Origin of the sequence: Streptomyces megasporus (assembly GCF_000718985.1) — a bacterium.
GTDB lineage: Bacteria > Actinomycetota > Actinomycetes > Streptomycetales > Streptomycetaceae > Streptomyces > Streptomyces megasporus.
This window is the reverse complement of record NZ_JODL01000004.1, coordinates 168853-283836: the sequence shown is the minus strand read 5'-3', so window position 1 is coordinate 283836 and position 114984 is coordinate 168853. Positions and strand designations below refer to the sequence as shown.

Sequence of the window (114984 nt, the reverse complement as noted above, 5' to 3'; positions counted from 1 at the left end):
TGTCGTCGCGGCCGACAAGTACTGGCCGCCGGTGCGGCGCATCGACGGCGCCCACGGTGACCGCAACCTGGTCTGCTCGTGCCCGCCGCTGGAGGAGTACGACGGCTGATCGGCCCCCGTGACCGTCCCGGAGGCGGGAGACCGCGGAGGGACACGAGGGACACGAGGAGCGGGCCCCCGACAGGCGTCGGGGGCCCGCTCGGTTCCGGTGCGCGTTCGACGCCGTGGCGCGGTGCGGTGCGTCGGGTTCAGGCCGCGGCCGTGACGTGCTCGGCGGCCGGTGGCCGGTGCGGCGCGATGATCCGCCCGTCCGGCAGCAGCTCGCCGGTGTCCTCGAAGAGGAGGACGCCGTTGCACAGCAGGCTCCAACCCTGTTCCGGGAAGCGCGCCACCGGTCGGGCGGCCTCACGGTCGGGGGAGTCGGCCGGCGGACACGGCGGTCGATGCCGGCACACGGTGGAGTTCTTCCGCTGCGGCGTGCCGGTACTGCGGCGTGGAGTGTGTTCCATGGCCGCCCCTCACATCTCTCGGTCGGTAGGTCCCCAGTGTTGCCCTCGCGGAGGGAATTCCGCGGGGTTTTCGATGCGGCTCTCCTCGAATTCTGGGGACGCTCCCTTTTCCCGGACGGTTGCGCGGCGGACATCCATCCGTTCGGGTGATGTCGCCACCGAGAAGGACTAGTCATTCAGGAGGGGGGAACGGCGTGGCGCCGTCGCTCTCAGGCGGGCGTGCCCAACAGCGACGTGCCGGGCACCAGCCGGCGGGTCAGCAGCGGCAGCAGGGCGTCGACGCGGTGCGGGCGGTGCGCGGCGATGCCCGGAGGCGCCGGGGCCAGCGGCACCAGCAGGTCGTCCGGGGCGGGGGAGCCGCCCGCGGCGTCGGCCTCCGCGTCGCCGTGGAGCCACAGCGTCAACATGTACAGCTCGGGTACGGACAGCAACCGCGGCTGGTACGTCGTCGGCAGCGTCTCGGCCCGGGCCAGGGCGGTCTCGGTGGAGGCGATGAACGGCCCCTCGCAGAAGTGGGAGAACGTCCAGCCGTCCGCGGTGAGCATGGCCTCGGCGGCCCCCACCACGCCGTGCGCGTCGCGCAGCAGGAAGCGCCACCCGGTCAACCGGGTGCGGGGCGGGCCGGCCGCGGCCGTGATCCCGTCCAGCACGTGGAGTGGCAGGGGGAGATCCGGCTGCACGGAACCTGTCCGGGCCTGCGGGCCGGGAGGGGTGAACTTGCCGCGGAGACCGGTGGGAGAACCGAGGGCCGCGTGCACGCTGCGCAGAGCGGGTGCCGGGGCCGGTTGGACACGCAGGGGCATGGTGGGTCGCCTCTCGCTCGGAGACACGGTGGTGCTCAGCAGGCGCGGACGGCGCTGTCGGCGTACTGGGGGCCACGAAGAGGGCCGGGGGAAGGGCTTCGACGGAACGGCACCCAAGAGAGGAGCCGCGTCTCGGCCGCTTTTGTGGAGTTTATACGACGAGTGTTCAGTCGGTGTTTCGACTAGCTGTCTCGCATGTTACCGGCAAGAGGACATCGGGACATTTCACGGAGGCGATTCATCTGCGAGTCCTCGGGTGCCCTGCCGCTGACCTCGGGAATGGTTGGCCATGCGGTCGGCCGTATCTTTTCGGTATTTCCCCGAGTGCGGTTCGTATGCCGGTGGCAACCTTCCGTGCCGGAAGCCGTATGCCTTGGGAATGTGCCCGGCGAAAGCCGTCGGCATCAGCTTAGCGTCCTTCACCTCGGCGCGAGGCGTTATCTCCGGCATCCGCGGGGCATCATCCGGTCACGGTTCACACGAGGAGGGACACTTCGATGGGCGAGAAGGTCGTGGCCAGCGGGTTCGACCTGTCCGACCGCCAGCACTACAGGGACAAGCTCCATCGGTGCCTCGAGGGGTTGCGACGACTGCTGGACGAGCAGCGCTTCGACCGCCCCCGCGACCTCATGGGGTTGGAGATCGAACTGAACCTCGCGGACGCCGAGGGGATGCCCCGGATGATGAACAAGGAGGTGTTGGAGCGCATCGCGAGCCGGGATTTCCAGACGGAACTGGGGCAGTTCAATCTGGAAGTGAATATCCTTCCGCACCGGCTGTCCGGGCGCGTGCTGGACCAACTCGCGGAGGAGTTGCGCACCGGGCTGGCCTATGCCGACCGCAAAGCCGGGGAGCTCGACGCGCGGATCGTGATGGTCGGCATTCTGCCGACGCTCACCGGGGACGACCTGGTCTCCGCGAACCTCACCGCCGTCGACCGCTACACCCTGCTGAACGACCAGATCATGGCCGTCCGCGGCGAGGAGGTCGTCCTCGACATCCAGGGCGTGGAGCACCTGCGGTACACCTCGTCCTCCATCGCCCCGGAGGCCGCCTGCACCTCCGTGCAACTCCACCTGCAGGTGACGCCCGAGCGTTTCGCCGACGTGTGGAACGCCGCCCAGGTCATCTCGGCCGTCCAGGTCGCGGTGGGCGCGAACTCGCCCTTCCTCTTCGGTCGCGAGCTGTGGCGCGAGTCCCGTCCGCCGCTCTTCCTCCAGGCCACCGACACCAGGCCGCCCGAGCTGATCGCCCAGGGGGTGCGTCCCCGCACCTGGTTCGGCGAGCGGTGGATCTCCTCGGCGTACGACCTGTTCGAGGAGAACGTCCGCTACTTCCCCTCCCTGCTGCCCATCAGCGACGAGGAGGACCCGCTGGAGACCCTGGACGGCGGCGGCATCCCCTCGCTGCACGAACTGGTCCTGCACAACGGCACCATCTACCGCTGGAACCGTCCCGTGTACGCCGTCGCGGACGGAGTGCCGCACCTGCGCGTGGAGAACCGGGTGCTGCCCGCCGGCCCCACCGTCACCGACGTCCTGGCCAACACCGCCCTGTACTACGGACTGGTGCGCGCGATGGCGGACGAGGCGCGCCCGGTGTGGAGCAGGATGCCGTTCTCGGCGGCGGCGGAGAACTTCGACAACGCCTGCCGGCACGGCATGGAGGCCCAACTGTGGTGGCCGCGCCCCGGGCGCGGGGGTTCTCTGGAGGCCGTCCCCGTGGACCGGCTGGTGCGGGAGGAACTGCTGCCGATGGCCGCCGCCGGCCTGGACGCCTGGGGCATCGAACCCGGCGACCGGGACCGCTACCTGTCGGTCGTCGACGAGCGCTGCCGGCGCCGCGTCAACGGCGCCTCCTGGCAGGTCGACGCCTACCACCGGGCCCTGGAGAGCGGGCTGGACCGGGAGAAGGCCCTGGCGGCGACGGTCAGGCGCTACTGCGAGCTGATCCGCACCGGGGAGCCGGTGCACGGCTGGCCGGTCGGCCCGTAGCGCTTCCCGCCCGACCCCATCGGGAACCCCGCCGCGGACGGGCGGCGACGGTGGGGCAAGCTGTTCCTCCCGGGCCGCCAGGCGCCGGTGGGAGGAACGGCCGAACGGGAGGCGGAGTGCGACCAGGCGTGCGGGACGAAGACCCCGGAAGGGACGGCCCGGGCCACGAGGACGGCCACCGGGACGGAGGCCGGGAGCGCGGTCGGAAGCACGGTGGGGAGCGGACCGGGAACGGCGACGCCGCGGTGTCGCGTCGGGTCCTGGGCCACGAGACGCTGCTCGTTCTGGGGTTGTCGCTGGGCGCGAGCGGGGTGTCGGCGCTCATCAGCTTCGTCGGGTCGCTGACCAGGCCCGGCGGCCTGGAGGACCAGGCGGCACGGCTCAACGGCTCCTACGCTCCGGACCGCCCCTGGCTGGATCTGGCCTGGCAACTGTTCGGCATCGCCACGGCCCTGGTGCCGGTGCTGCTGGTCGCCCACCTCCTGACCCGCGAGGGGCCCGACGGCCGAGGCGGTCCGGGGCTGCGGGGCATCGGCTTCGACCTGCGCCGGCCCGGTTTCGACCTGGGATGGGGCGCCGTGGTGGCGGCGGGCATCGGAGGCAGCGGACTGCTGCTCTACCTCGGTGCGCGGGCGAGCGGGTTCAACCTCACGGTGGTGCCCGAGTCGCTGCCGGACGTGTGGTGGAAGATCCCGGTCCTGATCGCCGCGGCGATCCAGAACTCGGTGGTCGAGGAGGTCATCGTCGTCGGCTACCTGCTGCGCAGACTCGACCAACTGGGCTGGACCCCGATGGCCGCGCTGGTCGCCGGTTCGCTGCTGCGGGGGTCGTACCACCTGTACCAGGGCATCGGAGGGTTCGTCGGCAATGTGGCGATGGGCGTGATCTTCGTGCTGCTGTACCGGCGGTGGGGGCGGGTCGGGCCGTTGGTCGCGGCGCACGCGCTGATCGACATCGTGGCGTTCGTCGGATACGCGCTGCTGGCCGGCCGGGTGGACTGGCTGCCCACGGCCTGACGCCCGCCCCACCGCGCGGGCGCGGCCGTACCGGGGTCACCGTCGGACCGCTCACGGCCCGACGAGCAGCTCCCCGTCGATGACGGTGACGGCATCGCCGGTCAGCAGGGTGCGCTCGCCGCGCAGCGTGGTGCGGACCAGCCCGGTGCGGGCCGACGCCTGGAGGCCGGTCAGCGTTTCCCGGCCGAGGCGGGCGGACCACAGGGGGGCCAGCGCGGTGTGGGCGCTGCCGGTCACCGGGTCCTCGTCGACGCCGACGGCCGGGCCGAAGAAGCGCGAGACGAAGTCGTAGGGCGCGTCCTCCTCGGCCGCCCGCGCGGTGACGATGACGCCCCGGTGGGGCAGCCGCGCCACGGCGGCGAGGTCCGGGGTCAGGGCGCGCACGGTCTTCTCGTCGGCGAGTTCGACCAGCAGGTCGCCGACGTTCTCGCCCGTGTCGTGGGCGGAGAGCACCTCCGCGCCCAGAGCCGCGCGGACCTCGTCACCGACGGCGACCTCGGTGAGCGGGGCGGTGGGGAAGTCCAGCGTGATCGAGCCGTCCGTCGCCGCGCCGGCGGTGAGGACGCCGCTGCGCGAGGCGAACCGGACGGTGTCGCCGACCGTGCCGGTGGTGCGCAGGACGTGGGCGGTGGCGAGTGTCGCGTGGCCGCAGAGGTCGACCTCGGTGGTGGGCGTGAACCAGCGCAGCGCCCAGTCGGCCTCGGCGTCCCCGGGCAGCGGGTGCGCGAACGCGGTCTCGGAGAGGTTGACCTCGGCGGCGATCCGCTGGAGCCGGTCGTCGTCCGGGAAGGGACCGGAGTCCAACAGCACGACGCCGGCCGGGTTGCCCGCGAAGGGGCGGTCGGTGAACGCGTCGACGATACGAATCCTCATGATCGCGAGCGTAGGGGGCCAGCGGAGGGCGGACCAGGGCCAATGTCGGGCGGGTGGCCCCGAACGGGGACCGCACGGGAACCGCACGGGAACCGCCGGGTGCGGGGCCGCCCGGTGCGGCGCCGCCCGCTCCGGGCCGAGCGCGCCTATCCTGGCCGACGCCCGTACCCGCCCCCGTCAGGAGGCCACCGGATGGACCGCGACACCGCGACGGCGACCGGAGCGGACGCACGGCGCCGGCTCCCCCGCACGGACGTCGTGCTCGCCGATCCCCGGCTGGTGGAGGCCGCCGAACGCCTGGGCCGCGCGCTGGTGAAGTCGGTCGTCGCCCGCGCCCAGGAACGCGCCCGGAAGGGGGAGATCCCGCCGGAGGCGGTCGCCGACACCGCGGTCGCCACGCTGCCCGAGACGGCCGGAGGGCTGCGGCCGGTGATCAACGCCACCGGTGTCCTCCTCCACACCAACCTGGGCCGCGCGCCGCTGTCGAGGGCCGCCCGGGCGGCGATGGCCGCCGCCTGCGGCCCGACCGACGTGGAGCTGGACCTGACCACCGGCGCCCGCTCCCGGCGCGGCGCCTCCACCATGGCCGCCCTGGTCGAGGCCGTGCCGGCCGCCGAGGCCGCCCACGTCGTGGGCAACGGCGCGGCGGCCCTGGTGCTGGCCGCGACCGCGCTCGCCGCGGGGAAGGAGATCGTCGTCAGCCGGGGCGAGATGGTCGAGATCGGCGACGGGTTCCGCCTTCCGGACCTGCTGGTGTCCACCGGCGCACGCCTGCGCGAGGTCGGCACCACCAACCGCACCACCGCCGACGACTACGCGGCCGTGATCGGCCCCGACACCGGCTTCGTGCTGAAGGTCCACCCCTCCAACTTCCGCGTCACCGGCTTCACCCGATCGGCGTCCGTCGCCGAACTGGCCCGGCTCGGCGTCCCGGTGGTCGCCGACATCGGCTCCGGACTGCCGGCCCCCGAACCCGCCCTGCCCGACGAGCCGGACGCCACCACCTGGCTGCGCGCCGGCGCGTCCCTCGTCACCGCCAGCGGCGACAAACTCCTCGGCGGCCCGCAGTGCGGACTGATCCTCGGACGCGCCGACCTCGTCCGACGTCTGTCCCGGCACCCCCTCGCCCGCGCGCTGCGCGTCGACAAGCTGACGCTGGCGGCGCTGGAGGCCACCGTGCGCGGCCCCGACACCCCCGTCCACGAGATGCTCCACGCCGACCCCGGGCGCCTGCGGGAGCGGGCCGAGCACCTCGCCGCCGAACTGCGCGGCGCGGACATCGACGCCCGCGCGGTGGAGAGCGAGGCCGCGGTCGGCGGCGGAGGAGCCCCCGGCGTCACCCTCCCCAGCGCGGCGGTGTCCCTGCCCGAGGAGTACGCCGCCCCCCTGCGGCAGGGCGCGCCCGCCGTCCTGGGACACATCGAGAACGGGCGATGCCTGCTGGACCTGCGCACCGTGCCCGAGGAGGACGACGCCGCCGTGGCGGAGGCCGTACGGCGGGCGGGGAAGTCCGTCCCGCGGGGGACGGACGAGGGAAGGGAGTGACCGACCGTGCACGTCCTGGCCACCGCGGGGCACGTCGACCACGGCAAGTCGTCGCTGGTCCGCGCCCTCACCGGCATGGAACCCGACCGGTGGGAGGAGGAGCGCCGCCGTGGCCTCACCCTCGACCTGGGCTTCGTGTGGACCCGCCTGCCCGACGGCGAGCGGATCGCGTTCGTGGACGTCCCCGGCCACGAGAGGCTGGTGGGCAACATGCTGGCCGGGGTCGGCCCCGTCCCCGCCGTCCTGCTGGTGGTCGCCGCCGACCAGGGATGGCAGCCGCAGTCCGAGGAGCACCTCGCCGTCCTGGACGCCCTGCGGGTGCGGCACGGCGTGCTCGCCGTCACCCGTCGCGACCTCGCCGACCCGGAACAGGTGCGCGAGGACGCGCTCGCCCGGATCGCCGAGACCTCGCTCGGGAAGGTCGAGGCCGTCCCCGTCAGCTCCGTCACCGGGGAGGGCCTGGACGACCTGCGCGCGGCCCTGGCCCGGCTGACCGCCGCCCTGCCCGAACCGGACCGGGCCGCCGACGTACGGCTGTGGGTGGACCGGGCGTTCACCGTGCGCGGTCGCGGCACCGTGGTCACCGGGACGCTCGCCGCCGGCACGGTTCGCGTCGGCGACCGCCTCACGGTGGCCTCGGACGGAACCACCGTGCGCGTACGCGGCCTCCAGGCCCTCAAGGAGGACCGGTCGGAGGTGAGCGCGGTCGCCCGGGTCGCCGTCAACGTGCACGGCGTCCCCGCCGACGCCCTCCACCGGGGCGACGCCCTGCTCACCCCCGACCGCTGGCTCGCCACCGCCCTGCTGGACGTACGGCTGCGCGGCGATCTCGCGACCGACCTGCCCCGGCACCTCGTCCTGCACGCCGGGTCCGCCGCCGTGCCCGTCTCCGTCCGACCGCTCGGCGCCGACACCGCCCGGCTGACGCTCGCCCGTCCGCTGCCGCTGCGGGTGGGCGACACCGCGCTGCTGCGCGACCCCGGTCGGCACCGGATTCCCGCCGGGCTCACCGTGCTCGACGTCCGTCCGCCCCGGCTGGGGCGCCGCGGCGCGGGGCGGTCGCGGGCCCGCGAACTGGAGACCGTGACCGGTGCCCCGGACGGCGCGGCGGAGCTGCGCCGCCGCGGGCTGGTCCGCCGCGCCGAACTGTCGGCCATGGGAGTGCCGCCCCCGGCGGAACCCGTCGTCGGTGACTGGCTCGCCGACCCCGGCCACTGGGCCGCGCTCAGACGCCGTCTGGGGGAGGTGGTGGAGGAGCACGCGGCCCGGCACCCGATGGATCCCGGACTGCCCACCGAGGCTGCCCGCCGAGCCCTGGGCCTGCCCGAACGCGCCCTGGTCCAAGCCCTGGCGGACACGGCCCCCGAGAACGGGCCCCGGCTGGAACGGCGTGACGGCCGAATCCACGGCAGCAGCACCCGTCCCCGACTGCCGCACCCGGTGCGGGCGGCGGTCGACGCGGTCCGCGCCGACCTGCGGCGCGCGCCCTTCCGCGCCCCGGAGGCCCACCGACTGGCCGAGCTCGGCCTGACCCCCAAAGCGATCGCCGCCGCCGTCGCCGCGGGCGCCCTGTTGCGGATCGGGGACGGAATCGTGCTGCTGCCCGGCGCCGACACCAGGGCGGCCACGCTCCTGGCCGCCCTGGAGCAGCCGTTCACCACCAGCGAGGCGCGCCGCGCCCTGGACACCACGCGCCGGGTCGTGATCCCCCTCCTGGAGCACCTGGACGCACGGGGATTGACGGTCCGACTGGACGGCACCCGCCGCCGCTGCCCACCGCCCGCCGGCGCGACCGGAGGCACGGGCGGGACCTGAGAGCGGCAGGGGCCGGAGTGCCCCGAACGGACCGCGCCGGTGGTGGAACCCGGAGGAAGCCGTGAGGCTGGAGGAGGGCGACCGGACCGTGGAAAGGTGATCCCGATGCTGGTGCCGTTGCTGATCCCCAAGCCGAAACCGATGTCGAAACGCGCCGATCTGGGGCTGCTCGTTCTCAGGGCGGGCACCGGCGGTGTCCTCTTCGCGCACGGCGCCCAGAAGCTCTTCGGATGGTTCGGCGGACACGGCCTGGAGGGCACCCGACAGGCGATGGAGCAGATGGGCTTCGAACCGGGCCGGGAGAGCGCGCTCGCCGCGGGACTGGCCGAGACGGGCGGCGGCACGCTGCTGGCGCTGGGACTGGCCACACCGGCCGCGGGAGCCGCGGTCGTGGGGACCATGGCGGGAGCGGTCTCGGTCCACGCCCCGGCGGGCTTCTTCGTCACCGAGGGCGGTTACGAGTACCCGGCCTTCCTCGGGTTCGTCGCCGCCTGCCTCGCCGCCACCGGGCCGGGACGGTACTCACTGGACCGACTGCTGGGCCACCGGCTCAACCGCCCCTGGATGACGGCCGCCTGCTTCGCGGCGAGCGCCGCCGCTGCCGCCGCCGTCCTGCGGCGCCGCGCCGGCACGCTCGGCAGCGGGCCGGAACAGGCGGCGCCTCCCGGCGCGGGCTCCGCCCCGGACTGATCCGGGCGGACGCCCCGCGGGCCGTCGACGGCCGCGTTGTCAGTGGTGTGGGAGATCCTCGGTGGACGGCACCACCGAGGAGGAGACCGTTCGATGACGATCCATGTGGCCAACCGCCGCCGTACGGCGGCCTCGCTGGACAAGGCGTTCCCCGGCGCGGAGGTCGTCGACGTGACCTCCCGGGCGGAGGAGCCGTGGGTGCGGTTGAGCCCGTTCTTCCCGCACGGCGGCATACCGGTGCCCTTCTCGGACGGTCTGACGAGCCGCTCCGTGGAGGGAATCTGGCAGGCGCTCAAGGTCTTCCGGGACGTCGACGTCGACCTGTCGAAACTCGACGTCGCCACGATGAGAGGGCTGAAGCGGACGGTACGCCGGTACGGGCCGGTGCGGGGGCACCGCATGGGCCCGACGGGGGAGCGGCTGTTGGACTACGAGTCGGCCCGCCGACGTATCTACCTGCCGTCCTACCGGTGGGTCCTGGAGAACCGCGTCGCGGACCTGGTCGAACGGCTCCGCGCGAAGGCCGAGACGTCGGACGTGGTGCTCCTCGACCACACCACCAACGGCGACGTCTTCGACCTGGGCAGCCCGCTCTCCCACGCCGCGCTCGTCCGGCGGTACGTCGAGGGCCGCTGGCCGAGCGAGGAGGAGCCGACCCCGACCCGGACGGACGAGCGGGTGGGATGAGCGCCGCGGGCCGCGGGCCGATCGGCGGAGGCGGATGGGAATCGAACCCACCTGCCCGAGATCCTCGGACACCTCGGTTTTGAAGACCGGGAGGGCCACCAGGCACCCTTACGCCTCCTTGCCGGGACGGAGCCGCCCCGACGTGGATCATCCAAACCCGCCCTCCGACGGGAGTCAATCTCCGGCACGGCGTTTCCGGAGACGGGCGCGGGGCAATGACTGCCGGACGCGTCGGAGAGAAGGGAACGCGCGATGTACACCAGGGACGAGACGGACCGTCAAGGAGGCGCGGAGCGGGCGCCCGTACGGCTGACCGGGTACGCGCACGGCGGCGGCTGCGCCTGCAAGATCCCGCCCGGTGAGCTGGAGGAGACGGTGGCGGGGCTGTTGGGCGCGGCGCCCGACGACCCGACGGGGGAGTTGCTGGTCGGCCTGGACACCGGCGACGACGCGGCAGCCGTCCGCCTCCCCGGCCCGCCGGGCGGCCCCGCCGTCATCGCCACCGCCGACTTCTTCACACCCGTGGTGGACGATCCGTACCACTGGGGCCGGATCGCCGCGGCCAACGCGCTCTCCGACGTCTACGCCATGGGCGGTCGCCCCTTGGTGGCGGTGAACTTGCTGGGCTGGCCGCGGGAGCGGCTGCCGTTCGACCTGGCGCGGGAGGTGCTGCGCGGTGGGGCGGAGGTCGCGGGCCTGGCGGGCTGTCACGTGGGCGGCGGCCACAGCGTCGACGACGTGGAGCCCAAGTACGGCATGGCCGTCACCGGGATCGCCGACCCGGAGAAGCTGCTGCGCAACGACGCCGGACGGCCGGGGCTGCCGCTGTCGCTGACCAAACCGCTGGGCCTGGGGGTGCTCAACAACCGGCACAAGGCCACCGGCGAGTTCTTCGAGCACGCGGTGGAGACCATGGCGTCCCTCAACCGGGAGGCCTCCGAGGCGGCGGTGGCGGTCGGAGCGCGGTGCGCCACCGACGTCACCGGCTTCGGGCTGCTGGGCCACCTGTACAAACTGGCCCGGGCCTCGGGAGTGACCGCCGTGGTGGACTCCACCGCCGTTCCCTACCTGGAGGGAGCCCGGGAGGCGGTCCGCGACGGCTACGTCAGCGGAGGCACCCGCCGCAACCTCGACTGGGTCGCGCCGCACACCGACTTCGGCGCCGCGGACGAGTCCACCCGGCTGCTGCTCGCCGACGCCCAGACCTCCGGCGGCCTGCTGGTGGCCGGAGAGATCCCGGGGGCGCCCGTGATCGGCGAACTGGTTCCGGCGGGGGAGCACGCCGTGGTGGTCCGCTGAGCCGACGGCCGGTGCCGGAGGGGCGGCCGGCACCGCGCCCCGGCGTGCCCACCGGGGCGTGACGTGTCCGAGGAGCACACGGACGGCGCCGCCCACCGACCCGTGTCACGACTTCGGCGGCCGTCCGTGACGTTCCGGCCCGCTCGTGGTTGGCCGAGGCGGAATGTCCGGTTCGGGGAAAGGGTCGGTTCGTGGGGGAGACGAACGGTGCGGTCGGAGGAGCCCTCACGGTGGGCGTGGTGATCGCGCGCACGGGGCGGTTGTCGAAATCGGGGGATCCCCTGGCGTTCGCCATGTCCCGGGTGGAGCCGGAGCTACGGCGCGTCAAGAACGGCGGACCGAGCCACGAGGTGCGCCTGGCGAGCCGGGACAGCCGCTCGTGCGCCGACGGGACGCGGGAGGCGGTACGGGAACCGGTGCGGGACGAGGGGGCGCGGATCGTCCTGACCCTGGCCGGCACGGAAGTCCTCCCGGCCGTCGCCGACACCTGCGAGGAGGAGGGCGTCCCCTGCGTGTCCGGCACCTTCCCCTGGCAGGTCTACTACCACGGACGCGGAGGGACGGCCGTTCTGCTGGACCTACCACTTCTGCCGGGGCCTGGACGGCATCGCCGAGACCTTCGCGGACCTGTGGGAGGCGGCCGGCGGCTCGGCACGGACGGTCGGCTGCCTGTGGAACGACGGACCTCAGGGGACTGGTCGCGCCACGCCGAACACGGCTTCCCACCGGTGGTCCGGGCACGCGGACATCACCTCCTCGATCCGAGCCGCGCACGCCCTGGCCACGGCGGACGATCCCGTGCCGCGCGGCCGTCGGCGACGCGAAACGGGACCGCTCGTTCCTCCGTCCCGAGGAGGAGACGGCGCACCCTGTCCCCTCCCGAGGTGGTACGGGCGAATGGCCCCGGACGCGGATGCCGGAGCGCGGGGAAGATGATGGGGTTGGTACGTGCACAGCCGTACGCCCTTCCCGAGCCCCGCGAACACGGGGCCGCACGCCGGTGACCTGCTCGGTGCGGAGCTGGTCGCGGCGCTGTCGAGCGCGCGCCGCCGCGCCGGACGGGACGGCGACCGGCACGTCGACACCGCCCATCTGCTGCACGCCCTGATCGAGTGCGACCCGGCCGTCCGTGCGGCCCTCGGCGGTCCGGCACGGCTGACGCGGCTGTTGGGCTATCTGGCGCAGCGCAGCATCGGCTACGGGCTGCGCTGGCAGGGCACGGTCGAGGGCGTGGCGTCGGGAGCGACGGTGGACCGCGGGGGCCGCCACGGTGGCCCGACCGGCTGGTCCCCGGCCGCGGTGGTGGCGCTGGAGGGCACGCTGCGGCGGGCGCGGGAGCGGGGCGGCGCACCGGCCGAGGGGACGGACCTGCTGGCCGCGCTGGTCTCCGATCCGCGGTGCCGGGCGGTGGAGGTGCTGCGTCGCGCGGGCGTGATACCCGAGGAGCCGGCCGTGGTCCGCGTCGACGATCCCTGTGGTCAGGGGCACTGTCGCTGACGCTCCTGTCGCGCCCTGCCATGATGGGCCGATGCACGCCACGACACCGTCGTCCGCCCTCCCCGGGAGGAGCGCCGGACTCACCCTCGCCCTGCTGTCGGCCCTCGCGTTCGGCGGCTCCGGTCCCGCGGCGAAACCGCTGATCAACGCCGGTCTCGATCCGCTGCACGTCACCTGGCTCAGGGTCGCGGGGGCCGCCGTCGTCCTGCTGCCGCTCGCCTGGCGACACCGTGGCCTGCTGCTGCGGCGTCCGGCGCTGCTGGCCGGGTTCGGACTGTTGGCCGTCGCGGGTGTGCAGGCCTGCTACTTCGCGGCGATCTCCCGTATCCCGGTCGGGGTCGCGCTGTTGGTGGAGTATCTGGCGCCCGCGCTGGTGCTGGGCTGGGTGCGCTTCGTCCAGCGCAGGCCGGTGACCCGGGCGGCGGGTGTCGGGGTGGTGCTCGCCGTCGGCGGGTTGGCCTGTGTGGTGGAGATCTGGGCCGGGCTCGGGTTCGACCCCATCGGGCTGCTGCTGGCGTTGGGCGCGGCCTGCTGCCAGGTCGGCTACTTCGTGCTCTCCGACCACGGCACCGCCTCCTCCGACGGCGCGGCGCCCGACCCGCTGGGCGTCATCGCCTACGGGTTGCTGATCGGCGCGCTGGTGCTCACCGCCGTCGCCCGCCCGTGGGAGATGACATGGTCGGTGCTCGCCGGACGGGCCGAGGTGGGCGGCGCCCAGGTGCCCGCCATCGTGCTGCTGGCCTGGATCGTGCTGGTGGCGACCGTGATCGCCTACCTGACCGGGGTGATCTCGGTGCGCAGGCTCTCGCCGCAGGTGGCGGGGGTCGTGGCCTGTCTGGAGGCGGTCGTCGCCACCGTACTGGCCTGGGTGCTGCTCGGTGAACGGCTGTCGGCCGTCCAGGTGTTCGGTGGTGCGGTGGTGCTCGCCGGCGCGTTCATCGCCCAGCGCGCCACCCCTGCGGCTTCGCCGGAGGGGCCGGTGGCCGGAGGCGGCGGAGCCGAGCGCGCGGAGGAGAAGGCGGACGAGGACGAGAAGGCGGACGAGAAGGCGCGGGAGAAGATGGAGGGAGACGAGGGGGGACGGTTGTCCGCCCAGGTGCCCTTCTCCTAAGGTGGCGGCCATGCATTCGACCGTGCTGCCGCCGCCCGCCGCGTAAGGCGGGCCGCCGGGAAGACCGCACCGGGGCGTCATCGCCACCGGGCGTGTCGCCGCTGCCCGCATACGGGGCCACGCGACCACTTCCCGAACCACGCGGAGAACTCACACGTGTCGAAACCCACTCCCCTCGTGTCCGCCGTTCCCGTCCCCACCGGCGGTGCCGGACGCCCCGAATCCGGTGCCCTGTCCGTCCGGCGCGGCCTGCTTCACCTGGTCGTCGCCGGGATCGCCTGGGGCACCGCCGGAGCCGCCGCGGCCCTGCTGTACCGCGTCAGCGACCTGGGGCCCGTGGCCCTGTCGTTCTGGCGGTACGTCGGCGGCATCGCCCTGCTGCTGGCGTACCTCCCACTGCGGGCCCGAGTCCGAGGGCGACGCGCCGTCGCTCCGGCGGTTCCCGAGCCGCGACGGCGCCGGACGGGGCGGATCGTCGCCACCGGGCTGGGCCTGACCCTGTTCCAGACCGCCTACTTCGCGGCGGTCCAGGCCACCGGACTCGCGGTCGGCACGGTCGTCACCCTCGGCGCCGGGCCGGTGCTGATCGCGCTGGGCGCCCGTCTGACGATGGGCGAACGGCTGGGTCGCGGCGGTCTGATGGCCGTGCTCGGGGCGCTGGGCGGCCTGGTGGTGCTCTGCCTCGGAGGCGGCGGGGCGACGGTACGGCCGGCGGGCGTCGCCCTGGCGCTGCTGGCGGCCTCCGGATACGCCGGCATCACCCTGCTGACCCGGTGGATGGGACGGGACGGCTCCGGCGGCGATCCGTACACCACGACCACCTGGGCCTTCGGCGTCGGAGCGGTCTGCCTGCTGCCGTTCGGCCTGCTCGAGGGACTGCTGCCGCAGACCACCACCGACCCGCTGTCGGTCCTGCTCCTGCTGGCGTACACGGCCGCGGTGCCGACGGCGCTGGCGTACGCGCTGTACTTCGCCGGGGCGGCGGTCGTCCGGGCCGCCACCGCCTCGGTGATCATGCTCATCGAGCCGGTGAGCGCGACCGTGATCGCCGTCGCGCTGTTGGGCGAACGGCTCACCGGGGCCACCGTGGCGGGCACCGTGCTGCTGCTCGCCGCCGTGACGGGGCTGGCGGTGGCCGAGGCCCGTGCGGCGTCCGGGGCTCGGCGGACGTCCGGGCCCGGCGTCGGGGCGTGAACGGCGGGACGGGCGCGGGGAGACGTCGATCCGTGCCCGTCCCGCCTCCTCAGAGGGCGGCGAGGTAGTCCGGCACCGGGATGCCCGGGGCCAGGTCGTCGGCGGGCACGAGGGGGCCGAGGACCTGCCGCACCGGAACGACACCGCTCCAGTGGGGGAGTTCCAGATCCTCCGGCTCGTCGTTCGGGCCTCCGGTGCGGACCTTCGCCGAGACCTCCTCCAACTCCAGGGCGACGACGGCGGTGGCGGCCGACTCCCAGGCGTCGGACCGGCGGGTGTCGGCCGAGCGCCCGGGAACCGCCTGGTCGACGAGGGCGTCGAGCGCGACCGCCCGCTCGGCCGGATCGGTCACCTGGCGGGCGGTGCCGTGCACCACCACCGAGCGGTAGTTGACGGAGTGGTGGAAGGCGGAACGGGCCAGGACCAGACCGTCCAGGTGGGTCACCGTCAGGCACACGGGCAGCCCGGCGTCGCCGGAGGAGCCCGCCGCGCGCAGCGGGCGGGAGCCGGTGGAGCCGTGGACGTACAGGCGCTCGCCGACCCGGGCGTAGAGGGTGGGCAGCACGACCGGGGCGCCGTCGCGGACGAAGCCGAGGTGGCAGACGTACCCCTCGTCGAGGATCGCGTGCACCAGCGCGCGGTCGTATGTGGCGCGCTTGCGACCACGGGTCGGAACCGTGCGCCGGGTCGGAGCGTACGCGCTCCTCGGGGCTGTGTCGGACATGGCCTCACTCCCTGGGTATCCGTCGGACCGGAGCTCCGTCGAACCGTCGGCCGATCGGGACGGGCGATCGGTCGGCCGGTCGAGTCGCCGACTTGCTTCCATGCTTTGCACTAGTGCATATTTGTCTTTGTGCTAGGAGATTATAGGATCGAGGGGCGGCGCGCGGTCGAGATCGCCGCCAGCGTGGAACGGGGCGTGGGAACAGGGGAGTTGGCGCCCGGACGACTCCTGCCGCCCATGCGGGAGTTGGCGGCCGAACTGGGCGTGAACCCCAACACCGTCGCCGCCGCCTACCGCATGCTGCGCGAACGCGGGGTGGTCGAGACGGCGGGGCGGCGCGGCACCCGAGTGCGACCGCGTCCGGCCAGTACCCCCCGAGAGGCGATCCGGGTCGAGGCGCCCGAGGGCGTGCGGGACATCTCCACGGGCAACCCGGACGTCTCGCTGCTGCCGTCGCCGCGCGACGCCCTCGCCGTCGCCGGCGATCGCCACGAGAAGACCCCGATGCTCTACGGAGGCCCCGCCCTCACCGAGGACCTGGCCCGGCTCGCCCGTGCCGCGTTCGACGTCGACGGCGTGCCGGCCGGTCCCGTCGCCGTCACCTCCGGCTCCCTGGACGCCGTCGAACGGGCCCTGACGGCCCATCTCAGGCCGGGGGACGCGGTCGCCGTCGAGGACCCGGGCTGGGGGAGCCTGCTCGACCTGGTCCCGGCCCTGGGACTGCGGACGCTGCCGGTCGCCCTCGACGACGACGGTCCGCTTCCGGACGCGGTGGAGCACGCGCTGCGACAGGGCGCGCGGGCCCTGGTCGTCACCGACCGGGCGCAGAATCCCACCGGGGCAGCCGTCTCCGCCGACCGCGCCCGGGAGTTGCGCCGGGTGCTGGCCGGGCACCCCGGCGTCCTGCTGATCGAGGACGACCACGGGCACGGGATCGTCGACCTCCCCCTCCACCCCCTGGCCGACGCCGACGGCCCCACGGGCCACTGGATGCTGGTGCGCTCCGTGGCCAAGTCGTACGGCCCCGACCTGCGGCTGGCCGTGCTGACCGGCGACACCGTCACCGTCGACCGGGTGGGCGGACGGCAGCGGCTCGGACCGGGATGGGTCAGCCACCTGCTCCAGCACACCGTCACCGCCCTGTGGGAGAGCCGCGCGGTGGACCCTTCCGAGGTCGCCCGTTCCTACGGACGGCGCCGTGACGCGCTGCTCGCCGCGCTCGCCGAGCGCGGGGTGGCGGGGCACGGGCGCAGCGGAATGAACGTGTGGGTGCCGGTGCCCGACGAGACCGGCGCGGTCGCCCGCCTGCTGGCCGCCGGATGGGCCGTCGCTCCCGGCGCCCGGTTCCGGATCGCCTCGCCGCCCGGCATCCGACTGACCGTCTCCGACCTGGCCGCGGACGACATCGGGCCGGTCGCCGACGCGGTGGCGTCGGCGATCCGGCCCATCGAGGCGCGGCGGTACGGCTGAGCGCCGTCCGCTACGGCTCCGCCCGCCGGCGCGGCCGGCTCCGGGTGAGCGCCGCGCCGGCGAGCACGATCAGCGCGCCGACGGGAGTGTTCCAGGCCAAGTGCTCGCCCAACAGCAGCACCCCGGCCGCGGTGGAGACCACGGGGAGGAAGTACGTGACGAGGGTGGCCGTGGTCGGCCCCACCTCCGCCACCAGCCCGTACTGCAGGAGGAAGGCCACCCCGGTGCCCAGGGCGCCGAGCGCCACGACCGCCAGCAGCGGACCGACGGGGAACGACGTCGGGAAGGAGGTGAACAGCGGCGTGACCACGGCCAACTGCACCGTGCCCAGCAGGAGTTGAGAGGTGGACATCGACAGGTTCGAACCGCCGGAGTTCGACAGCGTGCGCCGGACGTAGGCCCAGCCGACGGCGTAGCTCGCCGAGGCCACCAGCGCCATGACCGTGCCCCCGGCGTCCTGGCCGGTGGAACCCTGCCAGGCGCCGAGCACGACGAGGACCCCGACGAAGCCGATGCCGAGCCCGGCGACGCCGCGCCTGGTGGGCCGGTCGTCGGAGAGGGCGGCCAGGGAGAGCAGCATGCTCCACAGCGGAGTGGTGGCGTTGCAGATGCCCGCCAGGGTGGAGGAGATGGTCAACTCGGCGTAGGCGAAGAGCGTGAACGGCAGCGCGTTCAGCAGGAACGCGGCGACCGCCAGGTGCCCCCAGGTCCGCGCCCCCCGGGGCAACCGCTCGCGCCTGACCAACAGGACCGCGCCGAGGACGGCCGTACCGAACACCACCCGGCCCAGGGTGACCTGGAGCGGGGCGTACCCCTGGGTGCCGACCTTGATCAGCAGGAAGCTGAAACCCCAGATCAGGCAGAGGGCGGCGAAGCGGACGCGCCAGTCGACGGAGGGGAGACGGAGACCGGTCCGGTGGTCGCCCGGAAGGGAACCGGCGGGTCTGCCGGACGTGTCGGGGGCCGGCGTGTCGCGGAGCGGAGCGGAAGTGGACATGCGTCAACGATCGTGCTTCGCAAGGTTAAGCACAAGCGAGAATTGATGGAGTCGATCACGTAGCATCGCTTACATGTTGAACCTGGACCGGCTGCGCGTCCTCCACGCCATCGCCCGCCACGGCTCGGTGAGCGGCGCGGCCGAGGGACTGCACGTCACCACCTCCGCCGTCTCCCAACAGATGGCGAAACTGGAGCGCGAGACCGGCCAACAGCTCCTGGCCCGGAACGGCCGCGGCGTCCGGCTCACCGACGCCGGGCGTCTGCTCGCCGGGCACGCCCAGCGCATCCTCTCCCAGCTCGAACTCGCCGAGGCGGACCTGGAGGCCCACCGCGGCCGGGCCGTCGGCGAACTGCTGTTGGGGGCCTTCCCGACCGCCGCCCGCGGCCTGTTCCCCGCCGCCCTGGCGGACCTGCGCGTCGCCCACCCCCACCTGCGCGTCCACCTCCAGGAGATGGAGCCCGACACCGCCGTGCCGCGGCTGGTGCGCGGTGACATCGACCTCGCGGTCGTCCTGGACTGGCACAACCGTCCCCTCTCCCTACCCGAAGGGCTGGCCAAGGAACCGCTCCTGGACGATCCCGCCGACGTGGCGATGCCCGCCGACCATCCCCGCGCGGGAACCGGCCCGGTGGAGCTGACGGACTTCGCCGACGACGAGTGGATCTCCTGGCCCGACGGCGAGTTCTGCCACGACTGGCTGCTGTTCACGCTGCGCGGCCAGGGCGTCGAACCCAGGATCCGCCACACGGCGGGGGAGCACCACACCCAGCTCGCCCTGGTCGGCGCCGGACTCGGAGTGGCCGTCGCGCCCCGACTCGGCCGCGGACCGGTGCCGCACGGGGTCGTCGTCGCCCCCGTGCGGCACACGATGAAGAGGCACGTCTACGCGGTCTGGCGCGAGGACGCCGACCGCAGGCCGTCCATCCGGGCGGCGGTGGCGGCGCTGCGCGGGGCCGCGGACGGCGTCCTCGACTGACCGCGCGGGGCGGACCCGCGCCCGAGGGGCAGGCGCCGTGCCCCCGGGCGCGGGAGCCTCAGAGGGGGCGGCCGACGGCCGCCCGGGGCGTCACGGTCATGCCGCCGGTGCGCTTGGCCCCGGCGGCGCGTTCCTTGCGCAGGGCCCGCATGTAGTCGTCGAAGTCGACCTGGATGGTGTGGCGCTTGCTGGCGACGTAGCGCTTGGCGAGGGCCGACCGGTGGCGGTCGATCTCGGCGTTCATCCGGTCGAGCCCGGGCAGGGCGTAGCGGCCCTGGAGGTGGTCCGCGGCCAGCTCCGACTGCCGCTCGGCGATCGGCATGATCGCGCCGAGCGGCTGGACGAGGCCGATGAAGTACAGGCCGGCGACGGTGGGGTGGAACATGCGCTGGTACAGCCGCACCTGGTTGTCGCCGCTGGGGTCGAGGAAGTCGGTGTCGAAGAAGGGGAAGGAGATCTTGTACCCGGTGCAGTACACGACCAGGTCGGCCGCCACCCGGGTGCCGTCGGTGAAGACCACGTCGGGCCCGTCGAAGTGGTCGATGTTCGGCTTCGGGGTGATCGCGCCGTGCGCGAGGCGGTCCAGGATGCGGCTGGACATCGTCGGGTGCGCCTCGGCGAACCTGTGGTCGGGGTCCTTCAGGCCGTAGCGGGACATCGGTCCGGTGGCGGCGCGCATCAGCGGCCGGGCCAGCCGCCAGCGGACCGCGGCGGGTATCCACTCGCGGCCGGCGATGGCGTCGTAGGGCCTGCCGAAGACGTACTTGGGGATGATGTGGACCCCTCGCCGGTGGGCCAGGTAGGTCTCCTTCGCGTGGTAGCTGGCGTCGACGGCGATGTCCATGGCGGAGTTGCCCATCCCGAGCACCACGACCTTCTTGCCGACCAGTTGCGACTCCTCCTTGTAGTCGTGGGAGTGCATCTGCCGGCCGGTGAAGGTCTCCGCGCCGGGGAAGGCGGGTTCGGGCATGCGAGGGTCCCAGTGGTGGCCGTTGGCCACCAGCACCGCGTCGTACCGGCGGGTCTCACCGGTGCTCAGGCGCACGTCGAACCCGCCGCCGTCCCGGGGCGCGACGTGTTCGACGCCGGTGGTGAACGCGATCCGGTCGCGAAACCCGAAGTGGTCGACGTAGGCGTCGAAGTAGGCGGCGATCTGGTCGTGTCGCGCGAAGTTCGGCAGGTGTTCGGGCATCGGGAAGTCGCTGTACTCCATGCGCGACCGCGAGGTGTTGATGTGCAGCGACCTGTACGACGAGGAGACGCCGTTGCTGTTGTTCCACACCCAGTTGCCGCCGACCCGGTCGGACAGCTCGAAGCAGTCGAACGGGATGCCCCGCTCGTGAAGGACCTTGGCGGCGGCGATGCCGGAGGAACCGGCGCCGATGACACAGGCGCGGGGCAGAGCGGACACGGAGAGACCTCCTGGAAAGGCGTATGACCACTGGTCATGTGACCGGTGGTCACAGTAGAGTCGCACGCCATGAAGAACAACCCGTGTGCACGGATCGAGCGCCACCGCGGTCCGCGTGGCCTGGAGTTGCTGTCCGCGATACCCGCCGTCGAGGACCCGGCCAAGCCCCCTCTGCTGTTCGTCCACGGCCTCGGTCACGGCGCCTGGTGCTGGGAACACTGGCTGTCGGAGGCGGCGACCGCCGGGTACGCCGCCCACGCGGTGTCGCTGCGCGGACACGGGCGGAGTGCCGGCTCGCTCCGCACGGCGCGGTTGTCCCACTACGTGGACGACGTCGTGCACACCGCCGCGTCCCTGCCGCGGCGAGCGGTGCTGGTCGGGCACTCGATGGGCGGCCTGGTGGTGCAGAAGGCCCTGGCGCGCTACTCCGCGCACGCCGGTGTGCTGGTGGCCCCGGTCCCCGCGCACCCCGCCGTGGGCTCCCTGCTGGCCGTGGCCCGCCGGCACCCGACCGATGCGCTCAGAATGGTCCTGGGGGGTTCGCTGCCGCTACGGCCCGAGTACCTGGTGGAGGAACTTTCCCCCGCCGACGCCGCACGCCACGCCGGCCGGTGCGGACCGGAGTCGCCGCTGGCCCAGTACCAACTGCTGTTCCACCGCCCCGCGCCCCCGCCTCGCGGGAACGCGCCCGTGCTGGTGCTGGCCACACCGCAGGACCGGCTGGTTCCGCTTCGCGATGTGCGGGCCACCGCCCGCAGGTACGGCGCCGTGCTCGAGGAGTTCCCCGGCATGGGTCACGATCTGATGCTCGACGCACGCCGGCACGAGCCCTTGCGGACACTCCTCGACTGGCTGCCGACGGCGCGGCCCGCCTCGTGACCTCACGGCCGCGGGGCCCCGAACGCCGCCACGAACACGTCGATCAGTCGGTCGACCGCCGAGGCGACCCGTCGAGGATCACCGCTGTCCAACCCGAGCAGCGGGTCGAGGCCGGGGCTGCGCGGCGCGAGCGCCAGGTGCGGCAGCATGAGCAGCAGCAGCGCCAGCATCGCGTCGAGGTCGGTGTCGGCGCGCAGGTGGCCGGCGGCGCGGCCGCGTTCGACGAGCGGGCGCAGGACCGCGAGGTAGTGACGGTTGACGGTCCGGCGAACGGCCGAGCTCACGGTGTTGTCGGGCTCCAGGTTCACCGCGGCGGTGAGCGCGAGTTCCAGGGGGTGGGAGTCGAAGTAGGCCACCCACAGATGCGCGAGCTCCCGGAACGAGCCGAAGAAGTCCTCCTCCCACGGCAACGCCGGGATGTGCTCCTCCATCGCGGACCGGATGCGGACGCTGGCCAACTCCGACAGATGCGCGTACATGTCGACCTTGTCGGCGAAGTACTGGAACAGGCTGCCCTTGGCGACCCCCGCGTTGCGGGCGATGACGTTCAGGCTGCTCCGGGAGAACCCGTGCTCGGCGAACTCGGCCTCCGCCGCACGCAGCACCGCCTGCCGCCGCTGTTCCGGAAGCCGCTCCCACGTAGGCGTCGGCACCGCCGTCTCCCTCCACTGTCGTGACCACCGGTCACATCATGACGCACCGGACCGACGGCCCGCCGCCGCGTTCGCGGAACCACCGGAAGCCGACCGGCTCCGCCGCGGGCCGTCCCGCGCCCGGCCTCACGAGACGCCCGGGCGCCGGCCGAATCGTTGCGCTGCCGCGTCGCCGATCCCCTTCTTGTGTAGGAAACGGTCTACCGAAAGGGGTGGGCGAATGCTTCTCGAACCGGATGAATGGTCGCGGCTTCGGCGAATGGCGAAGGAAGTCGACGGAAATCCCAGTAGGGGCGAAAAGGGGCATTGTTCCAGCGGAAGGAGCAACGCATGATGCTAAGATCACCGCGGTTGCCAAGCAGTATTCAGCCTTCTGGAGCGGGGGCTTCCATCTGTTCGGCGGTACCGGACAACCGACGGCGCGTCGGCCGCTAGCCTTGATGCCTGTTGGCGGGGCGAGGAGCGCGGCCGACCACTGAGACCTCGGTGCGTCCTTGTGCTCCTCACACCACAGTGCCGCTCGACCCATTTCGTGATCCTCCATCAGAGAGAACCCATGGCAAGTTATGCGCAGGACCCGGCCTTCTGGAGCCTGGCCGCTGTGGCGCTCGGTTCCGTAGGGCTGACGGTCCGAGTGAGTCTGAAAGCCAAGCGGCAGGAAAAGGGATTAACGGAGAAGCTGGCCCAAGCCGAGGCGAAAGCCGAGGAGGCCGCCAGAGAAGTGCAGGAGGTCACCGACGGAAAAATCTCGACGGTCCTCAAGTCCGCCATGCAGACCCTTCGCCTCCTCGCCGCCGAACAGCAGGTCAAGCTCGACGAACTGCAGAGGGAATACGGCGGCCACAAGATCCTGCAGCCGCTCCTGGAAGTGAACCACGCCAACGCGCAGTTCGCCCGACGGGCGCTGGGCATCGCGGTCCTGTGCGGGGGTTTCTCCGGGCGGCGGAAGGAACCCGCGTCGGTCTACGACGTGATCCGCAGCGCCCAGGGGCAGATCAGCCAGTTCGACCGCGTCAAGATCCGTGACCAGAGCGGTTTCGCCGTGGTGCCCAGCGCGGTCGACGGAGTCGCCCTGGCCGTCGCCGAGTTGTTGGCCAACGCCGCGAGCTACTCCCCTCCGGGGACCACGATCGAGGTGAACCTCCAGCCGGTCCAGCGGGGGTTGTGCATCGTCATCGACGACGCCGGCGTCGGCATGAGCGAAGAGGCGAAGCAGCGGGCCGCCGCCCTGTTCTCCGGTGAGTACCGGCCGGGCCTGTCCGAGCTGGGCAACCCACCGCAGTTCGGTTTCCCGGTGGTGGCGGAGTTGGCACGGCGCTTCGGCTTCCACACGGACGTCAGCACCACCTCTCCCTGGGGCGGCGTGCGAGCGATCGTGCGTCTTCCCGAAACACTCCTGACGACGGAGCGCATCGAGCGGAGGAGCACTCTGACCGTGGACGCCGTCCCGCACAGCGCTCCCGGGGAGCAGCCGGCCTCCGAGCGCACCGTCAACGGCCTGCCCAAGCGAGGTGCGCGGAAGGCCCCCATCGCTCTGGTGCGCACGCCACGAGTCGACGACCGGCCGACCGCACCGGCCGAACCGGCCACGCCGGCCGAACCGGCCGAACAGGACAGCAGGGTGACCGCGGCCAGGATGGCGGCGTTCCAACAGGGCACGCGAACCGGCCGACAGCCCATCGTGCCAAGCCAGGAAGGGCAGGAGTCTTGAAGTTTCAGCAAGACCTGTCATGGATGCTCGAGGACATCCTGAAGGTCCCCGGCGCGCAGCACGCGCTCCTCGTCTCCGCCGACGGCCTCAAGCGCGGGGCGACCGTGGAACTCGACCCCGACCTGGCCGACACCGCGGCCGCGGCGATGAGCGGCCTGCAGTCGATCAGCCGCTCCACGGCCAACTTCGCGGGCCCCACGGGCTCACCGCGGTGGCGCCAGACGGTGGTCGAGTTCGACCACGGATGGGTGTTCCTCATCGCGGCCGGCAACGGTGCCTACCTCGCCGTGTCGGCGTCGTCGGACGTCGACATGGGAGACATCACCTTCCGCATGCAACAACTCGTACAGCGGCTCGGGAGGGAAATGACCTCTCCGCCTCGTGAGGCGGCTGGTGAAGCGTGACCACTGAGGATGCGGATTTCGAACTGCGCGGCGAGTTAGTGCGGCCCTATGTGATCACGAATGGCCGTGAACTTCCCTCGGAAAGGGAATTCTCGGTGACGACGCTGGTCACGGTCACGGACGAGGCGCCCAACAGCCGGGTGCTCTCCCCGGAGAGTCGCAGCATCCTGGACCTGTGCTCGGGAGGCTATCTCTCCGTCGTCGAGATCGCCGGACACACGGGACTTCCCCTGGGAATCGTCCGAGCGCTTCTCGCCGAACTCGCGGAAAACAAGCTCATCTGGACCCGTGCGCCGGTACCGAGTGCCGAGAGCGCCGACAAGCAACTTCTCAAGGAGGTGCTGCATGGCCTCCGCAGGCGTTTTGCATGAGCGTGGCCCGATGCATCTGGGATCGTCCGTTCAATCGACGGTGAAGATCCTCGTCGTCGGTCACTTCGGCGTCGGGAAGACGACTTTCGTCGGCAGCATCTCCGAAATCGAGCCGTTGCGCACGGAGGAATTGATCACGGAGGCCAGTACGGGGGTCGACGACCTCGCCGGCACCCCGGACAAGACCACGACCACGGTCGCCATGGACTTCGGCCGCCTCACCCTCAGCGAGACGCTGGTCCTGTACCTGTTCGGCACCCCCGGGCAGCAGCGTTTCCAACAACTGTGGGAGGACCTGTCCATCGGTGCCCTGGGCGCGCTGCTGTTGGTCGACCCGGAGCGGCTGGGCGAGTCGTTCCCGGTCCTGGACCTGGTGGAGCAGTACGGGCTGCCGTGCGCGGTGGGGGTCAACCACTTCGACGGCTCCCCCTCCTACGCCATGGACGAGGTCCGTGAAGCGCTCAACCTGCCCCACGACACCCCCGTGGTCCCGTGCGACGTCCGAGACCGGAAGTCCGCGGCCGACACGCTGATCACCCTCGTGGAATACCTCCATTCCCGCACCGACTAGGAGTTCCCCCCGTGTCACACCAGACGGATCACCGGCAGCCCCCGCCGGGCTGTCCCGCCCACGGCAGAGTCCCGCTGTACACCCCCGAGTTCGGGGAGGACCCGGACGGCTACTACGCCCACCTCCGGCAGTTCGGCGCCAGCGGGCCCGTGGAGATGGCCCCTGGTGTCGAGGCCGAACTGGTGACGAACTACTCGGCCGCCCTGCAGATCCTGCAGAACCCCGGCACCTTCGTCCGGGACGCACGCCGCTGGCGCGCTCTCAACGAGGGTCGGATACCGGCGGACAGTCCCGCCCTGCCGATGATGGCCCACCGGCCCAACGCCCTGTTCTCCGACGGCGCCGACCACGCGCGGCTGCGGCAGGTGGTGACCGACGGCCTGTCCACCGTGGACCCGCACCGGCTGGGCCGCCACGTCGAGCAGGTCGCCGACTACCTCATCGACCAGTTCAGCAGCCGGCCCGGAGGCAGGGCCGACCTCATGGTCGACTACGCCCAGCAACTGCCCCTGCTGATCTTCGGCGAACTCTTCGGATGCCCCGCCGACATCGGTGACAGGGTCGTCTTCGGAGTCACGGGAATCTTCGAGGGCGGCCCCGAGGCCGAACGGGCCAACAAGGTTCTCGGAGAGGCCCTCCACGAACTGGTCACGCTCAAACGCCGCTCTCCCGGCGACGACGTGACCTCCCACATGCTCAAGCACTCGGCCGGTCTCAACGACGGCGAGATGGTCAACCAACTCGTCACACTGCTGTCGGGCGGCACGGCGCCCCTGACGTCCCTCATCAGCACGGGCATCGCCCTCGTGCTCGGCGACGACCGGTACTCGGGCACCCAACTGCTGGTCGAGGACGCCGTCAGCGAAGTGCTGTGGAAGTACGCCCCCATCGCCAACTACGCCGTCCACTACCCGGTACAGGACGTGGAGCTCGACGGCAGGGTGCTGCGGGCCGACGCCCCCGTGGTCATCAGCTTCGCCGCCGCCAACACCGACCCGGCCGTGGCCGCGGACCCCTGGGCGCTCCGGGGACGGGCCCACCTCGCGTTCGGCGCGGGCCCCCACGCCTGCCCGGCCAAGGACCCGGCCGTCCTCATCGGGAACGCGGCCATCGAGAAGCTGCTCAACCGGCTGACCGACATCACCCTGACCACCGACTTCCAGAGCCTGACCTGGCAGCCGACCCCCTGGAGCAGAACACTCACCGCCCTGCCCGTCCGCTTCACCCCGACCCCGCCCTCCACCCGGCGAACCGCGGCTCCCACCCAGGAAGCCGAAGCCGGCCGTGCCGGTGCGGCGTCCCGGTCGGCGCCGGCGCCCGCGACGAAGACCACGCGCTGGAGCGCGTTCCTGAAATGGCTCACGGGAGCGTGATCCACCCTGTCCCGGGCGCCGGAAGCATCCCCGGCGGAGACCACGCCGGGGATGCGCTGTCCGGCGCGGCACACCGGGAGTGTGACCTACCCGACAGCACATGACGGGGGCACATCGCATCAACGTACGACCACATGGGTAGGGACGAGGCGCCGATCCGAGTGATCTTGTAAAGGAGTCGATCGCGTGGAACCCGCGATAGCCCGCCCCGTCGACCGGCGTTCCGTGACCGCCCTCTTCTCCCGTCTGCGCACGGCACAGGGGCAGGCGGACCCCTTCCCGTACTACGCGAAACTCCGGTCGATGGGGGACATCGTCCCGGCCCCCTGGGGCGGGTACCTGGTCACCTCCTTCGACCTGTGCGACCGGTTACTGCGCAGCCGGGACTGGCTCGTGCCCGACGCCCGCTGGCGCGCCCTCCAGGGAGAATCGACGCGCTGGAACGCGGCCTCCTCGCGGGAGATGAGCAAGACCCTGCCGGCGCTCAACCCGCCGGACCACACCCGCGTCCGCAAGGCCACGGGCAACATGTTCGACCGCAGGGCACTGGAGGACCTCCGGCACTCGGTCGCCGAGATCACCGACGACCTGCTCGACCGTCTCGCCGAACACCTGGAGGACGGCGAAGCGGACTTCAACGCCCTGGTCAGCGAGGAACTCCCGGTGATCACCATCGGTCGGTGGCTCGGCCTGCCGTCCGGTGACCACCCCCTGCTGCGCGACCTCACCCACGACCAGGTGTTCGCCCAGGAACTCCTCCCCTCGGCCAGCCAACTGGCCCTCTCCGACGCCGCGACGGCGCAGTTGGGCAAGTACTTCACCGCCCTGGTCCACGAGCGACGCGCCCGGCCCGGACCGGACCCGGTGTCGGCATGGCTGCGGGTCTGGGACGAGATCGAACCCGACCGGGAGGCCGCCGACGAGGCCGTCTACCACATCACCCTGTTCGTGCTCCTGGCGGCGCTGGAGACGACCGCCACCCTGCTGTCGACGACGGTGCGGCTCCTGCTCGAACACCCCGATCAGTGGGCGTGGCTCCGCGCGCATCCCGAGCACGTCCCCACGGCGGTGGAGGAGGCCCTGCGTTACGACGCCCCCACCCACGTCATCAGCCGGATCGCGGGCAAGGACCTCACCGTCGCCGGCGTCGACGTCCACGCGGACCGGATGGTCCACCTCATGGTCGGGGCGGCCAACCGGGACCCGGCCCACCACACCGACCCCGACCGTTTCGACGTCCGTCGCCCCAGACCGGCCCACCTGAGTTTCAGCGGAGGCATCCACTACTGCCTCGGCGCGCCCCTGGCCCGCCTGGAGGCCACCACGCTGCTGACCGCTCTCCTGGACCGCTTCCCCTCCCTCCGGTTGGCTCGCCCGCCCCAGTGGGCCCCCCGCGTGGCCTTCCGCCGCATGTTGACCCTGCCCGTAGCCCACCCTTGAGGTATCCGTGAGCTCCGCCGTGACCCCAACCGCGACCCCAACCGCGGCCTCCACCGCGACACCCACCGTGATCGAAGGCCACTACAAGACGCTCCAGGTCGGCCAGGAGGGCCCCGTCCTGCACGTCCGGCTCAACAGCCCGGAGACCGGCAACGCCCTCACCGCGGACATCCTCGACGAACTCATCAGCGTTCTCGGCACGGTCAACGACCGCCTCGACGTCCGGATCATCGTCCTGTCCGGCGCCGGGGACGACTTCTGCCTGGGCGCGGACCGGGGGGAGTTCGCCACCTCCCTCGAGGACGACCCCACCGGAGCGCACCTCCGTGTGATCGCGGACAAGGCCCGACGTGTCTGCGAGGCCCTGGACACCGCCCACGCGGTCACCATCGCCCGGCTCCACGGCAGGGTCATCGGCGCCGGCCTCGCACTCGCGATCTTCTGCGACCTGCGTGCCGGAGCCGACACCTGCCGCTTCCGCCTCCCCGAGACGAGCCTGGGCGTGGCACCCGTGTGGGGTGGTGTCCTGCCCCGCCTGCTGAACGAGGCGGGCACCGCCCGGATCCGTGAACTCATCCTCACCAGCGCCCCCTTCGACGCGGCGCGGGCCCACGAGATGTCCATCCTCCACAAGGCGGTGCCCGCCGAGGAACTCGACGCCACCGTCGAAGCCTGGGTCAAGCCACTGATACGCCGCCCCCGCGGGGCACTGCCCTTGGCGAAGGCGATACTCGGCTCCTACTCCAGGGGGAACCGCCTCGCCGACGGCGGCCTCCTCGACGCCCAACTGCTCTCCGCGGCCTGCGCGATCGGCGCCCTCGACCGACCCGACTGACACCGGGAGTCGCCGGAGCCCGGTCCGTGACCGGTGACGCGGGGAGAGCGGCCCCGACGGAGGCGAGTGCCGCGAGCAGCGGAGCGAGGACGACCGCCGCGGGCGGGAGATCGGCTCCCCGCGCGGTCGGGCTCCGGGTGGCCGAGCCTGGGACGGGGCGCCCCGGAGGACCGGTCCGTGGCGGTCCTCCGGTGGCGGAGGCAAGGCGTCAGACGTTGACGCCGAAGTCCTGGGCGATGCCGCGCAGCCCCGAGGCGTAGCCCTGGCCGATGGCCCGGAACTTCCACTCACCGCCGTGGCGGTAGAGCTCGCCGAAGACCATGGCGGTCTCGGTGGCGGCGTCCTCGCTCAGGTCGTAGCGGGCCAGCGAGGTTCACCTTGATGACCTCGTCGTCGCCGTCGCCCTCGCCGGTGAGGTTGTCACCGGTGTGCTCGACCGATCCGTCGGGGCTGGTGAGGTTGTTGTAGAAGACGAAGTGCCGGTCGGATGCGACCTTCCCGGAAGCGCCGCACAGCAGCGCGCTGGCGTCCAGGTCGTAGTCGGTTCCGGTGGTCGTCCGCACGTCCCAGCCCAGGCCGACGAGGACCGCGCTCAGTCCCGGGGCCTCCTTGCTGAGCGAGACGTTGCCACCTTTGGACAGGGATACTCCCACGCTTTCCTCCTGTGACGCGTTGGTCTGCGCGGTTCTCGGGACTGCCGAACCCGCCCTTGAAATCTACAGCAATGTAGAAGATGTGGGGGAGGCCGGGTTGCCGCACGTCTACGATGTACCGCCGACCCGGCGAGTGAGACGGGGGAGCATGGGGCTGAAGGGAGACGGTGTGGTGGATCGGGATGCGACCGGAGCGTCCCAGCGGCCTCGTCCGCACCGGCGGGGCCGGGGCGAGCTGGAGGCCCAGGTGCTCTCGGCGCTGCGCGAGGCGCCGGGCCCGGTGGACACCGCGTGGGTGCGGGAGCGGCTCGGCGGCTCCCTGGCGTACACCACCGTGATCACCATCCTGACCCGGCTGTTGGCCAAGGGCGTGGTGACGCGGCAGAGGTCGGGCCGGTCGTTCGTGTGGGCGCCGACCGCGGACGAGGCGGGGTTGGCGGCACTGCGCATGCGGAGGCTCCTGGACGGAGAGAGCGACCGCCAGGCGGTGCTGGCGAGTTTCGTGACCTCGCTGCCGCCGGACGACGAGCGGCTGCTGCGGGAACTTTTGGGCCGGGCGGAGGAACCGGAGGACTGATGTCCATGGGGGTCTTCTTCTTCCTGCCGCTCGTCCTGCCGCTGACCGCCTGGCCCGTCGCGCGCCTGGCCGAACAGCGCCTGCACCCGCGCACCGCCACCGTGCTGCTGTCGGTCACGGCCGGCGTGCTGGCGGTGTGCAGCACGGTGTGTCTGGCGCTGCTGGTCGTGGTGGGGACCGCGCAACTGCCGGGCAACCCGCTGCCGGACGGTTGGTCGGACCCGGAGGTGCGTGCGGCGGTCCCCTTCGACGAGATCGCGGGGAAGGCGTCGATTCCCGCCCTGGTCGCGGTGCTGGCGGCCTGCTCGCGGACGCTGTGGGCGCACCGTCGGGTGCGGCGCCGGGCGCTTCGGGCGTTGGAAGGACTGCGCGACTCCTCGGTGGCGGTACTGCCCGACGAGGTCCCGTACGCGTACGCGCTGCCCGGCGGCCCGCGCCGGACGGGCCGGATCGTGGTGTCCACGGCGATGCTGTCGTGCCTGGAGGGCCACCGGGAGCGCCGCGCTCTGTTCGCCCACGAGCGAGCGCACCTGGTGGGCAAGCACCACCGGTACCTGCTGGTGGTGCGGCTGGCGGCACGAGCCAATCCGTTCCTGCGACCGCTGCGCACGGCCGTGACCTACACCACGGAGCGGTGGGCGGACGAGGACGCGGCGGAGGCGGTCGGCAGTCGGCGGGCGGTCGCCCGTGCGATCGGCAAGGCGGCGCTGGTCTCCCGTGGTGCTCCGGCGGTGACGCTGGCCCACCTCGCCGCGGCGGGACCCGTGCCACGGCGAGTGGCGGCGCTGTTGGAGCCGGCGCCGACGGTGCGCAGATGGCCGTCGGTGTTCACCGCGGTGGGGCTCGCGGCGTGGACGGCCGCGGCGGGCACCACCGTTTCGGCGCTGTCGTCGGCGAGTTCGGCCGTCACCCTGTTCCTCGTCCTGAAAGCGGCCACCCCCTTGTGAGAAGCCCGCGGTTCCTGTGCCGACCGCCGCTCGGACCGGGCGATCGACACAGGAGGACGGGCGGGCTCAGCGGCCCTTGAGGCGCTCGACGAGCGCGACGCCGCAGGCGGCCAGACCGACCTGGATGGCCAACTCGATCCAGTCGACGCCGTCCGTGTTCGCCACCCCCAGTCCCGCCGCGACGGCGGTGCCGACCAGGGCGGCGAGGACGCCGACTCCGATGGTCGGCAGCACCCCGGTGTGTTGGCGGCCCGGCAGCGCCAGCCGGCCCAGTGTGCCGATGACGGTGCCGATCACGATCGCGCTGATGAGGCCGGAGATCTCCATGCGGTTCCCCTTCGAGGTCGTCTGCCGGTCTGTCTGCCGGGTCTGTGCACGTCCGCCGTACGTCCGCCGTGCGACCGCCGGAGCGGGCGAGGCGGGCGTCGCAACGGTGCGTCGGTCACAGATCGAACTCGTGGGGCGACAGGTCGAGGGAGAAACACGCCTCGCGGACCACGGCCCGCTCGGTGGCGTCGAAGTGGCCGTCGGCGCCGCCGATGACGATGCCGATCTGGATCACGGCGCGGGCCTCGGCGGGCTTCTTCCTGGCCTTGGCGACTTCCTGCAGGATGCCGACCTTGCCCAACTCGAAGTCGGCCACCAGCTTGTTGACGTAGTCGTCGAAACGGCGCTGGAGGTCGTCGGCGGGGAAGTTCCGCAGCACCTCGTTGTTGGCGATCAGGTGGCTGACACGCCGCCGCTCGGCCGGGTCGATCGTGCCGTCCGCCGCCGCGACGAGCGCGCACATCGCCATGCTCGCGTCGCGGAAGGCGCCGCTCTTGAGGTCGTTCTTCTTCGCCTCCAGCTGGGCCTGCATCGTCTGGGCGGTTTCCTTGATGCGATCCCACAGGGCCATGACGTCTCCATGCGTTGTTCGGGTCCGGACCGCGGGGGAGCGGTCCGGACCCAGGTTAACTTCTACAAGAATGTAGAAAGAAGGGGGTCGAGGGGCGTCTCACGCCTCCTCGTCGCCCTCGTCCTCCCCCTCGAAGGCGTCGCCGATCTCGTCGACGATCTCGGCGGCCACCAGCCCGCCGGCCACGCCGACGGCCAGTCCGGCCGCGCCCGCGGCGATGGCCGTTCCCATGCCGGGGCCGGAACGGTGGCCGTGGTGACCGTGGTCGTCCTTGTGGGCGTACCCCCCACCATGGGGGTCGGGCTGCCCGTACGGGACCGGTGCGGCGAAGTGGCCGCGGTTGTCGGCCAGTTGACGGAGCCAGGCGTCGACGACGGCGTTCCAGTCGCGGTGTGCGACACCCTCGTGGCCCACGACATGGCGGTTGAGCGCGTCATGGCCGTCGGAGAAGAAGCCACCGGGCTTGTCGGCCTCCAGGACGATCTCCACGCCACCGGGGTTGGCGAGGAAGGTCACTTCCAACTCCCGCATGGTGTGCGCGTACTGGGGCGCGGGGGCGAGCTCGATCTCCTGGTAGAAGGGCAGTGCCTGACCGGTGCCGCCGATGTGCCCGTACTCCAGGTCGGCCGACTTGAACCCGAAGCCGAGCTGCCCGAGAGCCTCCAGGACGGCCTCCTGGGCCGGCAGCGGACCGACGGCCAAGGGGTCCAGGTCGCCCTTGTCCCTGGCGCCGCTCACCGCCAGTTCGGTGCGCACCCCGAGGACGATGCCCAGGTGCTGTCCGTGCAGTTCGGTGATCGGGGTCTCCCACGGCAGCGTGACGGCGAACGGGACGCTGCGCCGCTCCCCTTCGGCCAGGCGGAAACCACCGGCGACGGTGAAGCGCTCGAAGGCGACGAAGCCCTCGGACTCACCGCCCTCGTGCTCGGCCTCGACCCGGGCGACCAGTTCCAGGGTGATGTGGTCGATGTCGAAGTCGGCTTTGCCGCCTTGGAGGTGGACCTGACCGCTGAGGCCGCCGCCGGGGAGGAAGGGGCCGGGGTCGAGGACCGTGTCCACCGTGGGCCCGCCCACTCCGAGCGAGCCGAGCAACCGTTTGAACACCATGGTGGCGTTCTCCTTCGCGTGTGCGTGTGAGGGTGCGCGACGCCGCGCCCGGCGGGGCTTGCGCGACGCCGCGCTTTTTTTGGGGGAGTTACCTGACCGTCACTTGGCCGTCGCGCCCAGCGTGGCCAGGGCCTGGGCCCAGCGGACGTACTTCAGGTCGGCCAGGTCGGCCACCGTCTTGACGCCGAACGCCTCCTCCAGCAGTTCGCCGTCGCGGTCGGAGACGCCCTTCAGGGCGGAGACGGGGGCGGACAGGATCTCCGGCAGGCTCTTGTCCGCCCACGCCTTGTCCAGCACCTTGTCCAGTTCGATCGAAGCCACGTTGCCCTCCCGGGTCGACGATGTGCGGGTGGGGTGGCAGGGCGGGCCGCCGGAACCGCGCGGGGTGGGCCCCGCGTTGACCGGTTGCCTCCGTTGCTTCCGCGAGCGGAGCGATCACTCGTCGCGTCGTGCTGCTCCCGCGACGTGCGTACGCCCGCGGACGGCCCGGAACGCCCTGGCCACCTCCTTGTTTCTACAAGACTGTAGAAGCATAGAGGCTATGGAGCCCCGCTTGACGCGCAGTCGGGCCGTCGGTCGAGGAAAGTCCGAAAACAGCCCTTCGGGGGACAGCGCCGTTCCCGGAAGGGAGAGAAGGGGAGATCCGCCTCCACCCGCGCCGCGCGGACGTGGGTCCGCGCCGTCGCGGCGGAACCGATGCCCGGCGCCACGGCGACCGCGCGTCATCGCGGCCCACTCGAGCGGGGGCGGGTGGTCGGGGACGGACCGACGCGACCCTCCGCGGCTCGGCGCCACGTCGCTCGCGCCGAACCCCCGGAGCGTCCGCGATCCTCCTCACGTCGCCGGGACGCCCCCACCCGGCCGCCGCACCATGGAGACGTCGACGGGGTCCTGGCCCGCCACGGTGAACCCGTGGCGCTCGTGCAGCCGCCGGGCGGCGCTGCCCCGCAGGACGTTCGGTCGAACGGGCACGTCGTCGGCGTCGATCCGTTGTGGCAGTGTCCGCAGCACAGCCGATCCGAGCCCTCGGCCCTGGAGGGTCGGAGCGAGATGGAAGCGCTCCAGCCGCCGCCCGTCCTCCACGGGTCGCACGGTGACGCAGCCCGCGAAGGCGCCATCGGCCACGATGACCGACGTGTGCCGCGGGGAGAGGGAGTCCCGCAGCCGCCGCCGGACCCGATGCTCGTCGAACCGTCCCAACCGCTCCGGGTCCGGGCGCAGCACCGTCGCCCGCGGCTCCGTGACCGTCTCGACAGCCGCCGGCTTGGCGGGACGCAGCGCCCGTGCCACGGGGCGGCCCGACGCGATCCCGGGCGCCACCCGGCCCGGCCGCATCCGGCCTGCCCCGGCGCTCGTGTCCATGGGCCGAAGTATGTCAACGACCCGCCGCGACCACGTGTGCGGCGGGATCGCTTGTCGGCCGGCCGGGCGGTGGATGGGGCGGGCGAGGCAACAGGCGCTCTTGACAATCATTTTCAGTTGATGGAGTGTTGGTCCCGCGAGTGGGGCTCGGTTCCCGCCCGCCCGACTGCTCAAAAGGGGGAGAGGTGAAGGCTTTGGTGTTCCTGCCCGCGGAGCGGCCCGCACGGCAGCCGATGAGCGGAGCCGAGCCGATCGGCCTCCTGGCGTCAGTCGGCGTACCGACAGGCCGCGGACGAGCGGAGCCCCGCCCTCACGGCATGTCCCCGGCTCCCTGTCGCTAGCACCGGGAGCGCTTCCGGACGGGTTCTCCGTCCGCACCCCTCGCCCGCAGCCGATACGGCCCCCGGCGGCCGTCGCCGGTCTCCGTCCGCGTGCGAAGACCGCCGTGGCGGGCCCCTCTTCCCGTGAGTGTCGTCTTCCGCTTTCGAAAGGCCGGTCACATGTCCCCGCCCGCGACTTCCACGCCCTCGGCGAGCGTCGACGGCGCCGCGCCTGCCGGCGCGCAGCCACCCGAGCCCCCGGCGGGGCCGGCCGACCGGCTCGGCTCCCGTACGGGCTCGGCGCCGGCGTGTGCCCTTCTGCTCGTCCTCTTGGCCGTATCCGTCGTCCTGGCCATCGGAATGGGGCCGGCCGTGATCGCGCCGGACGACACCGCCCGATACCTGTGGGCCGCTCTCAGCGGCGGCCGTATCGCGGCGGACGAGGTGACCGCTTATCAGATCGTCTGGGAGATTCGCACCCCACGTGTGCTGTTGGCGGCACTGGTGGGAGCGGGGCTGAGCGCCGTCGGTGTCGCCATTCAGGCCATGGTGCGCAATGCCCTGGCCGACCCCTTCGTCCTGGGCGTTTCCTCGGGCGCGTCCGTGGGCGCGGTCGCCGTCACGGTCACGGGCGGACTGGCGGCGCTGGGCATCCACGCGATGTCCGTCGGCGCCTTCATCGGCGCCCTGGCGGCCTCCTTGCTGGTGTACGCCGCGTCGGCCGGCCGGGGCGGCCTGTCCCCACTGCGTCTCGTCCTGACGGGGGTGGCCATGTCGCTCGGGTTCCAGGCGGTGATGAGCGTGATCGTCTACCTGGTTCCCGGCAGCGAGGCCACCAGCACGGTCCTGTACTGGACGATGGGCAGCTTCGGGGCCGCCACCTGGGGCGCGCTCCCCGCGGTCACGGCGATCGTGCTGCTCGGCGTGGTCCTGCTGCACCGGCGCAGCCGCGTGCTGGACGTCATGGCCCTCGGCGACGAGACCGCCGCGAGCCTGGGCGTCGATCCGGACCGGCACCGCAAGAGCCTCCTCGTGGTCGTGTCGCTCCTCACCGGCGCGATGGTCGCCACGAGCGGCGCCATCGGTTTCGTCGGGCTGGTCATGCCCCACCTGGTGCGCATGGCGGTCGGCTCCACCCACGCCCGGGTCCTGGCCGTAGCCCCACCGGCCGGCGCGGTCTTCATGGTCTGGGTCGACCTGGTCTCCCGGACGCTCGTCGCGCCGCGTGAACTCCCCTTGGGCGTCATCACGGCGCTCGTCGGAGTCCCGGTGTTCATCGTCCTGATGCGCCGCAGGGCCTACATGTTCGGAGGACGCTGAGATGAACCTCGGGCTCGACGGACTCTCGGTGGTGACCGACGGCAGGGCCCTGGTGCGAGACCTGTCCCTGGAGGCGGCGGACGGGCAGGTCGTGGGCCTGGTCGGTCCCAACGGGAGCGGGAAGTCCACCGCCCTCAGGTGCGTGTACCGCGCGTTGCGTCCCAGCTCCGGCACCGTGTGGGTGGGCGACGACGATCTGTTCCGCCTGACGCCGCGCCACAGCGCGCGGATCATCGCGGCGCTGACCCAGGACGGGGCCGTGGACCTCGACTTCACCGTGGAGGAGCTCGTCGCGCTCGGGCGCACCCCCCACCGCCAGGGCAACCAGGCGCTCGACCGCCGGGAACGGGAGCTGTGCGAACGGGCGATGCGACGGATGGACGTCCACCACCTCGCCCGGCGAGGCGTCCTCACCCTGTCGGGCGGGGAACGCCAGCGCGTCCTGGTCGCCCGCGCCCTCGTCCAGGAACCCCGGATCCTGGTCCTGGACGAGCCGACCAACCACCTCGACATACGCCACCAGGTCGAACTGCTCTCCCTGCTGCGCGGCTCGGGTCTCACCGTCCTGGTCGTGCTGCACGACCTCAACCTCGCCGCCGCCGCGTGCGACCGGCTGGCGGTCCTCTCCCAAGGACGTCTGGTGACCGCCGGCACCCCCCACGACGTCCTGACCGCGGAACTGGTCCGCGACGTGTTCGGCGTCCACGCCGACGTCGTCCCGCACCCGCTGACCGGCGATCCGCAACTGCTGTACTCGCTGTCCCCTTCTCCACTGAACGGAAGTGCCACACCATGCCCATGACCCGCCCCTCGACTGCCGCGCGCGGGCGTGCCGCCCTCGGCTCCGCCCTCGCGGCCACACTGCTGCTCAGCGGGTGCGGCGCCGAGGTCGACTCGGACGCCGAGTCCGCGAAGTCGGAGAAGGTCACCGTCAACAGGTGCGGTGAGCCGGTGGAGTACACGACCCCCAAGCGGGCCGTCGCCTACGAGGGAGGCAGCGCCGACAAGCTGTTCAGCCTCGGCCTGACCGACCACGTCCTGGGCTATGTGATGCCGCCGGCGAACCCGCCCGTGACCGAGTCGCCGTGGGCGGCCGAGTACGCCAAGGTGAAGATGCTCGGCGACGACCTCCTCAACAAGGAACTCGTCGTGGACGCCAAGGCCGACTTCGTGGTGGCGGGCTGGAACTCGGGCTTCAGCGACCAGCGGGGTATCACCCCGGAGATCCTGGACAAGCTCGGCATCCAGAGCTTCATGCACACCGAGAGCTGCTTCAACTATCCCGAGTACCCGGAGAAGATCACCCCGTTCAAGGCCCTCTACTCCGACCTGGAGCGCCTGGGGAGGATCTTCGGGGTGGAGGAGAGAGCGAAGGAGGTCGTGAACGGTCTGAGGAAGCGCGTGGAGGCCGTGGCCGCGAAGGCCCCCGAGGGCGAGCCGGTGCCGGTCTTCCTCTACGACTCGGGCACGGACCAGCCGTTCACCGCCGGCAGCCAGGTCCCGCCCAACGACATCATCAAGACGGCGGGCGGCAGGAACATCTTCGACGGCTTGGATCAGCGGTGGACCCAGGTGAGTTGGGAGGCCGTCACCGAGGCCGAACCCGAGGTCGTCATCATCCTCGACTACGGCGACCGGCCCGCCCAGGAGAAGATCGACTTCCTGAAGAAGTCGCCCCGCACCGGCAAGCTGCCCGCCGTCGAGAAGAACAACTTCTTCGTCCTCGACTACAACGAGGGGATCAGCGGGCCGCGCAACATCGACGGCCTGGAGAAGTTCGCGAAGTACCTGCGCACCCTCAAGGCCTGAGCGGAGATCACCGCCGAGGGACGGAGCCTCTCGCGGGACACCGGCCGCGCACGCGGGACCAAGGCGCCCCCGCGGGGACATCCCCGCGGGGGCGCCTTCCGCGACCGGCCGGTGCGCCGTCGCACACGACAGGGCGGTGACCGTGGACACGAGGGCGGACGTGTCGGAGGCCGAACCCCGGCCGCTACACCGCGGCGGTGACGGGAGCGGGCGCGCGGTTCCAGTCCATGCGCGACCAGGGGAGGGCGAGTTCGTCCACCGTCGTCACGGCGCGGGGGACGAGGTCTTCGACGCGCGACGCCTCCCGGTACCGGGCGAAGACCGAGTCCACGTACCGGTGGCCGGTGTCCGCGGCGATGAACAGGACGGTCCGCTCGGGGGCACGGTCCCTCTCCCACCGGGCGGCCAGATAGCCGGCCCCGGTGGACAGGCCGGCGAAGACCGCGTGCCGGCGCAGCAGGTCGACGCTGCCCGCGAGAGCGGCGTCGAAGGCGACCCAGTGAAGGGTGTCGTAGAGGGTGTGCGTGACGTTCCCGAAGGGGATGGAACTGCCGATCCCGGCGATGATGATCTCCGGGTCGGCGACGTGCTCGCTGCCGAAGGTGACGCTGCCGAAGGGCTGGACGCCGACGAGTTCGACGCCGGGCGACCTCTCCCGCAGATATCGGGCGAGAGCCCCGGTGGAGGCCCCCGACCCCACTCCGCCGACGACGGTGAGGCGATCGGTGTCGGTCTCCCGCCCGATGTGCTCGGCCACGGCCCGATAGCCGAGGTAGTGGATGTCGTCGTGGTACTGGCGCATCCAGTGGTAGTCGGGGCGCTCGCGCAGGATCTCCTGGATGCGCTCCACTCTGCGCTTCTGGTCGAGCTTCAAGTCGTCGCTCGGGCCCATCTGCTCCAAGTGGGCGCCCAACACGGCGAGTTGGGTGCGCAGCACGTGGTCGACGGTCGTCGAGCCGACGATGTGGCAGCGCATGCCGTGGCGGTGGCAGGCGAGGGCCAAGGCGTAGGCGTAGATGCCGCTGGAGCTGTCCAGCAGGGTGTCGCCGCGCCGCACCGCGCCGGTTTCGAGCAGGTGTCGCACCGCCGCCAGGGCGGAGACGACCTTCATGGTCTCAAAGCGCAGGCAGACGAGTCCGTCGCCGAGACGTATCAGGTCCGGTCGGCCTACCGCTTCCGCTATGTGCTCGTCCATCCATGAGCTCCTCGCCGGTGGTGAAGGTCGTGAAGGTACGGGTGACCGGGATGCCGCTGTCCTCGAGCGCTCTCGCGCAGCGCCGCAGTCGGCGGTCCAGATCGGGGGAGGCGGGGTCGAAGAGCACCCCGGCCACGTTGCCGCTGTGGGCGAGCTGCAGGCCCACGGCCCCGACGCGTCCGCCGATCTCCACGAGGGCGTCGAACTCGTCGTGGCCAAGGACGCGTTGGGCGCGCCGCGCGCTGGCGGTGGCGACCCGGCCGAGGAGCGCCGGGTCCGCCTCGGCGATCGCCCGCCGCAGCAGGGACCGCAGGCGTTCGTAGGCGTGCAGGTCCTCGTCGTCGTGGGCCTGTGCCGGAAGGGAGAGGGTGTCCACCGGCTTGCCGCCGCCCAGGGCACAGCCCACGACGACGGCCGGCGGCAGCGCGTCGCCGAGGACCTCCAGCACACGTCCCTCCCGCTGGGCGAAGAGCAGCGGCCGACCGTCGAGCATCAGCGGATCGGACGCCCGCTCGGCCCGCACCGACAGACGCGCGATCGTCTCGGGCGGCAGGCGCAGACCGAAGGAGTCCGCGACCGCGCGTATGGCGGCGATGACGTCACTGCTGGAGGAACCCATCCCCAGTCCCACGGGAATGTCGCCGCTCAGGCGCAGTTCTCCGCCGCACACCGGTTCCCGGCGCCGTGCGGCGCACTCCCGCACGGCGAGGACCGCCGCGCGCAGGGCCTTGGCGCGGTCGTCCGGGGTCACCGACACGTCCTCGGGCGCGGTGCCCGGGCGGCGTGTGAACTCCGCTCGCGCGCCCGGGCCGGGCATGGGCAGGGTGACCAGGCCCGCGCAGCGCCGCCCGCGGGAGTCGAGGAAGACACCCTGCAGGATCTCGCCGTGGTGACAGGAGGCGTGCCCGGTGCCGACGACGGCGGTGCCGGCGCCGGACGCTGCCCGCGTGGTGGCCACCGTCACGAGACGCTCCCCACGCGGTAGCGGTACAGCACGGTCGGGTCGGCGCTGAACTGGGAGAAGGGGAAGGGCTCCGCGGACAGCGCCGTCACCCCGGACCCCAGGAAGGCGCGCGCCACCGCGCTGCCGGTCTGGGCGTAGACGACGAGCGGCACGCTCCGTTCGCGGCAGCGCGTCAGGACCGTGTCGAAGGTGCCGTTGCCGAGCGTCATACCGGTGGCGACCACGGCGTCGGCGGCGCCGAGGACCTCCTCCATGTCGTCGGTCACCGGGTCGCCCCACTGCGTCGTGCGCAGGTTGAAGTCGCACGGCAGCGGATCGCCGCCGCGTTCACGGACTGCCGCGACCAGGGGGTTGACGACGCCGATCAGCGCGACCTTGGCGCCGTCGTCGATGTCCAGCAGTCCGGCGATGGCCGCGTCCCGGGCCCTGGCTCGCACCTCGGGGGGCCCGGCGGGCAGTGTCACCGGTTCGGCGTGTGCCGCCTGCCGGTGGGGCCGGGCCTCGGCGAGGTAGGCGTCGAGGGCGGCGATCCGCAGCGGGCGGGGCGCCGCGCGCAGGAGTGTCTCCAGCGGGCTGCCCGAGGCGTCCCGGCATATCGCCGGGTCGATCTCGCCGGCCTCGAAGGCACAGGCTCCGAAGGAGCCTCCCAGGCGTACCAGGACGTACTGGTTGAGGTAGGTGGCGTCGCTTCCGGCGAGCCGGGTTCCGTGGTGGATCCAGAACACGCTCGTGGCCGTGAGGTCCGAGGGACGCGGCCCCTGTTCGCCCGCCAGGACGGCGGCCAGCAGATCGTCGACGGTGTCGGGACGGGGGGTGGACGGTCGCGCGCTCATGCCCGGCCGCCGCGGGTCAGCCGGAACAGGAAGGTGACGACGCCGTCCTGCCAGTCGTGCAGGTGATCGATCCTCGGGGTGAACCCCTGGTCCAGCGCGTGCCGGATGATGGTGTGCAGGTCGGCGGTGTTGGAGACGACGAGGAACACCTCTCCGCCGGGGGCCAACAGGTCCTTCTCGTTGAGTTGCGCGAAGAACCTCGCCGGCAGGGACGCGCCCACGCAGACGTTGCGCACGACATCGGGGTCGTCGCTGACGGTCTGGCTGACCGCGGGTGGGTTGAAGGTGACGACGTCCAGCCGCACCCCTTCGGGCAGACCGTCGAACAGATCCCCCACCACGGGTATGAGGGCGGTGCCCTCGCGCTCGCCCACCAGGCGCTCGTAGTGGCGGACGGTGGTGGCCACGCTCTCGGGGTGGATGTCGATCGCGTGGATCTCCCGGGCCCCGCGGACCCCGGCGACCACGGCCTCGACACCGAGCCCGACGCCCATGGCCCCGTACCGGCGGCCGCGTACGTCGATCCGGCCGTCCAGCAGCCGCTCGTGGATCATCCGGCTGGTCCAGCCCGGCATGAAGACACCCGGCGGTACCTCGAAGGTCCACCCGTTCCACTCGTGGCTGCGAGTGGTGTGCAGGTCGGCCTTGGGCTGGTTGACCGCGATGATCCGCTCGGCGGGCAGTGGCGGCGGGAGCTGCTTCAGCAGGGCGGGCCCGCTTGCTGTCGTGTCCACTGGGTCTCCTTCTCACGGGAGGACTGACGCGTAATGATAATCATATTCATCAGAGGGCCGTGGGGAATCCCCGGAAGTGCCGACGTCGAGCGCCGGCAGGGGGTGTGGACGTCGAGGGGGGTCGGGCGGGCGCGGGTGTTCGGCGGGTAGATTAATGACAATCATTTTCACTAGGGTGGCGTTGGTGCGCCTCCGGTCCGTGCGCGCTTCCTCGCCCTGCCCGCTGCCCATGCGGTGGCTCCCGGCAGGCGGCACGGACACGGACCACCGAGCCCCGCAGGCGATCCACCCCTCGACGACAGGAGCATCACGCCGTGGCGACTCCGTCCGCACCCGCGACCTCCCAGGCGAGCCCGCCGCCCCGGAGGAGCGTTCTGCTCGACATCGCCTTCCTGAGGCTGTGGGCCGGTACCACGGCATCGGGCCTGGCCACCTGGGCCCTGCCGTTCGTGCTCGGGCTCGCGGTGCTCGACCGGGCGCTCACCCCAGCGGGCCTCGGCCTGGTCCTGGCCACTCGCACGGTGGGATTCCTCGCGGCGGTGCCGATCAGCGGTGTCCTGGCCGACCGGCACTCCCGTCGGGGTGTCGTGCTGTGGGCCGGACTCGCCGCAGCCGTGGCGGCACCGCTGATGACCGCCGGGCTGGGACGCTCGCTTCCGCTGATGGCCGCCGCGTCCGCGCTGGCCGGAGCGGGGCAAGGGGCCTGTCGGCCGGCGTTCCAGGCCCTGACCGCCGAGGTCGTCGATGCCGACCGCAGGCAACAGGCCAACGCCGCCATGACGTTGGCGGTCCGTGTCACCACCTTGGTGGGTCCCGCTCTGACCGCCTTGCTCGCGGTGCTCCTCGACATCCGGGCGCTGCTCCTGGGGATCGGTCTGCTCTGGCTCGTCGCGGCCCTCGTCCCCGGCCCCGGCGCCGCCGGCGCACCGGCCACCGCGGGTCGACGTGCCTCCCTCCTCGGCGAGTTCGCCGACGGAGTGCGCGAGGCGCGCCGGCACCCCTGGTTCGTGGCCGGACTCGCCGCTCTGACCGCTGTCATCGCCACCGGCTACTCCGCCACCGGTGTCGCCCTGCCCCTGGTCAGCCGCGACCGGTACGGGACCGAAGTCGTGCTCGCCGCGGCGACGACCGCCTACACGGTGGGCGCTCTGGCGGGGGCCGTGGTCACCGCCCGCCGGCGGGCACGGTCCCCGGGCTGGAGCGCCCTGGCCGGTCTGGCCGCCTACGGTTTCGCGCCGCTCAGCCTGATGCTGCCGGTGCACCCCGCCGTCGTGATCGCCGCCTACGCCGTCGCGGGGGTCGGGATCGAGCTGTTCAACGTGCCGTGGTTCACCGCCACCCAGCGCGAGGTCGACCCGGACAAGCTCGCCCGGGTCTCCTCACTGGACTTCCTCCTCTCCTACGGTCTCGCCCCGGTCGGCCTCGCCCTCATCGCCCCGGCCATCGACGTCTTCGGAATCCGTCCGGTACTCGCCGTCTGTGCCCTGGTCTGCTTCCTCGCGCCGGCCGTGGCCGCCGCGGTGCCCACCGCCCGCCACTTCTCCCGCCGCCCGAGCCGCCCGGACTGCCCGGGGTGATCCACGGGCCGCGCCCCCCATGACCTCCCTGTACGTGCAGGACGTCACCCTGCGGGACGGCATGCACGCCGTCCGGCACCGGTACGCCGTGGAGCAGGCCCGCACCATCGCCGCCGCCCGCGAGCCGGGCACGGACGTGGCCGGCTGACCATGGACGGGGTCCGCGACCGCCTCCGCGCCTACCGCGACGTTCTCGACCCGGCCACCGAGACGGGCATCCACGCCCACCACAACCTCGGCCTGGGCGTGGCCGACACCGTCGTCGCCCTCGACCTCATCGCCCGCGGTATTGCCCGCGGTGAGCGGTACGGACGGGGCCGACCTGCCGGCACCGGCCCCGGGCGGCGTGCGGGGAGATGCCCCGTGCGCCGCCCGGGACCGGCCGGACCGGGGTCAGCTCCCCGCCAGCAGGATGTCCTGGTTCGCGGCGAACTCCGCGTTGGCCCGGTCGTAGTCGTCCGGACGGCCGATGTCGAGCCAGTAGCCGTCGAACTCGAAGGAGGCGGGAGGTGTGCCGGTTTCGAGCAGGTCGAGCACCAGATCGTCGAAGCCCAGCGGGAGACCGGGAGTGTAGGAGGCCAGGGTCTCCCTGCTGAGGCCGTAGATACCCATCGACACCCGATAGTCCAGACTGGGCTTCTCGCGGAACCCGGTGACGCGCCCCTCCGCCGTGGTGAGCACCCCGAAGTCGATGGTCACTTGGCGGATGTAGGTGGCGATCGTCAGCGGCGACTCGCTCGCCCGGTGGTGTTCCAACAGTGCTCTGTAGTCGAGGGAGGTGAGGACGTCGCCGTTCATCACCAGGAAGTGCTCGGGGAGCCGGTCGCGCAGCAGGACCAGCGGTCCGAGCGTGCCCAGCGGACTGTCCTCGACCGTGTACTCCACCTCCAGGCCCCATTGGGAGCCGTCGCCGACGTAGGCCCGGATGATGTGGCCGAGGTGGCCGATGGCCAGGGTGACCTTCGTGAAACCGACGGCGGCCAACTGACGCATCACGATCTCCAGGATCGCGTGCTGGTCGCCGATCGGGACGAGCGGTTTGGGCAGGGCCGTGGTGTACGGCCGCAGGCGTATGCCCTTGCCGCCGGCCATGATGACTGCGTGCATGTGAATGCCCCCTCTGAGAAGAGCCTTTCGTCGATACAGGTCCGGGCGCCGAGGAACCATCAGGGGGTGCGGAGACCGTAGAGTGGAACCGCTGCCCCGGCAATGGCAGTGATCGCCTGTTCAGCGTCGTCGGTTAACGAGGTCACGTTGTTCCCTTACATCGGCTCCGGTTCGTACTGCTTCTCCAACTCGCTCGCGATGGTGCTTGGTGACGATTCGCCGGATCCCGCCGTCATCGAGGTGCTCACGGGGTCGCCGTTCGGCTTCCAACTCATCGACGGCACCCTGCCGTTGTTCGACCCCTTCGGCTGGGACCCCGAGGCCGGACTGGACACGGCGATCGAGCTGCTGGGACACGAGTGCGTGCGCAGCGACGGCGACGATTCGGACGAAGCCGTGGACCGGCTGCGGGAGGCAGCGGCCCGGGGACCGGTGGTGGTCGGCCCGGTGGACATGGGCCTGCTGCTGTACCAGCCCGGTTCCGGAACGGCCAACGGCGCCGACCACTACGTGGCCGTGGAGGCGGTCGAAGGAGACACGGTCGTCTTCCACGACCCGCACGGGTATCCGTACGCGACTCTGCCGGTGGGGGCGTTCCTGGAAGCCTGGCGGGCCGAGGAGATCAGCTACGTCGACCGGCCGTTCGTGCTGCGCACGGAGTTCGAGCGACGCCGCGAGGTCTCCGCCGAGGACGCGCTGCGCGCCTCGCTGCCGAAGTCCCTCGCCTGGCTGAGCGGCCGTGGGGACGTGGAGATGCCGCCCGGCTCGCTGGGCAACGGGGCGGGCCTGGAACGGCTGGCCGAGCAGGTGGCGAGTGGGGAACTCGACCCGGACATTCGGCAGATGATGGAGAACTTCGCGGTGCGGACCGGCGCACGCCGCTTGGCCGACGCGGCCGTTTGCCTTGCCGGGATCGGCCACAGCCGCCCCGCGGGGATCCTCGCCGAGCAGGCGAGGATCCTCGGGGGAGTGCAGTATCCGCTGGTCACCGGGGATGACCGGGCGCTGGCCGAGGGGCTGCGCCGGCTCGCGTCGACCTACGACGAGCTGCGGGAGGCGTTGGCCAAGGCGGTCGAGGCGGACGAGGCCGCGACGGCCCGCTGAGCCGCCGCGGGCGGTGGGTCGGTCGGGCGTGGTCCCGGCGCGGTCAGGCGCGGACATCGAATTCCTCCTCCAGCCTGCGCAGTTCCTCGGGGGGAGGCACGGCCGCGCCCTCGGGTAGTTCCGCGACGATCCGGATCGGGTCGCACGCCGGCCCCGCCACCCGGCGGCCGTCGTTCAGGTCGAAGGCCGAGTGGTGCAACGGGCAGCGGATCCGCAGTCTGCCCTCGTCCAGATGGCCGAAGAGCAGTCGGCCTCTGCGGTGCGGGCACACCGCCGAGGCCAGCACCCGGCGGCCGGCCAGCTCCACCAGGATCAGGCCGTCGCTGACCTGTTCGACGGCAGGGGGGCGCGGCATCGGTCCGCCGGCGCCGGCCGGTGCGTCGGTCCTCTCGGAAGGGGTCATGCCCGCACCTTCTCCCGAGCGATCGAGATCGCCGTCTCGGTGGCGTCGTTGACGATCGCGCTGGTGAGTTCGACCCCGGACCACACCGCCGAGAGGTCGAGATCGCGCGCCGCGGCCATCTCGTTGAGCGCCACACGCATCTGCTTGCTGTGGTACATGTCGATGTAGAGGTGCTCGGTGTAGTACCTGCCGGACTTCAGCCCCAGGCGTTTGGCGGCCTGGGCGAAGCTGCGGAACCCGTAGAGCACGCTGGCCTCGAAGTAGGTGTAGCCACCGAGGAAGTACTCCGGGGAGGGGGCGCGGGAGGCCAGCCAGTGGAACATGTTGACGTAGGCGTGGCTCTGCTGGCTGGACCCCCGGTAGTCCGCGACCTCGGTCGGCATCCCCAACTCCCGCAGCAGCTCGCGGTACAGCTCGGAGTGCGCCATGTCGTCGTTCCCGCAGCCCAGTTCGTCCACCATCACCCGGAAGACCGCCATGCCCGAGCGGTACGGCAGGCGCGGTATGACGGGCAGCAGCGACAGCGACTCGGTCAGCCCGTCCATCGCGAACTCGCCCACCACCACCTTGAACTGCTCCAAGGTGGCCTCCTCGGCGAGGAATCGGTGGTTGTCCGACGCGGCCGCGCCCTCGCGGGTGAGGAAGTCGGACAGCGTGCGCAGAAGTTCCCGGTGCGACTCGAACCGCGGTGCCGTACGGCGGTAGTGCTCGGCGAGCGGGACGATCCACCGCCGCTCCAGCTCCAGGATCTCCGTGTACTCGTCGGCGTCCGGGACGATCTGGTACAGGTCGAAGAGCCGCCTCTGGTCGATCTCGGCGCGGGCTATCGGAACGGGAGACGGTGTGGTGGTCATTCGGAACTCCGGAGATGGTGTCTGGGCTGCGGAAGGCCGGTTGTTACGCTGATGTGGTCGATCAAGAGGTCGGCCGCTCGCGGACCTGCCCGGACGACGACGGAGGCGGGCCGCGCGAAACGGCCGTATGTGGGGGAGGCATGAGCATGGCGAGGACGGATACCTCCGATCCCTGGTTCCGCCGCATTCCGGCCGAGGGCTGCGGACTGCGCCTGGTCTGCCTCCCGCACGCGGGCGGCGCCGCGACCGCCTACACGGGCTGGGCGGCCCGGCTGCCCGCCGGAATCGAGGTGCTGGCCGTCCAGTACCCCGGCCGCCAGAACCGCGTGTCGGAGCCGGCCGTCGAGTCGATGACCGAGCTGGCCGACGCCGTCACCGCCGCGCTCGTGCCCTACCTCGACGTACCGGTCGTACTGTTCGGGCACAGCATGGGGTCCGCCGTGGCCTACGAGGTCGCCCTGCGGCTGGAGCGCGAGGCCGGTCCGGTGCTCGGCGGGCTGTTGGTCTCCGGGCGTGCCGCCCCGCACCGCGCCGCCCCCGCCCGGAGCGGCGCGCTGGACGACGACTCCCTGCTCGACTCGGTGCGCCGGCTCGGAGGCCCGGATGCCCAGGTGTACGAGCACCCCGAGCTGCGCGAGGTGCTCATGCCGGTCCTGCGGGCCGACTACCGGTTGCTGGACGGCTACCGTCCGGCAGTCCCGGACGTGCTGCTGCGGGCGCCGGTCACCGCGTACGGCGGCGACAGAGACCCGGTGTGCCCGGTGGCCGACCTCGACACCTGGGCGGAGGTCACCGAGGGGACCCACCGCACCCGGGTCTTCTCCGGCGGCCACTTCTATCTGCGCGAACACGAGGGCACGCTGGTGGAACACATAGCGCGACACCTCGTGCCGGGCGCACGGGCGGAGTGAGCGCGGTACCGTCGCCCCGCTCATGAGCCGCTCACCGCATGGCCCGGGTCGGCCGCGACCGCGTCCAGCACCGCGAGGTAGTCGTCGACCACACGCCGTGCGGACGGCTCGTCGAACAGCTCGCTGTCGTACTCCAGTTGGCCTCGGAGACCACCGGCTCCGTCGTCGTCCAGAGCCAGTGTGGCGTCGAACTTCGACGTCCCCGTGTCGCAGGGCAGCAGGGCGGTCCGCAGCCCCGGCATGCGCGGCGCCCGACTCGGAGTGCTGCCGTAGGAGAAGAGGAGCTGGAACAGCGGGTTGTACTGTGCGCTGCGGACGGGACGGAGTTCCTCGACGACCCGCTCGAACGGCACGTCCTGGTGGGCCAGTCCGTCGCGCACCTCCTCCCGGACGGCGGCCAGCAGCTCGTGGAAGCGAGCTCCGTCGGCCAGCTCGGTGCGCAGGCACAGCGAGTTGACGAACAGCCCGACCAGACCGGCCAGTTCCGGCCGGTCACGCCCCGACACCAGGGTGCCCACCACCAGATCGCGCGCTCCCGTGGCGCGGTGGACCTGCTCGTAGAACGCCGCGAGCAGCACCATGAAGACGGTGGCGTGTTCCGCCCCGGCGACCTCGTGCAGCCGTGCCGTCAGGGCCGGCGAAACCGCGAACCGCAGCACCGCGCCCTTCCCCGTGCGCTGGGCCGGCCGCAGCGGGAACGGCAGCCGGGTCTTCGCGGGCGCGCCCATGAGCCGTTTGCGCCAGTAGGCGAGCTGCTCGTCGAAGCCCTGCTCCGCGGCCTGCCGGTGCTGCCAGCGCGCGTAGTCGGTGTACTGGAGCGGAAGCTCGGGCAGGTCCGCCTCCTCCCCGGCCAGAGCGGCCCGGTACGCCTCGCCGAGTTCGTCGAACAGCACCTCCATCGACCCGCCGTCGAAGACGATGTGGTGGAACACGAGCACCAGCAGGTGCTCCCGCGGCCCGCACCGCAGGAGCGCCGCCCTCAGCAGCGGCCCGCGCGTCAGGTCGAACGGCCGGCGGGCCAGTTCCGCGACGGCGGCCCGGACCCCATCCGCGTCCCGACCCTCGACGTCGACCAGCGGCAGCGCGAACTCCCGCGGCTCCATGGGAGACTGCACCGGAAGGCCCTCCTCGACGGTGAACACCGTGCGCAGTGCCCGGTGGCGGTCGACCAGCCCGTCGAGGGCCCGGCGCAGCGCCACCGGGTCCGGCTCCCCGATCAGCCGGATCAGCACCGGCTCGTTGAACCTGGGCGAGGTGGGGGCCATGCGGTGCAGCAACCACATCTGCCGCTGGGCGAACGAGGCAGGGGCCCGGTCCTCGGGGCCGCCCGCACCGTCCGACCGCGGGCCGGAGTCACCGGCGCCCTCCGTCCGTTCCAGTTCGGCGGCCAGTGCCGCCACGGTCGGAGCTCTGAAGATCATCCTCTGCCGGACGTCCAGGTCCAGCCGGGACCTGAGCTCGGCGGCCAGCCGCACGGCTCCCAGCGAGTCGCCGCCCAGTTCGAAGAAGTCGTCCTCGACGCCGATCGGCTCGCCGCCGAGCACCTCCTGCCAGACCGGCAGCAGCCGCTCCTCCAGCGGGGTCCGCGGCCCGACGGCCGGTGTGCGGCCCCGGGCGCCCTCGTCGAGCGGGAGCCCGCCCAGGGCCCGCCGGTCGACCTTGCCGTTGGGACTGAGCGGCAGGGCCGGCAGAGGGACGTAGCGCGAGGGCACCAGGGCCGGAGGCAGGACACCGCGGAGGAACGCCCGCAGCGCCCGCGCTCGGGGCCGCGCGTCCCACACCACGTACGCCACCAGCCGCTCGGTCCCCGCGGAGTCCGCCCTGGCCAGGACGGCGCTGCCCAGGACACCGGGGAAGCGGCCGATCGCGGTCTCCACCTCGCCCGGTTCGATCCTGATGCCGCGGATGTTGATCTGGTGGTCCACCCGGCCGAGGAACTCCAGCTCTCCGCCGGGGAGCCGGCGCGCCAGGTCCCGGGTGCGGTACATCCGGGCGCCGGGGCGGCCGGCGAACGGGTCCGGCAGGAACCTCTCGGCCGTCATGGCGGGCAGCCCCAGGTAGCCGCGGGACACCCCCTCGCCGCCCAGGTACAGCTCGCCCGGTTCGCCGTCGGGCACCGGGGCGAGCCGCTCGTCGAGGACGTAGGCCCACAGGCCCGGCAGCGGTGTGCCGATCGGCAGCCGGGGCAGGCCGCGGATCTCGTCGGCGTCCGCGTCGGTCTCGTACAGGAGCTGGGAGACGGTTGCCTCGGTGGCGCCGTACTCCTGCACCAGCCGGACTTTGGTGGCGCACCAGGCGGCGACCCGGTCGACGGCCACCGGTTCGCTCCCCACCACCAGCAGCCGCAGCGAGGCGGGGGCGGTGGGGGCGTCCTCGTCGCCGAGTTCGCGCATCCACTCGTACCAGTACGACGGCGTCAACTGGAGGACGGTCACCTCCTCGCGTTCGATCAGCGCCAGCAGCCGGCCGCTGTCGGCGAGCTCCTCCTCCGGGTCCATGACCAGGCAGGCCCCCGCCACCCAGGTGGACAGGATCTCCTCGGCCGCCACGGAGAAGCCGATCGAGGCGAACTGCAACACCCGGTCCTCGGGCGTCAGGTCGAGCCGGGCCCCGATGCCGCGGGCGAGGTTGGCCAGCGGCCCGTGCGTCAGCAGCACGCCCTTCGGGCGGCCGGTCGAGCCGGAGGTGTACGCCACCCAGGCGAGGTTGTCCGGGTGCACGGGAGCGGGGTGTGCGGCACGGTCCGCGGCGGCGTCCTCGTCCCGGCCGTCGTCGACGAGGAGCACCGTCGAGGAGTGCGCGGGCAGGGAGCCGGCGAGGGCGCGGGCGGTCAGCAGTACCGGAGCCGCCACGTCCTGGAGTACGAACGCCAGGCGCTGCCGCGGGTAGTCCGGGTCCAGGGGCACACAGGCACCGCCCGCCTTCAGGACGCCGAGCAGCGCGACGGCGAGTTCCACCGAGCGGCGCAGGAGGACGCCCACCGGCACCTCCGGTCCGACACCGGCACGGCGCAGCCGCGCGGCGAGCGCCTCGGCACGCTCGTCGAGCTCGCGGTAGCCGAGCACCGCCTCGCCACAGCGCAGCGCGGGCGCGTCGGGCGTCTCGCGGGCGCGTTCCGCGATCAGCTCGGCCAGGCCACCGCCGGACGCGGGGTGTTCGGCGGGGCCGGTCACGGTACCAGCACCACCTTCGTGGCCCGGCCGCTGTCGAACAGCTTGAACGCCTCTTCGGCCTCGGACAGCGGGACGCGGTGCGAGATGACGAAGGTGGGATCGATCCGGCCCTGCCGCACCAGGTTCATCAGCCGTTCGCCCAGGCTGATCGGGTCCCCGACCGAGAAGCGCAGGGTCAGCTCCTTGGCGAAGGCGAGAACAGTCGGCATCGGCATGGCCTGCGACGCGTGGGAGCCGGCCGCGCAGACCGTGCCGCGCGGGCGGACGATGTCCAGGGCGGTGAGCAGCGACGCGTCCACACCGACGGCTTCGAGCACCACATCGGCGCCCCGCCCGTGGGTGAGGTCCAGGACCCGGGCGGTCAGGTCGTCGCCGGGCGCGACCGGCTCGGCGCCCTGGGCGGCGGCCAGCGCGCGCCGGTCCCCGTTCGGGTCGATGGCGAGCACCCGGGCGGCGCCCATCAGTTGGGCCGACTTCAGGGCCATCAGACCGACCGGGCCGCAGCCGACCACCGCGACCACGTCGCCGGGCCGCACCCCTCCCCGCTCGGCGCAGGCGAAACCGGTGGTCAGGATGTCACCGATGAAGAGGGCCTGTTCGTCGGTGACGCCGTCGGGGATCGGGGACAGCACGACATCGGCGAACGGCACGCGCACATATTCCGCGTGGCCGCCCGCCACCGGGGTCGTGCCCACCACCGTGTCGTAGCCGAACAGGCCCACCTGCTCGCACTGGTAGTGCCAGCCCTGCCGGCAGTACCAGCACCGGCCGCAGGCGATCACGTCCGAGGCCACCACCCGGTCGCCCGGCCGTACGCCGCGCACGTCGTCGCCCGTCTCCACGACCACGCCGGTGAACTCGTGACCGGTGACGGTCCCGGGGGTGAAGTCCGGGATCTCACCGCGGTAGGGGTGCAGGTCGGTGCCGCAGATGGCCGACCTCACCACCCGTACCACCGCGTCGCCCGGCGCGGTGACGGATGGCACGGGCGCGTCGTCGATGACGCGGACGTCGTACGGCGCATGCCATTCCACGGTCTTCATGCGGTCTCTCTCTCATCGTCGTGGCTGTGGGTCGTGCTGGTGATGGAGGAGGCCGGCCCGGGAAGTCCCGGCAGCAGCCGGGCGGCGGCTCCGCCCGTCAGCGACGCGAACTCCGCCTCGCTCAGCGGCGTGCCGTCCGGCCACAGGGAACCGTCGCCGGTCAGCTCCCGCATCCGCGCCATCGAGTCGGTCATGGTGCAGAACGGGTAGTCGGTGCCCCACAGCAGCCGGTCCATCACACCCAGGGCCCGGGCCCTGGCGAGTGCCGCCGTGACGGTGGGGACGGGCCGGTACCAACTGAATATCGACAGGTCGGCGTGGACCCGGGGATAACGGACCATCAGGTCGAGGGCGGCATCGGTCCACGGCGTGCCCAGATGGGCGAGGACCAGCCGCAGCTCGGGGAAGTCCCTGGCCACCCGGTCCAGCAACTGGGGAGGGAAGTAGCGGGGGTCGGCCCGCTTCGCGGGGGTGTAGCCGGTGTGCACGAGCACCGGGACGTCCAGCTCCTGCGCCGTCTCGTACACGTCGTACCACCGGCGGTCGGCCGGCGACATCCGCAGGTAGCAGGGCGCCGTCTTCAGTCCCCTGAGCCCCAGCTCCGTCACCGCGTGCCGCAGTTCCGCCGCCGCGCCCGGGGTGCCCGCGTCCACCGAGGCGAACCCGGTGAACCGGCCCGGGTGCCGCCGACACATGTCGGCGACGAACTCGTTGGGGACCTTGAAACCCTCGACGCGTTGCACGTCGAAGGCGAGCAGGAAGGCGTGCCGGACACCGGCCGCGTCCATTTGGTCCAGCAGTTTCCGCTCGGGGGAGTCCAGCGCCTCCGGCGGCATGCCGGTGGTCGCCATCATGTCCCGGGCGAAGGACCGGGTGAAGTGGCGGTAGTACTCGCCCGCGTGGACGTGGGAGTCGACGATCACATGAGTTCCCGGGTCAGTCGGTCCAGATGACGGTGTGCACCGCCTTGGCGGCGAGTTCGAGCCGCTCGGCGTGCTCGGGGGCGGTCGCCGTCGCCGCGCGGCGCAGCGTCGTCACGACCGGGGACGGCGCGTGGTTGACGACGAGGGCGCACCTTCGCGGACCGCGGCCCAGCACGGTGACCTCGACGTCGGGGGAGTCGGCGGAGACCTCCGGGACGATGCCCTCGGCCGCGGCGATCGAGGCGTAGAGCCGGTGCCAGGGGGCTTCGTCCAGCCGGTACGGCGCGTTCAACTGGTGCTCCAGTGGAGCGCCCAGGTAGTACGCCGCGCCCCTGCCGTACTCGTTGCGGGTGAGCGCGGGGGCTCCGCAGGGAAACGTGGCGAGGGTCTTGGCCGTGGTGGCCTCCAGCACGGGCAATTGGCCGGGGTCCCAGGCGAGCGGGTAGCGCACCCCCTCCCGGTGGAACTCGCCGAGGTCGGCGGCGCGCAGGGTGAAGTCGGCGATGCGGACGCCGAACAGCTCCTCGCCGCCGAAGCCGTGCAGCAGGTCGCCGCTGGTGTACAGCAGCACTCCGCCCCGCTCCACGTACGAGGCGAGCCGCTGCTGGTCGGCGAGGGTGATGTGGCGCACCGACGGGCAGATCACCATGCGGTGGCGGTCCGGATCGAGCTCGCCGTGGGTGAACTCGTAGGGCAGGTGGGTGCTCCGCAGCAGCAGGTGGGCGTAGAAGCCGGCCGCCGCGTCGGAGCCGGTGGAGGCGAGGTACCCGGCGTCGCCCTCCTCGCGCCGGTGGATCAGGTGCACGCCGACCGGTGCGGGAAGCGGCCGGAAACCGGCGAGTTCCCCGGTCGCCCGCCGCGCGAACTCCCGGAACTCGTCCATGGCGGGCTTCGGCCTGCCGTCGGCCCGCAGCAGGCCCACCGTCCGCTCGTTGGGACGCAGCGCGTACGGCTTCTCCTCCGTGGAGAAGTCCTGCCAGCACCAGACGATCACCCCGCACGCTCCGGCCGCAAGAGCGCTGTGCGTGGCGGCCCGCAGGTAATCCCGCGCGGTGGTCTCGCCGCAGCCGTAACTGCCCAGTTCGTCCACGAGCACGGCGGTGTGGGGGACCCCCCGGCGCACCAGGTACGGCACGAAGCCGGTCGACTTGAAGGAGGCGACGGACTCCATGTGGAACGGTGTCCACACCGGGAAGCCGTGCAGCCCGACCAGGTCCAGCGGTTCGGAGTGCTCGGGGCGGAAGTTGTGCTCCCCGACGACCGCGGACGCCTCGTTGGCCTGGAGCACCAGCGCGCCGGGATGGGCCTCGCGGATCGCCTCCGCCAGCGCGCCCCACCACCGCCGCACCTCGTCGGGGCCCAGCGCGGCGGAGCGGGCCCCGTCCACGTGGATGACCTCGTCCCCGAGGTCGTATGCCAGCACGTCCCCGGCGTCGCGCAGGGCCGTGGCGATGTGCCGTACGAAGGCCAGCTCGCGCTCGACCATGTACCGGTCGTGCCACAGGTCCCGTCCGGCCCGCCAGGGCGGGTCGAAGCGCTGGCCGTTCATCCAGATCGTGAGCAGCGACGGGAGGCAGGCGAGCCCGTGCCGGGTGGCGGTGGCGACGAACTCGCGCAGCCGCTCGGTCATCACCGGGTCGTACGCGCCCGGGGTCGGCTCGAAGTCGGCCCAGAAGACGAAGAAGCGCACCGTGTTGAAGCCGAGTTCGGCCATCCTGGCGAAGTCGGCGTCGAGGCGCCGCGCGTCCCACTCCCGCCAGTAGCGGCAGCCGGTGGGGGAGGGGTGGTAGTTGAAGCCGACGCCGAAGAACGGCTCTCCGTCGCGGAGCAGCCCGCCGTCCTCGAACGTGTAGCACACCGCCGGGGCGTTCACGCCACCTCCCGCAGGGCGTCGCGGAACTCCGTCGCGACCAGTCGCACGTCGTCGTCCGTCAGCTCGGAGTAGAGCGGCAGGGACAACTGGCGCTCCATCACGTCCTCGGTCACCGGAAGCTGTCCCTCGCGGCAGCCGAACCGCTCCCGGTAGGCGGTGAAGAGGTGGCTCGGCGGGTAGTGCACCCCGGTCTGGACGCCGGCCGCCGCCAGCCGCTCCTGGAGCCGCGGACGCGGCGTTCCCGGGGGCAGCAGGACCGCGAAGAGATGGTGCGCGCCGTGTTCCACGGCGCGGCCGGCGTAGGGGAGGAGCAGGCCGGGCAGGTCGGCCAGTTCGTGCCGGTACCGGGCGACGATCTCCTGGCGGCGCCGCTGGCGGTCCGGCAGGTCCCGCAACTGGACGAGGCCGATGGCGCTGCCGACCTCGGTGGGGCGGTAATTGAGGCCGAAGGAGTCGACGTCGTAGACCGAGGGACCGCCCCGGTGGCGCTCCTGGGCGCTGACGCTGAGCGCGTGCGAGCGCAGCCGCCGGATGCGCTCGCGGAGCCGCGCGTCCCGGGCGACGACCGCGCCGCCCTCGCCCATGGCCAGGTTCTTGGTGGCGAAGAAGCTGTAGCAGCCGATGTCGCCCACGGTGCCGAGCACGCCGTGTTCGGACATGGTGGCCGGAGCGTGCGCGGAATCCTCCACGAGCGCCACGCCGTGCCGCCGGGCCAGCTCGGCCAGGGCCGGCAGGTCGGCCGCGTGGCCGCCGTAGTGCATGGCGACGATCGCGCGGGTCCGGTCGGTGACGCGGGCCGCGACATCGGAGGGGGAGACCCCGAGGTCGTGCGGTCCGGACACGTCGGCGAAAACGGGAGTGGCCCCGCAGAGCGTGACCACGGCCGCCGCCGAGACGAAACTCAAGGACGGCAGGACCACCTCGTCCCCGGGCCCCACGCCCAGTGCCAGGAAGGCGAGGTGCAGGGCGGCCGTGCCGTTGCTGACCGCGACGCTGTCCTCGACTCCGGCCGCGGCGGCGAACTCCTCCTCGAACCTGCGGGTGACCGGTCCGTTGGACAGCCAGCCGGACCGGATCACCTCCGCCACGGCCTCCGCCTCGGCGGCGCCGACCCGCGGCCGGTACAGGGACACCTTCCAGTCGGCCATCAATCCCCCTCTACGGATGCCCTGGGCAGGTCCGCCCGGTCCGAGCCGGACGGGGCTGTCAGGGTCGTGTACACCGCGTCGATCCGGTCGGCCACGACATCCCAGCCGAACTCCCGTTCGGCCCGGGCGCGGCCTTCCGCGCCCAGCGTCGCCGCCAGCTCGCGGTCGTCGAGCAGCCTGGCGACCGCGTCGGCCACCGCCTCCGCCCGCGGTTCGGCGATCAGACCGTCCACACCGTGGCGGACCACCTCGGCACCGCCCATGAACGTCGAGCCGACGACCGGCTTCCCGCTGGTCCACGCCTCGACGTAGACCAGCGGGAAGACGTCCACCGTGGACGGGAGGCAGAAGACGTCGCAGGCGGCCAGCGCATCGGCCTTCTCCGCCTCGTCGACCATCCCGAGCTCGACGATCCTCGGGTCGGCATGCCGGGAGAACAGCTCCTCGCAGTCCTCGTCCCAGCGCGGTCCGATGAAGACGAAGTGGGCGTCCGGGTGGCGCCGCCACACCGTCCGCGCCGCTTCCAGGAGGAGCGCGTAGCCCTTGGAGCGCATCTTCCGTCCCAGGAAGAGCACCACCGGGCCGGTGATCCCGTGGGTCTCGCGGAACCGCCGCGGGTTCTGGCCGGAGGCCAGGTGGGCCCCCTGGCCGATGATGTGCAACGCGGCCTCGTCCACCCCCTCGCCGAGCAGCATGCGCCGCTCGGCCTCGGTCAGGACGAAGACCGCGTCGGCCTGCCGGCACACGTCCAGCACCGCGGCCCGGTCCTTCCACACGTCGGGAGCCGAGGCCGGAGTGAAGGCGAGCGGCACCCCCCACTCGCGGGCCAGCCGTAGCGCGGCCCGCGGGTAGTCGGGATCGACCGAGTCCACGGCGTGGACGATGTCCGGCCGATCCCCGGGCGGGGGCGAGTCCGGCAGCGTCTCGACCGTCACTCCGGCCGCACGCATCCAGCGGGCGGACTCCTCGTCCATCTCGCTGGAGTAGAGGCCGACGGTGTGACCGCGGCGCCGCATGGACTCGGCCAGGTACTGGGCCATCAGCTCGGCTCCGGCACGGGCCGGGAAGTATCCGCGGTGGACGATGCGCAGCCGTTTCCCGCTCATGTGTCCGCCTCACGGTCGGCCCGGGCGCGGGCGTACCACTCGTAGGTGCGCCGTACGCCCTCGCGCAGCCCCACCCGGGGTTCGTAGCCGGTCAGCTCGCGCAGCAGGGAGACGTCCGGCACGCGGCGCTCTGGGGAGAGCGGCGGTGCGGGACGGATGTCCAGTCCGGGGTGGCGGCCGACGGTGTCGAAGACCACCCGGGCGAGGTCCTCGATCAGGGTCTCCTCGCGGTCGTTGCCGACGTTGACCAGCAGCGTCTCCTTGGTGGGCAGCTCCGTCAGCCGGATGATCGCCTCGACCGCGTCGGACACGTAGCAGAACGCCCGGTACTGGTCCGCGCCGTGGATCTCGAAGGGATCGTTGCCGCTCAGCAGCCGCTCGATGAACTGCGGTATCACATGCTCGTAGCCCATGCGGGGGCCGTAGACGTTGTGGAACCGCACCATGCGCACGGGAAACCCGTACGCCCGTGCGTAGTTGCGGCACAGCAGCTCGCCGGCGATCTTGCTGAAGCCGTACGAGGAACGCGCCACGGTCGGATCCGAGACGACGAGCCGGACGTCCTCGGGGGTCGGCACGGGCGCCACGCCGGCGGCGACGCTGCCGGCGTACGCCTCGCTGGAGGAGGCGAAGCACAGGGTCGCGCCGTCCAGTTCGCGGAACCAGTCCAGCAGGTGGATCGTGGAGAGCAGGTTGGTGCGCAGCACCCGCTGCGGTTCCTCGTTGGAGTACACGACGCCCACCACGGCGGCGAGGTGGTAGACCTCGTCGAAGTCGCGGGGCACGTCCTCGGGGAGCGGCAGGGTCAGGTCGTGGGTGATGACGGAGACCCGCCGGCGCAGCTCGTCCAGTTCCGCGTCGCTGCGGCCCCGGCTGAAGTCGTCGAGCAGGGTGACGTCGTGCTCGTCGGCGAGCCGCCGAGCCAGGTGCATGCCGATGAAGCCGGCGCCGCCGGTGATCAGGACCTTCTTACGCATGACCGAGCCTCATCACGTTCGTGGCGGGGGGAAGGATGCGCCAGGTGTCGTACACGACCGCCGGTGGCCGCATCCGGGCTGTCAGGGCGTCGATGTCCAGGTCCCGGTAGGACAGGTGGTTGTTGAGGACGATCGCGGCGTGCGCGTCGGTGAAGCCCTCCTCGATGTCGACCGTGCGGAGGCCGAGGGCGGCGATCCGCGCGGAGGGCACCACGAAGTCGTGTGCGACGATCTCGCCCACCCGGCCCTGGAGCAGCTCCAGCAGCGCCTCGTACGGCGCTCCGCGCAGGTCGTCCGTCTCGGGCTGTCCCTTGTAGGCGAAGCCGGAGATCAGGATCCGCGCGTCGGCCGGGTCGCAGCCCCGCTCCCACAGCGCCGCCAGCACGCGTTCGCCGATCCGGCGCGGCAGGGACTCGTTGAGCGAGCGTGCCGCCGCGACCATCCGGGGAGTGTGGTCGTACGGCTTGAGCGAGTGCATCAGCAGGTACGGGTCCTTGGTGAGGCAGCTCCCGCCGACGAGCCCGGGCATGCTGAGGTCGGGGCGCGGGTAGTCGAGGTTGGCGCTGGTGATGACCTCGTGCGCGTCCAGGCTCAACTTCTCGGCCATCAGGGCGACTTCGTTGCCGAAGCCGTAGATCAGGTCGGTGTGGCAGTTGCACACCAGCTTGATCAGCTCGGCCGTTTCGAGAGAGGAGACCGGCACGACCTTGGGCGTCTGGGTCGCGAACAGCTCCGATGCCCGCCGCACCGCCTCGTCGGTCAGACCGCCGACGATCTGCGGCAGCGAGAGCAGCTCGGCCAGCGCCTTGCCCTGGATGGTCCGTTCCGGGCAGAAGGCGAGCAGCGGCTCGGCGCCCTTCTGTCGCAGGATCGGCAGGACCAGGTTGCGCGTGGTGCCCACGGGCACCGTGCTGCGCACGATCACCAGGGTCCGCTCGTCGACACCCTCGGCGATCGTCTCGACCGCGGCCCGGAGGTGGCCGAGGTCGGGCTCCTGGCTCTCGGGGCCGAGCGGGGTGCCGACGCAGATGATGACCGTCGGCGGCAGCTTCTCGCCCCGCAGTTCGTGCGTCACGTGGAGCCGGTCCCCGACCGACTCGCGGACGATCTCCTCCACACCCGGCTCGGAGAGCTGGAGGATGCCCGCCGCCAGGTCCTCGGCTACCGCCTTGTTGTACTCGTAGCCGAGCACCCGCTGCCCGGTGGACAGCAGGGCGGCGGTGAGTGTGATGCCGACGTACCCGAGCCCCACGACGCAGACGTCGTAGTCCTCGTAGGAAGTGCTCGATTTCATCAGTTCCCCTAGCGGTGGGAGTTTAGAGTGCAGAAACCTGATCCGGGTCCCCGACGACCCAGTAGGTCTTTTCCGGCCGTCCGCCGAGCTGGCGTTTCTGGTCGTCGAGTCCCTTGACCTCGGAACCGCCCGCGTCTACTTCCCGGATTCCCTGCCGCCACATCAGCTTGAATACGCTGAGCCAGGCGTACTGGGGAATGGCGGTGAATCCGGTGGGGTCCTTGAAAAGGCCGACGAGACGATCCGGGAACCGCATCGTCATCGTGCAGTACAGGGCGGCTCTGCGATCGCTCACCCGCTCGCCGGCGAAGAACATGGCGGGGTGTACGTCGCCGTCGTCCGTGATGATTTTCCCCAGGTAGGAGAAATAGTCGTGCTCGTTCGTCCCGCCCGGCCGCTGACGGACGATGGCGTAGTAGTCCTCGGGGGTCGAGCCGACCACCGTGCCCTGTTCCCGGCGCGCCTCGAAGTAGCCTTCCACGACGCTTCGCGCCAGTTCCTGCTCCGGCTCCGTGTAGCCGTAGGGCTCGATCACGAACTTCAGGTGCGGATTGCGGTCCAGGAAGTTCTCGAACCGGCGGTGGGCGAGGCGGTTCTTGCTCCTGTACCGTTTGCGCTCCTCGCCGGTCAGGTTGGCTATCCGCAGGGTGCCGTCGGGCTGCTCGTGGAGGATCTCCTCCAGGTGGTAGACCCGGTTCGGGTAGGTCTCGTCCTCCTCCGGGGCGCCCAGGTGCCAGGGGTCGGTCTCGATCCCGGAGAAGCCGGCGGCGAGGAACCGCTCCCGGTCCTCGGGCGAGAGGTGCCGCACGTAGACGGACGTCCTCGCCAGCCCGGCCTTCCGCGCCTCGGCGATGAACCCGCGTACCGCCTCGACCCGCCCGGGGCCTTTGGGGGCGACGATGTGGAGGTGTTTGGCCACATGGCCCTCCTTGCTGAAGTACCCGACCCCGAAGAGGTTGGTGCCGTCGTTGTAGACGAGCCCGTTCGGGTACTTGCTGCTGGCGCCGCGGAGGTTGTATCCGTTCGCGTAGAGCATCAGGCCGACGTGGCCCATGGCGAACGAACCGTCCTTGTAATTCTGGATGGCCTCGAAGGACTCCTCGACGGGGGAGACCCTGGCCCCGAAAATCTCCCTCAGGCGATCCTCGAAATGGTCGCGCTCGGTTGCCAGAAGACGCACCGGTATTCAACCTCCAATGGTCACCTGAACAAAAATTTCTGCGACCTCGGAATTCCGAGGGAGATCCTATCGTGTTCAGGCCGGTCTACAAGGGGGAAAGAGTGGCTCGTTGGGCGGGCGGGAAATTGGACGACGTCAGTTCTTCTGCAGAACTTCGGTCCGGGAGCGGCGGCGGGCCGGTGCGGGCAGCGCGCTGCGGTCGAGTTTGCCGATCGGGGTGAGCGGAAGGGCGTCCATCGTGACGAACTGGCTCGGCACCATGTGCTCCGGGAGGCGGCTGCGCAGGTGGGCCCGGAGCTCCTCCTGGGTCGGGGCCGAGGGGCCGGCGGGCGTGGTGTAGGCCACCAGCCGGGGACCACCCGGAAGATCGTCTCGTACTACGGCGGCAGCATGCACGACGCCAGGGTGAGATGTCAAGACATTCTCGATTTCTCCTGGTTCGATACGGAAACCGCGCAACTTCACCTGGGAGTCGAGACGTCCGTGGTAGTCCAGCAGTCCGCTGGACGGCCGTCGGGACACCCGGTCGCCGGTGCGATACATGCGCGCGCCGGGACGGGGGTCGAAGGGGTCGGGCAGGAACCTCTCCGCGGTGAGCCCCGGACGGCCGTGGTAGCCCCTGGTCACCTGGGCCCCGCCGATGAACAGTTCGCCCGGGGTGCCGTCCGGTACCGGTCGCAGCCGCTCGTCCAGCACATAGGTGCGGACGGCGTGGAGCGGCAGGCCGATCGACACCGCCTCGTCGTCCGGGTCGAGGAGGACGGCCGTGGCGCAGACGGTGGTCTCGGTCGGGCCGTAGACGTTGAAGACCCTGGTGACGCCGGCCTTGTGCAGGTCGCGCAGCAACCCGATCGGCATCGCCTCGCCGCCGGCGAGCACCGAGGTGACCCCCGGCGGCGGACCGCCCAGGGCGACCACCTGCGCCAGTGCCGACGGAACCGCGCACACGGAGTCGCCACGGACCCAGGAGTCCTTCTCGCACAACGCGAAGACGTCGGGCGCCAGCATCACGTGGCCGCCGGAGCACAGCGGTACGAAGATGTCGCAGACCGAGAGGTCGAACGAGGTCGGGCAGGTGGCGACCATGGTGCCCCCGGCCACCGGGCCGAGCAGCGCGGTCATCGCGGACACGAACTCCGTCGCCGTCGCGCGGGACACCAACACGCCCTTGGGGCGGCCCGTCGAGCCGGAAGTGTAGATCACGTACGCCAGTTGGCCGTCCAGGACCTCCTCCGCGGCGGGCGTGGAGACCTCCGCTCCCGGAGCCGTCAGTTCCTCCAGGACCAGCTCCCGGACGCCGTGGGCGAGTGTGCCCGCGTGCCGCCGTTCGGCCAGCACCGCCGCGGCGCCGGAGTCCTCCAGCATGTAGGCGAGCCGCGCGTGGGGGTACGCGGGGTCCAGCGGCACGTACGCGCCACCGGCCTTGAGGATCCCCAGCAGCGCCGACAGCATCTCCGGCGTGCGCCCGGCGAGCACCGCGACCCGGCTCTCCCGGCCGACGCCGAGGGCCCGCAGTTGTCCGGCCACCCGGTCTGCCGCCGAGTTCAGCTCCCCGTAGGTCCAGGTCCTGTTCTCGCCGGTGACCGCGGGACTCCCCGGCTGACGGGCCGCCCAGCGCTCGAACGCGGTGACGAAGTCGGCGGCCTCGCCACCGCTCCGCGCCGGCACCGTGTTCCTGTCCACCATGTCTCAGTCCTCCTCGGTTTCCCCTGGGGCGCGGGACCTCGTCCCGCGCGTGCGCTCCGCGCGTCCCGCGGTCGCGCGCGCCGTCACGCCGTGTGCCGTGCGACCTGTCGCAAGTGGCGTTCCAGATAAGGCGCGATGGCGCTCTCGGGATGGACGGCGACCTCCTCGGGCGGGCCCGCGGTGACCACCTCGCCGCCGTCCTCGCCGCCGCCCGGACCCAGGTCGACGATCCAGTCGCAGGCCGCCGCGAACTCGACGCTGTGCTCGATCACCACGACGGTGTTGCCCAGGTCCACCAGGTCGTGGACCACGTCCAGCAGAACCTGCACGTCACTGAAGTGCAGCCCGGTCGTCGGCTCGTCGATCAGGTAGAGCGTCCGGCCCTCGCCGCGCCGCAGCAGTTCGCGGGACAGCTTGAGCCGCTGGGCCTCCCCGCCGCTCAGCGTGGTGGTGTCCTGGCCCAGCTTCAGGTAGCCGAGGCCGACCCGGCGGAGCATCCGCAGCGGATCGGCCACCGCGGGGACGTCTCCGTACAGTTCCAGCGCCTCCGCGACCTCCAGGTCCAGGGTCTGGGCGATGTCGAGGCCACGGCAGGTCACTTCCAGCACCCGCGGCGAGTAGCGCCGCCCGTCGCACGACGGGCAGCGCACCGAGAAGTCGGCCAGGAAGAGCATCTCGATCCGGACGACCCCCTTGCCCGCGCACCGGTCACAGCGGCCGCCCCTCTCGGTGTTGAAGCTGAACATCGCCGTCGAGTAACGGCGGCGCACCGCCTCCTCGGTCCTGGCGAACAACTTGCGGATCTCGTCGAAGATCCCCAGGTACGTCGCCGGGGTGGAGCGGGACGACGCGCCGATGGACTCCTGGGTGACGGTCACCACCCGGCTGAACTGCTCCCAGCCCGTCAGTTCGTCGAACGGGCCGGCGGGCGCCCGCCGATGGGCGAGGGCCTGCGACACCGCGGGCTCCAGCGTCCGGGTGACGAGCGAGCTCTTTCCGCTGCCGCTGACCCCGGTCACACAGGTGAGCAGTCCGACGGGCACCGCCGCGTCCGCCCGGCGCAGGTTGTGCAACCGGGCGCCCCGCACGGTGAGCCAGCGGCCGTCCGGCCTGCGGCGCTCGGCCCGGGGCGAGGCGACCACCAGCTCGCCCCGCAGGTAGGCCGCGGTCCTGGACTCCGGATGCGCGATCACCTCGGCGGTCGGTCCCGCCGCGATCACCAGCCCGCCCCGGGTGCCCGCCCCCGGCCCGAGGTCGACCAGATGGTCCGCCGCCTCCATCGTCTCCTGGTCGTGCTCGACGACCAGCACGGTGTTCCCGGCGTCCGCGAGCCTGCGCAGCATCCCGATCAGCCTCCCGTTGTCGCGGGCGTGCAGGCCGATGGACGGCTCGTCCAGGACGTACGTCACGCCCACCAACCCGCACCCGAGCTGCCGGGCCAGCCGCAGTCGTTGGCCCTCGCCGGCCGAGAGGGTGGGCGCGGACCGGTCGAGGGAGAGGTAGTGCAGACCGACCTCGAGCATGAACTCCGCCCGGACCCTGACCTGCTCCAGCAGCTCCTCGGCGAGTTCGGAGAGGAACGTCCCGGACAGCTCCGCCCGCACGTCCCCGATCCAGCCCGTCAGGCGGGACACCGGGAGGGCGTTCACCTCGGCGATGTTCAGGCCGCCGAGCCGGACGGCCAGGGCCTCCGGATGGTGCCGCGTCCCCCCGCAGTCCGTGCAGCCGCGGGCCGACATGAACATCTGGTAGAACGACTTGCGCTCCGGTGAGTCCGCCTCCCGGAACAGCCTCTCCAAGTGCTGGACCAGGCCGTCGAAGGGCTTCTCCGCCAGGGCCCGCGCCAGCGCGTCCGGCAGCGGCTCCCGGGTACTGCCGAACAGGATCACCTCCCGCACCCCCGGCGGCAGGAGCCGCCACGCGGTGTCCAGGCCGGCGCCCGCGAGTTCCAGCACCGTGGGCAGCTCGCGCAGCGGCCACCAGGTCTTCTTGCTGCGCCGGCGGTCGCCGAAGAAAGTGAGCGCGCCGGAACGCACCGACTCGTTCTCGTCCCCGACGAGCAGCGCCGGGTCCACCCGGTAGGTGAAACCGAGCCCCTGGCACGTCTCGCACATGCCGGCGGGGGAGTTGGGCGTGAACCAGTGCGAGGAGGTCGCCCGCGCCTCGGCGCCGCAGTCGGGGCAGACCCAGTCCGCCGCGAGATGGCGGATCACGGTGCCGTCGAGCCGGGCGACCGGGACGCTCCCGGCACGGTGGGCGGCCTCGACGAACCTCCGGGCGCGCGCCACCTGCTCGGCGTCCGGAGCGGGGCCCAGGACCATCTCACGGGACGTGTCCGTGCCGCCCGCCTCGGCCACCAGGACCACCGGCCGGTCGGCGGCGGCCGGGACCAGCGCGTCGAGGTGCTCGGCGATGTCCCGCGGACGCACCTCCTGCCCGCAGTTCCGGCACTCGTGCCGACCCGCGCGGGCGAACAGCAGCCTGATCCGGTCGGAGATCTCCGTGATGGTGCCGACGTTGGAACGGGGGTTGCGGCTGATGGTCCGCTGTTCGATCGCCACGGTGGGGCTCAGGCCGCTGACCCAGTCGGCGGCCGGCTTGGGCACCTTGGGCAGCTTGCGCCGCACGTACGCCGACAGGCTGTCCAGGTACTGCCGGTAGCCCTCCGCGTAGATGGTGTCGAAGGCCAGTGAGGACTTCCCGCTGCCGGAGACTCCGGTGAACACCGTCACGCCGTGCCGCGGCACGGCCAACTCCGACACCCGCAGGTTGTGTTCCCTGACGCCCTTGAGCACGATCCAGTCGCGCGGATCGCGTCCGGCCGCGTCTTTGGTGCCGTTGTCGTCTCTGCCCATCGCATTCACCGTCTTTCTCGAACCCGTGTCCGGGCCCCTGTTCCCCGGGCCCGTGTCCGGGGCCCGTCCTTCCCGCGCCCCGTCCGGGGCGGCTCAGTCCCGTGTGCCGCGGACCGGCGGTGCCGCCCGTTCCAGGCGGCCGTTCTCGTCGACCGGCAACTCGTCGACCACCGTCACGAGCGCCGGCCGCAGGTAGCCGGGCAGGCGGGCCCGCCCGAGCAGCTCGCGGGCGTTCGGAGCCGAGCCCGCTCGGTCCTCGGCGGCACCGTCGGGGGCGGCCACCGCCAGGCGGGCCGTCAGGCCGCCGTCGGCGCCGAACTCCACCACGGCGTCCGCCACGTCGTCGAGCCCCGTCAGGACCCAGCGGATCTCGGCCGGCCGGATCCGGTACCCGGCGACGGTCCGCTGCTCGGCCACCGCGCCGAGCAGCTCGATCCCGCCCGTCGCGGTCTCCCGGGCGAGCAGTCCCGTGGCCAGCGCACCGCCCGGTACCGCCGGACCGGCCAACCGCAGTTCGCCCACCGCGCCCGGCTGCCGGCGCGTCCCGTCGGCTCCGGCGGGCCACATGGCCAACCCGCCGGCGACCGGCAGCACTTCGGGGCCCCGCCCGCGGTCGCGTCCCACCGGTACGGGCCACAGCTCCAGGCCCTCGGGGCCGACCGCGCGCAGCACCGTGCCGCCCGCCCGCCCGGCGAGCGCGGCGGGCAGCCGCCCGTGCTCGCCGGTGACGACCACGGTGTCCGGCGCCTTCGCCCCGCTCCGGCCGAGCCGGGGCAGCACCGCCGACGGCAGCACCGCGACGTCCACGGCCGACTTCGCGAGCAGCTCGGGCAGGTCCGGGGCCGTGGGGCCGACGCCCCCGGGCGTCTGGCAGACGGTCGCCCCCGCGTACAGCGGCAGCAGGGTCTCGACCACGAAGAGCGCGCTGCCGGGCGGCGCCATCCGCAGGCAGCGGGAGCCCGGCGAAACCCCGCAGCCGGCCGCCCACAGCCGCAGCAGCTCCGCCAGCGTGCCCGGTTCGAGCACCAGCCGCGCCGCCCGTCCGCCGTCCCGGCCGACGGCGCTCGCGTCGAGGGCGCGCCCGGCACGGAGCGCCGCGAGGATCTCCACGACCGTGTCCTCGCCGCGGTCGGCGGGCACGGTCAACGGCTCCGTGCCGCCGCCGGACCGCTCGACCGCCGCCTCGACCCGCCGCCACAGCTCGCCGTAACCGAGGGAACCCGCGTCCGTCTCGAGAGCGGTGCGCTCCGGCCGCTCGGCCGCCCAGCGGCGCACCGCCTCGTCGACCGGCCCGGCCGGAGATCCGGACACGGGCCCGGTGGGCACGGGGACGGGGGGAACGGCCAGCGAGGCCAACTCGGCACCGGGGTCCGCGAGAGCGGCGTCCAGCAGCTCCCCGTACTGGTCCGCCAACAGCGGGACCGTGTCGGCGTCGAACAGACCGCGGCTGACCACGAACTGCAGCGTGAACGTCCCCGGCTTCTCGATCAGCCGCACCTCGACGTCGAACGGGCTCGACGCCTCCGCTTCGCCCACGCGCTCGTACCGCAGCCGCAGGCCGCCCAGGTCGGCGGTGGCCAGCGCGTTCATCGCGTGCACGCTCAGCAGCGTCACCTGCGTCAGCGGGTTGTGGCTCTCCTCGCGGCCGGGCCGCAGCCGTCCGGTGAGCCGGTGGGAGGGCATGTCCGCGTGCTCCTGGGTCTCCAGGACGGTGTCCCGGGTGCGCGACAGCAGCTCGTGGAAGGTCATCCGCCGGTCGCCGAGGTCGGCCGGGATCGCGATCATGTTGCTGAAGTCGCCGATCACATTCGCGGTCTCGGGCCGGTCGCGGTACGCGGTCAGGGTGCCGGTGGCGAACCTGTCCTGACCCGTCGCGCGGGCCAGCCACAGGTGGAGGACCGCCGTGAGCGCCATGTACGGCGTGACGCCGGTGCGGCGGCACAGCGCCCGCAGCGCCTCGGTCCGCTCCGCGTCCAGGACCAGGTCGTGGACCGTGCCGCGGACCTCGCGCACGGCCGGCCGGGGCAGGTCGGTCGGGAGGTCGAGCAGCGCCGGGATGCCGCTCAGCCGGTCCTCCCAGTACGCGAACTCCTCCTCCATCCGGCGCTCGTCCATCCACCGCCGTTGCCACAGCGAGAAGTCCGCGTACTGGACCGGCAGTGGTGACAGCGGCGAAGGCCGGCCCTCGCCGAAGGCCGCGTAGAGCGTTTCGACCTCGCGCACCAGGATCTGGAGCGACCAGTCGTCGAACACCAGTTGGTGGGTGGTCAGGGCGAGGAGCGAGGAGTCGTCGGACAGCCGGAGCAGCAGGGCCCGCAGCATCCGGCCGTCGGTGAGCGTGAACGGGCGCGTGCGCTCGGCCGACACCAGCCGCTCCACCTCGCGGGTCTGTTCGCCGGGCCCGAGGCGGCGCAGGTCGGTCACCACGAGCAGCTCGCCGTCCGGCACCGCGTCGGCCGCCTGCACGGCGGTGCGGCCCAGGGCGTGGAAGCCGCTGCGCAGCGTCTCGTGCCGGGACACGATCTCCCGCAGGGTGCGCTCCAGCACGTCGATGCGCACGGTCCCCTCCAGACGGAGGGTCACGCTCACGTGGTACATGGGGGACGTGGGCCGGAGCCTGCTGTTCCACCACACCCACTCCTGGGTGTAGGAGAGGGGGAAGAGATCGAGGGCGCTGCCCTCGCGCTCCACCAGGTCCCCCAGCCGTTTGCGGTCCGCCGGGGACAGCGCCGCGAGCTTCTCGCTCCACCGCACGGGTCAGCCCTCCCCGTCCGTCAGCGCGCCGAGGCGGGACAGCAGGTCGTCCAGCCCGGTCTCGGTGCGGGCCACCGCCTGGATCGGGCCGGGCGTATCGGCCGTGACCTCGCTGCCCTGCTGTTCGATCAGCTTGGCGAGCGCCGCGACGCTCTGTGCCTCGAACAGCGAGCGCACCGGTATCTCCACACCGAGCGCATCGCGCACCCGGTGGGTGATGACCGTGGCGAGCAGCGAGTGGCCGCCGAGCGCGAAGAAGTCGTCGTGCAACCCGACCCGGGGCACCTTCAGGACGTCCGCCCAGATCCCGGCCAGCGTCTTCTCCAGCTCGGTCCGGGGGGCCACGTACTCCTCGTCCTCCGCCCGCTCCGGCGCGGGGGCCTGCGGCAGCCCGGCGTGGTCGACCTTGCCGTTGGCGAGCCGCGGCAGCGTGTCGAGCCGCACGAAGGAGGCCGGCACCAGATGGTCGGGGAGCACCGCGCGCAGCCACTCCCGCAGTTCCCGGGCGGACGGGGCGGCACCGCCCGCGGTGGTGTACCAGGCGACCAGCCGCCGGTCCCGGTCGTCCCGGCCGGCCGCCGTGACGACGCAGTCCACGACGGAGGGGTGCTCCCGCAGCCGGGCCTCCACCTCGCCCGGCTCCACCCGGAAGCCGCGGATCTGGACCTGGCGGTCGGCCCGGCCGGCGAACCGGACGGTGCCGTCGGGGAGGTGGCGGCCGAGGTCGCCGGTCTTGAACCAGCGGTCGGAGGCGTCCCCGGTCAGCGGGCCGGCGATGAACCGCTCGGCGGTGAGCTCCTCGTCCCCGAGGTAGCCCAGCGCGAGGTGGGGGGAGCGGACGTGGATCTCGCCGAGCTCGCCGATCCCGGCCCGGCGGCCACCCGGGCCGAGCAGCACCAGTTGGGCACCGTCGACGCCCGGACCGAGCGGTATCTCGGCCGGCGGCTCCCCGTCCGGCACCGTGTGGGCGCTCACCGCCTGCGGCGTCTCGGTCGCCCCGTAGAAGTTGACGCAGGTGACGCCCGGCGCGAGCCGGCGGGCCAGCTCCACGTGGCGCCGCAGCAGCCGGTCGCCGCCGAAGAACAGACAGCGCAGCGAATCGACGGTCGGCTCCCGCCCGTCGTCGCCCCCGTCGTACGCCCCGGCCAGCAGGAACTCCAGGGTCGCGGGCGTCACGTTGGCCACCGTGATCCGCCGGTCGGCGAGCCAGTCGGCCAGCCGCCCGGGCAGCGTCTCGTAGTCGGGGACGCAGAGGGTGGCTCCCAGGGTCAGCGGCGTGAGGACGTCGCGCAGCATCGGGTCGTGGCCGGGGGCCGACAGCAGCGCGAACCGGTCGGCCTCGGTGAGCCCGTACGCGTCCCGGTACCAGGCCACGAAGTGACTCAGCGGGCCGTGCGGGCCGAGCACGCCCTTGGGCTGCCCGGTGGAGCCCGAGGTGAAGCCGATGTACGCCAGGTCGTCCGGGCCGACGGACACCTCGGGAGCCTCGACGGGCGGCTGCGCCGGCTCGTCCCGCCCCGGCGGCACCGGCTCGCTCACCACCGTGTCCCGCACCGCCGCGGCCAGCTCGTCGGGCGCCTCGGCGCCCCCGACGCGGATCCAGCCGCGCGGAGCGGCCCGGCGGACCTGCTCGGCGAGCCGGGCCGCGGGCTCGGACGGGTCCAGGACGAGGAAGGCCGCGCCGGCGCTCAGCACGGCGAGCATCGCGCAGACGAGTTCGGCGCCGCGCGGCCCGTACAGCGCGACCACCTCGCCGGAGCCGACACCGTCGGCCCGCAGCCGGTGCGCCAACCGGTGCGCCCGGTCGGCGAGTTCCCGGTAGGTCCACGCGGCGTCGGGCTCCTGGACGGCGATCGCGTCCGGAACCCGCCGGGCCTGCCGGGCGAACGCCTCGGCGACGCTTCCGGTCCACTCGGCGGGCAGCGGGCGCACCGGGTCGACGAGGACCGCGCTCGCCCGCTCGGTGACCAGGTCGTAGCGCGACACGGGCAGGCCGGGGTCCTCGGCGACGGAGGTCAGCAGTCGGACGTACTGCCCGAGCAACTCCTCCGCACGGGCCGCGCCGAACAGGTCCGCGTTGTAGACGAGCGCCAGTTCGCCGCCGTCGACGCTCACGTACACGGTGAGGTCGAACTTGGCGCCGCCGTCCGGGACGCGCAGGAACTCCGCGTCCAGGTCCGGGAGGTCCAGACGCTGTCCGGCGAACGGGACCATGTTGAAGAAGACCTGGAAGATCGGGGTGCGGTCCAGCCGGCGCGTGGGCTGCAGGTCGGCGAGGACCTTCTCGAAGGGCACGTCGCGGTGGGCGTACGCGTCGTACGCGGCGTCCCGGACCCGGCCCAACAGGGTCCGGAAGTCCGGGTCGCCGGAGAAGTCGGCGCGCAGGGCGAGGGTGTTGACGAAGAACCCGATCAGCGGCTCGATCTCGGAGCGGTTGCGGCCCGCCTCCGGGATGCCGACGATCAGGTCGTCCTGCCCGGACTGCCGGTGCAGCAGCACGCCGAACGCCGCCAGCATGACCATGTACAGGGTCGCGTCGGTCTCCTGACCGAGCCGCTTCAGCCCCGCGACCGTCTCCGGCGCCAGTCGCCGCTCCACGCGCTCGGCGCGGAAGGTCCGCACGGCCGGCCGGACCGCGTCGAGCGGCAGGTCCAGGTCGGGCAGCTCGCCACCGAGCCGCTCCCGCCAGTGGGCGAGCTGCCGGGCGCACTCCTCGCTCTCCACCCACTCGGCGTGCCATGCGGCGAAGTCGCCGTACTGGATGGGGAGTTCCGGCAGAGGAGAGGGGGCGCCCGTGGCGAACGCCGTGTAGAGCGCCGCCAGTTCACGGGCGAGCAGGGTCACCGACCAGCCGTCCGCGACGATGTGGTGCAAGGTGAGCAGCAGGATGTGCTCGGTGTCCCCGGTCCGCAGCAAGGTGGTGCGCAGCAGCGTGTCCCGCTCCAGGTCGAACGGCTTCAGCGCCTCCTCCTCGCACCGGCGGAGCGCCTCCTCCTCCCGCTCGCCGTCGGGCACCTCCCGCAGGTCGCGCACGACCAGCGGGACGTGCAGGGACGGCAGCACCTCCTGCACGGGCTGCCCGCCGGGCGCCGTGAACCGGGTGCGCAGCACCTCGTGCCGGGCCACGATCTCGTTGACCGCCCGCTCCAGCAGCGCGACGTCCAACGCGCCGGTCAGCCGCACGGCCGCGGGCATGTTGTACGCCGGGTTCCCCGGCTCCATCCGGTCCAGGAGCCACAGCCGCTCCTGGACCGGGGCCAGCGGCAGCGGGCCGTCGTGCCGGCGGGCGGGGATCCCGGAGGCGGCCGCACCGCCCGCCAGGAAGGCGATCAGCTCCTCCTTGCGGGCGACGAGTTCCGCGCGCAGCTCCTCGGCCAACCCGTGCTCCGGGGCGCTGTAGCGCAGCGCCCCGTCCTCCAGCCGCAGCCGGATGTCCTGCTCGCGCAGGCGCGTCAACAAGTCGATCAGCGACATGACCGCTGCACTCCTCACCTGTCCACCGCGATGACGCGGAACTCGCTTGTGTACCGGCGGCCCTGGCGGTCCATCAGCCATGTCTGCTCGCTGGTGGGCAGCATCTCGCTGACGGTGATCGTCGTCCGTCCGTCCGGCTCGGCCGCCGCCCCCCGGACCGCGTGCGCGAAGGCGTTGACGAACAGCGGGCTGTCCAGGTCGACGTAGAACGGCTTCGTCTCGTGCGCCGCCTTGACGAACACGAAGCGGGGGATGCCGTGCGATTCGGCCCACCGGCGCGCGGCCACGAACCGCTCCGCCTCGTCACGCTCGTGCGCGAAGGCGAGCTCGTCGGCGTCGAAGCGCCACGACTCCCGGCAGACCACCACCCGGTCGATCGTCACCCGGGGGGTGTGCCGCCGCGGGCCCGCCAGTTGGAAGCGGCTCACCAGCTTGAAGCTGATCGCCTCCGCGAGCAGCTCCACCATGTCGAAGACCGGCCCCCCGTCCGCGCCGTGGGCCACCACCACGCCGTCGCGCAGCCCGACCCGCAACTCGGCGCTGGGCAGCGCCCGGGGGTGGTCCGTCAACCAGGAGGCCTCGTCGCCCAGAAGCAGCCGGTAGTCCTGGTCGGTCGCCAGTGTGATCATGGTCCGGGTGGAGTACAGCCACTGCTTGGGCAGGACCGGGTACACCCGCGGTTCCGGCATGTCCAGCGCCGTCGCCCGTGCCATCTCCTCCGGGTCGGGGTGCTGCTGGACGAAGAGCAGGTTGCGCAGCGTGTTGACGCCGACGTGCAGCTCGCCCATGACCAGCCGGTAGTCGCCGCGCGCCACCGCCTCGGGGCTCTCGGCGGCGATCATCATGTCCGGCGCCTGGTAGCGGGCGCCCGGCCAGCCCGGCGCCTCGGCCGCGAACACCTCGTCCACCAGCGGACGGAGCGCGTCGGACCGGTACTCGACCCGGCGCCCGTCGAACCGGCCGAGGACGGAGCGCCAGCGCTCCTGGAACTCCTCGACGGCCCGGTCCATCACCTCCTGGCGGGGCCCCAGGACCATGGACTGCACCCGGGCCCAGAACTCCGGGAGCCGCGGCTCGTGTGCCGGGCCGCCCGAGGTGAGTTCCCGGTACACCCGCCGGAATTCCTCCCGGTAGCCCTCGGCGACTCGCCAGGTCAGCCAGCGCGCGGAGTCCAGCATCAGCGAGAGCGGCGGGCCGAGCTCGTCGCGCAGACCGGGGCCGATCCCCACCCAGCCGTCCCGCCGACAGTCCTCCCAGACCAGGGTGCGGGCACCGTAGGTCTCGCCGTGCGCGCGGGTGGGCGGTTTGCCGGTGATCTCGGTGAAGGTGCTCTCCAGTGCGTCGAAGGCGCGGTCGAGCTCCTCGGGACGCCCGGCCGCGGCAGCGATCCGGTCCCGGGCCTCGGCCAGCCGGTCCAGCCGGCCGAGCGCCTCGGCCCGCAGCGAGGGATCGCCGATCCGCTCCAGCCGGCTGCGGACGGCGGCCTCCGGTCCGGGTTGCAAGGGCAGTTCGAGGTCCCAGGCGATCAGTCCCGTGGCGCGCAGGGACTCCAGCAGGGCCATGCCCTCGGCCTCGGAGCCGACCGGGAGCTCCGCGACGACGTCGAGCGCCGTGCGGCGGCCGTCGCAGAGCCGGAGCACCTCGTGCAGGACCTGGGCCTTCGCCCGGGGAAGGGGGACCGTGCGACCGGGCAGCCGCAGTACGTCCCCCTCCAGCGACGCGGTCGGCAGCCGGCGGGGGGCGATCCAGCGGCGCAGCGCGAGGTCCTGCCCGAGCGACCGCACCAGGGCGTCGAGGCCCCACTGCTCGAAGTACACCTGGCGGGAGGCGACCAGATCCTGCCCGGGACGCACCTCCAGCGGGGCGCCGTCGTCGGTGAACTCCGCCCAGCCGACCGGCCCGAAGAACCCGATCGAGTCGTTCTTGACGCAGTAGCGCTGGAGGTAGCCGGCGACCAGTGCCTCGTGGTCGCGGCGCCGGGAGTTGCGCCGCCCGGAACCGCCGTCGCCGCCCAACCTGCGCACGCCGTCCGCGTACGCCCTGCGGTTCTGCCAGATGACGGCTTCCTGGAAGCGGCTGTCCGCGGCGGTCTCGCGCAGCGCGTCCGACAGCATGGCCGTGTCGTCGTCCAGCGCCTTGCGGAAGTCCTGCTCCGCGGTCCTGGCCAGGTCCTCCGCCTCGGCGAGCCGTACCGACTGGGGCCAGTCGGCGAAGTCGGCTCCGGGTGACTTCCCCTTGTTGAGCCGGGAGATCGCGCGCAGCAGCGGCCGCCGGCGGCCCAGGTCGTCCCACCGCCCCGCCTCGCGCAGGGCGTCGAGCGCCGCCCGGAACGCCTCCAGCGTCTCCTGACGGGCCGCTTCGGCGGCCTCCCGGGCGCGGATCAGCCGCCCGGCCGCGTCGGCCGACGCCGGCGCGGCCAGGCGCAGCACCCGGCTCGCCGGGAAGCCGGTGCCGCGAAGCCCCACCGTCCGCCACAGGTTCCAGTCGCCGCCGGGCAGGGGCACCAGGTGCGCGGCCCGGCCCGTCGGCGCGGCGCCCTTCGGGGTTCGTGCTGTCACAGCCGGCCTTCCTCACGGTTCTCGGTCACCGGAGCCGAGGGCCCGGCGGACCGCGCGCCGTCCCTGGCCCACAGCAGGGCGTCGACGACGGCGGCGCTCTGGCTCACGGTCCGGGCCTGCATCACGCTGCGCACCGGGACGTCGACCCCGAGCTCGTCCCGCACCGCGGAGATCAGTTGGACCGCGAGCAGCGAGTGCCCGCCGAGGTCGTAGAAGTCGTCCTCGACGCCGACGGGTTCGACGCCCAGCACCTCCGACCAGATCTTGGCGAGCACGCGTTCGGTGTCGGTGCGGGGCGCCACGTAGCCGTCCGGGTGGTCCTCCTCGGCGGCGCCGTGGTCGGCGCGCCGGAGCGGATCCGCCGGGCACAGCTCGGCGACCGTGGCGTCGGGCCGCTCCAGCAGGCCGTCCAGGACGGCGCGGTAGTGGTCGGCCAGGCGCGTGGCGGAACCGGCGGTGAGGATGTCGGTGCCGTACTCCAGCGCGGCATGCAGCTCGGTCCCCGCGTCCACCACGGTCAGCATCAGCTCGTACTGGGCCGTGCGGTGCGGCAGCGGGTGAGGGGCGATGCGCAGCCCGCCCCAGGGGACCGTCGCCCCGGGGTCCGCCGTGCCGAGCACGAAGGCCGCGGCGTCGGCGTGGGCGTGCGGCCGCTGGAGCACGAACACCGCCTGGAAGAGCGGGTTCCGGCCGGGTTCGCGCCTGGGCTGGGCGATCTCCAGTATCCGGGGGAGCGGGAGGGCCTGGTGGTCCAGCGCCCCCAGCACCGTGCGGTGCAGCCGCCCGGTGAACTCGCGTGCCGTGAGGCCGTCCTCGAACCTGGCCCGTATGGGCAGCGGGTTGGTGAAGTACCCGACCACGCCCTCGACGTCCTGACGCCCGCGGTTGGCCGCCGGCGAGCCGACCACCACGTCGTCCTGGCCGCTCGCGTGGTGCAGCGCGATGTGGAAGGCGGACAGCAACACCGTGTACAGCGTGACGCCCTCGGCCGCGGCGAACTCCCTGAGCCGGCCGGTCTGCCCGGCGTCGAACCGGAAGACCAGACGCTCCCCCCGGTGGCTCGGCACCGGCGGGTGCGGGGTGTCCACCGGGAGGTCGAGCACCGGCGGCGGCCCGGCCAGCGTCTCGCGCCAGTACGCCTCCAGCGCCGCGCCCCGGGCACCGGCCAGCATGCTCCGCTCGCGGCGCACGTGGTCGGCGTACCGGCCGGCCGGGGCGGGGAGATCGGCGGGGGCGCCCAGGGAGTGCGCCCGGTGGCAGCGGCCGAGCTCGTCCAGGAGGACCACCATGGACCACAGGTCCGCGGCGATGTGGTGGACGGTGAGCAGCAGCACGTGCTCGTCCTGGGAACGGGTCAGCAGCCAGGCCCGCAGCACCGGGTCGTGCTCCAGGTCGAACGGGCGGTGCGCGAGGTCGGCGAGCCGTTCGGCCAGCCGGTCCTCGCTGTCCGCGGACGCGTCCAGGCACTCCAGGGCGATCGGTTCCGGGGAGACGAACGAGACCGTCCGGTCCCCGTCGACGCGGTAGCGGGTCCGCAGCACCTCGTGCCGTTCGCTCACCTGGGCCAGGGCCCGCCGCAGCGCCTGGGGGTCCACCCGGCCCAGGAGGCGCAGCGCGACCGGGATGTTGTACGCCGTGCTCGTCGGATCCTGCTGCTGCACGTGCCAGATCGACCGCTGGCCCAGGGACATCCCGCCCGGCTCCCCGTCCGGCTCCGCACCGTCGGGCTCCCCGTCCGGCGCGGACGCGATCCGTGCCTCGGCGGCGAGCGCGTCGATCCCCGCGTCCCCGAGCATCCGGCCGAGCCGCAGCTCCACACCCAGCTCGTCGTGCATCCGGTTGGCCAGCAGCACGGCGGCCGGCGAGTCGATGCCCAGGGAGGACAGCGGAACGTCCGTGGCGACCTCGTCGGGCGCGCAGCCCAGCAGTTCGGCGATCCGGGCGCGCAGGGCGTCCGCGACCACGGCGTGCGGCTCGGACGGCGGGGCGGAAGGCGTGGTCCGATCCGGCAGCGCCCGTGCGTCCCGTGCGTCCGTGTCCGGGCCGAGCGCCTGGAAGCCGCCGGACAGGTACCGCTCCCGGCACAGTGCCCGCTGCACCTTGCCACTGGTCGTCTTGGGGATCGTGCCGGGCTTGAGCAGCACCACCGCGTGCACCGCCAGCTCGCAGGACTCCATGACGGCCTCGCGGACGGCGGCGACCGCCTCGGGCACGGAGACCGTTCGCAGCGAGCGGCCCTCGACCTCCTGCAGCACGACCAGCACCTGCTCCCCGTCGTGCTCCACCGCGACGGCCGCGCAGCAGCCGGGGCGGAAGGCCGGGTGGCTGCGCTCGACGGCCTGCTCGATGTCGGTGGGGTAGAAGTTCCGGCCCCGGACGATGATCAGGTCCTTGCGGCGCCCGGTGACGAACAGCTCGCCGTCGGAGAGGAAGCCCAGATCGCCGGTGCGCAGGAAGGGGCCCTGGTGGGTGTCGGCGGTGCGGGCGCCGAAGGCCTCGTCGGTCGAGACGGGATTGTCCCAGTAGCCGGCCGCCACGCTCGCGCCCCGTACCCAGATCTCGCCGATCCGCTGCTCGGGCAGGGTCAGACGGGTCTCCGGGTCCACCACCAGCACCTCCTGGTCCGCCGCCGGGGTGCCGCTGCCGACCAGGCGCCGGGACGGCCTGCCGGACACGGCGGGCTCCGCCCGGTCGGCCTCCAGACCCGCCGCGTCGACCTCGACGACGGTCGGCTCGGTGGACGCCGACGCGCCCGTGACGAAGAGCGTCGCCTCGGCCAGCCCGTAGCAGGGCAGGAAGCTCTCGCGGCGGAAACCGCAGTCGGCGAACGCCTCGGCGAAGGCGTCCAGGGTCGCCGCGCGGATCGGCTCCGCTCCGTTGAAGGCCACCCGCCACGAGCTGAGGTCCAGCTCCCGCCGGTCCTCGTCGGTGGCCAGCCGCGCGCACATCTCGTACGCGAAGTTCGGGGCTCCGCTGAACTCGGCCCGCTCCTCGGAGACGACCCGCAGCCAGTGCATCGGGCGGCGCAGGAAGCTCATCGGCGCCATCAGGGCGACGGGGAAGCCCGCGTACAGCGGGGTGAGGATGCCGCCGATCAGCCCCATGTCGTGGTAGGGCGGGAGCCAGATCACGGCACTGGTGCGCTCGTGGCAGCCGAAGGCCCGGCTGATCATGCCCAGGTTGTGCAGCAGGTTGCCGTGGGTCAGCACCACGCCCTTGGGCGAGGCGGTGGAGCCGGAGGTGTACTGGATGAACGCCGTGCTGTCGGCCCCGGACCGCGGCGCCGACCAGTCGTCCGCCGCGCCCGTGTCCAGCCGGTCGGTGACCGCGATGCGCAGCCCCTTGGGACCGTGCTCCTCCCCGTCCTCCCGCAGCAGCTCCAGCACGGAGGCGGTGGTGAGCGCGAAGCCCGCCCGGGAGTCGGCCACGATCGAGGTCAGCCGGTGCACGTTGCGCTGGGTGCGCGGCGGGTAGGCCGGGACCGGAACCACCCCGGCGTACACGGCGCCGAAGAAGGCCCGGATGTAGTCCAGACCCGGCGGGTACAGCAAGAGCGCGCGGTCCCCGGCGACGGCTCCCAGCTCCCGCAGCCGCACCGCCACCGCCCGGGCGTCACGGTCGAGTTCACCGTAGGTGACGCTCTCGGCGGTCGTGTCGTCGGACAGGAACCGGAAGGCCGTGCCGTCGGAGGACGACATCGCACGGCCACGCAGCAGCTCGACGAGGGTCGAGGTCATTGGTGGGTACCCCCCTGCTCGGACTTGGGCGCCGGGACGCGGGCGGCTGCCGCCACCTCGGCCCGGCGGATCTTCCCCGACGACGTCTTGGGGAGTTCCGCGACGAACTCCACACGGCCGGGCACCTGGTGCGGCTGGAGCCGCTCGCGGCAGTAACGGACCAGTTCGGTGACGGTGAGCTCGCCACAGGCCACCACGGCCGCCCGCACCCGCTCGCTCCCACCGGGCAGCACCTCGCCCCACACGACGGCCTCCCGCAGCAGCGGATGGCCGAGGAGGACCTGCTCCACCTCGACGGGGTTGACCTTCTTGCCGCCGACGTTGACGAACGAGTCCTTGCGGCCGATCAGATGCAGCACTCCATCCTCGTCGAGACGGGCCACGTCGCCGGTCGCGTACCACCCGTCGCGCAGCACCTCGGCCGTGTTCTCCGGCCGGTTGAGGTAACCGCCGAACATCGCCGGCGTACGGACCAGCAGCAGGCCAGGGGAGCCCGGCGCGACCGAGGCGCCGGCGTCGTCGACCAGACGCACCTCGACGCCGGATGCCGGCCTGCCCACCCCGCCGGTCTCCTGCCGCTGGCAGGCGATGATCCCGGCCTCGGTGCACCCGTAGACCTGGCTGATCCGCACCCCGAACCGGTCGGCGAAGCGGCGCGCCGCCTCGGGCGGCAGCGCGGCCCCCGACGACAGGCACAGCCGCACCGAGGAGAGCCGGGAGCCGCTCCCGCCCGCCGAACGGACCATCAAGTCGCAGACGAGCGGGGTGGCCACCAGGACGGTGGCGCGGGTGCGTTCCAGCTCGCGCAGCAGCAGTCCGGGGGCGAAGCGGCCCAGGACGACCAGCCGGGCACCGGTGAGCAGCGAGGTCACCAGACCGGCGATCAGGCCGAAGGAGTGCAGCAGCGGAACGGCCGTCAGCACGGTGTCCTCCGGGCCGTAGCCGAAGGACCGCCGGTAGATCAGCCCGCCCTGCACGAGGTTGGCCTGGCTGTGCACCGCCGCCTTGGGCGCCCCGGTCGAGCCGGAGCTGAACTGGTAGAGGAAGGGGTCGTCACCGGAGGGCTCCGGCGGTACCGCGGCCGGAACGGCGCCCGCGGACCCGCCGGAGGCGCCGGGGACACCGGTGGTGTCGATCAGCCGCCCGACCCGGTCCCGGACCCCATCGAGGGCTCCGAGCCGCTCCGGACGTCCCAGCACCGTCAGCTCCCCCGGCTCTCCGAGCTCCTCGGCCAGCGCGTCCAGTTGGGCCGCGGTCGAGCCGGGCTCGGCAGGCACCAGCCGGGCGCCGGTGCGCGCGACGGCCAGGAACGCGACCACGCAGTCGGCCGTGTTGTCGAAGAGGAGGACCGCGGTGCGCGCGCCGGTGAGTCCCGCCTCGAAGAAGTGGCCGGCGGCCGCCTCGACCCGGCGGGCCAGCTCGCCGAACGTGACGGTCTCGCCCCCGTGCTCCACGGCCACCCGGTCCGGCCAGGCGGCTGCGGCGTGCCCGAGGAGGGCGCCCAGGGTGCGGGCGGTGTCAGGGCTGCAGGACACGCGCGGCCTCCTTCCCGGCCTCTCCGGCCTCTCCGGCCTCCTCGGCCTCGAAGTCCGGACGCTGGTGGCGGAAGTAGTGGTCGTACAGCTCCGCGTACCGGCCCCCTGCCGCGAGCAGGCTGTGGTGGTCGCCCTGCTCGACGATCCGTCCGCCGTCCACCACGACGATGCGGTCGGCCCTGCGGACCGTGGGAAGCCGGTGCGCGACGACGACGGTCGTGCGGTCCTTGGAGACGGCGTCCAGCCCCTCCTGCACCTGGGCCTCGGTCAGCGGGTCCACGTTGGAGGTGGCCTCGTCCAGGATGAGGATCGAGGGGTCCTTGAGCATGACCCGCGCCAGAACGACCAGTTGACGCTGGCCGGCGGAGAGGTTGCGGCCGCCTTCGTTGGTCTGCGTCGCGAGCCCCGCCGGAAGCTGCTCCAACCAGTCCCCGTCGGCCACCGAGCGGGCCGCGGCCAGGATCTCCTCGTCGGTGGCGCCCGGCTTGCCGAAGCCGATGTTCTCGGCGACCGTGCCGGAGAAGAGGAACGGCGACTGCGGGACGATGCCGAGGTGGGACCGGTACTCGTCCAGGTCCAGCTCCCTGATGTCCCGGCCGTCCACCAGCAGCCGGCCGCCGTCGAACTCGTACGACCGGGTGATCAGGCGGATGATGCTGGACTTGCCGGCGCCGGTGTGCCCCACCAGCGCGACCGTCTCGCCGCTGCGGATCTCCAGGTCCAGGCCGCGCAGCACCGGCTTGTCCGCGGCGTAGCCGAAGTCGACGCCCCGGAACTCGATCCGGCCGGCCAACTCGGGCACGGCCCGTGCGCCGCTCTGCCGCACCCCGGGCTCCCGGTCGATCAACGCGAAGATCCGCTCCGAGGCGGCGAGCCCCTGCTGGAACTGGTTCCAGAAGGAGGCGATGCTGGTCAGCGGGAACCAGAACAGCGTCAACGCCTCGAGGAACAGCGACCACTCGCCGGCGGTGAGCTCCCCGGAGGTGATCCTGGCGCCGCCCAGGAGGACGACCAGGACCGTACCCAGACCGGTGAGGGTCAGCAGCAGCGGGAAGATCCCGCTGAACAGCCGGTTGAGCCGGACCGTGGCCCTGAACCACCGCTGGTTGGCCTCGGTCAGACCGGCGTTGGTGGACTCCTCGCGCTGGAAGTTGCGGGCCACCGCGATGCCCCGCAGCGTCTCCTGCACGTAGGCGGTGATCTGCGCGAGCGACCGCTGCTGCTGGCGCGACGCCTGCCGGGACACCCAGCGGAAGGCCAGGCTGACCAGCACGATGACGACGGAGACCAGCAGGGTGACCAGGGCCAGGAGCACGTTGATCGTGAACATCGCGACGAGCAACAGCCCGATCATCAGGACCTGGCCGACCAGGCTCAGCGTCAGCGTGGCCAGTGTCGCGAACGCCTGGGTGTCGGAGGTGATGCGGCTGGCCACCGACCCGGAGGACTGCTCGTCGAAGAACCCCATGTCCTGCCGGAGCACCGCCGCGAAGGCACGGCGGCGCATCTCCAGCACCACGTCGCCCACCAGGGTGCCGATCACCCGCTGCTGCACGAGGGTCAGCAGCCAGGCCACCAGGCCCGTGGCCAGCGCGCCCGCCACCAGGGGGAGCACCCCGCGCTCGACGCTGTCGCGGTCGGCCGTGTCCACCACGACGGCCGCCAGCAGCGGGAACGCCGCTCCGGCCGCTGCCGCGCCCACCACGCAGAACGCGACCAGCACCACCTTGCGGACCTTCGTCGCGAACATCGGCGCGATCCGCCGCAGCAGCTCCCGGTCACCGTAGGAACGGTCGTAGCTGTCCGCGGAGATGCCGTCGAGTATGTGCGCCATCAGTGGACTCCCTCTCCGGTCCGGCCGCCGGCCCGGTCCTCCAGGTACGGCGCGAAGATCCGGTGGTACAGGCGGCAGGTCTCCAGCAGTTCCTCGTGACGTCCCTGGCCGACGATGCGGCCCTGGTCCAGCACCAGGACCAGGTCGGCGCTGCGGATGCGGGAGAGCCGTGGGGTGATCATGAACGTGGTGCGGCCCGCGGCGGCCCGTCGGATCGCCCGCTGGATCTGCTGCTCCGTGGCGCTGTCCACCGCGCTGGTGGAGTCGTCCAGGACGAGGATGCGCGGGTTCGCCAGGAGGGCCCGGGCGATGGCGATCCGCTGGCGCTGGCCACCCGACAGGGTCGTGCCGCGCTCGCCGATCACGGTTCGGTAGCCGTCCTCGGTCGCCATGATGAACTCGTGGGCGTGCGCGGCCTTGGCGGCCTCTTCCACCCGGGACCGGTCCACGTCCGGTCCCACGCCGAAGGCGAGGTTCTCCTCGATCGTCTTGGAGAACAGCACCACGTCCTGCTCGATGACCGAGATCTGGGAACGCAGCGACTGCGGGTCCCAGTCGGCGGTGTCCACACCGTCGATCAGCACCCGGCCGGAGTCCGGTGCGTAGGTGCGGTTGAGCAGTTGCAGCAGCGTGGACTTCCCACTGCCCGTCGGCCCCACCAGCGCCACCGTCATCCCCGGCTCGACCGAGAAGGAGACGTCGCGCAGCACGGGCTTGTCGTCGTAGCCGAAGGAGACCCGGTCGAAGACCACCCGACCGGCGATTTCCCCCGAGTGGCCCGACTCCCCCTCGTCCGCGCCGGTCCGGTCGTCGATCACCTCCAGGATGCGCCGGGCGCCGGCGATCCCGAGGAAGATCAGGCCGATGCTGAAGGAGGCGAGCTGGGTCGGGGACCGCAGGGCGGCCATGAGGCCGAGGAAGGAGACGAACTGGCCCGTCGTCAGGGAGCCGCCCGCCACCAGCGAGGCCCCGTGCAGCAGGCCGCCGGCCAGGGCGATCGCCAGCAGCAGCGTCGGCAGGTACACGGCCTGGGCGTGCGCGTGCCGCACCGAGGCGTCCCGGTAGGCCCGTGCCAGTTCCACGAACCGCCGCTGCTCCTCCTCGCGCCGACCGGTCGCGTCCACCGTCTCGATGCCGGTGATGGTCTCCGAGACGTGGGCGCTGAGCTCGCCGAACCGGGCCCGGGTCGCGCCCGCCGCCGGGTCCAGCCGCCGGCCGTACTCCAGCAGCGCCACCAGGAACAGCACCAGGAACACCGCGGGCACCAGCAGCAGACGGACGTCGAGCAGCCCGATGAAGATGATCGGAACCAGCAGGCCGAGGGCCATGTCGAGGGTCATGTCGACGCCCGGCGACAGCATCAGGTTGAGCGCCTGGGCGTCACCGGTGATCCGCGCGGACAGGTCGCCCACCCGGCGCCGGTTGAAGAACCGCTGGCTCTTGTGGAGCAGCGACGAGAACAGGGAGGCGCGCACGTCGCGCTCCAGCCCGCACGCGTACGCCTCCAGGGAGTACGTGGCGCCGATGCCGACCAGGCCCCGGACGAGGACCAGGGCGAGCAGGACCAGCACCATGGTGGTGAACAGCCCCTGGTCGGGGCCGTCGCCCAGCACCGCGTCGAAGGCGACGCCGACCGTGATCGGGACGGCGGCGGCCAGCACGTGCCAGAGCACGGTGGTGACCAGATGGGTCGCTATCCACCCCTTGGAGCGGGAGAGGTGCGACAGCAGCCACCCCAAAACCGGTGTCCCGGTCCGCCGGGGCGTGGCGGAGGGCCGTTCGGTCGCGGTCGTCATGCGGTCTCCTGCGTGGGGTCGTTCAGGGTCCGGGCCGGGGCCGGGAGGTATCCGCTGCGCACCAGTTCGGCCAGGTAGGTGTGGAGCAGCCGCTCGTCGAGCGGCGGGCAGTCGACGCCGGCCGCCGCGTACGCGGGACGGGCGTGGCCGCCGGAGTCCGCCGGGTCGCCCGGCGCCCCGGGCCCGGCCGGGTCGGCCAGCAGGTCGACGAAGGGGAACAGCGCGTTGTCCCACGAGTCCCGCGCGGACGTCCGGAGGGCGGCGAGCCACTCGGCGTACGGCACCCGGCGCAGGTCGTAGCCGAACCCCTCGACCCAGTCGAACACCGTGGCGAGGTCGACCGGCTCGGGGTGCGCCAGGTCGAAGGAGCCGGACTCGCCGCCCTCGCGCAGCGAGAGCCGGACCACGGTCTCGGCCACCCGGTCCGCCGGCACCATCCGGACGGGGAGCGTCCGGAGATCGGGGTGGCAGCCCAGTTGCACGCTGCCCTTGACGATCGCCCAGATCAGGTCATTGGGGTTGCCGATGCCGCTGCCGCTGTGGCCGCCGACGAAGTCCGGCCGGTGGACGTCGACGGGAATCCCCCGCTCCCGCGCGGCGACCGCCAGGTGCTCGGCCGCCCACTTGCTCTGGTTGTAGCCGCCGGCGACCGACGCGCCGGAGCCGGTGCCCGGCTCGGGCACGGACGCGGTGGAGACGTGCTGGACGGGGATGCCGCCGCCGTGGGCCGCGAGCCGCAGCACCTCCTGGGTGCCCTCCACGTTCGCCGGGCGCAGCATCTCGTACGGCAGGGTGAAGCTCACCCAGGCGCCGCTGTGGTAGATCGCGTCCAGCCGCGCGGCGAGGGCGTCGAACCGCTCGGGGGAGAGCCCGAGCAGCGGGCGCCCCAGGTCTCCGGGCTCCGCCACCAGGCGCTCCGGGGCGTCCGGCTCCGGCAGCCCGTACGCGCCGAGCGCCTTGAGCAGCCGGGCCCGGCCGTCCTCGGGGCCGTCCGCGCGGACCAGGCAGTGGACGGTCGCCGAGGTCCGCGTCAACAGCTCGTGCAGCAGGTGGGCGCCGAGGAAACCGGTGGCGCCGGTGAGCAGCACGGCCTCGGGCGCACCGGACCGGTGACGTGCGTCCGCGCGCCCGACCCGGATCGCCGGGTCGAGGACGGGCGGCTCGAACCGGTCGGGCGGTGTGCCCTCCGCGGTGCCGTCCGGCCGGGCGGTTGCGGTGTCCTCGATCCGGCGGGCCAGCTCCGCGACCGTGGTGTTCTCGAAGAGTGCCACCAGCGGCAGTTCGGCCCCGAGGTCGCGCCGCAGTGCGAACAGCACGCGCGGGACGAGCAGGCTGTGCCCGCCGAGGTCGAAGAAGTCGTCCTCCGCGGTCACCTCGTCGACGCCGAGGACCTCTTCCCAGATGCGGGCGACCGCCTGCTCGGTGGCGGACGAGAACGCCGGGGCGGGACGTCCGTGGTCCTCGAGGATCGGCGCGGGCAGCGCCTTGCGGTCGTGCTTGCCGTTGGCGTTGAGCGGTATCCGGTCCAGGATCGTCATGGTGGACGGCACCATGTAGTACGGGAGCTGGGACCGCAGGTGGTCCTGCAGGGCCGCCGGGTCCGGCCGGCGCCCGGACTTGGGCTCGACGTAGCCGGCCAGCCGCCGCTCGCCCTGTCCGTCCGCCCGGACCACCACGGCCGCGGCCTGCACGTCCGGGTGCTGGCCGAGCACCGACTCGATCTCCTCCAGCTCGATGCGGAAGCCGCGCAGCTTGACCTGACGGTCCACCCGGCCGAGCACCTCCACGTCGCCACTGGGCAGGATCCGTGCGAGGTCGCCGGTGTTGTAGAGCCGGTCGCCGGGCCGCTCGGAGAAGGGGTGCGGCAGGAAGCGCTCCGCGGTGAGGCCGGGGCGGCCCACATAGCCGCGGGTCAGGGCCAGACCGCCGATGTACAGCGTGCCGTGCACCCCGACGGGCACCGGCTGGAGCAGGTCGTCGAGCACGTAGAACTCGGTGTTGGGCAGCGGACGGCCGATCGGCACCGGCTCCTCGTCGCTCCGCTCGGGCATCGGCGTCTCGAACAGCCCGCTGTCGACGGTCGACTCGGTGATGCCGTACGAGTTGACCAGCCGGGTGCCGGGCGGGCACAGCGCCTTCAGGTTCCAGTAGTCGCGCATGAACCAGATGTCGGCGCCGACCGCGAGGATCTTGAAGTTGTCCAGCATCCGTCCCTGTTCGGCCACGTGGCCGGTCAGCAACCGGATCACCACGGGCACCAGGTCGGCGAAGTCGATCCGCTCGCGCTGGAGCAGCTCGTACAGCCTGACCGGGTCGAGCAGCACCTCGCGCGGGCACAGCACCAGGGTGCCGCCCGAGCACAGGGCACGGACCATGTCGCCGGTGAACACGTCGAAGGCGATGTTGGCCGCCTGGAGGTGGCGGCGCACGGTGGTGCCCAGCTCGTACACCCGCTCCCAGGAGCGGAAGGCGCTCACCAGCGCCCCGTGGGTGAGCATCGCGCCCTTGGCCCGGCCGGTCGATCCGGAGGTGTAGACGATGAAGGCCAGGTTGTCGGAGGCGGCACGGGGAGCCGGGGCGGGTGCTTCGGGCAGCCGGTCCGGTCCCTCCGCGAGCCAGTCGTCGAAGTGGCCCACCGTGACGTCCCTGCCCAGATCGGGCATCGCGGAGGTGATGTCGTGCCGGGTCAGCAGCAGGCGCACCTCGGCGTCGGCCAGGATGAAGTTGAGCCGGTCGACCGGGTTCGCCGGGTCGAGCGGCACATACGCGCCGCCCGCCTTCAGCACGCCGAGCACGGCGGCGACGGCGTCCGGGCAGCGGGGCGTGCACAGTCCCACCCGCACCTCGGGGCCGACGCCGAGCGCCCGCAGTCTGGCCGCGATCGTCTCGGCCCGTCGGTCGAGTTCGCGGTAGCTGACCCGGTCGTCGCCGTCCACCACGGCGATCGCGTCGGGGGTGTCTCGGACGTGCCGTTCGAAGAGGCCGTGGACGTTCTCCTCGGGCGCCACCTCGACGGAGACTCGGTTCTCGCGGACCAGCACCCGGTCCAGTTCCTCCGCCGAGAGCAGCGGCAGCCGGGAGACGGGCAGGTCCGGGTCGCCGACGACGCCCTCCAGCAGCCGCTCGAAGTGCCCCGCCATTCGTTCGACCGTCTCGTCGAGGAAGAGGCCGACGTTGTACTCCCAGTCGCAGCGGAGCCGCTCCCCGTCGTCCACCAGATCCAGGCTCAGGTCGTACATGGAGGTCCGCCGGCCCTCGTTGGTGAACGGGGCGACCCGCAGGCCGGTCAGATCGAGCTCGGCGCGCGGCGCGTTGTGCAGCGAGAACATGGTCTGGAACAGCGGGGACCGGCTCAGGTCCCGGTCCGGCTGGACCGCCTCGACGACCTGCTCGAAGGGGATGTCCTGGTGGGCGAAACCGTCCAGGCAGAGCCGCCTCGTCCTGGCGAGCACCTCCCGGAAGGACGGGGCGCCGGACAGGTCGGCGCGCAGGGCCAGGGTGTTGACGAAGAAACCGATCAGGGACTCGGTCTCCGGCCGGTCCCGGCCCGCCACCGAGGTGCCCACGACGATGTCGTCCTGGCGCGAGTAGCGGTGCAGCAGCACGGTGTACGCCGCGAGCACCGTCATGAACAGCGTGGTGCCCGCCTCGGCGCTCAGCTCGCGCAGTCTGGAGGTGAGCTCGGCGGACAGGACGAACGAGCGGGTCCGGCCCGAGTAGGTCTGGACGGGGGGGCGGGGCCGGTCGGTGGGGATCGCCAGGCCGGGCAGCTCGCCGCTGAACCGCTCCCGCCAGTAGTCCAGCCCCTCCGACCCGCCGGCCGCCGACCGCTCGCGCTGCCAGTGCGCGTAGTCGGAGTACTGGATCGGCAGCGGGGGCAGCGGATCCTCCCGCCCGGCCAGGAAGGCCTCGTAGTACGCACCGAACTCGCGGGTCAGCACCCCCATCGACCAGTCGTCCGCGATGATGTGGTGCAGGTTGATCAGCACCACGGTCTCCCGGTCGGCCGGCCGGACCAGCGCCACCCGGAACAGCGGGCCGGCCGCCAGGTCGAAGGGCGTCCCGGCGTGCTCGGCGGCGAGCCGCCGGACCTCGGCCTCGGCGTCGGCGGTCCCGCGCAGGTCGATCACCGAAGGCTGCCAGACGACCTCCTCCGGGGGCGTGACGACCGGCACCGGCTCGCCGTTCACGGCGGTGAAAGAGGTGCGCAGCGTCTCGTGCCGCCGCACCAGGGCCTGGAACGCCCGCCGGGCGGCGTCCAGATCGACCTCCCCCTCCAGGCGCAGCGCGTACGGCATGTTGTAGACGGTGTCGCCCGGCTTGAACTGGTCGAGGAACCACAGCCGCTGCTGCGCGAAGGAGAGCACCGCACCCGGCTCCCGCCGAGCCGGTATACGGGAGGTGCCGTCGGCGGCGCGTCGCTGGAGCCGCTGCATCAGCAGGGCGTACTTGGCCGGGGAGAGCTCCCGCAGCCGCCGCAGCTTCTCTTCGGTCTCGCTCATTCGGTGGCCTTCCGTGCCTGTCGTGCGAAGGTGCGCAGCGCCGCGACCGCGGTCTCGGCCGGGACGCCGTACAGTCCGGCCGCACCGGTCCACTCCAGGTGCAGCCGGCCGCCCCGTACGTGGCTGACGACCTCCAGCGGGCCGGGTCGGGGGGCGAGCGGGGCGGCCGGGTCGTGGTCCGGGGAGTCGGCGAGCCGCAGCGGCCCGTCCCCGGGCAGCAGCGCGTCCAGATCGCCCAGGTGGGTGAGCCGGACGGAGGAGGCGACGGGAGGCGCGGCCACGGGGATGGCCGACGGACCGAGGGAGTGCCCCGGCACCGCGTCCGCGGTGGTGTCCGGCCGAGGGGTGAGAGCGAACCAGCCCGATCCTTCGGCCAGTTCGCCGGAGTGGTCGGCGATGCCGAGCACCGCGGCCGGGGCGCCGAGCCACTCCGACAGCGCCCGGGCGACCGCGTCCGCGACCAGTGCGGGCAGGGCGGCGCCGGATCCGGTCAGCGCGGCGGTGTCCGCCGCGTCGAGCGCGGTGCGGTGCGTCTCGACGGCACCGTCCGCCAGGGCCTCCTCGGGCAGCACACAGACCGACGGAGGCAGCGGAGCCGGAGTCCGGGGCCGAGCGGGTTCCGCGGCGGGCGCGTCGACCGCCGGCGGCAGTGCCGCCGTCCGTCCGGCCGCCGACCACTCCAGCACCGCGGCCAGGTCCGCCAGCAGCCGTCGCCAGCCGGCCAGATCGGCCGCGAGTTCGTGCACCACCAGCAGCAACCGGCGCGCTCCGGCGGGACGCTCGACCACGGCGGCGCGCAGCAGCGGCGCCTGCCCGGCCGCGAGCGGGGCGCGCAGCCGCTCGGTCGCCAGGCGCAGCATTCCCAGGGCGCGTGCGGCGTCCTGCCGGGACAGGTCGAGTCGGCCCACCGGCACCTGCCCAACCGGCTCCGCGGTCTGCCTGACCCAACGGTCCCCCTCCCGGACCAGGGGAGAGCGCAGTGCCGTGTGCCGCAGCAGCAGTTGCAGCCCGGCCTTCTTCACCTCGGCCGCGCCGACCCCCTCCGGCAGGTCCAGCAGCAGGGCCCGGGCCCGGCCCTCCGGACCGGCGCCGCCGTCCTCGGCCAGGAACCGCTGGACCGGGGAGAACGGCACGGCGGTCTCGTCGTCGGTTCCGTCCGCCGGCTCCCGGCCTCCCACGGCGAGCCGCTTTCCGGAGTCGGGGAGGGGGTCGGGGAGGGTGTGGCGGTCCACCGCGCCCGCCGTGCGAGGGATCTCGTCCAGCTCGATCCAGTACTCGGGCAGCAGCAGCTCCGGCAACCGCCCGGCGACGGCACCGCGGACCTCGGCCTCGCTCACCTCGCCGCGCGGCACGTAGTAGGCCGCCATCCGCCGGCCCAACCGGCTGCGGTCGTCCGGGTCGGTGTAGCCGATCTTCGCCAGCATCGACTTCACACGCGGGATGTTGATCGGTGTGCGCAGCTCCTCGTCGGCCTCGTCCCGCGACAGGTGCCCCAGCCGCACCTCCCAGCGCGTGGGCGACTCGTAGTTGTGGAAGCCGCGCTCCAGCTTGTGCACGTAGACGCCGACGTCGTTGATCATGCAGTTGGAGCTGCAGAAGCCGGTGTCCTTGGGAGCCGACCACAAGGTCTCCCGGCTCTGCAGGAACGCGCGGATGTCGTCCTTGGTGACGGCCGAGTAACGGTAGTAGTCGATCACCTCGACCCGGTCCAGCACGTCGGCCGACAGGTCGGAGCCCACCTGGTGGTAGACCTTCCGGCCGACCTCCAGTTGCCGCTCGATCCGTTCGGGGGCGAACTCCCCGTTCCGGTAGAACCACAGCAGCCGCTCGTCGATGATCTGACCGCGCGACAGGCCGGTGACGACACTGGGGATGCCGCGTTCGTGGGCGAGCCGGGCACTCAGGTCCAGCAGGGAGCGGAAGCACCCGTTGCAGACGCTCTTGTGCTGCTGCAGGCTCCGCACGAAGACCCGGTTCTGGTCGGCCCGGGTCATCGTGACGTGCTCGATGCCCAGCGCCCCGGTGATGGCTTCGACGTTCTCCAGCGCCGTACGGGAGATGAAGCCGTTGTCGAAGGTGAAGGTCATCACCCGCAGTCCGAGCCGGACGAGCTGGTGCAGCACGTAGGTGCTGTCCTTGCCGCCGCTGAACAACAGCAGGCAGTCGTACTCCGATCCGGCGGCCCGGGACCGCTCGCGCACCAGTCGCACGAACTCGTCGACCTCACCGAAGTAGGACAGGATCTCCTTCTCGTGGGTCTGGTGCATCAGGCAGAGGTCGCAGACGCCGTGCTCGTCCAGCACGGTGCCCGGGTAGGCGGTGTCCATCCCGCAGCGCACGCACCGCTCGGCCTTCGTCCGCATGGCCGTGGCGCTCTGGAAGACGACCGCGCAGTCGGCGATCCGCTCGTCCTGGAGCAGTGCCGCCTCGATCTGCCGCTCCACCAGGCGGATCCGCTCGGCGTCGTCGAGAGGTGTCGTCATCTCAGTTGCCGCCGTTCTGGGCCAGCAGCCGCTCGGCCTCGTCGTCGTCCAGTCCGTCCAGGTCGGCGAGCAGGTCGTCGAGGTCGCCGCCGCTCTCCAGCAGCGCCTCCTCGATCAGCGCCGCGAGCGCCTCGATGGTCGGCGCGGCGAGGAACCGCTGGAGGTGGATCTCCACGCCGAACTCGGCGGTGACCGCGGCGAGCAGCCGCATCACGAGCAGCGAGTGCCCGCCGAGCTGGAAGAAGTCGTGCCGCACGCCGGGCTTGTCCACCGGCAGCAGCCCGGCCCAGATCGCGGCCAGCGTTTCCTCGGTGGCGGTGCGCGGGGCCACGTGGTCCTTTTCGAGCTGCTGCTGCGGCGCGAGCGGCACGGGCAGGGCCCGGCGGTCCACCTTGCCGCTGATGGTGCGGGGGAGTCGGTCCATCGGGACGATCGCCCGGGGCACGTGCGCGTCGGGGAGACGCGGCACCAGGTGCGTGCGCAGCGCCTCCGCCTCGACGGGCTGGGCCAGTTCCACGAAGGCGCACAGGTAGGCCGGGTTGCCCTGGTCGTCGGGGACCGCCACCACGGCCGTGTCCCGCACCGCGTGGTGGGTGCGCAGCAGATGCTCGACCTCGCCGAGCTCCACCCGGACCCCGCCGATCTTGATCTGCTGGTCGCGTCGCCCGACGTACTCCAGCGTGCCGTCCGGCAGCATGCGGGCGAAGTCGCCGGTGCGGTAGACGAAGTCCTCGGGGTCGTCGCCGAGGGGGTTGGGGACGAAGACCTCCCGGGTCGCGTCCGGCTGGTGGAAGTACCCCAGGGACATGTACGGCGTGCGGATGTACATCTCGCCGACGGTGCCGGGCGCGCAGGGTCGGCCGAGCCCGTCCAGCAGCACCACCCTGGCTCCGGGCATGGCCTTGCCGATGGGGATGGTGGCGCGCTCGGCATCGGCCGGGGTGACGAAGTGGAAGGTCTTCGTCATGGTGGTCTCGCTCGGCCCGTACATGTTGAGCAGCCTGACCCGCTCGCCGTGCCGGCCGAACCACTTGGCCACGTCGGACGGGGCGAGCGGCTCGCCGGCCATCGCGATGCAGCGGAGGGCGGCGAGCTCGGGGCCGTTGGCCGCCGTCGCGGTGGGGAGCAGGGCGCGGAACACCGTCGGCACGCAGTGCACGAGGTCGATCCGCTGCTCGTCGAGCCACCGGGCGAGGGCCGGACCGTCCAGGGTGAGCCCGGTGGGCGGCACGCAGACCGTGCCGCCGGAGACCAGCGGTACGAACAGGTCCCGCAGGATCGCGTCGAACGCCGGCGAGGAGAGCTGGCTCACCCGCCACTTTGGTCCGACGCCCAGCAGTTCGGTCTCCCAGCGGACGAAGTGGTCGATGCCCTGCATGCGCCCGACGATGGCCTTCGGCCGGCCGGTGGAGCCGGAGGTGAAGAAGATGTACGCGGCGTCGTCCGGGTCGTGGACGTGCTCCCTCTCCAGCGTTGTGCCGGTCGGCTCGGCCGCCAGGTCCAGCTCGACCCGGCGGGCCGTCGGAAGCGCCTCGTCCAGGAGCCCGGCGGACTCCTCGCGGGCGGAGGCCCCGACCACCACCCATTCCGGCGCGGCGGCGGTGAGCATGGTGCGCAGCCGCAACCCGGGCGCCGAGAGGTCCATCGGGACGAACACGCCGCCGGTCTTGAGGACGGCGAGGATCGCGACGGCCAGCTCGCGCCGGTCGACGGCGAGGATCGGCACCACACAGCCGACGCCGGCGCCGGAGGCCCGCAAGGCCGCGGCGAGTTCGCCCGCGCGGCTCTCCAGCTCCGCGTAGGTCAGCGTCCCCTGGGGGCACTCGACCGCCACGCGCTCCGGGAACCTCCGCGCGGTCTGCTGTACCAGGCCGTGGACTGCTTGGAAGGCCATCGTGCTTCCTCCATCGGTAGGGGCAGCCGCCGCCGCCCCAGAGCTCATGTGTTGTCGGGAAGGGCAAAGGTGTCGAGCAGCACACCGAAGGTCAGAACGGTCAGCAGCAGGTCGTCGCCCAGGTGGGGGTGGATCTCGAAACCGGGCTGCCGGTACTGCTTCTTGAGGTTCTCGATCACGTCCGGGTCGAAGTACCCCTGCCGTTTGATCCGGTCGTAGGAGAGCAGGTCCTCCACCCACTCGACGCCCTGCCGCAGCAGGGCTGGGCTGCCCTGGGCGCGGAAGCCGAACTTCTCGCGGTGGATGATCTCGTCGGGCACCAGACCGCGTGCCACCTGCTTGAGCGCGTACTTCTCGGTCCGCTCGGTCACCTTCAGGCGCGGCGGCATCGTCGTCGCGAACCGGACCACCTCGGGGTCGAGGAACGGGTACCGGGCCTCGACCGAGTTGGCCAGCGCCATCCGGTCCCCGTGGTCGGAGAGGAGGTGGTCGGTCAGCCGGAGCTTGAAGTCGAGGTACGAGCGCTGGTGCACCGGGTGCCTGCCACGCAGCATCTCGGGGTCGACCACCGGGTGGGCCAGGCAGTCCACCTCGGCGAAGGCGTCCCGTACGTCCGGCGCGTACAGGTCGAGCTTCGACTCGCGCCAGGCGTGGTAGTCCCGCTCGTAGAAGATCTGCGGGTCGCCCCACAGCCTGCGGCGCAGGTCGTCCTCGAACGGGTCGCCCGCGGCGGGCCGGCGGACCAGGTCGAAGCGGTAGCCGAGGTAGCCGGCGAACAGTTCGTCGGCACCCTCGCCGGTGAGGATCACTCGGGTGCCGCTCTCGCGCACCGCGGCCGACAGCGCCATCGAGCAGGTGTTGTAGGTCTCCTTCACCGGGCACTCGGCGTGCAGGACCATCCGCCGGAGTTCGGCGGCGATGTCCGCGGGGCGGAAGAGAGTCTCGTGGTGCCGCGAGCCGAGGTGGCGGGCCATCTTCCGCTGGAAGCGCGACTCGTCGATGTCCTCGTCGCCGAAGGAGATCGAGAAGGAGTTCGGTGTGCCGCCCGTGCCCACGCGGTGGACCAGGGCGCCGATCAGGGACGAGTCCAGACCGCCGCTGAGGTAGTACCCGACCGGCACATCGGCCTGGAGCCGGCGCCGCACCGACTCCTCCAGCAGTCCCCCGAGGGTCTCCAGGCGGTCGGCGTCGGACATCTCGTCCGGGGCCTCGCCGTCCGGCGGGTAGTCCAGATCCCAGTACTTCACCTTGCGGACGTCGCCGTCCTCCACCAGGAGGTAGTGGCCGTTCTCCAGGCTGCTGATCCCGCGGAACAGGGTGCGCGGACTCACCGTGCCGGGGAAGGTGAGCACCTGGTCGAGGCCGGTGAGGTCGACGCGCCGCTCCACCTCGGGGTGCTGGAGCACGGCCTTGATCTCCGAGCCGAAGACGAAGTGCCGCGGCGTCCGCGCGTGGTAGAGGGGAAGGATGCCCATGGGGTCGCGGGCGAGGAAGAGCCGCCGCCTGCGGCTGTCGTGGATGGCGAAGGCGAACTGGCCGTTGAGCCGGTCCAGCAGGCCGGTGCCGTGCTCCTCGTAGAGGTGCACGAGTACCTCGACGTCCGTGTTCGTGCGGAACCGGTGGCCCTTGGCCTCCAACTCGGCTCGCAGCTCACGGTGGTTGAAGATCTCGCCGTTGCAGACCATCACCACCGAGCCGTCCTCGTTGCGGACCGGCTGCTCACCGCCCTCCAGGCCGACGATGCTCAGCCGCCGGAACCCCAGGCCCACGCCATCCCGCACGTACCGGCCGCCCGAGTCGGGGCCCCGGTGCAGCAGCGTCGCCGCCATCGCGTCGAGCACCCCCTCGTCGACGGGGCCCGCGCCGTCCAGATCGGCGTAGCCGGTCACACCGCACACGGTCAGATCCCCCCGAGGTCGTCGTTGAAGCCGTCGGCCCAGTCCGCGGCGCCCAGCGAGAGCGCCGAGACGCGGCGCTCCGGACCGGCGCACGCGTCCGCCAGCAGGGCCAGGTACTGCTCCGTCATCCGCTCGATCGTCGGCCGGTCGAACAGGTCGGTGCTGTACTCCAACTGGCCGCGCAGTTCGTCCTCGAACTCGAACAGGTCCAGGCGCACATCGAAGATCGACGTCGAACGGACGTCGTCGAGGCGGGTCATCGTCACGCCCGGCAGCTCCACCTGTCGTCTCCGTGCCGGGATGTTCTGCAGGATGAACATCACCTGGAACAGGGGGTTGCGGTTGGCCGCGCGCTCCGGAGCCAGCTCCTCGACCAGCATGCGGAACGGCAGGTCGCGGTGGACGAACGCCTCCAGCGCGGTCTTGCGCACGCGGCCCAGCAGCTCCCGGAACGTCGGGTCGTCGGACAGGTCCGTACGCATCACCAGGGTGTCGGCGAAGTAACCGACCAGCGCGCTCCACTCCGGCCGGTCCCGGTTGCCCACGGGGGTGCCCACCAGCAGGTCCTGTTGGCCGGTGATCCGCGACAGCAGGGCCTTGAAGCCGGCCAGGGTGACCATGAACAGGCTGGCACGGGACCGCTGCGCCAGGCGGTTCAGCTCCTGGCGGAGGTCGTGCGGCACCTGGAAGACGTGGCGGTCGCCGCGGAAGCTCGGGCGGGTCGGGCGGGGACGGTCGGCGGGCAGGTCGAGGGAGGCCGGGGCGCCGGCGAGTCGTTCGGTCCAGTACTTCAGCAGAGTCCTGCCGCGCGGACCGGCCAGCCGCTCGCGCTGCTCGCGGGCGTACTGCGTGAACTGCCTGGGGAGCGGCGGCAGTTTCACCTCGGTGCCGGTCACGGCACCGGCGTACAGGTCCGCGACCTCCTGGAGCAGCACCTGGAAGGACCAGCCGTCGGAGACGATGTGGTGGACGACCAGCACCATGACGTGCCGCTCGGGCCCGGTCCTGACCAGTTCGACCCGGAAGAGCGGAGCGCGACCGAGGTCGAAGGGCCGGTGCACCGCCTCGTGGACGAGCCGGTCCGCCTCGGCGTCCCGCCTGTCCTCGGGCAGGTCGGTCAGGTCGGTCACCGTCAGGGGCAGCGGTACGTCCTCGGCCACCACCTGGTACGGCACGCCGTCGACGGAGGCGAAGGAGGTGCGGAGCATCTCCTGGCGGTCGACGATCCGCCGCAGGCACGCGGCCAGCACCTCGACGTCGAGCGGCCCGTCGAGTCGCCACATCGCGGTGGAGTTGTACGACGCGTTGCCCGGCTCCAGGCGGTCCAGCACCCACAGTTGTTCCTGGGTCAGGGAGAGCGGGGCCGGCCCGGTGGCGCCGTCGGGCGGGGTCGTGCCCGTGCTATCCGGCATGGTGGGTCGCTCCTGTGGTCGTCAAGAGGGTGCTCAGGGGGGTTCCGGGGTCGTCCGCGACGGTCGCGAGGACCTCGCCGAGCTCGGCGAGCAGCCCGGCCAGGGCCTGCTCGCCGAAGCGCGCGCGGCCGTGGCTGAGCAGTGCGCGCAGGTCTCCGTCCTCTTCGTAGAAGACGAGGTCCAGGTCGTAGAGCGTCTGCGGATCGTGGTTGACGATGCGGGCCTCCAGGCCCGGCAGGCCGGGGGGCACCTCGGGCGTGCTCTGGAAGGAGAAGAGCACGTTGACCAGGGTGTGGAAACCGCCGCGCCGCGGCGGCCGGAGTTCCTCGACGAGCTTCTCGAACGGGATCTCGCGGTGCGCGTACGCCCCCAGCGCGCTGCCGCGTACGGCCCGCACCAGGTCTCGGAAGGTCTCGACGCCGGCCAGGTCCGTCCGGATCACCAGGAGGTTGACGAAGAAGCCGACCGCGTCGTGGTACTCGGGTCTGCTGCGCACGGCCGTGCGGGTGCCGACCGCGATGTCGGCCGTGCCGCTGTGGCGGTGCAGCACGGCTTTGAAGGCGGCCAGCAGCACCATGAACAGGGTCGCCCGCTCACGCCCGGCCAATTCTCGCAGCGCGGTGTACACGGGGCGGGGCACGGTGGCCCACTGCGTCGTGGTGGAGCCCCCGACCGCCGGCTCCGCGGTTCCGGCCAGGTCGAGCTCGGGCAGTGGCCGGAGCCCCGCCAACCGCTCCTTCCAGTACGCCAACTGCCGCCGGTAGCCCGGGCCCTCGCACCAGCGGTGCTGCCAGCGGACGAAGTCGGAGAACTGGGCCGGCGGCGGCCCGAGGGGGTTCCCGCCGCCCTCCAGTTCGGCCGTGTACAGCGTCTCCAGTTCCCGGAGCAGCACGTTCCACCAGGACCATGCGTCCGAGACGATGTGGTGCACGGTCATCCGCAGGACGTGCTCCTCGGGGCCGAGCCGGAGCAGCATCGCCCGCATGACCGGCCCGCGGGCGAGGTCGAACCGGCGGCGGGCGTCCTCCTCCAGCAGCCGGGTCAGCTCGGCCTCCCGCTCCCGCGCGGGCAGCGGCGACAGGTCCACCACGGGCACGTCGACGGCGGACTCGTCGGTCACGCGCTGCACCGGGCGCCCGTCCACGACGGGGAAGACGGACCGCAGTGCCTCGTGGCGGCGTCGCAGCTCCTCGATGCTGCGCCGCAGCGCCGGCACGTCCAGCGCACCGGTGAGCCGGAAGGTCATCGGGTCGACGTAGACGGACGTGCCCGACATGCGCTCCAGGAACCACATTCCCTGCTGCGGCGAGGTGAGCGGATGGTCGGCGACGACGGAACTACTCATCGGCGCCACGCTCCGGGGATCTGGCGACACGGCTGTTGGCGTGTGCCTCCTTGATGACGGCCCAGTAGAACTTCGGATAGGTGCGCGAGGTGTGCTTGGCCAGTTCCAGCGTGGTGCTGTGCCGTTCCCTGAGGCGGTTGATGGGCACCACCATCGCCGCGTGGTGCTCGATGTGGAGGTTGTTGCCGTTGGTGAACCACGTGCTGAACCGACTGCCGGTTATGGAACGGGTGTTGAGCAGTACGTCGGTGCTCCAGTTGTCGCACAGGACGTGCTCGGGGAGTTCGACCAGGAAGTGCGCCGGCACGGCGACGAGCAGAGGAAGCAGCCAGAGCCAGAGCACCGGCTCCCCGTACCCGAGCGTACAGAGGACCACCGCCGCGACGACCGGCAGCGCGAACATCCGGTACTCGCCGACGATTTCGCGTTTACGAGCCTCGGCTATCTGGCCCATGCCGTATTCCCAGCCACCGCGCCAGCAGCGCACGACGTCCATCAGGGCGGCCCCCATCCGGCCGAAGGCGAAGCACTCGCGTACCAGCACCCCCCAGGTCAGCTTCTGCCGGGTGGCGAAGCCGAAGAACTCGGAGTCCTTGTCGGTGCCCAGATAACGGTGGTGCTGCAGGTGCCGCACCCGGTAGTGGCTGTAGGAGACCAGCATCGGCACCCCCAACGGCACGCCGACCAGCCGGTGCCAGCGGGGCGACCGGAACGCCGAGTGATGCAGGCACTGGTGTTGCAGCTCGACCCAGTGCGTGTACATCAGGCCCACCAGGACGACCCCCGCCACCCTGACCGGCCACCAGCCGCCGGCCAGCGCGAGTACCGCCCCGGCGGCCCAGAGGCAGCCCGCGGCCAGGAGCTTGATGACGAATATCCGCTCGTCCGCGGCGCTGACCTTGACCCGCTGGAAGAGGAGCTGCGACGCCGAGGCGTTCGCATCCGAAGACATGGACTATGACACCTTCCCAAAGCCGCGTACCGCGGGTTTCCGTCCCTGAATCCACCGGGACGGAAGTCCGCCCTTATGTGTGTGTCACTTGCCGGTTGTTTCCGAGAATTCGCCCGGAGTTTCGGTCCGAGGCGGGAGAAACGGACGCACAGAAGCACACACCCGCGAGCGGCAGCGCCAGTAGCCGCCCCGTGTGGAGCTTTTTCATGGATATCGACGCGTGACGAAATACGCGTCGAACAGGAGAAGGGAAAGAGACGCGGAGCCCGTCCGCGTTACCGCGGGAGATTGGCGATCAGACAGGAGACCTGTGCCGCCGCGGTCGGGGTCTCGAAGAGCTGGTTGAGGAGCAGCCCTTCGATCTCCAGGGCCTCGTCCTGGTCCACTCCGTGGGCCGCGAGGACACGGCCGATCGCCTGGAGGGCGAGGAGGGAGTAGCCGCCCAAATCGAAGAAGTCGCTGGTCTCGGGGTCGATGGTCTCCCGCTCGACCTCGAGGACGTCGGCCCAGACCTCCAGGACGGTCTCGGTCACCGCTGCCACGTCGAGGGCATCGGACGTGGATGCCACGTGCTGCGTGGCGCTCTGGTCGTTCATGGCGGTCCCCCCGCATGAGATGTGAAGCCGGCCGGTATGCACGGCGGAGCGATGGTTCGACTGGGTCGCATCAATCGCCATGACTGAAAACCGGCCTTGCCGGAGAAGGCGTTGGCATCCAAGCACAGCGCTGATCGGGTAGGCAAGGGATGTTGGAAACTTTTTCGTTCAGCCTCTGATCCCTTCCGGACCTGGAGTTATGTCGTTGGGGATATGCCGCTTGAACATTGCGCATGGCTAGTGCAGCTACCTGACGGGGTGTGGTACGTTGCGCCGAGCGCCAGGTCTCATGCCTCTCGCATGGCCGAGATTCACCGTCAACGCGGCATCGTTCCGCCCTCCGGTCCCTTTGGGGCCGTGGTGTGTCTCCGTGCGGGGTGCCGTCCATTCCTCTCATACCTGGGCTTCCAAGGATCTCCCCGGGTAACTCAGTCAAGCCCGCGACCGCGGTGGTACGGGCACAGGCCAGGATCTACAAGGGGGCAGAGCCGTGACACCTGCCGACCGGGGGCCGGTCGCCGTCGAGACCGGCGCGACGGGGGTCCCGCGAACACTCGGGGTGCTCGGCGGCATGGGGCCGGCGGCCACAGCCGAGTTCCTCCGCCTGCTGGCCCTCAGGACGCCGGCCGGCAACGACCAGCAGCACCCGCGCATCGTGATGCTGTCCGACCCGGGCATACCGGAAAGGACCGGAGCCGTCCTCGCCGGCAGTGACGAGCCGCTTCCCGCCATCCGACGCGGGCTCGTCCAACTGGCCGACTGGGGAGCCGACCTGCTCGCCGTGCCGTGCAACACGGCGCACGTCTTCATCGACCGGATCCAGGCGGACATCCCTGTCCCGCTCGTCCACATCGTCGACGCCACCCTGCGCGCGGCCATGCGCGTCAACCCCTCCGGCGGTTGGCTCGCCGCCACCACCGGCACCGTGCGCAGCGGCCTCTACCAGTGGCGAGCGGCCGCCTGTGGCTACCGGCTGTTGCTCCCCGACGAGGCGACGCAGGACCGGATCCACCGTGCCGGGATACTGGTCAAGGCCAACGAGACCGACCGGGCCGGAGAAGTGCTGGGTGCGGCGGCACGCGAGCTGTGGCGTGAGCGCGACCTGCCCGTGCTCACGGCCTGCACCGAACTGCCCATCGCCTACGCCGCCGCCGGCCTGCCCGAGGAGCGCTCGGTCTCCAGCCTTGCCGCGCTGGCCGAGGAGTGCGTGGCCCGACTCCTCGCCCACCGACCTCCGGCGGCCGGCGGAGCGAGGAACCGAGAGATTCGGGCATGACGCCCCGTCAAGTGCTAAGCCTGCCCGCTCGCCGTGCTCTCCGTGCTCTCCCCGCGGTTCAGGACCAGTTCGGCCACCTCGTCGGCCCGCGCGAAGCGCACGTCGCCGCGCGAGAGGGCGAACTGGATGAACTGCTCCAGCGCGTGGAGCCGCGACGGGCGGCCGGTGAGGAAGGGATGGAGCGTCAGCACGCACAGCGAGCCGAACTCGCGCATGGCGTCCAACTCGGACGTCCACAGCTCCACCACCTTCGAGGGAGCCTCGATGAGCCGGCCGACGTCCGGTTCGGGGAGGAAGGCGTACTGCTCCCAGTCGTCCAGCAACCACTGCACCGGCAGCTCGGCGATCCTCCTGCCTCCGCTGAGCAGCGCGTACGGCCGGTCGTCGTCCATGAGGGAGGAGTCGTAGCGCAGCCCGAATTCCCCGAGCAGGTCCAGCGTGTACCGGGTCATCTCCCAGTTGGGCGCGCGGTACCCCACCGGCTTCACACCGAATTCGGAAAAAGTCTTCAGGCTCCGCTCGATCTCTTCCCGCTGCTCTGCCTCGGAAAGATGCACCGGATGCCGGTGGGTAAATCCGTGCATCGCTATCTCGTGTCCCCGCTCGGCCACCGAATTCATTACCGACGGCCACCGCTCCGCGGTGACACCGGGCACGAAGAACGTGGCCGGGAGATTGTAACGGCCGAGCAGGTCGAGAATGCGCGGAACACCGACCCGCGGCCCGTACGCCTGATGGGACATGGTGGTCAGGTGGTTCAAGTAGCGCTCACCGCGGGCCAGGACCGGCGACTCGGCGTCGACGTCGACGCTCAGCACGACGACTGCGGAGGAGCCCCGGAGCCAGTCACCGGAAGCGGTCCGCTCCGGCCAGTCCACGGCGGGGACTTCAAGGCTTTCCATGGAAGAAATCCTTTCGACGGGTTTTTCCGGCCGCTCGCGTGGCGGCCGGAAGGTCACTCTAGCAATTCGATCGGAAAACGGAAGACGCAGCCAGAGAGGATTACCGTGAATCAGGAAGAGACAGTCACCGAACAGTTCAGGGTGGTAGTGAATCACGAGGAGCAGTACTCCATCTGGCCGCTGGACCGGGAAATTCCGAGCGGCTGGCGCGATGCCGGAAAGCAGGGCGGCAAGGACGAGTGCCTGGAGTATGTGGAGGAGGTCTGGACGGACATGCGCCCCCTGAGCCTGCGCCGGAGGATGGACGGGGCGGACTCCCCGGCGGGCGCGGCGGCCGGGGCCGGACGGACGGGAGCCGCCCGATGACCGCTTCCGCTCCCTCGGTGACGATGACCATCGGCGGTCGTGCGGTGCCGGGCACGGGCCTGCCCGTGGAGAACCCGGCCACGGGCGAGGTGTTCGCGCACTCCCCGTCGTGCTCCCCGGAGCAGCTCGACGAGGCGGTGGAGGCCGCCACCACCGCGGGCGCCGACTGGGCGGCCCGCGGCGAGGACGACCGTCGCGCGTGCCTGCGTGCCTGCGGTGAGGCCCTGGCGGCCCATCTGGACGAGGTCGCCGAACTGCTCAGCCGGGAGCAGGGCAAGCCGCTGTCCAACGCCCGCGCCGAGGTCCGGCTGTCCGCCGACTGGTTCGGCCACACCGCCGACCTGACCATCGGCCGGGAGACGCTGGAGGACGGCGACTCCTCCCGCATCACGATGGAGCGGGTGCCGCACGGGGTCGTGGCGGCCATCGCGCCGTCCAACTTCCCGATCATCCTGTCGGTCTGCAAGTACGCCCCGGCCCTGCTGGCGGGGAACACCGTGGTGCTCAAGCCCTCCCCGCAGACGCCGCTGTCGACGCTCCGCGTCGGAGAGGTGATCCGCGACTGCCTGCCGCCCGGCGTGCTGAACGTCATCAGCGGCGACAACGCCCTGGGCGAGGCGCTCACCTCGCATCCCGGCGTCCGGATGATCTCGTTCACCGGTTCCGTGGAGACCGGACGGGCCATCGCCCTCCAGGGGGCCGCACAGTTCAAGGCGGTCGTGCTGGAACTCGGCGGAAACGACCCGGCGATCGTCCTGCCCGGTACGGACGTCACCGCTGTCGCTCCGGCCCTGTTCCAGGCGGCGATGGCCAACAGCGGCCAGTTCTGCGCGGCTGTCAAGCGTGTCTACGTGGAACGCGCGCGTGCGGAGGAACTGGTCCAGGCCCTGGCGCGTTTGGCCGAGACCGCCGTCGTGGGCGCGGGCAGTGATCCGGCGACCGAGTTCGGCCCCCTGGTCAGCCGGGCCCAGTTGGAGCGGGTGACGGCGCTGGTCGACGACGCGGTCGCGCGCGGCGCACGCGTCGTCACGGGCGGCAAGCCGCTCGGCGGCCCCGGCCACTTCTACCCGCCGACCGTGGTGACGGATCTTCCCGACGGCACCGAACTCGAACTGGAGGAGCAGTTCGGCCCCGTCATTCCCGTCATCGCCTACGAGAACCTGGACGACGCCGTCCGCAGGGCCAACTCCACCCGGTACGGGCTGGGTGCCTCCCTGTGGGGCGACGCCGAGGCGGCCGAGGCGGTCGCCCCGCTCCTGGACTGCGGCACGGTGTGGGTCAACACCCACGGGGACCTGCGGCACAACGTGCCCTTCGGCGGGGCCCGTTGTTCCGGCAGGGGAGTGGAGTACGGCCACTGGGGGCTGCTCGAGTACACCCGGATCAAGATCCGCAACATCGCCCGCGGCTGACCGGCCACCCACGGCGGCGGAAGGCCGGTTCCCACGCCGGCGCCTCGCAGACCGATGATCTGGAGAGTGATGAAAGCAAGGATCCGTCGCACGGCCGGAGTGGTGGGCGCACTGCTCACGGCCGCTGTGACCATGTTCGTCCTGGGGGCCGGCCTGGGACCGGTTCCCGCCCTCGGCCGGGCCCTCGAACCCGGCCGGGGCGTCTGGCAGTCCGCGGACGACGCCCAGCGCCCACACGACGAACGGCTCGACCTGCCGGGGCTGTCCCGGCCCGTCGAGGTCTCGTTCACCTCGGACGGCGTCGCCTCCGTGCGCGCCTCCACCGACGAGGACCTCTTCCTGGCGCAGGGGTACCTTGCCGCCCGCTTCCGGCTCGTCCAGATGGACGTGCAGCGGCGGCTCGGCGAGGGCAGGCTCGCCGAGCTGAACGGTCCCTCCGCCATCGACTCGGACGTCTTCGAGTTGACGCTCGGCATCAAGCGCACCGCCGAGGCCACCTGGGCGGACATGCCGCGCGACAGCGCCGCCGCCAAGGCGCTCGTCGCGTACTCGGCCGGGGTCAACGCCCGCCTCGACGAACTGGAGAAGAACCACGACTGGCCTGCCGTCCACGCCCTCACCGGCGTCCGGCCGGAGCGCTGGACGCCGGTGGACAGCCTGGTCGTCCAGGGTGTCCTCACCCAGCAACTGAGCTTCGACACCAAGCCGCTGACCTACGCTCTGCTCGACAAGTCGCTCGGCGCGGAGCGGGCCTCCGAGTGGTTCCCGGTGCTCCCCGCGAACGAGCAGCACCCCTACGCGCCCGGCCCGTACAAGGACCTCGGCACGGACCCGATCACCACGCCCAACGCCAACGCGGCCGAGGGCGGCGTCGTCCAAAAGAAGACCCGGGACGCGGAGCGGGAAGAGCCCGGTTCGCGGCCCTCGCAGGCATCGGCCGGCCCGGCGGCCGGGGGCGACGGGCCGCAGGGCGGGGCGGAGACCGGCGACGCCACCGTCCAGGCGGCGACCGCCATCCTGAGGAGGATGGCCGAACTGCCGCCCACCGCACGGCACCTCCACCCCAACAGCAACGCCTGGGTGGCCAACGGGCCGGCCGCCGGAGACGGCGCGCTGCTCGCCGGCGACCCGCATCTGCGGCTCTCGCTGCCCTCGTACTGGTACCAGCTCTCCCTCAAGTCCCCCGGATACGACGTCACCGGGGTGAGTCTGCCCGGTATGCCGGCCGTCCTGATCGGGCGGAACGCCGACATCTCCTGGTCCCTGACCGCCGTCCAGAACCAGGCGACCTTCTACTACCGGGAGAAGACCAGTCCGGACCGCCCGGACTCCTACTACTGGAAGGGCGCCTGGCGCCCGATGGAGAAGGTCCGCTACACCGTCCCGGTCCGAGGCGGGAAGCCGGTGCAGGTGGAGGTCAAGCTGACCGTTCACGGACCGTTGATGACGGACAAGGGCCAGACCACCGCCGTCGAGTGGATGGGCAACCGGCCCTCCCAGGACCTCGCGGCCCTGCTCGACCTCAACAGGGCGCACGACTGGGACAGCTTCCGGAACGCCCTGCGCGGCTGGCACGCTCCGGCGCAGAACTTCGTCTACGCCGACAAGAAGGGCAACATCGGCATCATCGCCCCGGGTTACTACCCGCAGATCTCCTCCGGGGACCCGCGCGGCCCGCTGTCCGGAACCGGCGAGTCGGACATCACCGGCACCATCCCGTTCGAGGCGGTCCCGCAGGTCTACAACCCGCCGGGCAACGTGGCGGTCACGGCCAACCAGCGCCCGGTCGGGCCGGACTACCCCTACTACATAGGCCCCGCCTCGAACTTCGACGTCGGCTACCGGACCAACCGCATCCTCTCCCGGCTCTCCGACCGCACCGGCCTCACCACGGCGGACTTCGCCGAGTTGCAGAACGACGTCGTCGACGAACTGGCAGTGCGGATGGTGCCGGAACTGCTCAAGGCACTGGAGGACGGCGAGCTCACCGAGCAGCAGGAGACCGCCCGCGGTCTGCTGGCCTCCTGGGACGGCTCGATGGACACCGACTCGGCCGCCGCCGCGGTCTGGTTCGCGTTCTACGGGGAGTACGTCTCCGTGGTCTTCCAGCCCTGGTGGGACCATGCCAAGGTCCCCGTGGAGGTCGACCCGGCCGGCCTCGACCTGCTGCGCACCCCGGTGACGCTCATGCAGAACCTGGAGAAGTGGACGTTCAGCGACCCGGACAACCCGGCGTTCACACCACCGGGCGAGCGGAAGCGGACCGCCGACGAGGCGATGCGCGAGGCGTTCGCCGGAGCCGTGTCGTACCTGGACGGGCGGCTGGGCAAGGACCCGGCGACCTGGGAGTGGGGACGCATCCACGAGCGGGTGATCCCCTCGCTCACGGGGGCCCCCTACCTCGGCGACGGTCCGTACCCCTCGGACGGCAGCCCGTGGACGGTGAACGTCGCCGACAACGGCCTGCTGTCGGACTACGGCCCCAGCTTGCGCATGGTGGTCGGCTGGGACGCCTCGGGCCGGGCCGACGCCGAGGCGATCTATCCGGGCGGGCAGAGCGACAACCCCGCGTCGCCCTGGTACAAGAACCTCGCCCCGCACTGGTGGAAGGGCGAGCTGCTGCCCCTGCGCACCGCGGACGAGCAGGGCGGAGGGGACATCCAGTGGACACTGCGGCCGAAGAGGTGAGCGAGATGACCACCACCGATCTCACGGCTCGGTCCGGGGACGGCCGGGAAAGCCCCGGGCCCTCCGTGGAACCGGCTGCCTCCGGTTCCGCCGCAGCCGCGCCGGACCGTGCGGAGGGGAGGGGAAGGAGGCGGGCCGCCGCGACAGCGGTCGGCGTGGTCGCCGGCTCGACGGCGGCGATCGCGCTGGGCACGCTCATCGGCGCCTGGTTCATGCCGTTCCTGGTGGGCGCGGCCGTCGGTGCGGTCGGCCGGCTCCGGTCCGCGCGGCTGTGGCGCGGCGCGTCGGCCGTGGCGCTCGCCGGTGCGCTCGGCTGGGCACTGCCGCTCGGTCGGCAGGCACTGGGCGGCGCGCCGGTGGGCGAGGTCGCCCGGACGGCCGCGGCCCTCGCCGGCCTTCCGCCGCTCGCCACCGTGACGGTCTCCGCCGCACTGCTGATCGCGGTGGTGCAAGCACTGGTCGGTTTCTGGGTCGGTCGGACGGTCGTCCCGCGCCGCGGTTGAGTACCGTGCCCGCGGGCACGGGTGGCGCGGACCGACACGGCCCGAGGGAGTCATCGCACACCGCCGTCTCCCGCCGGTGATCCGCGGCGGCCCGTACGAGTCCGTCCGTACGGGCCGCCACCACCCCGCACCCGCACGTCGTGGCAGGCCGCCCGTCACCGCCCGGGGCAGCGGGCTCGGACCGGGCACGGTGGGTTTCCCAGGAACGGAGGAAGCGAGCCGGGCGATCGGCTCCGCTCCATCAGCGGGAACGCGGGCTGCTCGCTCGGCAGGCGATGCCGAGCGCTCCCCCTCCGCCCGCACCGACCTCGGGTGCTCGCCGCGCTTGAGGTGGAACCGGGGCCGTCCGATGTCACGATCGCGACGTGCGCGCTCCCGCGTCGGTCCCGCTTGATCAGTCCACGCTGCTCAAGAGCCCGGGCCGGATTCGAACACCTGGGCGGGGCGGGCGCCGAAGGACGGCTTCCACGTGCTGCGGCACACCTACGCCTCGATCATGCTGGAGGCAGGGGGATCCGCACGCCGGTCGAAACTCCCCGGATTCTCCCCAGGGCTGATCGCGGCGGAGTTCCCGGTTTGCACGTGTCCGGAGTCGACCGTGGATTGTAAGGTCGGCACCTCGGATAGCCTGGGAAAATGCTTCCCGAAGTCACCGCCACGCGCTATGTGACACCCCTGCGCGAGGGTGGTTCGCTGCCCGGGATCGTCGAGGCCGACGACCTGGGCACCTACGTCATGAAGTTCACCGGCGCCGGACAGGGCCGCAAGACGCTGGTGGCCGAGGTGCTGTGCGGACGGCTGGCCCAGCGGCTCGGTCTGCGCGTGCCCGACCTGGTGCGGATGCAGCTCGACCCGGTGATCGGCCTGGGCGAGCCCGACCAGGAGGTGCAGGAGCTGCTCAAGGCCAGCGGTGGACTGAACCTGGGGATGGACTTCCTGCCCGGCTCGATCGGCTTCGACCCGCTCGCCTACCGGGTGGACGCCGTCGAGGCCGGGCGTGTGGTCTGGTTCGACGCGCTGGTGAACAACGTCGACCGGTCCTGGCGCAACCCCAACATGCTCGTCTGGCACGGCGATCTGTGGCTCATCGACCACGGGGCCACCCTCATCTGGCACCACAACTGGCCCACCGCCGCCAAGGCGGCCGACAAGCCGTACGACGCCTCCGACCACGCCCTCGCCCCCGTCGGCCCCGACATCGCCGCGGCCGCCGCCGACCTGGCGCCACGCGTGACGGAGGAGCTGCTGACCGAGTGCGCGGCCGACGTCCCCGACGAGTGGCTGGACGGTGAGCCCGGCTTCGACACGCCGGACGCGCTGCGCCGCGCCTACGTCGAGGTGCTGGCGGCCCGGGCCGGTACCGTCCACGAGCGGATCACCGTCGGCGCCCCGAGCCAGGACGGCCCCTCCAGGGCGCCCGGCTGGCTGAAGGACTGGGCGGACGCGGTGAGCGGGCTGAAGAAGGGCGGGCGGGAACGGTGAGCGGGCAGTTCGGCGGGCGCGACGTCTTCGAGTACGCCGTCCTGCGGGTCGTCCCCCGCGTCGAGCGCGGTGAGCTGATCAACGCCGGGATCGTCCTCTACTGCCGTGCCCGGTCCTTCGTGGCGGCCCGGACGCACCTGGACGAGGAGCGGCTGCGGGCCCTGGACCCGACCGTCGACGTCGAGGGCGTGCGCGCCGCCCTGCGCGCGGTGGAGTGCGTGTGTCTGGGCGGGGACGCCGCCGGGCAGGCCGCCGGTGACGACGCCGGGCGGCGCTTCCGCTGGCTGGTCGCGCCCCGCTCCACCGTCGTCCAGCCGGGGCCGGTGCACACCGGTCTGACCGCCGATCCCGAGGCGGAGGCGGAGCGGCTGCTGGAGGTGTTGGTGCGCTGAGGCGCCGGGAGGACGCCGAGCCCGAAAGCGGGCCCGGGAGTGGGCTCGAAAGCGGGTCCGGGAGTGGGTTCGGCCTCACCCGTGCTGCGGGGCGTTGACAGAGCGTGTCCGTGCTTCTAGCGTCACGTCCACCAGAGGTACTAAGCGGTTGCTCACCCATTCGAGCGCGAGGAGAACCAGCATGTCCACCACCGAGCAGCGTGTGGCGATCGTGACGGGCGGAGCCCGGGGCATCGGCGCGGCCACGGCCGTCCGCCTGGCCGCCGAGGGTCGGGCCGTCGCCGTACTCGACCTGGACGAGGCGGCCTGCAAGGACACCGTGGAGAAGATCACCGCGGCGGGCGGCACGGCGCTCGCCGTCGGCTGCGACGTGTCCGACGCCGAGCAGGTGGAGGCCGCCGTCGCCCGGGTCGCCGAGGAGCTGGGCGCGCCGACCATCCTGGTCAACAACGCCGGCGTGCTCCGCGACAACCTGCTGTTCAAGATGAGCGAATCCGACTGGGACACGGTCATGAACGTGCACCTGCGCGGCGCCTTCCTGATGTCCCGGGCCTGCCAGAAGCACATGGTCGACGCCGGGTTCGGCCGGATCGTCAACCTCTCCTCCAGCTCCGCGCTCGGCAACCGGGGCCAGGTCAACTACTCCGCCGCCAAGGCCGGGCTGCAGGGCTTCACCAAGACCCTCGCCATCGAACTGGGCAAGTTCGGCGTCACCGCCAACGCCGTCGCCCCCGGCTTCATCGCCACCGACATGACCGCCGCCACCGCCGCCCGCGTCGGCATGGGCTTCGAGGACTTCCAGAAGGCCGCCGCCTCGCAGATCCCCGTCCAGCGCGTCGGCCGCCCCGAGGACATCGCGAACGCCATCGCCTTCTTCACCGGCGAGGAGGCGGGCTTCGTCTCCGGCCAGGTGCTGTACGTGGCCGGCGGACCGCTCGACTGACGGCTCGACGACCCCACCAGGAACGGAAACGGTATGGCAGAGCAGGACAGCGGCAGGGTCGCCCTCGTCACCGGGGCGAGCCGCGGCATCGGCTACGGCGTCGCCGAGGCGCTCGTGGCCCGCGGTGACCGGGTGTGCATCACCGGCCGCAACGAGGAAGCGCTCAAGGAGGCCGTCGAGCGGCTCGGTTCGGACCGGGCCATCGGCGTCGCCGGCAAGGCGCACGACGAGGCCCACCAAGCGGAGGCCGTCGAGCGCACCATGGAGGCGTTCGGCCGCGTCGACCACCTGGTCAACAACGCCGGCACCAACCCGGTCTTCGGGCCCATCGCCGAGGTGGACCTCGACGTCGCCCGCAAGGTGTTCGAGACCAACGTGATCTCGGCGCTCGGCTTCGCCCAGCGGACCTGGGCGGCCTGGCAGAAGGAGAACGGCGGCACCATCGTCAACATCGCCTCCGTCGCCGGGTTGTCCGCCTCGCCCTTCATCGGCGCCTACGGCATCAGCAAGGCCGCGATGGTCAACCTCACCCTCCAGCTCGCGCACGAACTGGCGCCGAGGGTACGGGTCAACGCCATCGCCCCGGCCGTGGTGAAGACCAGGTTCGCCGCCGCGCTCTACGAAGGACGCGAGGAGGAGGTCGTCAAGCGCTACCCGATGGGACGGCTCGGCGTGCCCGAGGACATCGGGGGAGCCGCGGCCTTCCTCACCTCCGACGCCTCCGGCTGGATCACCGGCCAGACCCTCGTGCTCGACGGCGGGATGTTCCTCAACGCCGGCGTGGAGTGACCCCGTAAGGGCCTCCCCCGGCCCTCTCCCGGCCGCGTCCGACGCGACCGGGAGAGGGCCCGGCCCGGCCACCGCCCCGGTGCCGGACCGCCCTGGACGGGCGGCCGGTGCCGGGGCGTTCGCACTCCCCGGTTCCCGCCGGTCACCGCGGATCTGTCCGGTCTGTCCGGGCGGAACGGCGCACCCGCTTCCCGGCCGTCGAAAACCCCTCGATCCTGCTCGTTCCATGAGCCTGTCAGCTCCGTCATATGCTGCGGTAAGGTCTGCCAAGTCGTCGGCACGACAGGCCAGTCGAAGTTCTGCCGCACGTGCGGTGGCATGCGCACCGCGGCCCATGCTCCGCCCCGTCGGCCGATGGAACTCCCCCCACAGCACCCCCAGGCAGTAGTGGCATCGCCGACCGAGGAGCGTACAAGTGTTCAGCCAGGACAAACCCCTGAAAGGAGCGGCCGTGGTGGTGACGGCGAGCCTGCTCGCCGGATGCGGTTCGCTGGTCGGGGAAGGCGAGAACGACGACGTCATCGTGGTCGGCACCGCGAGCACGCCCAGCGTCCTGGACCCGGCCGGCGCCTGGGACGGCTCCTGGGAGCTGTTCCGCAACGTCTACCAGACGCTGGTGCACTTCCCGAACTCCAGCGGGAACCCCGAGCCCGACGCCGCCCAGCGGTGCAGCTTCACCGACACCGTCAGCAGCGTCTACCGCTGTGTCCTGAAGAAGGACCTGACGTTCTCCAACGGCAACCCGCTGGACGCCGACGCGGTGAAGTACTCCTTCGAGCGGACCCTGGCCATCAAGGCGGACACCGGCCCCGCCCAACTGCTGCAGAGCATCGACCGAATAGAGACCTCGGGCGAGCGGACGGTCATCTTCCACCTCAAGCGGCCGGACGCCACCTTCCCGCTGGTGCTCGCCACCCCCGCCGCCTCCCTGGTCGACCCCGCCGTCTACCCGGCCGACCGGTTGCTGACCTCGAAGGAGATCAGCGGCTCCGGACCGTACCGCATCAAGGAGTACAAGGACGGCGAGAAGGTCGACCTGATCCGGAACGAGAAGTACAACGGCGCCGCCGACGTCAAGAACGACGCCGTCACCGTCCGGTACTTCGGTGACTCGGAGAAGATGGCCGACGCGTTCAAGGACGGCGACCTCGACCTGACCTACCGCGGCCTGACGCCCGAGCAGATCACCGACTTCGACAAGAACCGCACCGACTACCCGGGCGTCAAGCTCAACGAGGTCTACGGCACCGAGATCCGCTACCTGGTGTTCAACCCGGAGCACGAGGAGGTCGCCGACCCGGCCATCCGCCGGGCCGTGGCCCAGATCATCGACCGCAAGGCCCTGGTCCGCAACGTCTACCAGCGCACCGCCGCCCCGCTGTACTCCATGGTCCCCGGCGGGATCACCGGGCACGTCAGCGCCTTTTACGAGGAGTACGGCGACCCCGACGTGAAGAAGGCCAAGGCCACGCTGGCCGAGGCCGGGATCACCGACAAGGTCCGCCTGACCCTCTGGTACACCACCGACCGTTACGGGACCACCACCGCCGAGGAGTTCGCCGAGATCAAGCGGCAGCTCGAGGCGTCGGGGCTGTTCGAGGTCACCTTGGAAGGCCGTGAGTGGCGCGAGTTCCAGAAGGGGATCGCGAGTGGCAAGTACCCGGTGTTCGGCCGTGGTTGGTTCCCGGACTTCCCGGACGCGGACAACTACATCTCGCCGTTCGTCGGCAAGGAGAACGCCCTCGGCGCCCCGTACGAGGACAGCGCCCTGACCGGCACGCTGCTGCCCCGCTCCCGCAAGGAGAGCGACCGCGGCGCGGCCGGCGAGACCTTCGCCAAGGCGCAGGAGATCCTGGCCGAGGACGCCCGACTGCTGCCCCTGTGGCAGGGCAAGCTCTACATCGCCGCGCACGACGACATCGCCGGCGTGGAGTGGTGCATCGACTCCTCGACGATCATGAGGCTGTGGGAGCTCTCCCGCAAGGAGAGCTGGTGACGCTCCGCCTCGTCGCCGGTGCTTCGTTGTCGGTGGTCACCGGTAGGTTCTGAGGCGCAACGCGGAACCACGACCGGAGGTTGTCTCACGTGAACGGCATGCTGCCCGATTCCTGGCAGGGCGTACTCGGCGACGAGCTGAAGAAGCCGTACTTCGAGGAGCTCGTCGAGTTCGTCGAGGCGGAACGGGCGCGCGGGCCGGTCTACCCGCCCCGTGAGGAGGTCTTCGCGGCGCTGGACGCCACCCCCTACGAGCGGGTCAAGGTGGTGGTCATCGGTCAGGACCCCTACCACGGCCAGGGGCAGGGGCACGGGCTGGCGTTCTCGGTGCGGCCGGGCGTGCGGATCCCGCCGTCCCTGCGGAACATCTACAAGGAGATGCAGGCGGAGCTGGGCTGCCCGATCCCCGACAACGGCTACCTGATGCCGTGGGCGGAGCAGGGTGTGCTGCTGCTCAACACGGTCCTGACGGTCCGGGAGGGCGAGCCCAACTCCCACAAGGGCAAGGGCTGGGAGAAGTTCACGGACGCGGTGATCCGCGCCGTCGACGCCCGGCCCGACCCGGCCGTCTTCGTGCTGTGGGGCGCCCACGCGAGGAAGAAGCTCGCGCTGATCGACACCGAGCGGCACGCGGTGGTGCAGGGCGCCCACCCCTCCCCGCTGTCCGCGAAGAAGTTCTTCGGCTCCCGTCCCTTCACCCAGATCAACGAGGCGATCGCGGCGCAGGGGCACACCCCGATCGACTGGTGCATTCCCGACCTGGGGAAGTGACCGTCGGGCCCCGTGCGGCGCACACGGGGCCTGGCCCACGTCAGTCCAGCGCGTGGTCGAAGGTGTACGCGACGGACGGCTCGCCGTGCACCGCGGTGAAGCCGCCCGTCCCCCACAGCCCGGCCAACTCCCCGGTGCCGGAGCCGGGCACCACCTCGAAGGCGCAGCGCGTGGTCCACTCCTCGTCGAAGGTGCCGCGCTCGGCGAGGACGAAGCTGCCCTTGCGGCCGTCGACGGTGCCGGTGATCAGCTCGTGACCGGTGAAGCTCCCGGTCGACCGTGGATCGCCGGTGGTGTAGGCGATGGTGTACGCGCACAGTGTCCCCTCGGCCTCGATGCCACCCGTGAAGCGGTTGACGACGGTGGCCCTGGCCACCTTCGGACCGCCCTCGGTCTCGGCGAGGACGGTCTCCTGCCAGTCGGCGAAGGTGAAGCTGCCGGTGGTGTGCGTGCTCATGGAACCCTCTCGGCCGGGGCGCGGGCCTTCCCGCGCCGGACGTCACCACTGTCGCCGCCGTACCTGACACCTCCTGTCAGGTACGGCGGGCAGACTGGCGCCATGCGCGCCGACCGCCTTCTGCGGATGCTGCTCCTGCTCCAGAGCCGGGGCCGGATGAACGCGTCCGAACTCGCCGCCGAGCCTGAGGTCTCGATCCGCACCGTCTACCGCGACGCCGAGGCGCTCGCCTCCGCCGGTGTGCCCGTCTACGCCGACCGGGGGCCGGACGGCGGCTACCGCCTGCTGGAGGGCTACCGCACCCGTCTGACCGGGCTCACCGGGGAGGAGGCCGACTCCCTCTGGCTCGCCGGCATGCCCGCCGCCGCGGCCGAGCTGGGACTGGGCGCCGAACTGGCCACCGCCCGGCTCAAGTTGCGCGCCGCGCTCCCCGCACGACCGGCCGAGCGCACCCACCGTGTCCAGGAGCGCTTCCACCTCGACGCCCCCGCGTGGTTCCGGGACGTCGATCCCGTGCCGCACCTGGCCCGCGTCGCCGAGGCCGTCTGGGAGCAGTGGGCGCTGCGCGTCCGCTACCGCCGCCTGCGCGGCGAGGTGCGCCGCGAGCTGCACCCGCTCGGCCTCGTCCTCAAGGGCGGCATCCGGTACCTGGTCGCGCGCTCGGGAGAGGGCACCGAGGACGGCCCCGAGCACGGCCCGGCGGAGCCCGACGGGGATTCCGCGAGGAGCATGCGCACCTACCGGGTCTCGCGCATCCTCGATCTCGACGTCACCGGCGAACGCTTCGAGCGGCCCGCGGACTTCGACCTCGCCGCCCACTGGGCCGGGGTCTCCCGCCGTCTGGAGGCCGGCCGTTGGCACGGCGAGGCGCACCTGCGCGTCTCACCGCGCGCCCTGCGACTGCTGCCCGTGTGGTTCGGCGCGGTGGGCGCACGGGCGGCGCGGGAAGCGGGCGAGCCGGACGAGGAGGGGTGGGTGCGGGTGGTCCTCCCGGTGGAGAGCACCGCCATGGCGGTGGGCGACCTGCTCCGGCTCGGTGCGGAGGCCGAGGTGCTCGGCCCCGCCGAACTGCGCGCGGCGGTGGCGGAGACGGTGGGGACACTGGCACGGCGGTACGGGCGGGACGCCGCCGCCGGAGCCTGATCCCCTCGGCCGCCCGCGCCGATTAGCGTCGGAGCGGCACCGGCGGCACGACACACAGGAGAGCCCGTGGCGGAGCAGTGGCAGGGGATGGAGGAGGCGGGGGGCACGTCGAACGACCCGGTGTCGGTGCGGATCGGCCAGGCGGTCATGCTGCACCGGGGCGGGGACCGGGAAGAGGCGCGCAACCGACTGGCGCTGCTGTGGGAGGAGACGGCCGAGGCGGGCGATCCCTTCCACCGCTGCGCCGTCGCCCACTACCTCGCCGCCACCCAGGACGATCCCGGCGCCGCCCTGGAGTGGGACCTGCGGGCGCTGGCCGCCGCCGAGGCGCTCACCGGGGACGGGGCGGCGGGGGAGGAGCACCGGTCGGCCGCGCGCTCCCTGTACCCCTCGCTGCACCTGCGTCTGGCGGCCGACCACGCCGGACTCGGCGACCCGGACGCCGCCCGGCGCGAACTGGCCCGCGCCAGGAGGGCGGTGGCGGAGTTGCCGGACGACGCGTACGGCGTGGACGTCAAGGCCGCCATCGACAGGCTGGAGGCACGGCTGGCGGCCCCGGACGGCCTCGGGGGCGCGGACGCCGGCGGTCAGTCGCCGTAGACCTCCCTGCAGGCCCGCGCCTGCGCGCTGCCCGGGTCCCAGCCGCCGTACGTCTCGCCGAGCCCGCACACGTCGGTTCCGGGCCAGGCGGGAACGCCTCCGGGGACGAGCCCGGACCGGTCGGAGGAGGGGGCGCGCTCGCGCGGTGGACGACGCGGTCGCTCCGGTGCCGGACGGGCGGACGGTGGGGCGCTCCGGGCACCGGCGGGCGGCGGGGCGTGCCGCGTGGGAGCGGTGCCCGGCGCCGAGGGGCGGGCCGTCTCGCTCGGCGCCCGCGCCAGGGTTTCCCGCGCCGGGCCCGGAGTGTGCCGTGGCCGCCCCTCCCGGTCCGGTGGCGCGGGGTCGGCGGAGGGGGACGGCGGGAGGTCCGTCCCCGCCGGCGGGTCGCCTGCCACCGTCACGCAGCCCGAGGCCCCCGAGACCAGGGTCAGGGTCGCCCCGGCCAGGAACAGGGCATGTCTCACACGTCGCACCCCGACCACTCTGCTCTGCGCGACGGTCGTCGGGAACTCCCCGCAGGAGTGACGGCAGCGGGCTGCCGTGACTCGCGTGGCTCGTGTGACTGGTGTGACGCGCTTGGCAGCCCAGGAGCGCCTCAGCGCCCCAGCATGCCCCGCAGCACCTCGTCGAGACCGGCCCGCAGTTCCTCCAGGGTCGGCACGGTGGAGTGGTAGGAGCCCGCCGTGCAGGAGAACATCACGCCGTCGCACCAGGCGACCAGTGACAGAGCATGCCGCTCGGGTTCGACCGACCCCGCCGTGGCCATCATCGCCACCAGGAGCTCGCGGAAGGCGCCGCCCTCCCGGTCGTAGAGGGCGCGCAGGGCGGGGCGCCGGGTGGCCTCCAGCGCCAACTCGTAACGGGCGACCGCCAGCCGGCGGTGGCGGGCCAGATAGCGGTGGAGGGACCGGGCCAGGGCGTCGGCCAGCGCGGCCGGGCCGTCCTCGGGTCGGGGCATCTCCCGCGGCTTCAGCACCCGCGCCTCGCGCACGGCCAGCCGCCGCACCGCCGCCTCCAGCAGCGCCTCGCGGGTACGCGCGTGGTTGGAGGTCGAGCCCTGCGGCAGTCCGGCCGCCTCGTCCACCGCACGGTGGGTGAGACCCCGCAGGCCCCGTTCGGCCAGCAGGTCGATCGCGGTGTCGGCGATCAGTTCACCGCGGGGGGTGGTGCTCGGAGCCATGGCGGCCAATCTACCGCCCTCACTACACCTGTAGTAGCCTCACACGGTGGCACTACAGATGTAGTGCCGCGTTCCGGTCGTCGACACCGGGAGGAGAACCGGCCGTGAACCGGCCACGAGCCTTCGTCATCGGCGCGGGAATCGGCGGCCTGACCGCCGCCGCGGCGCTGCACCGCCGCGGCTGGGCGGTCACCGTCGCCGAACGCGCCCCCGCCCTGGAGCCCGTCGGGGCGGGCATCGCCCTGGCCCCCAACGCCCAACGGGCCCTGGACGTCATCGGGCTCGGCGACGCCGTCCGGGCCATGTCCGCCTGGCAGGGCGAGGGCGGCCTGCGCGCCCCGTCCGGCCGCCGGCTCTCCCGCACCACCCAGGAGGCCGCGGCCGAGCGCTTCGGCGGCCCCGTCGTCGTCGCCCACCGCGCCGAACTCGTCGCCCTGCTCGCCGCCCGACTCCCCGAGGGCGCCGTCCGCACCGGCACCCCGGCCGAGCTCGTCGACCCGGGCGCGGCCGGGGCGCCCGCGACCGTGCGCA

At 72.4% G+C, this 114984-nt stretch carries 93 protein-coding genes, 1 tRNA gene and 2 pseudogenes (2 of these 96 cut by a window edge); 45 read left to right on the top strand and 51 right to left on the bottom strand.

Annotation, left to right across the window (positions count from 1 at the left end; translation table 11 throughout):
• Window positions 1–109 carry the end of an aminomethyl-transferring glycine dehydrogenase gene (gene gcvP / locus IF47_RS0106025; protein ID WP_031507208.1) on the top strand. Its footprint begins 2786 nt before the window's first position, so the window shows 109 of its 2895 coding nt (coding positions 2787–2895); its start codon lies off the left edge, out of view; its stop codon occupies window positions 107–109.
• A 139-nt stretch (window positions 110–248) separates the two neighbouring features.
• On the opposite strand, the gene IF47_RS0106020 is transcribed toward gcvP, so the two are convergent.
• Window positions 249–455, bottom strand: a complete 207-nt coding sequence (locus IF47_RS0106020) for a DUF5999 family protein (protein ID WP_031507207.1) — start codon at window positions 453–455, stop codon at window positions 249–251.
• 263 nt (window positions 456–718) lie between these two features.
• On the bottom strand, window positions 719–1312 hold the full coding sequence (locus IF47_RS0106015; RefSeq protein WP_031507205.1) for a hypothetical protein: 594 nt from the start codon (window positions 1310–1312) through the stop codon (window positions 719–721).
• A 497-nt stretch (window positions 1313–1809) separates the two neighbouring features.
• On the opposite strand from IF47_RS0106015, the gene IF47_RS0106010 reads away from it, so the two are divergent.
• Together IF47_RS0106010 and IF47_RS0106005 are read left to right on the top strand one after the other, a co-directional pair.
• Window positions 1810–3306 (top strand): glutamate-cysteine ligase family protein, encoded by a 1497-nt coding sequence (locus IF47_RS0106010; protein WP_031507203.1) that lies wholly within the window; start codon window positions 1810–1812, stop codon window positions 3304–3306.
• 245 nt (window positions 3307–3551) lie between these two features.
• Window positions 3552–4322, top strand: a complete 771-nt coding sequence (locus IF47_RS0106005; RefSeq protein WP_031507202.1) for a CPBP family intramembrane glutamic endopeptidase — start codon at window positions 3552–3554, stop codon at window positions 4320–4322.
• Between the two features lie 51 nt (window positions 4323–4373).
• Here IF47_RS0106005 and IF47_RS0106000 read toward each other — a convergent pair whose 3' ends face one another.
• Window positions 4374–5195 (bottom strand): PhzF family phenazine biosynthesis protein, encoded by an 822-nt coding sequence (locus tag IF47_RS0106000; RefSeq protein WP_031507199.1) that lies wholly within the window; start codon window positions 5193–5195, stop codon window positions 4374–4376.
• Between the two features lie 192 nt (window positions 5196–5387).
• Here IF47_RS0106000 and selA point away from each other — a divergent pair, with 192 nt between their 5' ends.
• The 4 genes from selA (at window position 5388) to IF47_RS0105980 (ending at window position 9932) form a co-directional block, all read left to right on the top strand.
• Complete coding sequence (gene selA, locus IF47_RS0105995; protein ID WP_031507198.1) at window positions 5388–6740, top strand: L-seryl-tRNA(Sec) selenium transferase; 1353 nt, start codon at window positions 5388–5390, stop codon at window positions 6738–6740.
• A gap of 6 nt (window positions 6741–6746) precedes the next feature.
• The gene (gene selB / locus IF47_RS0105990) at window positions 6747–8555 is read left to right on the top strand and encodes a selenocysteine-specific translation elongation factor (RefSeq protein WP_031507197.1); all 1809 of its coding nucleotides are present in this window, start codon (window positions 6747–6749) and stop codon (window positions 8553–8555) included.
• Between the two features lie 105 nt (window positions 8556–8660).
• Window positions 8661–9245: a DoxX family protein gene (locus IF47_RS0105985; RefSeq protein WP_245641014.1), complete on the top strand. Its 585-nt coding sequence runs from the start codon at window positions 8661–8663 to the stop codon at window positions 9243–9245.
• A gap of 93 nt (window positions 9246–9338) precedes the next feature.
• A complete protein-coding gene (locus IF47_RS0105980) occupies window positions 9339–9932 on the top strand; it encodes a DUF6939 family protein (RefSeq protein ID WP_031507193.1) in 594 nt (197 codons plus the stop codon).
• A gap of 25 nt (window positions 9933–9957) precedes the next feature.
• Here the strand turns inward: IF47_RS0105980 and IF47_RS30565 are convergent.
• A tRNA-Sec gene (locus IF47_RS30565) sits at window positions 9958–10050 on the bottom strand.
• A 134-nt stretch (window positions 10051–10184) separates the two neighbouring features.
• On the opposite strand from IF47_RS30565, the gene selD reads away from it, so the two are divergent.
• From selD to IF47_RS0105960, 4 genes are all read left to right on the top strand, one after another.
• Window positions 10185–11231 carry a selenide, water dikinase SelD gene (gene selD, locus IF47_RS0105975; RefSeq protein WP_037732004.1) on the top strand — a complete coding sequence of 349 codons (1047 nt, stop codon included), beginning with the start codon at window positions 10185–10187 and terminating at the stop codon, window positions 11229–11231.
• 948 nt (window positions 11232–12179) lie between these two features.
• Complete coding sequence (locus IF47_RS0105970) at window positions 12180–12728, top strand: Clp protease N-terminal domain-containing protein (protein WP_211257166.1); 549 nt, start codon at window positions 12180–12182, stop codon at window positions 12726–12728.
• Window positions 12729–12759: 31 nt separating this feature from the next.
• Window positions 12760–13839, top strand: coding sequence for an EamA family transporter (locus IF47_RS0105965; protein ID WP_078591587.1), 1080 nt, complete (start codon window positions 12760–12762; stop codon window positions 13837–13839).
• A gap of 177 nt (window positions 13840–14016) precedes the next feature.
• Window positions 14017–15033, top strand: a complete 1017-nt coding sequence (locus IF47_RS0105960) for a DMT family transporter (RefSeq protein WP_245641009.1) — start codon at window positions 14017–14019, stop codon at window positions 15031–15033.
• A 49-nt stretch (window positions 15034–15082) separates the two neighbouring features.
• Here the strand turns inward: IF47_RS0105960 and IF47_RS0105955 are convergent, their stop codons facing one another.
• On the bottom strand, window positions 15083–15757 hold the full coding sequence (locus IF47_RS0105955; RefSeq protein ID WP_031507186.1) for a pyridoxamine 5'-phosphate oxidase family protein: 675 nt from the start codon (window positions 15755–15757) through the stop codon (window positions 15083–15085).
• Window positions 15758–15886: 129 nt separating this feature from the next.
• Here IF47_RS0105955 and IF47_RS0105950 point away from each other — a divergent pair, with 129 nt between their 5' ends.
• A complete protein-coding gene (locus IF47_RS0105950; RefSeq protein WP_031507185.1) occupies window positions 15887–17227 on the top strand; it encodes an aminotransferase class I/II-fold pyridoxal phosphate-dependent enzyme in 1341 nt (446 codons plus the stop codon).
• A gap of 10 nt (window positions 17228–17237) precedes the next feature.
• Here the strand turns inward: IF47_RS0105950 and IF47_RS0105945 are convergent, their stop codons facing one another.
• Entirely contained in the window at window positions 17238–18224 is a 987-nt protein-coding gene (locus tag IF47_RS0105945; protein ID WP_031507183.1) for a DMT family transporter, read from the bottom strand.
• A gap of 73 nt (window positions 18225–18297) precedes the next feature.
• Here IF47_RS0105945 and IF47_RS0105940 point away from each other — a divergent pair, with 73 nt between their 5' ends.
• A complete protein-coding gene (locus IF47_RS0105940) occupies window positions 18298–19203 on the top strand; it encodes a LysR family transcriptional regulator (protein WP_031507182.1) in 906 nt (301 codons plus the stop codon).
• Window positions 19204–19261: 58 nt separating this feature from the next.
• Here IF47_RS0105940 and IF47_RS0105935 read toward each other — a convergent pair whose 3' ends face one another.
• A complete protein-coding gene (locus IF47_RS0105935) occupies window positions 19262–20614 on the bottom strand; it encodes a flavin-containing monooxygenase (RefSeq protein ID WP_051717093.1) in 1353 nt (450 codons plus the stop codon).
• A 69-nt stretch (window positions 20615–20683) separates the two neighbouring features.
• Between IF47_RS0105935 and IF47_RS0105930 the strand changes: the two genes are divergently transcribed.
• Window positions 20684–21493, top strand: coding sequence for an alpha/beta hydrolase (locus IF47_RS0105930; protein ID WP_037732001.1), 810 nt, complete (start codon window positions 20684–20686; stop codon window positions 21491–21493).
• 2 nt (window positions 21494–21495) lie between these two features.
• Here the strand turns inward: IF47_RS0105930 and IF47_RS0105925 are convergent, their stop codons facing one another.
• Window positions 21496–22146: a TetR/AcrR family transcriptional regulator gene (locus IF47_RS0105925; RefSeq protein WP_031507178.1), complete on the bottom strand. Its 651-nt coding sequence runs from the start codon at window positions 22144–22146 to the stop codon at window positions 21496–21498.
• Between the two features lie 556 nt (window positions 22147–22702).
• Between IF47_RS0105925 and IF47_RS0105920 the strand changes: the two genes are divergently transcribed.
• The 7 genes from IF47_RS0105920 (at window position 22703) to IF47_RS0105890 (ending at window position 28851) form a co-directional block, all read left to right on the top strand.
• Window positions 22703–23857, top strand: a complete 1155-nt coding sequence (locus IF47_RS0105920) for an ATP-binding protein (RefSeq protein WP_031507177.1) — start codon at window positions 22703–22705, stop codon at window positions 23855–23857.
• Window positions 23858–23880: 23 nt separating this feature from the next.
• A complete protein-coding gene (locus tag IF47_RS0105915; RefSeq protein ID WP_031507175.1) occupies window positions 23881–24261 on the top strand; it encodes a roadblock/LC7 domain-containing protein in 381 nt (126 codons plus the stop codon).
• Window positions 24258–24632, top strand: a complete 375-nt coding sequence (locus tag IF47_RS0105910) for a DUF742 domain-containing protein (RefSeq protein ID WP_051717088.1) — start codon at window positions 24258–24260, stop codon at window positions 24630–24632. Before IF47_RS0105915 ends, IF47_RS0105910 begins: the two co-directional genes overlap by 4 nt.
• Window positions 24633–24642: 10 nt before the next feature.
• Window positions 24643–25203 carry a GTP-binding protein gene (locus tag IF47_RS0105905; RefSeq protein WP_031507173.1) on the top strand — a complete coding sequence of 187 codons (561 nt, stop codon included), beginning with the start codon at window positions 24643–24645 and terminating at the stop codon, window positions 25201–25203.
• Window positions 25204–25214: 11 nt separating this feature from the next.
• The gene (locus IF47_RS0105900) at window positions 25215–26576 is read left to right on the top strand and encodes a cytochrome P450 family protein (protein WP_031507172.1); all 1362 of its coding nucleotides are present in this window, start codon (window positions 25215–25217) and stop codon (window positions 26574–26576) included.
• Between the two features lie 186 nt (window positions 26577–26762).
• The gene (locus IF47_RS0105895) at window positions 26763–28016 is read left to right on the top strand and encodes a cytochrome P450 (RefSeq protein WP_031507170.1); all 1254 of its coding nucleotides are present in this window, start codon (window positions 26763–26765) and stop codon (window positions 28014–28016) included.
• Between the two features lie 19 nt (window positions 28017–28035).
• Window positions 28036–28851, top strand: a complete 816-nt coding sequence (locus IF47_RS0105890; RefSeq protein ID WP_342667242.1) for an enoyl-CoA hydratase/isomerase family protein — start codon at window positions 28036–28038, stop codon at window positions 28849–28851.
• Window positions 28852–29059: 208 nt separating this feature from the next.
• On the opposite strand, the pseudogene IF47_RS27515 reads toward IF47_RS0105890, so the two are convergent.
• Window positions 29060–29504: pseudogene (locus IF47_RS27515) on the bottom strand (TerD family protein).
• Window positions 29505–29652: 148 nt separating this feature from the next.
• Here IF47_RS27515 and IF47_RS0105880 point away from each other — a divergent pair.
• Window positions 29653–30081 (top strand): BlaI/MecI/CopY family transcriptional regulator, encoded by a 429-nt coding sequence (locus tag IF47_RS0105880; RefSeq protein ID WP_051717086.1) that lies wholly within the window; start codon window positions 29653–29655, stop codon window positions 30079–30081.
• A gap of 5 nt (window positions 30082–30086) precedes the next feature.
• Window positions 30087–31028, top strand: a complete 942-nt coding sequence (locus tag IF47_RS0105875; RefSeq protein WP_031507167.1) for a M56 family metallopeptidase — start codon at window positions 30087–30089, stop codon at window positions 31026–31028.
• 66 nt (window positions 31029–31094) lie between these two features.
• Here IF47_RS0105875 and IF47_RS0105870 read toward each other — a convergent pair whose 3' ends face one another.
• The 5 genes from IF47_RS0105870 to IF47_RS0105850 all read right to left on the bottom strand — a co-directional run bounded on the left by IF47_RS0105870 (window position 31095) and on the right by IF47_RS0105850 (window position 34368).
• Window positions 31095–31355 (bottom strand): hypothetical protein, encoded by a 261-nt coding sequence (locus tag IF47_RS0105870; RefSeq protein WP_031507165.1) that lies wholly within the window; start codon window positions 31353–31355, stop codon window positions 31095–31097.
• Window positions 31356–31470: 115 nt separating this feature from the next.
• Window positions 31471–31926: a tellurite resistance TerB family protein gene (locus tag IF47_RS0105865; protein ID WP_031507164.1), complete on the bottom strand. Its 456-nt coding sequence runs from the start codon at window positions 31924–31926 to the stop codon at window positions 31471–31473.
• 99 nt (window positions 31927–32025) lie between these two features.
• Window positions 32026–33033: a sporulation protein gene (locus tag IF47_RS0105860; protein WP_031507163.1), complete on the bottom strand. Its 1008-nt coding sequence runs from the start codon at window positions 33031–33033 to the stop codon at window positions 32026–32028.
• Window positions 33034–33132: 99 nt separating this feature from the next.
• A complete protein-coding gene (locus IF47_RS0105855; RefSeq protein WP_031507162.1) occupies window positions 33133–33354 on the bottom strand; it encodes a hypothetical protein in 222 nt (73 codons plus the stop codon).
• 513 nt (window positions 33355–33867) lie between these two features.
• Window positions 33868–34368, bottom strand: coding sequence for a GNAT family N-acetyltransferase (locus tag IF47_RS0105850; protein WP_051717084.1), 501 nt, complete (start codon window positions 34366–34368; stop codon window positions 33868–33870).
• A 527-nt stretch (window positions 34369–34895) separates the two neighbouring features.
• Here IF47_RS0105850 and IF47_RS0105845 point away from each other — a divergent pair.
• Genes IF47_RS0105845 through IF47_RS0105835 form a run of 3 tightly spaced genes read left to right on the top strand, consistent with a single transcriptional unit; the run spans window position 34896 to window position 37844 of the window.
• Entirely contained in the window at window positions 34896–36035 is a 1140-nt protein-coding gene (locus tag IF47_RS0105845) for a FecCD family ABC transporter permease (protein WP_031507158.1), read from the top strand.
• Window position 36036: 1 nt separating this feature from the next.
• Window positions 36037–36837, top strand: coding sequence for an ABC transporter ATP-binding protein (locus IF47_RS0105840; protein ID WP_031507157.1), 801 nt, complete (start codon window positions 36037–36039; stop codon window positions 36835–36837).
• Window positions 36828–37844 (top strand): ABC transporter substrate-binding protein, encoded by a 1017-nt coding sequence (locus IF47_RS0105835; RefSeq protein ID WP_031507156.1) that lies wholly within the window; start codon window positions 36828–36830, stop codon window positions 37842–37844. The genes IF47_RS0105840 and IF47_RS0105835 overlap by 10 nt, the downstream gene beginning before the upstream one ends.
• Before the next feature lie 184 nt (window positions 37845–38028).
• On the opposite strand, the gene IF47_RS0105830 is transcribed toward IF47_RS0105835, so the two are convergent.
• Genes IF47_RS0105830 through IF47_RS0105815 form a run of 4 tightly spaced genes read right to left on the bottom strand, consistent with a single transcriptional unit; the run spans window position 38029 to window position 41570 of the window.
• Window positions 38029–39039: a pyridoxal-phosphate dependent enzyme gene (locus tag IF47_RS0105830; protein WP_031507155.1), complete on the bottom strand. Its 1011-nt coding sequence runs from the start codon at window positions 39037–39039 to the stop codon at window positions 38029–38031.
• Entirely contained in the window at window positions 38960–40003 is a 1044-nt protein-coding gene (locus IF47_RS0105825; protein WP_051717078.1) for a GHMP family kinase ATP-binding protein, read from the bottom strand. The genes IF47_RS0105830 and IF47_RS0105825 overlap by 80 nt, the downstream gene beginning before the upstream one ends.
• A complete protein-coding gene (locus IF47_RS0105820) occupies window positions 40000–40836 on the bottom strand; it encodes a Rossmann-like domain-containing protein (protein WP_031507152.1) in 837 nt (278 codons plus the stop codon). The genes IF47_RS0105825 and IF47_RS0105820 overlap by 4 nt, the downstream gene beginning before the upstream one ends.
• Entirely contained in the window at window positions 40833–41570 is a 738-nt protein-coding gene (locus IF47_RS0105815) for a class I SAM-dependent methyltransferase (RefSeq protein WP_031507151.1), read from the bottom strand. Before IF47_RS0105815 ends, IF47_RS0105820 begins: the two co-directional genes overlap by 4 nt.
• 392 nt (window positions 41571–41962) lie before the next feature.
• Between IF47_RS0105815 and IF47_RS0105810 the strand changes: the two genes are divergently transcribed.
• The 3 genes and pseudogenes from IF47_RS0105810 to IF47_RS32085 all read left to right on the top strand — a co-directional run.
• A complete protein-coding gene (locus IF47_RS0105810; RefSeq protein ID WP_211257168.1) occupies window positions 41963–43147 on the top strand; it encodes an MFS transporter in 1185 nt (394 codons plus the stop codon).
• Between the two features lie 19 nt (window positions 43148–43166).
• Window positions 43167–43295 carry a hypothetical protein gene (locus IF47_RS32090; protein ID WP_425423551.1) on the top strand — a complete coding sequence of 43 codons (129 nt, stop codon included), beginning with the start codon at window positions 43167–43169 and terminating at the stop codon, window positions 43293–43295.
• Window positions 43286–43513 (top strand): annotated as a pseudogene (locus IF47_RS32085) (hypothetical protein); the annotation flags it as partial. The gene IF47_RS32090 and the pseudogene IF47_RS32085, both read left to right, overlap by 10 nt.
• Window positions 43514–43540: 27 nt before the next feature.
• Here IF47_RS32085 and IF47_RS0105800 read toward each other — a convergent pair.
• The gene (locus IF47_RS0105800; protein ID WP_031507149.1) at window positions 43541–44254 is read right to left on the bottom strand and encodes a sugar phosphate nucleotidyltransferase; all 714 of its coding nucleotides are present in this window, start codon (window positions 44252–44254) and stop codon (window positions 43541–43543) included.
• Window positions 44255–44401: 147 nt separating this feature from the next.
• Between IF47_RS0105800 and IF47_RS0105795 the strand changes: the two genes are divergently transcribed.
• Window positions 44402–45358 (top strand): hypothetical protein, encoded by a 957-nt coding sequence (locus tag IF47_RS0105795; RefSeq protein ID WP_031507148.1) that lies wholly within the window; start codon window positions 44402–44404, stop codon window positions 45356–45358.
• A 43-nt stretch (window positions 45359–45401) separates the two neighbouring features.
• On the opposite strand, the gene IF47_RS0105790 is transcribed toward IF47_RS0105795, so the two are convergent.
• Together IF47_RS0105790 and IF47_RS0105785 are read right to left on the bottom strand one after the other, a co-directional pair.
• Entirely contained in the window at window positions 45402–45761 is a 360-nt protein-coding gene (locus IF47_RS0105790; protein WP_245641008.1) for a Rieske (2Fe-2S) protein, read from the bottom strand.
• A complete protein-coding gene (locus IF47_RS0105785) occupies window positions 45758–46615 on the bottom strand; it encodes an iron-containing redox enzyme family protein (protein WP_031507146.1) in 858 nt (285 codons plus the stop codon). The genes IF47_RS0105790 and IF47_RS0105785 overlap by 4 nt, the downstream gene beginning before the upstream one ends.
• 146 nt (window positions 46616–46761) lie before the next feature.
• On the opposite strand from IF47_RS0105785, the gene IF47_RS0105780 reads away from it, so the two are divergent.
• Window positions 46762–47526 carry a thioesterase II family protein gene (locus IF47_RS0105780; protein ID WP_031507145.1) on the top strand — a complete coding sequence of 255 codons (765 nt, stop codon included), beginning with the start codon at window positions 46762–46764 and terminating at the stop codon, window positions 47524–47526.
• A 20-nt stretch (window positions 47527–47546) separates the two neighbouring features.
• On the opposite strand, the gene IF47_RS0105775 is transcribed toward IF47_RS0105780, so the two are convergent.
• From IF47_RS0105775 to IF47_RS0105650, 26 genes are all read right to left on the bottom strand, one after another.
• The gene (locus IF47_RS0105775) at window positions 47547–50699 is read right to left on the bottom strand and encodes a non-ribosomal peptide synthetase (RefSeq protein ID WP_051717074.1); all 3153 of its coding nucleotides are present in this window, start codon (window positions 50697–50699) and stop codon (window positions 47547–47549) included.
• Window positions 50696–51742 carry an alcohol dehydrogenase family protein gene (locus tag IF47_RS0105770; RefSeq protein WP_031507142.1) on the bottom strand — a complete coding sequence of 349 codons (1047 nt, stop codon included), beginning with the start codon at window positions 51740–51742 and terminating at the stop codon, window positions 50696–50698. The genes IF47_RS0105775 and IF47_RS0105770 overlap by 4 nt, the downstream gene beginning before the upstream one ends.
• Window positions 51739–52665, bottom strand: a complete 927-nt coding sequence (locus IF47_RS28570; RefSeq protein WP_051717072.1) for an amidohydrolase family protein — start codon at window positions 52663–52665, stop codon at window positions 51739–51741. The genes IF47_RS0105770 and IF47_RS28570 overlap by 4 nt, the downstream gene beginning before the upstream one ends.
• Before the next feature lie 13 nt (window positions 52666–52678).
• Entirely contained in the window at window positions 52679–54538 is a 1860-nt protein-coding gene (locus IF47_RS0105760) for a beta-galactosidase trimerization domain-containing protein (RefSeq protein WP_031507139.1), read from the bottom strand.
• Window positions 54535–55686, bottom strand: a complete 1152-nt coding sequence (locus tag IF47_RS0105755; protein WP_037731997.1) for a DegT/DnrJ/EryC1/StrS family aminotransferase — start codon at window positions 55684–55686, stop codon at window positions 54535–54537. The genes IF47_RS0105760 and IF47_RS0105755 overlap by 4 nt, the downstream gene beginning before the upstream one ends.
• On the bottom strand, window positions 55686–56792 hold the full coding sequence (locus IF47_RS28565; protein WP_051717070.1) for a glycosyltransferase family 4 protein: 1107 nt from the start codon (window positions 56790–56792) through the stop codon (window positions 55686–55688). Before IF47_RS28565 ends, IF47_RS0105755 begins: the two co-directional genes overlap by 1 nt.
• Window positions 56789–57769: an NAD-dependent epimerase/dehydratase family protein gene (locus IF47_RS0105745; RefSeq protein WP_037731995.1), complete on the bottom strand. Its 981-nt coding sequence runs from the start codon at window positions 57767–57769 to the stop codon at window positions 56789–56791. The genes IF47_RS28565 and IF47_RS0105745 overlap by 4 nt, the downstream gene beginning before the upstream one ends.
• Complete coding sequence (locus IF47_RS0105740) at window positions 57762–59063, bottom strand: nucleotide sugar dehydrogenase (protein WP_031507133.1); 1302 nt, start codon at window positions 59061–59063, stop codon at window positions 57762–57764. The genes IF47_RS0105745 and IF47_RS0105740 overlap by 8 nt, the downstream gene beginning before the upstream one ends.
• Window positions 59064–59085: 22 nt before the next feature.
• Window positions 59086–60243 (bottom strand): hypothetical protein, encoded by a 1158-nt coding sequence (locus IF47_RS0105735; protein ID WP_031507131.1) that lies wholly within the window; start codon window positions 60241–60243, stop codon window positions 59086–59088.
• A gap of 135 nt (window positions 60244–60378) precedes the next feature.
• A complete protein-coding gene (locus IF47_RS0105730) occupies window positions 60379–61929 on the bottom strand; it encodes an amino acid adenylation domain-containing protein (RefSeq protein ID WP_051717068.1) in 1551 nt (516 codons plus the stop codon).
• A gap of 83 nt (window positions 61930–62012) precedes the next feature.
• The gene (gene uvrA, locus IF47_RS0105725) at window positions 62013–64784 is read right to left on the bottom strand and encodes an excinuclease ABC subunit UvrA (RefSeq protein WP_051717066.1); all 2772 of its coding nucleotides are present in this window, start codon (window positions 64782–64784) and stop codon (window positions 62013–62015) included.
• Window positions 64785–64877: 93 nt separating this feature from the next.
• Entirely contained in the window at window positions 64878–67538 is a 2661-nt protein-coding gene (locus tag IF47_RS0105720) for a condensation domain-containing protein (protein WP_031507128.1), read from the bottom strand.
• 3 nt (window positions 67539–67541) lie between these two features.
• Complete coding sequence (locus IF47_RS0105715) at window positions 67542–71012, bottom strand: non-ribosomal peptide synthetase (protein WP_051717064.1); 3471 nt, start codon at window positions 71010–71012, stop codon at window positions 67542–67544.
• A gap of 14 nt (window positions 71013–71026) precedes the next feature.
• Window positions 71027–73570, bottom strand: coding sequence for a lantibiotic dehydratase (locus IF47_RS30560; RefSeq protein ID WP_157839921.1), 2544 nt, complete (start codon window positions 73568–73570; stop codon window positions 71027–71029).
• A complete protein-coding gene (locus IF47_RS0105705; protein WP_051717063.1) occupies window positions 73567–77307 on the bottom strand; it encodes a condensation domain-containing protein in 3741 nt (1246 codons plus the stop codon). Before IF47_RS0105705 ends, IF47_RS30560 begins: the two co-directional genes overlap by 4 nt.
• A complete protein-coding gene (locus IF47_RS0105700) occupies window positions 77304–78842 on the bottom strand; it encodes a class I adenylate-forming enzyme family protein (RefSeq protein WP_051717062.1) in 1539 nt (512 codons plus the stop codon). The genes IF47_RS0105705 and IF47_RS0105700 overlap by 4 nt, the downstream gene beginning before the upstream one ends.
• The gene (locus IF47_RS0105695; RefSeq protein WP_031507121.1) at window positions 78826–80676 is read right to left on the bottom strand and encodes an ABC transporter ATP-binding protein; all 1851 of its coding nucleotides are present in this window, start codon (window positions 80674–80676) and stop codon (window positions 78826–78828) included. Before IF47_RS0105695 ends, IF47_RS0105700 begins: the two co-directional genes overlap by 17 nt.
• Complete coding sequence (locus IF47_RS0105690; protein WP_051717061.1) at window positions 80676–82472, bottom strand: ABC transporter ATP-binding protein; 1797 nt, start codon at window positions 82470–82472, stop codon at window positions 80676–80678. Before IF47_RS0105690 ends, IF47_RS0105695 begins: the two co-directional genes overlap by 1 nt.
• Entirely contained in the window at window positions 82469–86974 is a 4506-nt protein-coding gene (locus IF47_RS0105685; RefSeq protein ID WP_031507118.1) for a non-ribosomal peptide synthetase, read from the bottom strand. The genes IF47_RS0105690 and IF47_RS0105685 overlap by 4 nt, the downstream gene beginning before the upstream one ends.
• Window positions 86971–89457 carry a condensation domain-containing protein gene (locus IF47_RS27505; protein WP_037731994.1) on the bottom strand — a complete coding sequence of 829 codons (2487 nt, stop codon included), beginning with the start codon at window positions 89455–89457 and terminating at the stop codon, window positions 86971–86973. Before IF47_RS27505 ends, IF47_RS0105685 begins: the two co-directional genes overlap by 4 nt.
• Window position 89458: 1 nt before the next feature.
• Window positions 89459–91351, bottom strand: coding sequence for a non-ribosomal peptide synthetase (locus tag IF47_RS0105675; RefSeq protein WP_031507117.1), 1893 nt, complete (start codon window positions 91349–91351; stop codon window positions 89459–89461).
• 44 nt (window positions 91352–91395) lie between these two features.
• Complete coding sequence (gene asnB / locus IF47_RS0105670; RefSeq protein WP_245641007.1) at window positions 91396–93240, bottom strand: asparagine synthase (glutamine-hydrolyzing); 1845 nt, start codon at window positions 93238–93240, stop codon at window positions 91396–91398.
• 11 nt (window positions 93241–93251) lie between these two features.
• Complete coding sequence (locus tag IF47_RS0105665; RefSeq protein WP_051717059.1) at window positions 93252–94661, bottom strand: condensation domain-containing protein; 1410 nt, start codon at window positions 94659–94661, stop codon at window positions 93252–93254.
• Window positions 94651–96006, bottom strand: a complete 1356-nt coding sequence (locus tag IF47_RS27500; protein WP_031507112.1) for a condensation domain-containing protein — start codon at window positions 96004–96006, stop codon at window positions 94651–94653. Before IF47_RS27500 ends, IF47_RS0105665 begins: the two co-directional genes overlap by 11 nt.
• On the bottom strand, window positions 95999–96958 hold the full coding sequence (locus IF47_RS0105655; RefSeq protein WP_031507110.1) for a fatty acid desaturase family protein: 960 nt from the start codon (window positions 96956–96958) through the stop codon (window positions 95999–96001). The genes IF47_RS27500 and IF47_RS0105655 overlap by 8 nt, the downstream gene beginning before the upstream one ends.
• Window positions 96959–97233: 275 nt before the next feature.
• On the bottom strand, window positions 97234–97554 hold the full coding sequence (locus IF47_RS0105650; RefSeq protein WP_031507109.1) for a phosphopantetheine-binding protein: 321 nt from the start codon (window positions 97552–97554) through the stop codon (window positions 97234–97236).
• Between the two features lie 490 nt (window positions 97555–98044).
• Here IF47_RS0105650 and IF47_RS0105645 point away from each other — a divergent pair, with 490 nt between their 5' ends.
• Window positions 98045–98830: an aspartate/glutamate racemase family protein gene (locus IF47_RS0105645; protein WP_245641006.1), complete on the top strand. Its 786-nt coding sequence runs from the start codon at window positions 98045–98047 to the stop codon at window positions 98828–98830.
• Window positions 98831–98844: 14 nt separating this feature from the next.
• Here the strand turns inward: IF47_RS0105645 and IF47_RS0105640 are convergent, their stop codons facing one another.
• Window positions 98845–99732, bottom strand: coding sequence for a polysaccharide deacetylase family protein (locus IF47_RS0105640; protein ID WP_051717057.1), 888 nt, complete (start codon window positions 99730–99732; stop codon window positions 98845–98847).
• A 105-nt stretch (window positions 99733–99837) separates the two neighbouring features.
• On the opposite strand from IF47_RS0105640, the gene IF47_RS0105635 reads away from it, so the two are divergent.
• From IF47_RS0105635 to IF47_RS0105590, 10 genes are all read left to right on the top strand, one after another.
• A complete protein-coding gene (locus IF47_RS0105635; RefSeq protein WP_031507106.1) occupies window positions 99838–100098 on the top strand; it encodes an MbtH family protein in 261 nt (86 codons plus the stop codon).
• Window positions 100095–101510 carry an aldehyde dehydrogenase family protein gene (locus IF47_RS0105630; protein WP_211257165.1) on the top strand — a complete coding sequence of 472 codons (1416 nt, stop codon included), beginning with the start codon at window positions 100095–100097 and terminating at the stop codon, window positions 101508–101510. The genes IF47_RS0105635 and IF47_RS0105630 overlap by 4 nt, the downstream gene beginning before the upstream one ends.
• A gap of 69 nt (window positions 101511–101579) precedes the next feature.
• Window positions 101580–104198 carry a penicillin acylase family protein gene (locus IF47_RS0105625; protein ID WP_157839920.1) on the top strand — a complete coding sequence of 873 codons (2619 nt, stop codon included), beginning with the start codon at window positions 101580–101582 and terminating at the stop codon, window positions 104196–104198.
• Window positions 104199–104353: 155 nt separating this feature from the next.
• Window positions 104354–104701 carry a hypothetical protein gene (locus IF47_RS0105620; RefSeq protein WP_031507102.1) on the top strand — a complete coding sequence of 116 codons (348 nt, stop codon included), beginning with the start codon at window positions 104354–104356 and terminating at the stop codon, window positions 104699–104701.
• Window positions 104702–105337: 636 nt separating this feature from the next.
• On the top strand, window positions 105338–106183 hold the full coding sequence (locus tag IF47_RS0105615) for a HipA family kinase (protein ID WP_031507101.1): 846 nt from the start codon (window positions 105338–105340) through the stop codon (window positions 106181–106183).
• Window positions 106180–106575, top strand: coding sequence for a DUF3037 domain-containing protein (locus tag IF47_RS0105610; protein ID WP_031507099.1), 396 nt, complete (start codon window positions 106180–106182; stop codon window positions 106573–106575). Before IF47_RS0105615 ends, IF47_RS0105610 begins: the two co-directional genes overlap by 4 nt.
• Window positions 106576–106756: 181 nt before the next feature.
• A complete protein-coding gene (gene fabG / locus IF47_RS0105605; protein ID WP_031507098.1) occupies window positions 106757–107518 on the top strand; it encodes a 3-oxoacyl-ACP reductase FabG in 762 nt (253 codons plus the stop codon).
• Between the two features lie 33 nt (window positions 107519–107551).
• Window positions 107552–108307: an SDR family oxidoreductase gene (locus tag IF47_RS0105600; RefSeq protein WP_031507097.1), complete on the top strand. Its 756-nt coding sequence runs from the start codon at window positions 107552–107554 to the stop codon at window positions 108305–108307.
• 415 nt (window positions 108308–108722) lie between these two features.
• Window positions 108723–110303: an ABC transporter substrate-binding protein gene (locus IF47_RS0105595; RefSeq protein WP_031507095.1), complete on the top strand. Its 1581-nt coding sequence runs from the start codon at window positions 108723–108725 to the stop codon at window positions 110301–110303.
• A gap of 98 nt (window positions 110304–110401) precedes the next feature.
• A complete protein-coding gene (locus IF47_RS0105590) occupies window positions 110402–111073 on the top strand; it encodes a uracil-DNA glycosylase (RefSeq protein ID WP_031507093.1) in 672 nt (223 codons plus the stop codon).
• A gap of 40 nt (window positions 111074–111113) precedes the next feature.
• Here the strand turns inward: IF47_RS0105590 and IF47_RS0105585 are convergent, their stop codons facing one another.
• On the bottom strand, window positions 111114–111530 hold the full coding sequence (locus tag IF47_RS0105585; RefSeq protein WP_031507092.1) for a DUF3224 domain-containing protein: 417 nt from the start codon (window positions 111528–111530) through the stop codon (window positions 111114–111116).
• 102 nt (window positions 111531–111632) lie between these two features.
• On the opposite strand from IF47_RS0105585, the gene IF47_RS0105580 reads away from it, so the two are divergent.
• Window positions 111633–112673, top strand: a complete 1041-nt coding sequence (locus tag IF47_RS0105580) for a helix-turn-helix transcriptional regulator (RefSeq protein WP_031507090.1) — start codon at window positions 111633–111635, stop codon at window positions 112671–112673.
• Between the two features lie 87 nt (window positions 112674–112760).
• Window positions 112761–113273 carry a hypothetical protein gene (locus IF47_RS0105575; protein ID WP_031507089.1) on the top strand — a complete coding sequence of 171 codons (513 nt, stop codon included), beginning with the start codon at window positions 112761–112763 and terminating at the stop codon, window positions 113271–113273.
• Here the strand turns inward: IF47_RS0105575 and IF47_RS29180 are convergent.
• Window positions 113261–113737, bottom strand: a complete 477-nt coding sequence (locus tag IF47_RS29180) for a hypothetical protein (RefSeq protein WP_245641005.1) — start codon at window positions 113735–113737, stop codon at window positions 113261–113263. The genes IF47_RS0105575 and IF47_RS29180 overlap by 13 nt on opposite strands.
• Window positions 113738–113868: 131 nt before the next feature.
• Window positions 113869–114453 (bottom strand): TetR/AcrR family transcriptional regulator, encoded by a 585-nt coding sequence (locus IF47_RS0105565; RefSeq protein ID WP_031507087.1) that lies wholly within the window; start codon window positions 114451–114453, stop codon window positions 113869–113871.
• Between the two features lie 104 nt (window positions 114454–114557).
• On the opposite strand from IF47_RS0105565, the gene IF47_RS0105560 reads away from it, so the two are divergent.
• A protein-coding gene (locus IF47_RS0105560) for an FAD-dependent monooxygenase (protein ID WP_051717049.1) crosses the window boundary here: on the top strand, window positions 114558–114984 show its start. The gene runs 821 nt beyond the window's last position; the window shows 427 of its 1248 coding nt (coding positions 1–427); its start codon is at window positions 114558–114560; its stop codon lies off the right edge, out of view.

What these genes read in the sequence shown, in the direction of transcription:
- IF47_RS0106015 (WP_031507205.1), bottom strand. Translation starts at nt 1,312, where the DNA reads ATGCCCCTGCGTGTCCAACCGGCCCCGGCACCCGCTCTGCGCAGCGTG.
- IF47_RS0106010 (WP_031507203.1), top strand. Translation starts at nt 1,810, where the DNA reads ATGGGCGAGAAGGTCGTGGCCAGCGGGTTCGACCTGTCCGACCGCCAG.
- IF47_RS0106000 (WP_031507199.1), bottom strand. Translation starts at nt 5,195, where the DNA reads ATGAGGATTCGTATCGTCGACGCGTTCACCGACCGCCCCTTCGCGGGC.
- selA (WP_031507198.1), top strand. Translation starts at nt 5,388, where the DNA reads ATGGACCGCGACACCGCGACGGCGACCGGAGCGGACGCACGGCGCCGG.
- IF47_RS0105985 (WP_245641014.1), top strand. Translation starts at nt 8,661, where the DNA reads ATGCTGGTGCCGTTGCTGATCCCCAAGCCGAAACCGATGTCGAAACGC.
- IF47_RS0105980 (WP_031507193.1), top strand. Translation starts at nt 9,339, where the DNA reads ATGACGATCCATGTGGCCAACCGCCGCCGTACGGCGGCCTCGCTGGAC.
- selD (WP_037732004.1), top strand. Translation starts at nt 10,185, where the DNA reads ATGTACACCAGGGACGAGACGGACCGTCAAGGAGGCGCGGAGCGGGCG.
- IF47_RS0105965 (WP_078591587.1), top strand. Translation starts at nt 12,760, where the DNA reads ATGCACGCCACGACACCGTCGTCCGCCCTCCCCGGGAGGAGCGCCGGA.
- IF47_RS0105955 (WP_031507186.1), bottom strand. Translation starts at nt 15,757, where the DNA reads ATGTCCGACACAGCCCCGAGGAGCGCGTACGCTCCGACCCGGCGCACG.
- IF47_RS0105945 (WP_031507183.1), bottom strand. Translation starts at nt 18,224, where the DNA reads ATGTCCACTTCCGCTCCGCTCCGCGACACGCCGGCCCCCGACACGTCC.
- IF47_RS0105940 (WP_031507182.1), top strand. Translation starts at nt 18,298, where the DNA reads ATGTTGAACCTGGACCGGCTGCGCGTCCTCCACGCCATCGCCCGCCAC.
- IF47_RS0105930 (WP_037732001.1), top strand. Translation starts at nt 20,684, where the DNA reads ATGAAGAACAACCCGTGTGCACGGATCGAGCGCCACCGCGGTCCGCGT.
- IF47_RS0105920 (WP_031507177.1), top strand. Translation starts at nt 22,703, where the DNA reads ATGGCAAGTTATGCGCAGGACCCGGCCTTCTGGAGCCTGGCCGCTGTG.
- IF47_RS0105915 (WP_031507175.1), top strand. Translation starts at nt 23,881, where the DNA reads ATGCTCGAGGACATCCTGAAGGTCCCCGGCGCGCAGCACGCGCTCCTC.
- IF47_RS0105905 (WP_031507173.1), top strand. Translation starts at nt 24,643, where the DNA reads ATGCATCTGGGATCGTCCGTTCAATCGACGGTGAAGATCCTCGTCGTC.
- IF47_RS0105880 (WP_051717086.1), top strand. Translation starts at nt 29,653, where the DNA reads ATGGGGCTGAAGGGAGACGGTGTGGTGGATCGGGATGCGACCGGAGCG.
- IF47_RS0105875 (WP_031507167.1), top strand. Translation starts at nt 30,087, where the DNA reads ATGGGGGTCTTCTTCTTCCTGCCGCTCGTCCTGCCGCTGACCGCCTGG.
- IF47_RS0105870 (WP_031507165.1), bottom strand. Translation starts at nt 31,355, where the DNA reads ATGGAGATCTCCGGCCTCATCAGCGCGATCGTGATCGGCACCGTCATC.
- IF47_RS0105865 (WP_031507164.1), bottom strand. Translation starts at nt 31,926, where the DNA reads ATGGCCCTGTGGGATCGCATCAAGGAAACCGCCCAGACGATGCAGGCC.
- IF47_RS0105860 (WP_031507163.1), bottom strand. Translation starts at nt 33,033, where the DNA reads ATGGTGTTCAAACGGTTGCTCGGCTCGCTCGGAGTGGGCGGGCCCACG.
- IF47_RS0105850 (WP_051717084.1), bottom strand. Translation starts at nt 34,368, where the DNA reads ATGCGGCCGGGCCGGGTGGCGCCCGGGATCGCGTCGGGCCGCCCCGTG.
- IF47_RS0105845 (WP_031507158.1), top strand. Translation starts at nt 34,896, where the DNA reads ATGTCCCCGCCCGCGACTTCCACGCCCTCGGCGAGCGTCGACGGCGCC.
- IF47_RS0105840 (WP_031507157.1), top strand. Translation starts at nt 36,037, where the DNA reads ATGAACCTCGGGCTCGACGGACTCTCGGTGGTGACCGACGGCAGGGCC.
- IF47_RS0105835 (WP_031507156.1), top strand. Translation starts at nt 36,828, where the DNA reads ATGCCCATGACCCGCCCCTCGACTGCCGCGCGCGGGCGTGCCGCCCTC.
- IF47_RS0105830 (WP_031507155.1), bottom strand. Translation starts at nt 39,039, where the DNA reads ATGGACGAGCACATAGCGGAAGCGGTAGGCCGACCGGACCTGATACGT.
- IF47_RS0105820 (WP_031507152.1), bottom strand. Translation starts at nt 40,836, where the DNA reads ATGAGCGCGCGACCGTCCACCCCCCGTCCCGACACCGTCGACGATCTG.
- IF47_RS32090 (WP_425423551.1), top strand. Translation starts at nt 43,167, where the DNA reads ATGACCTCCCTGTACGTGCAGGACGTCACCCTGCGGGACGGCATGCAC.
- IF47_RS0105800 (WP_031507149.1), bottom strand. Translation starts at nt 44,254, where the DNA reads ATGCACGCAGTCATCATGGCCGGCGGCAAGGGCATACGCCTGCGGCCG.
- IF47_RS0105790 (WP_245641008.1), bottom strand. Translation starts at nt 45,761, where the DNA reads ATGACCCCTTCCGAGAGGACCGACGCACCGGCCGGCGCCGGCGGACCG.
- IF47_RS0105785 (WP_031507146.1), bottom strand. Translation starts at nt 46,615, where the DNA reads ATGACCACCACACCGTCTCCCGTTCCGATAGCCCGCGCCGAGATCGAC.
- IF47_RS0105780 (WP_031507145.1), top strand. Translation starts at nt 46,762, where the DNA reads ATGGCGAGGACGGATACCTCCGATCCCTGGTTCCGCCGCATTCCGGCC.
- IF47_RS0105770 (WP_031507142.1), bottom strand. Translation starts at nt 51,742, where the DNA reads ATGAAGACCGTGGAATGGCATGCGCCGTACGACGTCCGCGTCATCGAC.
- IF47_RS0105755 (WP_037731997.1), bottom strand. Translation starts at nt 55,686, where the DNA reads ATGGCCGACTGGAAGGTGTCCCTGTACCGGCCGCGGGTCGGCGCCGCC.
- IF47_RS28565 (WP_051717070.1), bottom strand. Translation starts at nt 56,792, where the DNA reads ATGAGCGGGAAACGGCTGCGCATCGTCCACCGCGGATACTTCCCGGCC.
- IF47_RS0105745 (WP_037731995.1), bottom strand. Translation starts at nt 57,769, where the DNA reads ATGCGTAAGAAGGTCCTGATCACCGGCGGCGCCGGCTTCATCGGCATG.
- IF47_RS0105740 (WP_031507133.1), bottom strand. Translation starts at nt 59,063, where the DNA reads ATGAAATCGAGCACTTCCTACGAGGACTACGACGTCTGCGTCGTGGGG.
- IF47_RS0105730 (WP_051717068.1), bottom strand. Translation starts at nt 61,929, where the DNA reads ATGGTGGACAGGAACACGGTGCCGGCGCGGAGCGGTGGCGAGGCCGCC.
- uvrA (WP_051717066.1), bottom strand. Translation starts at nt 64,784, where the DNA reads ATGGGCAGAGACGACAACGGCACCAAAGACGCGGCCGGACGCGATCCG.
- IF47_RS0105715 (WP_051717064.1), bottom strand. Translation starts at nt 71,012, where the DNA reads ATGTCGCTGATCGACTTGTTGACGCGCCTGCGCGAGCAGGACATCCGG.
- IF47_RS0105705 (WP_051717063.1), bottom strand. Translation starts at nt 77,307, where the DNA reads ATGACCTCGACCCTCGTCGAGCTGCTGCGTGGCCGTGCGATGTCGTCC.
- IF47_RS0105695 (WP_031507121.1), bottom strand. Translation starts at nt 80,676, where the DNA reads ATGGCGCACATACTCGACGGCATCTCCGCGGACAGCTACGACCGTTCC.
- IF47_RS0105690 (WP_051717061.1), bottom strand. Translation starts at nt 82,472, where the DNA reads ATGACGACCGCGACCGAACGGCCCTCCGCCACGCCCCGGCGGACCGGG.
- IF47_RS0105685 (WP_031507118.1), bottom strand. Translation starts at nt 86,974, where the DNA reads ATGAGCGAGACCGAAGAGAAGCTGCGGCGGCTGCGGGAGCTCTCCCCG.
- IF47_RS27505 (WP_037731994.1), bottom strand. Translation starts at nt 89,457, where the DNA reads ATGACGACACCTCTCGACGACGCCGAGCGGATCCGCCTGGTGGAGCGG.
- IF47_RS0105675 (WP_031507117.1), bottom strand. Translation starts at nt 91,351, where the DNA reads ATGGCCTTCCAAGCAGTCCACGGCCTGGTACAGCAGACCGCGCGGAGG.
- IF47_RS0105665 (WP_051717059.1), bottom strand. Translation starts at nt 94,661, where the DNA reads ATGCCGGATAGCACGGGCACGACCCCGCCCGACGGCGCCACCGGGCCG.
- IF47_RS27500 (WP_031507112.1), bottom strand. Translation starts at nt 96,006, where the DNA reads ATGAGTAGTTCCGTCGTCGCCGACCATCCGCTCACCTCGCCGCAGCAG.
- IF47_RS0105655 (WP_031507110.1), bottom strand. Translation starts at nt 96,958, where the DNA reads ATGTCTTCGGATGCGAACGCCTCGGCGTCGCAGCTCCTCTTCCAGCGG.
- IF47_RS0105650 (WP_031507109.1), bottom strand. Translation starts at nt 97,554, where the DNA reads ATGAACGACCAGAGCGCCACGCAGCACGTGGCATCCACGTCCGATGCC.
- IF47_RS0105640 (WP_051717057.1), bottom strand. Translation starts at nt 99,732, where the DNA reads ATGGAAAGCCTTGAAGTCCCCGCCGTGGACTGGCCGGAGCGGACCGCT.
- IF47_RS0105630 (WP_211257165.1), top strand. Translation starts at nt 100,095, where the DNA reads ATGACCGCTTCCGCTCCCTCGGTGACGATGACCATCGGCGGTCGTGCG.
- IF47_RS0105625 (WP_157839920.1), top strand. Translation starts at nt 101,580, where the DNA reads ATGAAAGCAAGGATCCGTCGCACGGCCGGAGTGGTGGGCGCACTGCTC.
- IF47_RS0105615 (WP_031507101.1), top strand. Translation starts at nt 105,338, where the DNA reads ATGCTTCCCGAAGTCACCGCCACGCGCTATGTGACACCCCTGCGCGAG.
- fabG (WP_031507098.1), top strand. Translation starts at nt 106,757, where the DNA reads ATGTCCACCACCGAGCAGCGTGTGGCGATCGTGACGGGCGGAGCCCGG.
- IF47_RS0105600 (WP_031507097.1), top strand. Translation starts at nt 107,552, where the DNA reads ATGGCAGAGCAGGACAGCGGCAGGGTCGCCCTCGTCACCGGGGCGAGC.
- IF47_RS0105590 (WP_031507093.1), top strand. Translation starts at nt 110,402, where the DNA reads ATGCTGCCCGATTCCTGGCAGGGCGTACTCGGCGACGAGCTGAAGAAG.
- IF47_RS0105585 (WP_031507092.1), bottom strand. Translation starts at nt 111,530, where the DNA reads ATGAGCACGCACACCACCGGCAGCTTCACCTTCGCCGACTGGCAGGAG.
- IF47_RS0105580 (WP_031507090.1), top strand. Translation starts at nt 111,633, where the DNA reads ATGCGCGCCGACCGCCTTCTGCGGATGCTGCTCCTGCTCCAGAGCCGG.
- IF47_RS0105575 (WP_031507089.1), top strand. Translation starts at nt 112,761, where the DNA reads ATGGAGGAGGCGGGGGGCACGTCGAACGACCCGGTGTCGGTGCGGATC.
- IF47_RS0105565 (WP_031507087.1), bottom strand. Translation starts at nt 114,453, where the DNA reads ATGGCTCCGAGCACCACCCCCCGCGGTGAACTGATCGCCGACACCGCG.